This window comes from Myxococcus sp. CA023, from assembly GCF_010998615.1.
Taxonomy (GTDB): domain Bacteria; phylum Myxococcota; class Myxococcia; order Myxococcales; family Myxococcaceae; genus Myxococcus.
Map to the genome: position 1 here is coordinate 1 of NZ_JAAEAH010000017.1, position 113,741 is coordinate 113,741.

Here is a 113,741-nt window from a genome sequence, read left to right on the forward strand (position 1 = left end):
GGAGGGGCGGGCCCGCGGTTGAGGGCCCGGCGCGCCGCATGGCGCACGGCCCTTGGTGCGACGGAACGTTCCGTCCACAGGGCTGGGACCTCGGGGCAGGGCCTAGCTTGTCGGCAACGGGGGGCTCACGGCCCCTCCAGGAGGAGGACCCATGAAACGAATGCACGCTGGGAACTGGCGGGCCGCCGCCGTGGCGGCGCTGATGGTACCGGTGGCTGTCCTGGCCCGTGAACCCGTCAGCTCCCCGGATGACGGCTCCGGCGCTGGCAATGTGCCCAGACAGGAGGGCCTCGACCGGAACTTCAACAACTTCGGCGTGACCATGTCCATCGACCGCTCCAACAGCGGCAGCCAGCGCCTCCTGGAAGTGGGCCCCCAGGCCAACGGCGTGGGCATGCCCATCCGCGAGGTGACGCCCGACCAGGACGAGGTGAAGCGCCTGTCCGGCAAGGTGCTGAAGCTCAACGGGCAGATGCTCTACCTGGAGACGGAGCCCGGCGCCGTGGTGCCCCTGGACCTGAGCGCGCTGCGCATCCGCAAGCAGCCGGAGAAGGGCCAGCACGTGGTGGCCGTCTACCAGGTGGAGAACACCACGGAGAACGTGGCGCTGGCGCTCGCCGGCGAGGTGCAGCCGAAGGACTGACGCGCGTCAGTCCTCCGGATGGAGTTGGACGAGCGAGGGCAGTTCCGCTGCCCTCGCCCGGAGCCGCGGCTTGGGCCGGATGGCTACCGGCACGCGAGAGACCGCCAGCAACTCCAGGTCGAACACGTTGTCCCCGAAGGCCGCGTAGAGCGGCTGGGACGTGCGCGAGCGCAGGCAATGCACCTTCCCGGCCGCGTAGGGAATGGGCTCGATGATGCCGGCCAGCACCGTCCCATCCTCCGTGCGCGGCGTGCAGGCCAGCACATTCAAGGGGTCCAGCCCCACTTCATGAACGGCGGCCTCCACGACGGCGAGCGGCGAGGCGCTGACCACGTAGCAAGGGATGCCCTGGCCGCGGGCCCACTCGACGACGCGGCGGCTCTCCGGGTGGATGCGCTGTTTGACTGCGTGGCGGGCCACCACGTCCTTCGCGAAGGCGCGCACCGCGTCCACGCGCCAACCGGCGAAGAGCCACGCCACCATCTCGTAGATGTCCTTCTCCGGAATCCGCCCCGCCTCGAAGGCGGCGAAGAGCTGGTGTGCCAGCTCGCGCGCGGGCAGGCCCTTCTCGAAGCCATGTGCGGTGGCCAGCCGCTCCAGGGCGGCGTGCGCTTCCGGGCGGATGTCGCCGTGCTCCAGCAGGGCCAGGAACAGGTCGTCTCCGACGTCCCCGCTCCACAGCGTGCCATCGCCGTCGAAGGCCAGCACCCCGCCGGGGGCGCGCTCGGCCTCCAACCGGATGCGCTCCAGCGTCTCCTCTACACGCTCCATCTTCATGGGCGCGCATCCTCCCCCGGCCTCGAGCCCGCGTCACCCGAGCTGTGTTCCATCGTCATCACTTCGCGGCGCTCGCTCGTGCCTCGTCCAGGAGGCTCAGGTCCACCAGTCCGTCGATGTTGGCGTCGGTGATGAAGCCCAGCGTCTTCGCGTGCTCGGCCGCGGTGGCGAGCGCCTGCGGCACCGGGTCCAGGCTGGGCTCCAGCCGGGAGAAGGCCTGCTGGAGGATGCCGGCGGGCAGGGGCTTGCTCGTGAGGCGGCCGAAGGCGGCGTTGGCCGCGGTGGTGAAGCCAGCCGGGTCCTCTTGCCAGCGCTTGGTGAGTCGCAGGTGCGCGCGCAGCAGGGCGACCACGCGCGGGCGCTGCGTCTCCATCACCTGTCGTGTCGTCACCAGCACCGTGGTGGGAAAGCGCCCGCCGGGCCACAAGTCCTTCTCATTCACCAGGATGCGGCCCTTGCCCTCGGCCACCAGGCGCGCGCCCCAGGGCTCCGGTACCCAGGCGCCCTCAATGCCGCCGCGCAGGAACTGGCCCAGGATGTCCGGGTTGCTCAGCGGGAAGATTTGCACGTCCCCGGTGCCGTCCAGGCGCGTCGTCAGCCCTTGCTGCTTGAGCCAGTAGCGCAGGGCGATGTCCTGCGTGTTGCCCAGCTGCGGCGACGCCAGCTTCTTGCCCTTGAGCTCCGCGGGCGTCTTCACCGTGCGCACCACCAGCACCGCGCCGTTGTTCACCGCGCCTGCGATGACGCGCAGCTCGCGCCCGGCCTTGAGGAACGTGTTGATGGCCGGACCGCTGCCCACGTAGGACACGTCCAGCGAACCGGCCACCAGCGCCTCCATGGCGGCGGGGCCCGCGTTGAACTGCATCACCTCCAGGCGGCCCACACCCGGCTGCGAGGCGAACGTGCCCTCCGCGTTGCCCACCAGGGCCTGGGCGTGGGTGATGTTGGGGAAGAAGCCCAGGCGCAGCGGCGCGTCGGGGCCGCGCGCGGCGGACTCGCGCTTGCAGCCCGCGCCGAGCACCGCCAGTCCAGCGACCACCACGGGCAACAGGGAGCGGAAGACACGCATGGCCGCTGAAGGTGTGACGCGGCGGCGGGATTTCAACGCCCGCCGAATCCAAGCGTCAGGCGCCACACGGCCGTGGGCCTCACGTCGTCGCCGTCAGCCCCCAGCGCCGCCGCAGCCGCACCTCCACCGTCTGGAAGAGGACACGGTCCACCGCGGTGCCGATGATGACGATGGCCACCATGACGGCCATGACCTGGGGCACGTCCATCAGCTCGCGGCCCACCGTGAGCAACTGCCCCAGGCCGCCGGAGACGAAGAGCAGCTCACCGGCCAGCAGCGCACGCCAGGCGAAGCTCCATCCCAGCTTCAGGCCGGTGACGATGCCGGGCAGGGCCGCGGGCAGCAGCACGCCGAAATGGAAGCGCAGGCCTCGCACGCCCAGGGTGCTGGCCACGCGGGTGAGCTGCGGGTCCACGCCGTTGACGCTGTCCTCGGTGGCGATGGCGATGCCCAGCACACTGCCCATGACGACGACGAAGAGGATGGCGCCGTCCGTCAGCCCGAACCACAGCAGCGCCAGCGGCAGCCAGCAGATGGATGGCAGCGCCTGCAGCCCCATCACCACCGGCTTCACGGCGTTGCGGAAGAAGGGGATGCGGGAAATCAGCAGGCCCAGGGGGACGCCCAGGGTCACCGACATCAGGTAGGCGCGCAGCAGTCGCCCCAGGGAGCGTCCCGCCGCGCCCACCAGGCGCCCGTCGGCGACCATGGCCACCAGGCTCTGGGCCACCGTCAGGGGCCGGGGCAGCAGGTGGGGAGACCAGACGCCCATCCGGGCCACCAGCTCCCAGAGGCCAATCAGCAACGCGAGCACCAGCAGCTTCTGGGCATGGTGTTTCATGACGCACCTCTACGGGCCGGGAATCACCTGCGGACGGAGCACGGGCTGGGCGGGGGCCCGGGTGGGCGCTGGCTGGAGCGAGCGTGTGTGGGCGCGGCCCTCCACTTCACGCAGCAGGCGGCCGACGTGCCGCACCATTTCATTGAGCGCCGCGTCCTCCGGCTGGCGCGGCATGGGCAGGTGGACTTCCAAATCCCGCACCACGCGTCCCGGCCGGGGCGCCATCAGCACCACGCGGGTGCCCAGCATCAGCGCTTCATGGACGTCATGGGTGACGAACACCACCGTCTTGCCCGTGCGCACCCAGATGGACTGGAGGAGCTCCTGCATGTGGATGCGCGTCTGCGCGTCCAGCGAGCCGAAGGGCTCGTCCATCAGCAGCACGGCCGGGTCCACCGCCAGCGCGCGAGCGAGCGAGGCCCGCATCTTCATACCCCCGGACAGCTGATGGGGCAGCGTGTCCTCGAAGCCGCCCAGATGCACCCGCTGGATATAGGTGTCCGCCCGCTCGCGGCGCTCGGCGCGGGGCACGCCCCGGGCAGCCAGCGCGAAGGTGATGTTGCCGCGCACGGTGAGCCACGGGAACAGGGCGGCTTCCTGGAACATCAGCAGCCGGTCCGGCCCGGGCCCGTGGATGGGCTGCCGGTCGATGGACACCGAGCCCCCCGTGGGCACCACGTGGCCCGCTAGCGCGTAGAGCAGCGTGGACTTGCCGCAGCCGGACGGGCCCAGCAGGCATACGAATTCGCCCGAGCGGACGTTGAGGTCCACGTTCTGCAAGGCGACCACCTTGTTGGCGTACTCGTGGTCCAACCGGGCGACACTGATTTTCGCGCGCTCCGCACCGACATGCGCCGGCTGGAGCAGGCGCAGGGAACTTCTCCAACGGCCAAGGAGGGCGCGCAGCATCGGCCACAAACTAGGCACGTAGGTGCAAGTGGGAAGGGGGAGCAGGCAAAGGGCCCGTTGAGGGCTTCCTGGCCTGCTCGCCTGCTTTGCGCGCGGAGAGGGGCTCGGGGCCCACGGCCTTTGTCCCACCCGGTAGAACCTAGTGACGCGGCAGGCGCGTGTTTTCATCGCCTGCCCGGCTGTCTTAGACATTGGGGCATGCTGGCGGACGGGCTTATCGAGCTGATGCGGGGCGTTCTGGCGACCTACTCGGACAAGAGCCGCTTCGGCGCCGCCGGGCTGGTGCTCCTGCTGGGCCTGGGCGTGCTGCTGGGGGCGGGCAGCCTGTCCCTCTCCGCCGAGCCCCTCATCGGCGACGAGGGGCTGGCGTGGACCGTGGGATTGCTGGCCCCCCTCGTCGTGGGCGCCGTCGTGGCCGGCTTCCAGAAGGTGAAGCTGTGGGACTGGCAGTTCCGGTTCGACCTGGAGCGCTTCGGCGCGGCCTTCTGCGTCACGACGGGCTTCGTGCTGGCCCGCTTCGTCGGCGTCCTGCTGCTCGCCGGGGACTGAGGTCCCGGGGGCTCAGGCGGCGCGGCTCGCCCGTTCGGTGCGCAGGTGCGTCCGCGTTCGCAATCCCAGCCACGCGGCGAAGACGAGCAGCAGCACGCCCACGCCGCTGAAGGCGCCGCCCACGCGCAGGGAGGCGTTGCGGTCATCCCGGACGAACTCCACCGTCTTTCCGCCGGGGTTCGCGAAGGCCTGCTCCAACTGCGCCTCCACGCGCGTGGCTTCCGCTTCGTCGGTGGCCCACTGGAAGAAGAGGGGGTACTCGCCGTGCGCCGTCACCAGCGTGGGCCGGAAGATGGGCGCGCGGTTGCGGCGGGCGGCGCGGGTCCGGTCCACCTTGACGCCCTGCACATCCTTCATCGCGAAGCTGGCCACTTCGTCGCGGGTGAGCCAGCTGGAATGGAACAGCAGGCACACTCCGCCGGGCTGGCACCGCAGCTCCACGCGGGCCTTGGCGCTGAGCAGGTAGGGGCCCAGCACGAGGAAGGGCAGGGCGAGCAGCACGCACGCCGCCGCGGCAATGGCCGTGGTGCGGCTGCGGCGCGGCTCGTCATCGGAGTAGGAGGACTGGGGCTCGCTCACACCTCTTCTCATAGACCCGGGCGGGCCGGGTGGGCAGCGGTTTCGTGCATGCACAGCGTTGACCCCTGGGCAACGTGGGAGCGGGCGCTGTTCACCAGCGGGCCCGTGCCGCCACGGGTCCGTGCTTGAGCGAGCAGTCGTACCCGGCAGGCATCACCGTGTCCCGGTCCGCGCCTGGCCGCGTGCCGGGACGTGCATCGCAAGGAGGCCGTATGAAGGCCGTGGCCGTCTTCCCCCAGAAGCGCGAGGTGCGTGTCATCACCGACGCCCCCGAGCCTCGCATCCAGTCCCCCACGCAGGTGAAGGTGCGGACGCGGGAAATCGGGGTGTGTGGCACGGACAAGGAAATCATCGAGTTCGTCTACGGCTCCCCGCCGCCGGGCTCGGACCACCTCATCCTGGGCCACGAGTGTCTGGGGGAGGTGGTGGAGGTGGGCGAGGCCGTCCGGGGCTTGAGCCGCGGGGACTGGGTGGTGCCACGCGTGCGCCGGCCGTGCCCGCATGCCACCTGCCCGCCGTGCCGCGGGGGCCATCCGGACTTCTGCATCACCGGCGATTACACCGAGCGGGGAATCAAGGGCGCTCACGGCTTCGGCGCCGAGTCCTTCGTGGAGGACGTGGCCTACCTGCACCGGGTGCCCGCGGAGCTGCGCGAGGTGGCGGTGCTCACCGAGCCGCTCACCATCGCGGAGAAGTCCGTCCGCCAACTGGAGCGCTTCCAGGACCGGTTGCCCTGGAAGGCCGGCCCGGGCCGCGCGGTGGTGCTGGGCGCGGGGCCGGTGGGACTGCTGGGCGCCATGGCGCTGGCGCGCCGGGGTTATGCCACCACGGTGTATTCGCGCAGCCCCAAGCCCAACGCGAAGGCCGAGGCATCGGAAGCGCTGGGCGTGCCCTACATCTCCTCGAAGGAGGTGCGGCCAGAGGAGCTGGTCCGCAGGGTCGGCGCCGCGGACGTCATCTACGAGGCCGCGGGCGTGGCGAAGGCGGCGCTGGAGACGCTGAAAGCGCTGGGCCCCAACGGCGTCTGCATCCTCACGGGTGTGCCGTCGAAGGAGGAGCCCTTCGACGTGTCACCGGTGCTCAAGGACATGGTGCTGGGCAACCAGGTGCTGGTGGGCACGGTGAACGCGGCGGATGTCGACTTCGACATGGCGCTGGAGGACCTGCGGCACTTCCAGGCCCGCTGGCCCGGGGGGCTGGAGCGGCTCATCTGCGCCAGGCACTCGCCCGAGGACTTCTGCGACGTCGTCACTGGCAAGAAGTCCGGCGGCATCAAGGACGTCATCCGCTTCATCTGACCCCTTCGACAAGGAGTGACGCATGGCAACGGGAAGTGGCGGCGCTTCGGTGACGGGACAGCCGGTGGCCATCGAGGACCACGGCGTCATCGGCGACCTGCGGACGGTGGCGCTGGTGGGCAGCGAGGGCACCATCGACTGGTTTTGTTTTCCGCACTTCGACAGTCCCAGTGTCTTCGCCGCGCTGTTGGACCGTGAGAAGGGAGGCCACTGGAGCGTCGCGCCGGAGCCCGATGGGGTGATGAAGCGGCAGTTCTACTGGCCGGACACCAACGTGTTGGTGACGCGCTTCTACACGCCGGATGGCGTGGGTGAGCTGGTCGACTTCATGCCCATGTCGGGCAGGAAGGGGATGAAGGAGGAGCGGGAAATCCTCCGGCGCGTGCGGGTGGTGCGTGGACAGATGGTCTTCCGCATGGAGTGCTTCCCGGCCTTCAACTACGCGCGGGATACGCACGAGACGAAGCTCATCCACAGCGGGGCCACCTTCTCCTCCGACACGCTCCAGCTCACGCTGTCCTCGTCGGTTGAGCTGAAGAAGACGGAGCGGGGCGTCACCGCGTCCTTCACCCTGCATGAGAACCAGTCCGCCGTCTTCTCCCTGCACCCGGGCGCGCGCACGTCCTGCGAGGCGGTGGTGCACGACCATGAGTCCTCCGAGGAACTCTTCCGGGAGACGGTGGAGTACTGGCGCCACTGGCTGTCGGGCTGCCAGTACACGGGCCGGTGGCGGGAGACGGTGCAGCGCTCGGCGCTGGCGCTCAAGCTGATGACCTTCGCGCCCACGGGCGCCATCGTCGCGGCGCCCACTTGCAGCCTGCCGGAGTCACCGGGCGGAACGCGCAACTGGGACTATCGCTTCTGCTGGCTGCGCGACGCGGCCTTCACCGTGTACGCGTTCCTCCGCATCGGCTTCAAGCAGGAGGCGGCGGCCTTCATGCGCTGGGTGGAGGCGCGCTGCGCGGAGTACGACGACGGGCCGCTGCCCCTGATGTTCGGCATCGACGGCAAGCGCGTGCCCGAGGAGCAGGAACTCCTGCACCTGTCGGGCTATGGCGGCGCGCGCCCGGTGCGCATCGGCAACGCGGCGGCGGACCAGTTGCAGCTCGACATCTACGGCGAGCTGATGGACTCGGTGTACCTGTCCAACAAGTACGCGGCCCCCATCTCCTATGACTTCTGGAGGCACTTGCGGCGGCTGGTGGACTGGGTGTGTGACAACTGGGAGCTGCCGGACGAGGGCATCTGGGAGGTGAGGGGCGGGCAGCGGCAGTTCGTGTACTCGAAGCTGATGTGCTGGGTGGCGGTGGACCGGGCCATCCGGCTGGCGGACAAGCGCAGCTTCCCGGCGGACCGGGCCCGCTGGCACAAGGTGCGGGACGCCATCTTCGAGGACATCATGGACAAGGGCTGGAACCCGGAGCGGGGCGCCTTCGTCCAGTACTACGGTGGCCACGCGCTGGACGCGGCGAATCTGCTGATGCCGCTGGTGTTCTTCCTGTCCCCGGTGGACCCGCGCATGCTCCAGACGCTGGACGTCATGCGCAAGCCGCCGTCCCAAGGCGGCCTGGCGTCGGACGGGCTGGTGTTCCGCTACGACGTGGAGGCCACGCTGGATGGGATTGCCGGCAGCGAGGGCACCTTCAACCTCTGCAGCTTCTGGCTGGTGGAGGCGATGACGCGCGCCAGCGTGGCCCGGCCCGACTTGCTGGAGGAGGCGCGGCTCATCTTCGAGCGGATGCTGGGCTACGCCAACCACGTGGGCCTGTACGCGGAGCAGACGGGCATGTCCGGCGAGGCCCTGGGCAACTTCCCGCAGGCGCTCACCCACCTGGCGCTCATCAGCTCCGCCTACAACCTGGACCGCACGCTGGGCCGGCGCGACTGAGCCGCGTCATTCGCCCTACACGCCCACGAATTCGGGCCAGGCGCCTGGCGTCACCACGCCGGCCAGGCGGACGCCGAGGTCATCCGTCCGCTGGACGATGTCCAGCGCGTCGAGCAGCCGGGGGTCGTCCGCGAAGTGGCGCCGCTTGCGCTCCACCAGCAGCTCGAAGTCGTGGAGCATCAGCTCCCGGACGTCTCGGGGCATCCGTTTCAGCGTGGCGCGCGCCCGCTCCACCCAGCCCTTCTCCGGCTCCCAGGTGTCCTGCACCACGGCGTTCCACGCGCTCAGGGCCAGCGCCAGGCAGGTGAAGAGCTCGGCCTGCGGGTCCTCCGAGTCCTCCACGCCGTCCAGGGTGGGTTTGGCGAACTCGAGCAGCGTCTCGGAGACCTTCTTCGTGGGGATTGAGCGCGTGGGCGCGTGGGTTGCCTTGGGCCGCCGGGTGGCCAGCGACAGCAGGTCGAGCTTTCCCACGTAGCTTCCCGTCAGCAGCGGTAGGGGGATTTCCAGCCGCACCCGGACCTGGAGGTCTCCGACCTTCAGCTCCACGTTCACCTCGCGCTCCTCGGGACGTGCCAGGGCGAGCGCCCGGGCCACCGCCGCCGCCAGCACCAACTCCTCGGCGTTGCCCAGGCGCGGTGTGTTGCGCTGGACGCGCATCACGTCGGGGACGAAGGGCAGGCCGGTGACGTCCTTGACCATCTTCACCACCCAGTCCGGCTCGTCCTCCAGCGTCACGCCCAGCGAGTCCGGGATGAGCACGTCGACGTTGCCGCCCGGCAGGCCGGACATGCTCATCCGCTCCACGGAGCCGGCCCGGTCGAAGAGGGCGAAGCCGAACTCGCTGCCCCCATTCCCCATGACGGACAGCTCCCGGGTGCCCCGCACGGTGCCCTCCAGGTGCACGGTGAAGACCTCTTCGTTCGTCCAGCCTTCCCAAGGCTCCGCGCGGATGAGCGCCGCCGTGGCGTCAAGGAGCGCCTCCGTCATCTCTGGCATCACCATCGAGCCCGGCTCCTCCGAGGCCCAGTGCAACTGGAGTGCTAGCGCCGCCCGGAACCGGGTGACGGAGTCCGGCATGGGCCGCGACGCGAAGCCGTGGGCGGCTCCAGCACGCGCCAGCCGGCTTTCGCAGTAACGCTTGAATCCGGCGTTGCCCCTCGCCAGGCCTTCCAGGCCCTCCGCGTCGCGGCGCCCGAACACGGGTGGCAGCGCCTCACCTTCGGACGTCACCGCGACGTAGACGGAGGTGCGCCCGTCCACTCCGACGTCGATGGGGCCCAGCTTGAAGGCATAGAGGGCCCCTGGTTCCAGCTCGGGCGCTGGGGGCTTGCGCCGAGGCTTCCGCTGGGCGGCATCCTGGAAGGCCCGGCGGCGAGGAAGAGGTTCAAGAGAGAGGTCCTCGGGGAGCTCGGTGGTGGTGAGCTCCGCGCGGATGGGCTCGAGGCGTGGGACTTCCTTCGAGCTGTACACCTGGGTCAGCGGGATGCGCTCGTCGCGCGACAGACCCAGCTCTGCGTAGAGGTCGTCCCAGAGCAGGTCCGCGGCGTCGGAGAGGTGAGACACCTGCGACTCCCAGTCCTTCAGCCATTCGAGCACCTGGGCGCGGCCCTCGGTGGAGCGCACCAGGTCGCTGGCGCTCCTTCCACCCCAGGCGGGGATTCCCCGGGCCAACTCCTCCCGGGCCCGTTGTGCGAGCATCAACGCGAATTCGTCCGCCAACTGAGGGGGCGCGTCGTCTGGCAGGGAGCGCGCGGGCTCTCCTCGGACGGACTGCGCCGCCCCCAGCGTGTCCTCTTCGTGCTCGGCCTCCGCGCCCAGCAACTCCTCCAGCAGGGCCTTGCCCTTCTCCAGGCGCTGCGCGGAGTGGGTAGTGAGGACCAGCACCTTGCCCTCCACCGTGAGGGCGCCCCACACCGTCGCCCGAGGACCTTCCCAGCTGTATTGACCCTTGCCCTCGCGGGTGAAGCCGTCGTGCCGGCGCAGGTTCTCTTCGACCTTCGCCGGGTGGCGGATGCGGAAGCGCGCGGTGCAGAGGCGCAACGGCTCGTCCTCGAAGTTGAGGAGTGGCCGCTCGGTGGTGAGCAGCTCCAGCACGCGCGTGAAAAGAAAGGGCGCCAGCCGCCGTGCCTGCTTGCGGCGGCCGGGCACGTCGTCGGCCGGAGGCTGAAGGGTGGCGAACGCGTGACGCGCGGCGACGACGACGTGCTCACGCAGGGGGCGGGGAATCGAGACGATGCCTCCCACCAACTCCAGGTGGTCCTCGGTGGGCATCACCCAACTCGCAATCAAGTCGTAGCGGGCCACCTGCGTGGTGAGGCTGCGCTCCTTCACCTCCAGCACCTCGTCGAGCACGAGGTCCCTCAAGCGCAGTCCTTGGCCGAGCCGTACCTCCTCCACCTCGAACACCGAGCACCAGGACGCGGCCAGGGCCGACAGCAAGCCGCGCTCGGCGCGCGACAGGCGTTGCCCGTCCCTGAGGAGCTGACGGTCCGCCGCGGTGCGGCCCTCGGCGTCTTCCTGTCCATGGAGGGTCCACGCCATCAGGGTGGCGTTCATCCAGGGAAACTGCTCGTCGTCCCACGTCGTTGGAAAGTCGGCACGAGCGCTCGCGGACAGCTCCGGCTCGGCGTTGGCGAAGGCGCGCAGCGACGCGAGTCCGCGGGCGAAGGCGGTGGGGCTCCAGGTTGCCATGGATGCACCCTATCCACCGAGGTGGCAGGCCTCTACCCCATCAGGCGGGAGTGTCGCCTCGGCGGCCCTGCGGCCAGCTCCCTGCCCGGGCGAGCCATTCCGGGCGCTGCCCCCGCAGGGGAAGCGCCTGCTCGCGCTGCACCCGCGTCCACTGTCGGGACTCCGTCTGGAGCGTGCCCCCGCCGCGCAGGGCCGCCTCCCAGGCGAGCGAGGGGCGCCGTCTCATGGGCTCGGTCTCCAGGGCCCTGACCAGCACCTCCACGGTGAGGGGTGTGCCCCTCATGAAACGCGCGCCTTCCGTGAAGCCGCCGCGTCGCCGCGTCCACCAGGCCTCCACGGCCTGGGCGTCCACCTCACCGGGAAGCACCCGGGGGCTGGGGAGCCACGCCTGGAGGTCCTCTTTCTCGGGTTCGGCCTCCTCCTCCGCGTCCTCCTCTTCGTCGGCGGGTACCTCCACGAGGAAAGGAGGCACCATGGGGAGTCCGGTGATGGCGGCGAAGGAGGCCGCGGCCAGCGGGCCCTGGGCCTCATCGCGCAGCAGCGGCAGCAACGCCTCAGCCGCCAGGAGCCTGCCACTGAAGCCCACCGCCCAGATGACCTCCGCTGGTGCGGAGCCATCCTTCAGGCGCGCGAGGAGGCCCGTGAGGTCCTTCGACTCACCCGCCACGGCGAGCGCGAGGAGCGCGCCGCGCGACGCGGAACCCCGGGCGTGCTCCCAGGCCTCACGCGAGCCCAGCAGCAACCCGGTCTCCAGGGCGGCGGTGCTCACGGTGGGATGGGCATGGCTCAGGGCGCGTGACAGCCGAGCATCCCCTGTCCGCGTCCTGGGAGCGAAGGGAAGGGCACGAAGTGCCTCGGCATGCAGCGCCGGGTCGGCCTCCCAGTCGAGCTTTTCGAGCGCGGCGCTCGTGTCGAGGTGACGGACTCGCGCGACCCGGAGCGCTCCCGCCTGGAGCGTTGGCTGCAACGTCGGCAGCTTCTTCAGGAGCAGGGCGTGGAGGTCCGGCCGGTCGAGCAGCTCCAGCGCGCGGAGGAGGCCCGGATGCGTCTCTTCGGCCCCCTGCTCCAACTGTTGAAACACAGGCTCGCGCCAGTCGGCGTCCTCGGCGGAGAGCAGGGCCCAGGCCGCGCTGGCCACGCGCGCGGGGTCCTCGGAGGTCAGCGCGGGGAGCAGCAAGCGGGTGGCGGCGGCGCTGCCTCCCAGCACGAGTGCATCCAGGTGGGCCCGCAGACGCCCTTCATCGCCCTCGGCCAGCGAGGACAGGGTGAGTTCTGGGCTCCAGAGGCCGTGCTCCCACTGCGTCCACAGGAACTCGGCTTCCTCGAGGTGGCGCTCCAGCAGCTCCCAGCGAACCGTTGGACGGGGGGGCGACAAGGGCCTCACAGCTCCTTTTCACAGACGAGGCACTTGGCCTTCGTGTCGCTCTTGCCGAGCGCGATGACCGGCCCCTGGAGCAGCGGTGCGGGCGGGGTGTTCTTGTCGTTGTGGAGCATGAGGTCGAAGGTCCGCGCCACGCTCTTGCCCTCGAACTTCACGTCGAAGGAGTAGTTGACGAACTCGGCCTTGCCCTTCGTCTTGCCGGAGACGACGCCACCGCCCGCGGTGCCCGCCTCGTCGCCGGTGCTGGTGCTGAAGTTCGAGTCCTCGACGCACACCGGCTTGCCATCCACTGAGACTTTCGTCGTGCCCTTCGCCGTGTCCGAGGACATGGCGACGTTGGGGTAGGGAATGGGCACGGGACCGGCGGGGCTGGGCGTCTTGCAGACGTCCGGGAAGGCGATGGTGGTCCCTCCGGTGTCCTTGTGGACGACAGACAGCTTGTTGACGCCAACGGTCGCGCTCATGCGGATGGCTCCTCGTCCCGGGAGTGTATCGCTCCTGGCCTCGTGGGACGAGCCAGGGTGGTGGCTCGTTGTATCGTGCCGTGAAAGGCTGTCCCTCCGGTGTAGGAGGTTGTGTCGCGCATGTTGGGATGGGTCCAGGCGATGGGAATGGCGTCGTCGCTGGGTGGGCTGGTGCCTGCCTCGGCGGCGTTCCGTGCGGGGATGTCCTGGCCCTCGGCGGCGCCGGACTTCGAGGTCTTCCTGAAGGGCGACGAGGCGCCGAGCCCCGTCACCGTGCACGCGGCGGGAGAATCCACGCTGGGGTTCTCGGGCGTGGGGCGGCTGGTGGCGCTGTTGGCGGAAGCGCTGGTGGACCTGGGGACGTGGGTGGACGTCGCGGCGCTGGGGCCCGGTGTGGGGCTCTACCTGGTGCTGCCCGACCCGGAGGCACGGGGCTTCACGACGGGGAAGGACCCCTACGAGGAAGACCCGGACGACGCCCGCGAGCGCATCGCGCGGCTGGTGGACCGGCTGGTGAAGGGGACGTGGCAGGCGTTGGGCTGGCCCGCGTGGAAGGGGCAGGTGCGCGCGTTCCCCACGGGGAACGTGGCCTTCGCCCAGGCGCTGGCCGCGGCGGGAGAGGACCTGCGGACGTCCAAGGTAGAGCGTGCGCTCTTCTGCGCGGTGGACAGCTTCATCTCCCCGGAGACGTTGACGTTGCTGCACCAGCAGCAGCGCCTGAAGACACCGGGCCGGCCCACGGGGTTGATGGCGGGGGAGGCCGCGGTGGCCTTGCTGCTCACGCGCGAGGAAACCGCGGAGTCCGCCATGGCCGTGGTGCGGGTGGCGCAGGGGCGCGACGCGGCGCCGCTGGATGGGGAGCAGCCACCGGACGGGCAGGAACTGGCGCGGCAGGTCCTCGCGGCCTTGGGGCCCTTGGGACAGGACGCGTCCGCGCCGTTGATGGTGTCGGACCACGACGGGCAATACGCGCGCGCCTTCGAGTGGGGGATGCTCCAGGTCCGGCTAAGGGAGACAGACGCCCGTTTCGAGCAAGGCGCGGTGTGGATGCCGGCCAAGAGCTTCGGACACACAGGGGTGGCCTCGGGAGCGGTGGCCACGGCGTTGGTCTTCCGGGGGCTGGCGCGAGGTTACGCGCCCACGTCGTCGGTGCTGGTGCTCTCCTCCGAGGAAGCAGGGGAGCGCGCCGTGATTCACCTCACAGCTCCAGGCCGTTCCAACCCTCGGCTGCGTAGACCTTGAAGCCGGTGAGGCCTGCCTGGACGAAGGCGGCGTGCACGTCTTCTCGGATGAGGATGAGGCGGCGCTCCATGGTGCAGCGGAACAGCTTCGCCTGCGGGGAGATGGCGCCGTACTTCAGGGCCAGCTTCTTCACGCGGCCAATCTGGTCCTTCTCAAGATGGTCCATTTTATAGATCGACCGCTCCATATCGATGGCGTCTTCGGCACCCTGGAGATTGAGGAAGGCATAATCGGGACCCACAACGGCGCCTTGATGGTCCTTGAGCACGACAGGAAGCCATTCCGCGTTGGTGACCTCCAGGGATTCGATGAGCTTGCGCGCGCGGCCTGAGACAAGCAGGCCGCTCATCAGGTTCGGTTGGAAGTCATAGAGGTTCCTGTCGTCTGGATAGCTTGGGGAGAAGGAAGTCTCACCCCCGACAGGAAACTGATTGATGAGACTGATGCCTTCAGCAAACTTCCATTCGGTGGGGCTTCCACGATGATAGGCATCAATGAAACCCGCCTCTTCTGCCCTGACCTTGAACACGAAGTATTTCATGGGGTATCGGTCTCCTTGGGCCCGAAGGGCTCTCAGAGTTCCACGCCGTCCCATCCCTCGGCGTCGTAGGTTCTGAAACCTGTCAGTCCCGCGCGTTGGAATGCCGCGAGGGTGTCTTCGCGAACGAGGATGAGCCGACGATACGTCCTGCATCGGAACATCTTGGCATGAGGGCTGATTCTGTCGGGACTGAGGGCCAGTTGTTCGATAAGCCCGATTTGGTCCTTGGAGATGTGATTCATCTCATAGACCGAGCGGGCCATATCGATGGCGTCTTCGGCACCGAGGAGGTTGAGGAATGCGTAGTCGGGACCGACCACTGCACCTTCGTGGTCCTTGACCACTACCGGAAGCCATTCGGCGTTGGTGATGCCGAGCGATTCGATGAACTGACGCGCACGTCCCGAGATGAGCAGGTCACTCATCAAGTTCGGCTGGAAGTCATAGAGGTTCCGGTCGTCCGGGTAGTTATCGGAAAATGCAACCTCGCCACCCTTTGGAAAATCCTTGGCGAGACTGATGCCTTTTTCGAACTTCCAGTCTGCTGGGCTTCCATGCGGATAGGCATCAATGAATCCAGCTTCTTCCGCCATGACCTTGAAGACGAAGTACTTCACGGACGAACCCCATCCTGAATGAGATGCCGGACCCGCCGCTGGTGACGGTGCTTCATGATTCCTCGTCGACCTCGCCGTCCTCCTCAAGCCAGCGCAGGAAGCGCATGGCACCGACCAGGGCGAGCACCGGCTCTCCTTCCTCGTCCAGGAAGCGGATGGCGTCCTTTTCATCAGACAGGCTGACCTGGACGCAGTACATGGCCATGTCCTTACCGGGACGGACCAGATCCTTCATCAGGGCGCTGATGATGCGTGGATGCGCCTCCAGCACCTCTGTGTAGACCTCGTCCAGGGGGACAAGCACTCCGCGGACGCCCTCGCGTGCGGTGACGAAGCATGGAGACTGTTCCGTCAGGACTCGAGCGACGATGTCGGCGGGCTGCTCTTCTACGCAATTGGCTTCGAACATGATGGGTCAGAGCTCCAGTCCGTCCCAGCCTTCAGCTTCGTAGACCTTGAAACCGGTCAGGCCCGCTTGCTCGAAAGCAGCGTGGACGTCTTCACGGATGAGAATGAGACGGCGTTCTTTCGTGCAGCGGAACATCTTCGCGTCGGGACTGATGGCGTTGGTCTGCAGGGCCAACTCATCAATATTCCCGATCTGGTCTTTCTCAAGGGAGTCCATCTCGTACTCCGAGCGTTCCATGTCGATGGCGTCTTCGGCACCCAGGAGATTGAGGAAGGCGTAGTCCGGACCCACGACCTTGCCCTGATGATCCTTGATGGCGACCGGAAGCCACTCGGCGTTGGTGACACTGAGAGACTCGATGAGCTTGCGTGCGCGTCCCGAGACGAGCAGGTTGCTCATGATATTGGGTTGAAAGTCATAGAGATTCCGATTGTCGGGATAGTTTTTTGAAAACGAAACTTCCCCGCCTACTGGAAAATCTTTGGCAAGGCTGATGCCTTCGTGGAACTTCCAATCAGTAGGGCTGCCATTCGGAAGCTTCTCGATGTAGCCCGCCTCTTCCGCCATGACCTTGAAGACAAAGTATTTCACGAAAAATCTCGAATGATTGGTTCAATTAATAGAGAGAGCCCCACTCATAACGGCTCTTGGCCTTCTTGTCCTTCGGGGCATAGCGCACAAGGGCGTGCTTGTACTCCTTTCCTGCGGTGACCGAGGCCACAACTGCTCGGCTCAGTGCAACGAGGAGCTTCCAGTATTTGTTCTCCAGCTTGTGCAACTGGTCAAAAACATCCTCGATCAAAGCCTTGTGTTCTTTTTGAGAGTCGATCGCCTTCTGAAGCTTTTGGGCGATGGTTTTCATGTCCCGCATCACCTGCTGCGTGTAGTTGGGATGGTCGCCCGGATGTTGCAGCAGCGCGTGGACAGGCACAGCCCAGGCCTGGTCCGGCAGCATGATGATGTTGTGGCCGTGGTTCAGGTTGTAGTCGGACTGGAGGATGAGGCGGAGCTGCCGGTATGTGAAGACCGGGCCGTCCTCCAATTCGTAATAGAACGCCGAGCCCGGGAGGATGTGGTGTGCTTCCCACGCGTACGGGTACTTCTGGAGCGCGGGCTTCTTGTCCTTGTCCTTGGCCCTCGGGTTGAAGTTCTCCGGTGGCCCCCCGGGGAACTCAGCGGTCTGCTTCACCAGGTCCCGGATTTCATCCAGGTAGGAGTGGTCGAAGACGCGGTACACGCCACGCCCGTCCAGGGACGCGATGTAGTCAGAGCCGTTCTGCGCGTAGTCGCTGTCCTTGCCGAGCACCCCCTGGGGCGGGGCGCTGTCGTCCACGTGGTCGGCGTCGTCCGCGGCGCTGGCCGCGGGCTTCGGCTTCTTCTTCTTCGCCGCCTTGGCTGCCGTGTACTTCCGGTCCCTGCTCCGCTCGAAGATGGACAGGAGCCGCTGCGCCAGCTCCGTGTTCATTTCGCTCGCACTCAGGTTGCTCATGCGCGTACCCACCTCTCACGTTGTATGGTGCCTGAACGCCCCGTTCCAGGCTACGCTCACCCGCACCTCCCATCATGGCCCGTCTCATCTCCCTCCGTGCAGATGCCGCTGACTCCCTGGGAGAAAGGCTGAGCCGGTTCGACCCGGGCGCGGACCACTCCAGCATTCTCGCGCGGTTGGACGCCATCACGCTCGACCTGCACCTCATCGCCGTGGCCACGCTGCTGGTCGATGGTAATCCTCAGGGGTTCTTCCTCAACCTCTGCCGGATGGCGGAGAACGGCCGCCGGGTGCAGCGCCTCCTCGCGGACCGGGGCCTTCCGCCACCGCCCGCGCGGCGCAACACGCCTCTGCTCGGCGCGCTCGCCGCCGGCCACTTCTCCCTCGCGGAGGCCGTGGCCGCGAGCTCCGCCACCCAGTGGCAGCAGGGCGCCGAATACGAGGATGAGTTCCTCTGGGCCGCCGCCCTCCAGCACCTCACCCGCACGCCGTCCGCGCCGCTGGAGTCCATCCTCGTCCCGCTGGAGAAGGTGGGCCAGGAGCCCTACGCCAGCCGGGTGGCCATGGCCCGGGCCCTGGTGTCCAGGGACGCCGCCGCCTTCGCCGAGGCCTTCGCCGCCGCCTGCCTGGACCACGGCATCGTCACGGAGAAGCGCGCCCGCTCGCTGGCTACACCCGTGACGTCCTTCGCGCCGCACCGGTTTGTCTGGCTCGAAGGGCTGGCCCTCCTGCGCCTCGCCGAGCGCGCCAGCATCGCACCCGAGGACACCAGCTTCCGCTACTGCCCGCCCCTGGCCCGCGTCCCGATGACGACGACGTACTCGGGCGACTGGGCCGTCGACACGGCGCCGACGCGATAACCCTGTCAGTCCGTTCCGACGGGTTGCCCCGGCTCCAGCGTCTCCGCGCCCTCGCACGTCACCTGGATGGAGCGCAGCTCCGTGGGCTCGCGCTGCAACGCGAAGGTGCCGCGCCACACGAGGAACAGCTTCATCGCGTCCGTGTCCAGGACCACGGTGTCCAGCCGCAGCGCTCCTTCCAGGTCATCCAGTCCCCGGGCTCTGGGCGCGAGGACCTCCGGAGATGGCAGCGCGGGCAACCTGAACGTCAGCGGCGCACCCGGCGCCATGTGCTTCAGCAGCACGGCCTCGCCCCCTCGCAGGTAGCCCGGGACGAGCTGGTCCCGCGGCGCGCCGTTGAGGAAGCGCCGGTCGAAGTCCTTCGGCAGCAACGGGCTGCGCGACTTCTTCCACGCGTCATCGTAGGTGCCCGCGTCGCCGGCCCGGGGCTGCCAGTGCGGTTCGATGAACCCGAAGCCCGCGGGCGGAGGACGCTGGCCCCACGATTTCAGCGGCTCGGCGGGAGACTCCAGGTTCGGCAGCCGCAGGTTCTCCTCGAAGCGGCTGCTCTTCTCGCGAAAGCCAGTGCCCAGCGGGTTGCGCGGCTCGAAGGCGCTACCGTCCTTCCCGCCGAAGGCGCGCTCGTAGCGCAAGGGAATGCGCTCGAAGGGGAGGGGCTGCGTCACCCCGATGCCGCCCATGCTCTTGAACCACGTGCGGTCCCCCAGCACACGGACCTGCTTGTGCACTGGCCCGACATGCAACTCGGCGAGGAGCTCGCGAGTCCCCGCCGCGGGCGCATGGGCATGTCCCACCAGCACCACGTCCGTGGCGGCCTTGAAGAAGGCGCCCTCGGGCTCCAGACGGAGGCTGGCCGCATCCCCGCCTTCCCAGCGCTCACCCCCGGTCAGCAGCGGCGCCTGCTCCGCGGACAGCACGGGCGCGCCCCGAGGCCGCAGGTCGAACGTGGCCTTCAACACGGGCACGAACAGGGGCCGCAGCGCCTCGTCCGTGAGGAACAGCGGCTCGAAGGTGAAGGGCGTGAGGTTCTCGGTGGAGGGGTGCCCCATGAAACATGTCTACCAGTCCTCACCCGTTTGGGACACGGGCAGCCGGAGCCCGGCTGTCAGCCCGCGCTCCACCTTCCGTCCTCGCCGTGCCCTCACACAAGGACACGGCCATGGGAGACCCACGCAATCCGAAGCGAGCGCACGAGCGCTGGAACCTGGAGCGCCTGCGCGCCTGCGAGGCGGAGGTGCGCGCCCTGGCGCCCTGGGTGACGGTGTCCGGCGGCTGGGCCTGGCACTTCATGGCCCCGCCCCACGAGGAGCTGAAGCGCTTCCACGACCACAAGGATGTGGACCTCTTCGTGGAGCCCGCGCGCTTCCCGGAGCTCATCGCCGTGCTCACCGCTCGCGGCTACCACCGCATCTGGACGCGCTTCGACGCCACCTCCACGCACTTCTACCGCTACGCCCGGCACGATGAGGGTGGCAAGGTCCTGCTCGACGTCTTCGTCCGGCGCGTGCCGGCCGTGGACGCCGGGGGGATTCGCGTGGTGGACCCGGCCACGCTGCTCACCTTCTACGGAGACATCCACAGCACGGATGACTGCGTGTCGGTGCTGGCGGCGCGGCGGCTGCTGGCGAAGGGCCACAGCCCCCTGGGCCGGGGGGAGCTCGTCACTGCACGGTGAAGAGGTGGTTGTCGCCGAAGTTCGAATCCCAGGCCTGGCAGCCCCAGCGGCTGGTGTTCTCGAACCAGACGGCCAGCGTGCCCCGCGTGTTGAGCGGGATGGACGGCGCGGGCGGGTTGGGCGTGGAGGAGAAGCCCGCCACCCAGAAGCGCTGCACCGGCCCGTTGTTGAACTGGTAGTAGCCCGTCATCGTCCACCCGGGCGTGGTGCCGTTGATGTTGCCCCGGCACTGCGTCAGCCGGTCCGCGCTGTAGTGGATGGCCGCGGTGGAGCCGAAGGGCAGCGGGTTGGAGGACGCGAACACGTTCCAGCCCTGCGCCGGCGACTGGAAGGTGATGCTGGAGGGGGACTGCGAGGAAGCGGCCGTTCCGGCGATCAGCACGGCGACGGCGGCGGCGAGACACCAGCGGGGGGATTGACGCGGCAAGGCAACGCTCCAGGTTGAGAGGAAGCTGCATTGCGGATACGCACACCGTGGCAGGCACGGGCTGTGACGGTCCGCCAGTGGACCCTCACGGGTTTGTGCCGCTCAATTGCGGACTCCTCTAGAGTCAGGCTCCACACCTTTACGCTCCGCGCCATGGCCGACTTTCTTCCTCGCTTCTATCGACTCGCCGTCCGCGTGGACGCGCACTATGACGCGCTGAGCCGCAAGCTTCGCCAGAAGCTGGGGGTCGCGCCGCCGCTGCGCATCCTTCCCTACCGGGGCTATGGCACGCCCGAGCGCGCCGTCATCAAGGCCCGCGTGCTGGAGGACCGGCACGTGCGCCCGCCGCAGGAGCGCTACACGCTGGTGGGCAGCGCGGTGGCCTCCTACAAGCGCTACATGACGCGCGAGGTGCCGGGCGCGCACGTCGCGGTGCGCTGGGGCGACAAGCGCTGGGAGGGCACCACCGACGAGGAGGGCTTCCTGGAGCTGTGGGTGCCTCCGCCGGACGGGGTGCGCTCGGGCTGGCACATGGTGGAGCTGGAGCTGCTGTCGCCGGACGCGGAGGGCGTGTCCCGCGTGGCCGCGCCGGTGCGGATGGCCGGGCCCGGCGCGGAGTTCGGCGTCATCAGCGACATCGACGACACCGTCATCGTCACCGGCGTCACCGACCTGCTGAAGCGGGCCTGGGCGCTCTTCCTGACCGAGCACCGCGTGCGGCTGCCCTTTCCGGGCGTGGACGCCTTCTATGCCGCGCTCCAGCACGGCCGGGGCACGAGCGCGGACAACCCCATCTTCTACGTGTCCAGCAGCCCGTGGAACCTCTACGAGCACCTGGACGAGTTCCTCTCCCTGCACAAAATCCCCACCGGTCCGCTGCTGCTGCGCGACTGGGGCCTGTCCAGCCAGGGCTTCGCGCCCGGCGGGGGCCATGGGCACAAGCTGGAGAAGATTCGCGCGGTGCTCGGCACGCTGTCGCACCTGCCCTTCATCCTCATTGGCGACAGTGGCCAGGAGGACGCGGAGCACTACCGCACCATCGTCCGTGAGTTTCCCGGGCGCATCCTCTGCGTCTACATCCGCAACGTGCCGGGGCATCAGCGCCGGGCCGAGGAACTGGCGCTCATCGCCAGGGACATCCGCGCCGCGGGCAGCCAGATGCTCGCGGTGGATGACACCACCGAGGCCGCCCGTCACGCCGCGCGCGAGGGGTGGATTCAGTGGCGTGAGGTGCGCGAGGTGGAGGCCCACCGCCGCGAGGACGCCGCGCGCTGAGGCCCCCGTCGCCCACCGAGGTGCAGGTGCTGTCAGGGCAGCGGACGGCCGCCCTGGAACTGGGCCATGCGCTGGGCGCGCTCCATCATCTCGCCCTGGGCCCAGCGCTTCTCCTCGCCGGCGCGCGGCAGCCGGCGGCGCCAGCCGCCATCCGCGGTCAGCTCCCAGGCGGACGTGGTGTCTGCCATGCAGCGCTCCAGCGAGTCTTTCACCTGGGCGGCCAGGCTGGCGTCCTCCACCGGCGCGAGGATTTCCACGCGGTGGTCCAGGTTGCGCGGCATCAAGTCCGCCGAGCCGATGAAGCAACGCAGCTCCGGGCCGCGCTCGAAGATGTAGATGCGCGAGTGCTCCAGGAAGCGGCCCAGCACGGACACCACGCGGATGTTCTCCGACACGCCGGGGACACCCGGGCGCAGGCAGCAGATGCCGCGCACGTTCAGCTCCACCTTCACGCCCGCGCGTGACGCCTCGTAGAGGGCGTGGATGATGCCGGGGTCCACCAGCGCGTTCATCTTCATCTGGATGCGCGCGGGGCGCTCGGCTGTGTGCGCGGCGACGGTGCGCTTGATTTCCTCCAGCAGGCCCTGGCGCATGGTGAGCGGGGCCACCAGCAGCTTGCGGAAGCTCTTCGGCCGGCCAAACCCGGTGAGGTAGTTGAAGACGTCCGCCACGTCCGCGCCAATGTCCGGGTCCGTGGTGAACAGGCCCATGTCCGTGTAGAGGCGCGCCGTCTTCGGGTTGTAGTTGCCCGTGCCGATGTGCACGTAGTGCCGCACCTTGTCGCCCTCGCGCCGGACGATGAGGATGGCCTTCGCGTGCGTCTTCAGGGACGGAATCCCGTAGACGACGTGCACGCCCGCCTCTTCCAGCGCGTTGGCCCAGCGGATGTTGGTGCGCTCGTCGAAGCGGGCCTTCAGCTCCACCATGCACACCGCCTGCTTGCCGCGCTCGGTGGCGGTAATCAGCGCGGGCACCAGGGGCGAGCTGTCCGACGTGCGGTACACCGTCTGCTTGATGGCCAGCACGTCCGGGTCGGCCACGGCCTCGGTGACGAAGCGCTCCACGGAGGTGGCGAAGGACTCGTAGGGGTGGTGGACCAGCAGGTCCCCTCGGCGCATGGACGACATCACCGTGCCGCCATCCGGCGCGTCCGCGTCCGTGCGCAGGCGGGCCTGGGTGATAGGGATCCACGGCGGGTCCTTCAGCTCCGGGAAGCCCGGGGCGAAGGCGATGGACTGCAGGTCGTTGAGGCCCACCAGGCCGTGCTCCTCGTAGACCTGACGTGCCTCCAGGCCCATGGCCTCCACCAGCGGCTCGAGCAGCTTGGGGCTCATGCCGGCCTGGACTTCCATGCGGATGACGTCGCCGAAGCGGCGCTCGCGCAGCTCCGTCTCCACGGCCTTGAGCAGGTCCTCCGCGTCCTCGGACACGGTGAAGTCCGCGTCGCGGGTGACGCGGAAGGTGCCCCAGCTCAGCACCTCCATGCCGGGGAACAAGTCTCCCAGGTGCTGGGCGATGATTTCCTCCAAGGGGACGAAGACGTTGCCCTTGAGGGGCAGGAAGCGCGGCAGCAGCTCCTTGGGCACCTTCACCCGGGCCACGCTCTCCTCGTCCGCGTCCGGGTCTCTCAGCAGCACCGCCAGGCTGAGCGACAGGTTGGAGATGTAGGGAAAGTGCCGCCCCAGGCCGATGGCCAGCGGGGTGAGGACGGGGAAAATCTGCTCCTTGAAGCGCTGGTCCATCTGGGCGCGCTGCTCGGCGTCCAAATTCCGGGCGGAGAGGATGCGCAGGCCCTTTTCGGCCAGGGCGGGGCGGAGCACCTTCTCGAAGGCGTCGCCGTGCCGGCGCGTCTGCTTGAGGATGCCGTCGTGCAGCTTGTCCAGGGTGTCGCTGGGAGAGGCTCCGTCGGGAACCAGGCGCGCCACGCCGCCGCGAATCTGCTCGTGCAGACGGGCGACGCGAATCATGAAGAACTCGTCCAGGTTGCGCGCGTAGATGGCGATGAACTTCAGCCGCTCCAGCAGCGGAATCTCCGGAGACTCGGCGAGCTGGAGGACGCGGTCATTGAAGGCCATCCAGGACAGCTCTCGGTTGAAGAAGAGCTCCGTGTCCTTCGACTCCGCGCCGGCCGGGAGCACGTCCCGGTTGGAGGGCTTCTGGGTGACGCTGCGACCGCCGCCGCCGCGTTTCGGCATGGTGACTTGACTCCTCGTTGACTCCCTTGGAGGGGATGTAGCAGGCCGCCCCCCTGCTCATTGTAAACTCGCGTGTGACCTGGGAGAGGGAGCCGTCAGGGGATGTAAGCCCTCCCAGGTGGGCGGGCAGGGAGAAAGGGCGGGAGGCGTGGACTTTGTTGCATCCGCGATATGAGGACTGCATGTCAGGCGACGTGAGCGCGACGGAGACGAACCCCCAGGCGGACGCGGCCAGCGGCCTCTTCACGGCCTTCCAGAAGGACAGGAAGGTGCCTCGGGGACGGTGGGTGGGCGCCCTGCTGATGGCCCTGATACCGGTGGTGCTGGGCGTGGGCTTCTGGACCCTCGCCAAGGGCGAGGAGAAGACGTTCCGCATCGTCACGCCCCAAGGCTTCAAGTCCATGCGGGGTGGGATGACGACGGAGCAGGTGCGCGCCGTGCTCGGACGGCCCATCACCCTGGAGCGGGACACCAGCGGGGCGGAGTGCTACCGCTACGGGCAGCCCAACTTCGTCAACCCGCAGTTCCTCATCTATTCGGTCTGCTACGAGGACGGGAAGCTGCGGGACGTGAAGACGCACCAGTACTCCGCCTGGAACGTGGACCCCGCCACGGGGACGTTCGCGGCGCCGGGCGGGGAGCCCGCGGACGCGGCGCCCGTGCCCGCGCAGGAAGGCTGAGCCGGCCGTTCGTGCCGAAACGATGATGGAACCATGCGTGGCTGCCCGCGAGTCGCGGGTGCCAGGCTCCCTCCGTTCAATGAAACGGAGGGAGCACCATGCGGCGTTTCTCTCGGGGGATCGCGGTTCTCCTGGCGGTAGCGGGGCTTTCGTCCGCGGAGGCGTCTGACGACATCATCTGGAATGCGGAGCCCAGCGAGGAGGCCTTGCGTTGCTTGAGCGAGGAGCTGCCCGTGACGGTGAAGGTCTACTATCCAGAATTCGGTTGTGGGTTCAGCACGTCCAGCACCTTCTACCTGAAGGTGACACAGAGCGGCGCGGAGATATCTGGTCGAGGGGATGACGAGGGAAACCCGGTCAAACTCAGTCCGAGGAAGCTGTCCCGGGCCGAAGGTGAGCGCATCCTCCGGGATTTGACGAGCGCGATGCTTCGTCGTGAGTCCGAGTCGGCCTCAGGTGATGCGCCGACCACCTACTTCGCCCATGTCGAGTGGGCCTGTGGCGTCAGGGGGGCGGAGCGCGGCACCACGAGGTTCAAGGCACTCAACCACGGCTTGTATTCCATGGATGAGGGGGGCACCTACGCGCGCGCCGTTGGCATCCGTGACGTTGTGGTGAAGGCACTCCGACAGGCACATCGCTGACACGACGGCACCCAACACATGCGCATGGGCGTGCCCCATCGAGGCACTCCACCACATGGGGTTGCCTCGCGTTACCGGCAGTTGGAATCCGCATCGTTGTCCGCGCCATCCGCGCACCGGCCCGTCTCCGTGGCGGCGTCCTCGCTGATGTGGAGCGTGTAGCGGATGGGCGTGTCTTGGTCGGGATTCGCCATGCCGTCCACCACCAACAGCACCGTCTGGCCCTGCGCCAGTGTCACCTTCACGGCGGGCGAGCCTTGGGGACTCCCGTTCGGGTTGGAGGCGCAACCCAACTCCGTGCCCCTGCAACCCGTGAGCACGTAGAGCGCGTTGCCCCACTCGCTCGGTGCCGTGTCGAAGACGTAGGTGCCTGCCCGCGGCGCCGTCCACAGGTGCGCGCGGTCCTGCTGGAGCAGCGCGCCGCAGGTGCCCTGGAAGCCGTCACCGGAACCCGCCGTCTCGCCGTGGAACGTCACCGGCAGCGCGCTGCCCAAGTCGTGGTGTGCGCAGCCGCGTCCACCGCAGCCCGGCGCGTCGTGGCAGTCCGTGTCCGCGCAGTCCACCCAGCGGTCCCCCTCATTGTCCATGCCGTCGAAGCAGGAGCCCGCCTCGCTGGCCCGCAGCTCGTCGATGTGCAGCTCGAAGTACCCGGCGCTGAACCGGTCCGGGCTCGCCGAGTCCACCACCACCAGCACCGTCTGTCCCTGCACCAGCGGCACCGAGACACGCGCGCCGCCGCCGTAGCTGATGCCGTCCTTCGCACACGCCAGATCCGCGCCCCCGCAGCCGCCGCTGCGCACGGAGATGAGCGAGCGGATGGCTGACTTCGCCGTGTCGAAGGTGAAGAGCGCGCTCTTGGGCGCCGTCCACAGGAAGCCCCGGTCCGGCGCGCCGCTCCCGCCGCACGAGGACTGATGGTCATCCCCCGCGTGCGCGGTGGAGCCCTTCACCATCAACGGCACCATGCTGCCCAGGTTCCGGTCCACGCACACGGACGCGCTCGCCGCGCAGACGTTGGGAGCGCCCGTCGCTTCGCAGGACTCGGGCGCCGTGCAGGTGCCACACTCCAGGAACCCGCCGCACCCGTCCGGCACGGTGCCACAGTCCTTGCCCAGCAGGCCGCAGGTGTAGGGACGGCAGGAAGGCGCCGCGCACACGTTGGGCGTGCCGCCACCTCCACATGTCTCGCCATTCGTGCATGCCCCGCACTGGAGCGCGCCGCCGCACCCGTTCGGCACGGTGCCGCAGTCCTTGTCCAGCGACTCGCAGGTGGCCGGTGTGCAGAGGGGACGACCACAGACGTGGTCCACGCCGCCCCCGCCGCATGTCTCGCCCGCCGGGCAGAGGCCACAGTGAAGGAGTCCACCGCAGCCATCGGGCACGGTGCCGCAGTTCTTTTCCTGGGACTCGCAGGTGAGCGGGGTGCACACGCCGCCGCCGCAGACATTTGGCACGCCGCCGCCGCCGCACGTCTGGCCGTCCACGCAGACGCCGCAGTCGAGCATTCCGCCGCATCCATCCGCCACCGGCCCGCAGTTCTTCCCCAGCGTCTCACACGTACCCGGCGTGCACGGTGGGTTGCCGCAGACATTGGGCACGCCGCCGCCGCCACACGTCAGACCGCTCGCGCAGGCCCCACAGTCGAGCATGCCGCCGCAGCCGTCGGACACCGGCCCGCAGTCCTTCCCCAGCGCGTCGCAGGTGGCCCGCTTGCAGATGCCGCGGCCACACACGTTGGGCGCGCCGCCGCCCCCGCACGTCAGGCCGTCCGCGCAGCCGCCACAGTCCAAGAGGCCGCCACAGCCGTTCGGCACGGCGCCGCAGTCGCGCGCCAGCGACTCACAGGTATCCGGCGTGCAGGTGGGCTCGCCGCATACGTTGGGTGTGCCCCCGCCGCCGCAGGACTCCGGCGCCGTGCAGGTGCCGCAGTCGAGCGCGTCTTCACAGCCATTCGAGACCGGTCCGCAGTTGAGCCCCAGGGCCTCACAGGTGGTGGGCTCGCAGGGCGCCGGTCCGCACACGTTGTGCCGGCCACTACCTCCGCACACCTCGCCGGGGCCACAGGCGCCGCAGTCGAGCGTGCCGCCACAGCCATCAATGGCGATGCCGCAGTCCATGCCCTGGGAGGCGCACGTCATGGGCTCGCAGGCGGAGACCGGCCGGCGGGTGTCCGCGTCCTCGTACGATTGCGTCGGGCTGCACGCCACCCACAGCACCAGCCCACACGCCCAGAACCACGCTCCCCGCCGCCCCGCTCCGCGCATGCGCTCCCGTCCCGCCCAGGCCACCACCCGCGCCCAACGTGGGTCCGGGCTTCGCGCGTGCCCAGCCATGGCACGAGGCGGGGTTGGACGGTGCACACACAGCGGTGCGCGGGCACGGGCGTCGCCTGCCCGAACGCCCGGTTTCCGACGTTCGCGTCACCCGGCGAGCCCCCTGGATTCAGGGTGCGGAGCGCTTCACCCTGCCCGAGGACATGGGCGGTGGACCGTCTGGGGAGGAGGGGAGGTGGCACGTCCGTGGACGTTCGCGCAGCGCGCGGGCGCCGGCTTCATCATCTCGTTGGTGGTGGCGCTCGTGCTGGCGGGAACGTCCGTGGTGGCGCTGCTCTCCGTGCGGGCCAATCACAAGGCGCGCATCCTGGAGCTGTCCCGGGACGTGCTGGACATCAAACAACTGGAGCGGACCTTCAACGACAAGGTCGTCAGTGGCCGGGGCTTCGCTTTATCGGGAGATGCCTTCTTCGCCCACGACATGTCCGTCGCGCGCGAGCGCTTCATCGCCACCTACGAAGCCCTGAAGCGCCGGCTCACCCAGGAGCCCCTGGCCACGCAACTGGAGGCCGTCTCCCACGCGGAGATGGAGCACGAGGAGGCCATGCAAGCGCTCATCATGGAGCGCGAGGATGGCGTGCCCCGCCAGCGGCTGGAGCAGATTTTCGACGGCCACGTGGCGGACACACGCCACCGTGCAATGGACAGCCTCCGGATGCTCCACCAGCAGACGGAGGCCCGGCTGTCCGAGGGCATCCATGAGAGCCTGGCCACGGACCGCAGCGCGCTCGGGCTGTCCCTGCTCGCGGGGAGCCTGGGCCTCGCGGGCGCCACGATGCTGGCGTGGACGCTGACGCGCAAGCTGCGGCCCATCCAACAGGAGGCGGAGGCCAGCGCCGAGCGCTTCCAGCTCCTCGTGGAGGGAGTGCGCGACTACGCCTTGTTCCTGCTGGACGCGCGGGGCCGGGTGGAGAGCTGGAACCCGGGCGCGGAGCGCATCATGGGCTACCGCGAGGCGGAAATCCTGGGCCAGCCCTCCAGCGTCTTCTACCCGCCAGATGCGGTGGCGGCGGGGATTCCGGACAAGGACCTGGTGCGGGCCCGGAGGGATGGGCGGCTGCACACGGAGGGCTGGCGAGTGCGGAAGGACGGCTCGCGCTATCTGGCGGACGTCAACGTCACCGTGCTCCAGGACGCGCGCGGGCAGCCGCGCGGCTTCGCCAAGGTGACGCGCGACATCACCGAGCGGCGCCGGGCCGAGCGCACGCAGCAACTGCTGGCGGAGGCGGGGGGCCTCTTCCACCAGTTCCAGGACCCCGACCAGACGGTGGCCGAGCTGACGCGTATCATGGTGCCGGAGGTGGCGGACGCCTGCCTGCTCTACCTGCTGACGGCCAGTGGCGACCTCAAGCCCCGCGCGGTGGCGCACGCGATGCCGGAGAAGGAGGCGTGGCTGTGGGACGCGGCGCGGCGCTTTCCGCCGCCACCAGAGTCTCCGTGGGGCATCTGGCAGGTGATGCGCACGGGGCGCTCCGAGCTCAAGAGCGACGTGTCTCCGGAGACCCTGGCCCGGGGGCTGGTGGGCCCCGAGCACCTCTCGTTGATGGAGAAGGTGGGCGTGCGCTCCTACCTCGGCGTGCCGCTGCGGGTGGGGCGGCAGACTCGCGGAGTGTTCGTGCTGCTGACGTCCGCGCCGGAGCGCCGGCTGACGGTGACGGACCAGGTCTTCGTGGAGGAGGTGGCGGGACGTGCCGCGCTCGCGCTGGACAACGCCCGGCTCTGGAGCGAGGCGCAGGACGCGGTGGAGCTCATCGGCGTGGCCGCGCACGACTTGGGCAATCCGTTGAACACGCTGCAGTTGCTGCTGCGAAGGCTTCAGCGGATGGAGCTCGCGGAGGAGCAGAAGGCGCGCGACGGGCTGGCGGCGGCGCTGAAGCAGACACAGCGGCTGGGGCAGCTGCTGCACAACCTGCTGGACCTCTCGCGGCTGTCATCGGGGAAGCTGATGCTGGACGTGGCGCCGGTGGACCTGCCGGAACTGGTGCACGAGGTGGTGGAGCGCTTCGCCGAACAGGCTGCGGAGGCGGGCTGCAAGCTGGAGTTCGGCGCGGAATTGGGGCTGGTGGGCCGGTGGGACCGGCTGCGGTTGGACCGGGTGGTGACGAACCTCTTGTCCAACGCGCTGAAGTTCGGCAGGGGACGGCCGGTGGAGGTCCGGGTGGAGCATGCAGGCGTGGCGCGGGCGCGGCTGTGCGTGAGAGACCACGGCGTGGGCATTGCCCCGGAGGCGCAGCGGCGCATCTTCGAGCGCTTCGAAAGAGAGCCCTCCGGAGGCCAGCATGCGGGCTTCGGGCTGGGGCTCTACATCGTCCGGCAGCTGGTGGAGGCTCACGGCGGCACCATTCGGGTGGAGAGCGCCCCCAGCGAGGGCGCCACCTTCATCGTGGAGTTGCCGCTGATGCTGCTGGGCTCGGAGCTGCGCGAGCCACCCGATATACCCCTGCACTCGTGAGCCCGCCTGTCACGCGTGCAGCGGCGGCCGGGTGTCCACGAAGGTCCGCAGGGGCGACCGCTCCGGCGCCTTCTCCTGCTCCTCCAGCAGCTCGAACTCCAGCGAGTCATGCGCGCAGAACACCGTGACGTCCCGTCCGTGCCGCCGCACCAGCTCGCGCAGCCGGCGCATGTTGTGCCAGCGCAGGTAGCCATCCGTCTGATTCAGTTTCTGGGCGATGCGCAGGCCCAGGGTGCACTGGTACCGGTCCGGGGCCATTTCCCCATGGTAGAAGTACGCGTCTCCGGCGTGCAGCAGCCAACCGCTTCCATTCTGGATGGCGACGCCAGCGTGGCCCAGGGTGTGGCCCGGCAGCGGCACCAGCAGGATTTCCGGCGGCAGGCCCGTCAAATCCCTCACGCACTCGAAGCCGAACCAGCGCTCACCGTCCCCCAGGGAGGGATACGTCACCCACTGCGTCTCCGGGGGCCACTGCCGTGGCCGGTAGCGTCTCCGGTCCCTCGCCGTCGCCTGGGACAGGGCCTGCTGGTACTCATCCCACAAGAGATGGATCTTCGCGTGAGGGAAGTCGCTCAGGCCGCCAGCGTGGTCGCAGTCCAGGTGGGTGAGGACGATGTCGCGCACGTCCTCGGCATGGAAGCCCATGCGCTCAATCTGTCGGATGGCCGTGGAGCCCTCGTTGAGCTGGGGCCGGATTCCCTTGAGGAGCAGCGGGTGCAGCCGCGCCCGGGGGTGCTTCACGTCCTCCAGGCCGAAGCCGGTGTCCACCAGGATGAGTCCCTGCCGGCCTTCCAGCAGGAGGCAGTGACACGTCAGTGCCGCGGGCCCCGTGAAGCCCTTTCGCCCGTCCACCAGCCGGCCGCCCGGTGGGCACAGGGTGGTGCAGTTCAGGTGGTGGATGCGCATCGCTTTCGCTCCTCGGCAGGGAGCCGCTCGGGCGGCCCGGGTCTGGAGCTAAAGGTGCGCCGCGCGGCGCCACGGAGGAATCCGCTCGAGCGGGGTGGCGGAAGGCTCGCCCGCCCGGAGGGGGTGCCTGGACGTCCGCTTCAGAGCTGCTGCAGGTGCTCGGCCGTCCGCTCCTCGCGGACGTTGCCGGTGTTGAGCGTGGTGGCGGGCTCGAAGAGCAGGACGTGGACCTCCTCCTCCGCCACGGGCCGGTGCTCCACGCCGCGAGGAATGATGATGAACTCGCCTGGGCCCACGTCCACCGTGCGCTCGCGCAGCTCCATGCGCAGCTGGCCGTGGAGCACGAGGAACAGCTCGTCCTCGGCGTCGTGCTGGTGCCAGACGAAGGGGCCGTGGAGCCGGGCCAGCCGGACGTGTTGGCCGTTCAGCTCGCCCACCACCTTCGGGGACCAGTGCTCGGAGAAGAGGGCCAGCTTCTGCGCGAGGTTGACCTTGTCCACCTCGGGGGCTGGTGCGTCCAGGGTGCCAGTGCCTTCCAAGGCACGGGCAGTGTCGGCGCGGCGGCGGGAGTCCCAGCGCGGACGACGTCCGGCGAGGACCGTGGGGCTGCGATGAGGCGCGCTCATGCGGGTGTCATCTCCTTCCGCGGCGCCGCTGCATTGGCTTGCGCCATGAGTTCGTCGTCGGAGTGTCTGTCTTCTGCGGAGGATAATCCCGCCTGTCAGCGCGCGGGAGTGGCCGCGAGGTCGACTACCCGACGGATGACGTGAAACATCGCGCCCGCGTGTCACGAAGGCGTCTGTCTCGAGCTCAGTCCGGGAAGAACATCGGGTCGCGCGTGGTGACGAACGAGGAGATGGCGCTGGCCACTTCCGCCGGCAGCCCGGTGAATTGCACCCCCACGCCTGGCATCAGCTCCGGCGTGCGGGAATTGGCCTCGCGCACCCAGCGCACCACGCCCGTCACCTTCATGGGCCGGCCGCCCGGCAGCGTGAAGTCCAGCTCCACCTGCGTGCCGCGCGGCACCGCGTCCACGGTGGCGATGAAGACGCCGCCCTCGCTGAGGTCCAGTGAGAAACCCGTGAAGAAGTTGGAGTCGCTGCGCATGTCGATGGACGTGTGCATCCGCACCCGTCCGTTGCGCCGCGCGTCGTTCTCCGGCGTGGTGGTGGGCCGGGCCGCGGCTGCTGGGAGAGGTGCGTGCCCCTGGGCCCTCGCCGCGGCGGCCGCCCGCGCCAGCTCGGCCTGGCGGGCCTTGGCGGCTTCGTGTTGTGCCCGCGACGCGGCTTCCTGGCGGGCCTTGGCCGCCTCGGCCTGACGCGTGAGCACCGCTTCCGCCTCGGTCACCGCGCGGGCCACCTGCGCCGCCTGCTCCTGGTGGGCTCGCAGCAGCGACTGCATCTCCGAACCTGCTTGCCGCCGAGCCTGGAGCGCCGCTTGACGGGCCTCCAGTGCCCGGATGCGCGGCGCCTCCACGTCCAGCGCGGGCGCCACGGCCAACTGCAACCGGGAGGCCTGTTCCCCCAACATGGGGTCGGCACCGGGGGCCTGGTGGGCCCGCGTCAGCGCCTGCCGCGTCTGCTCCAACCGGGTGGCCAGCGCGGACGCCTCCGCCGTGGCCTGGGCGAGTTGTTCATGGAGCCGGCCCTCCAGCGTGGACAGCTCGCTCTCGGCGCGAGCCAGCTCCGCTTCACGGGAAGCAGCTGGGGGCATGCGGGCAGCAGGGGACGGCGAGCTCATGGGCGAAAGACTCCAGGGCCGCCCACTGTAGCGCCCCCCGGACGACCCCACGAGCCCTACGCACCGAGCCGGAAATGACCCGGGGCCGCCCGCCTCCCAGGGATTGGCGGCAGGCAGGCGACCATGCGCCGCCCGGGCCGCCTCAGTCCGCGCCCTTGATGCAGGCCACCGGCTTGAGCCGGTAGGCCACCCGGGCCAGCCCCGCCATCTCCACCGTCTCCAGGACGTCGTCCAGGTTCTTGTAGCAAGGGCCGGACTCGTCCAGCGGCGTCTGGCGGGTATTGAGGAGGATGCCCGCCTCGGCCATGCGCTTGTCGGTGGCGTCCTGCTTCAGCACGCGCCTCGCCTCGCCGCGCGACATGCGGCGGCCGGAGCCGTGGTTCACCGAATAGATGGACTTCTGTGCGCCCGGCTCGGCGAAGAGGATGGCACTGCCCGTCTCCATGGAGCCCGGGATGAGGATGGGGTGGCCCGTCTTCTCCCAGGGCGTGCCCTTCAGCGCGGGGTGTCCCCCGGGGAACGCGCGCGTGGCGCCCTTTCGGGCGACGAACTTCCCCGCCTCCTTCTGGATGAGGTTGTGGGAGATTTCGTAATACACGCTGGCCGTGCCGCCGAAGACGTCCTCCAGCGCCGCGCACACCGCCTCACCGATGATGAGCCGGTTGGCCACCGCGAAGTTGGCCGCCATGTTGTGGAGGTTCCAGTAGTCGCGGCCCAGCGGGCTCTCCGCGTCCAGCCAGACATGGTCCTCGCTGCGGCTCTTGAGTCCCAGTTGCGCGGCGCCCTCCACGAAGAAGTGCTTGGCGATGTTCCACCCGAAGCCGCGGCTGCCGGTGTGCAGCATCACCCACACGCGGCCGTCCTGGTCCACCTGCATCTCGGTGAAGTGGTTGCCGCCGCCCAGGCTGCCCAGTTGCTCACGCTTGCCGAAGGCGCGCTCGGGGATGTCCACCCGGTCGTCCTCGACGGGGATGTAGTCGCGCTCGGTGACGGACGAACCCCGGCCCAGGGCCTTGGCGCCGTGGCGCACCACGTCCGCGAAGGTGCGGTCCGTCACCCTGCGCTGCTTCTGCACGCGGCTGGCGCCCACGCCCACGGCGATGCGCTTCGTCACCTCTTCAATCCAGCGGCGGCGCTTCGTGGCGTCGGCGACGTCCTCGGCGGTGAGCGTCGTCTGCAACTGCACCATGCCGCAGCCGATGTCATAGCCGGCGGCGGTGGGCAGGAGGATGCCGTCCGTTTCCACCACCGTGCCAATGGGTACGCCGTAGCCCAGGTGACAGTCGGGTGTGACAGCCACGCGGGTGACCCCGGGGAAGGATGCCGCATTCACCACCTGGTCAAAGACAGAGTCCTCCAGTCCAGGTTGCTCGGGGCCCTCCCCCCACAGCAACTTGTCGGACAGGAACAGGTCCGCATCGACCTTCATGCTCTTGGTCTTCGCCAGGACGTAATGGCCCTCTGAGACCTTCTCCAGCCGCTGCTTCCAACTCATGACTCTTATCCCCCAGATGGGATGAACACGCGGCAGCGACGGGAGCGCCCAGGGAAGCTGACGCCAGGAGCCGAAACCCGAAAACAGGAGCAGAGGATGCTGGGGGCACAGGCGGGAAGGCGAGCGAATTCGGAGCCGCGCGCGGCCGCGGCCGGGACGTGCCCGGCCGGGCGAAAGTCAGCCCGAGAGCGGACGGCGAGGCTCCAATCGCCCCGGGACTTGTCACGTCCGGATTCCATTCCCATCCATTCCGCAGCATCCAGGTAGGGGGTGGGCGATGGGTTTCCTTGGTGGGATTTTCCTGGCGGTGGCGTTGCAGGCGGGACCCGTGGAGAAGGAGCAGGCACAGACGCCGGTGGAGGTGGCAGCCCCGGTGTTCAATCCCTCCGCGTGCGCGAAGAAGCGGGTGGACCCCTGTGGGTGTCACCATGTGTATGGCATCCGGCACTGCCACCCGAATCGGAAGGGTGACCACTGCGAGGCGCCGGTGAAGGCGGAGGTCGAGGCCCCGCGCAAGAGCCGGGACGCCTCGAAGAAGGCGGACACGCAGGCCCGGACACACGAGCCCGAGAAGAAGCAGCTCGACCCAAGCAAGTCCGTGTCCATGTAGGACCCAGGCGCGCGGGCTCTTCGCGGAGGAACGCGGAGACCTCGCGCGCCAGCAATTCAGGCGCGGTGACGTGGGTCACGTGGCTCTGTCCGGGCAGGATGTCCAGGCGGGCGTGGCTCAGCGTCCGCGCGAGCGCCGTGTCCGGTCCTTCGTGCGCGAGCACAGGGTGGAGCGGGGGGCCTTGTGGCTGGTGTGGCCGCCCGCGCGCCCCACGCCGCCCAAGGTGAAGGCCTTTGGCGACCTCCTGGCGCAGTTGCTCGCCGAGCTGTCGTGAAGGCGGGTGGAAACGGGAGGAGGGAACGGGGTAACAAGGTGGGTGAGCCGTGTCGCTCCAGGCACGCGCGGTGCCGAGGTGCGCATGCGAATGCAGCAGAGCCGCTCGCTCGTCTTCCTCCAGCAGCTCGGCCCCGGGGCACGTGAGGGCTACGAAGCCCTGCCCGGGCTGGAGGACACGCTGGCCGCGCTCTGCGCCGCGGCGCGGCAGGCCTGGCCGGGCGTGACGCTGGCGGAGGAAGACTTCCTGCTCCACCTCGCTTCGTGCCTGCCACGGGACGAGGACCCCTCACGGGTGCTGGCCACCGTGCATGCCGCGGACCTCTATCTGGCGTGCGCCTGTGTGCGGGGGCACGCCGCGGCGCATGCCGCGCTGGAGCGTCACGTTCTTCCCAAGGCGGCGGCGTCCTTGGCTCGGATGCGGGACACGGGCGTGGACCCCTCCGAGGTGGTCCAACACCTGCGCGAGCGGCTGCTCGTCCCGGAAGTTGGCCGGCCCGCGCGCATGACGGAGTACCAGGGCAGTGGTCCGCTCGCGGCCTGGCTGCGGGCGGCGGCGGTGCGCACCGCCCTCAACCTCCAGCGCTCGGAGCGCCGGAGGGCCCACGCCGAAGAGGAGGCGGAGGCGCTCCCGCTGCCAACCAAGGCGGGCATGGCGGACGTCGAGCTGGACTACCTGCGCAAGAACCACCGCGAGCATTTCCAGGCGGCGCTCTCCGAGGCACTGAATGCCCTGCCCACGCGGGAGCGCACCGTGCTGCGCTTGCACGTGGTGGAGGGGCTGAGCCTGGAGCGCATCGGCACCATGTACCAGACGCACAAGTCCACCGTGTCGCGCTGGGTGGCCCGCGCCCGGGAAGCGGCGCTGGAGGGCACACGTCAGCGGTTGGCGGAGCGGCTCCGGCTCACCTCCGGCGAACTGCACAGCCTGATGCGGGTGGTCCAGGGAGAGCTGGACCTGAGCCTGCCGTCCCTGCTGAGCACGCCTGGGGCTTCCTGAGGGGCCGCGGACTTTTTTCGCGGCCGCGTGCAACGCTCCAGCATGGCCGGTGTCATCCGGGTGAAGGTGGAACAACCCCCTCTTGGAGGATACACACCATGCATCACCGAATTGGCTTTGCCCTGGTTGCGCTGGCGTTGGTGGGAGCGCCTGCGCTGGCGGAGGAGTCGAAGCCGGCCCCGTCTTCTGGGGCCTCGGCCACCACCGAGGAGACGGTGGTCGTGAAGAAGGGCAGCCATCGCGACCTTCAAATTCCGGGAATGGCCCGCATCGCGATTGACGAACCGGAGATTGCGGACATCAAGGCGCTCGGCAAAGGGGTGCTGCGCATCATCGGTAAGCAGGCCGGTGAGACAACGCTGCTCGTGTGGGCGGGGCCCGAGAACAAGCGCAGCAGCTACCGCATCGTCGTCACCGATTGATGCAGGGCATCGGTGGCCATGGTGCCGCCATGTGACATGAATGGAATCCGCGCTCCTCCGCGCAGGGATGAGGGGCGTGGGCGCCGCTGGACCAGGGCTTCGCGCCGACGGAACCGGCCGGGGACAAGGTGCATGCGAGAGCGGTGCATCACCGACCGTCACGCTCTTGATGAGCACGAGGCTCGCGCCGGAGATGGGCTCGGGGCCATTCCCACAGGGAGGCGCGTGGTCACCTCCCGGAGGCGGATTGCCACCACCTCGAGGCTTGGAGGGCTCATCTAAAGAGAGCGCCTTCCAGAGGACCTCCGCGGCGGTCTCGACGTCTTCTTCACTCACCACTTCGCCCCGGCCCGCCCGGCGCACGAGCTCCGACAGCACGCCCCACACCATGCACTCATGGAGCCAGGTGCGGCCCTTGGGAAAGGCCTTCTCGCGCTCGCCATGTTCGAGGACCTCCAGCACCTGCGCGCGCGTCCGTCCGTCATGCTCGCCCGGTGGGTCCGTGTCCGGATGGTTGTGAAGGAAGGTGAAGCCCACGAGGTGGGGCTGCAACAGCGCCCAGGTCGCGAACTCGCGCCAGAAGGCGATGAAGACGTCGCGAAAGCCCTGCCGCAGCGGGTCGCCATCCGCCATCTGGTAGGCGACGAAACCCGTGTAGGACAGCTCGCGCTCGGTGAGGGTCCGTATCGCCCTCGCGATGCCCTGCTTGCTGCCGTAGTAACGATACAGCGAGCCCACCGAGAGCCGCGTGGCCCGGGCCAGTTCCGCGGCCCGGACGTTGTCGAACCCCCGCTGTGCCAGCAGCTCCGCCGCGTCACGCAGCCTGAAAGCGCGCATCTCCGCCAACGTGTACATCCGCCCGTCCCCCTGCCTTCGCGGCCGTCGCGTGGAAGGAACGTTCCCTCCACGACGACCTGTCTACAGGGAGGGGCTGACACGAGGTGGGAGGTCGGGTCGGCGCGCCAGCGGAGCTGCCTTCGAGGGAGGGAACACTCGGGTGGGCTGTTCGGCGCGGACCCGGGCTGCGATGATTCGAGGCGCGCCATGAACCTGTTGCTCCGTCCTCCGATGTCCGCATGTCCGGATGAGAACCTGCTCGCGGCCTTCGTCAGTGGCTCGGCTCCCGTGGGGAAGGTGGCGGTGGTGGAAGCGCACCTCGACGGTTGCGCGGACTGCCGGGCGTTGGTGGCGGCGGTGGCGGCCAGTTCCTCCCTGCCGGGCGCAGTCGCCGTTGAGCGTGAGGCGGAGGCGCCCACGCGGTGGGACACGGGCGCGGCGACGTTGCCGGACGCGCGGGAGGAGCCGGTCCTGCCGCCAGGGACGCGGCTGGGGGCCTATCTGCTGCAGGGCGTGCTGGGCATGGGCGGGATGGGCGTGGTGTACGCGGCGGATGACCTGCGGCTGGGGCGGCGGGTGGCGCTCAAGCTGTTGAGGCCGTTGCTCGCGGGCGCGCAGGACCAGGGTCGTGAGCGGCTGCTTCGCGAGGCCCAGGCCATGGCGCGGCTCTCACATCCCAACGTGCTGCCGCTCTTCGAGTTGGGGACGGCGGAGGGGCACGACTTCCTGGCCATGGAGTGGGTGGACGGCACGACGCTCGCGGACTGGCTTCGGGAACGCGAGCGTCCATGGCGGGACGTGTTGGAGGTCTTCCTGGCAGCGGGAGCGGGGCTGGCCGCCGCCCATCGCGCGGGGATGGTGCACCGCGACTTCAAGCCGTCCAACGTGCTGGTGGGGCGCGACGGCCGGGTACGCGTCACGGACTTCGGGCTCGCGAGGCGCGGCACGGGGGCGTCTCCCGAGGCGCCGGCCGGTGTGAGCGCGGGTGCATCGAAGGCCTCCATGCTCACGGAGTGGGGACAGGCCGCGGGAACGCCGGCGTACATGTCTCCCGAGCAGCGCGCGGGAAGGGCCGTGGACGCCCGCAGCGACCAGTACAGCTTTTGTGTCGCGCTCCACGAAGCGCTCCACGGTGAGCGTCCCGGCCACCTTGCTGACTCCGCCGCACCGCGAACTTCGAGCGTGCCGAGGCATCTCCGCACCGCGCTGGCGCGGGGGCTCGCAAACGCGCCCGAGGACCGCTTCCCCACCATGGAGGCGCTGATGGCGGTGCTCTCCCTGCCTTCGCCGGCATGGGGCCGCCGGGGCATCCTGGCCCTGGCGGGAGCGGGTTCCCTGGTGGTCCTGGGCGTGCTCCTGTTGAAGCCGTCTTTTCTGTTCCAGTCCGACGCCGCCACGCCGCGAGCCGAGAGGCCCGGGCGCATGGCCGCATCGCCGATTGTCCTGCGCGTAGGCGACGTGCACGAACTGGCCGTTCCTGGACTCCAGCGCATCGCGGTGGGCGAACCGAGCCTCGTCGAAGTCACCGTGTCGCGTCAGGGCGTGGTGCGTCTGAGGGGGAAGGAGGAGGGCAGCACGGACCTGATTACGTGGAGTCACGCCGGGGAGATGGAGTCCCGAGTCCTGGACGTCACCGCGCGCTGACGTCAGCGTCCGCCGGGAGCCCTGCGTGCCTGGCGGGGAGTTTCCTGTCCCAGCAGCCGGTACGCCTGCTGCCGGTGTTCGCGCAGCGTGGGCAGCGTGTCCCCGAGCAGCGCTTGCAGCCCGGCGTTGCCGGAGAACTGCTGCTGACCCGCCATCACCTTGGCGATGTCCGCGTCATGGTCGCCCACCATGGCGGCCAGGAAGGCGCGGTCGAACGCGGGGCCTTGGAGGGATTGGAGCTTCGCCATCGACGCTTCTTCCGCGCGCTCCATCGTCCTGGCGAAGTCGGTGTCCGCCTGGGGCGCGGCCAGCGTCAGGTTCTGCTTCCGGGCGTAGGCCATGAGGCGTTGGTCTGCTTGCTGGTGGTCCTTCACCAGCCGCGCGCCATAGTCCTTCACGCCTTGGGAGCTGCCTTGCCGCTGTGCGAGCTGGCCCAGCTTCACCTCCTGCTGGTTGGCGTGGTGGAGCTCGTCGAGGAACGCCTTCTCGTCGGTGGGGATGGGCAGCAGGCCTTGCCGCAGCAGCGCCACGCCGCGCGCATCAGGCGGAGTGCCCTGGGAACCGGCGCCCCCCGTGCCTTCCTCGAACGGCTCCGGGGCCTGCCCCTGGTCGATGGCCTCCGGACGGCCCATGCGGACCATGCTCTCCGTGTCGTCCGTGCCGTTCTGCTGTGCCAGGGCGCCGCCGCCCAGTGTGAGCGCGCCCGCCACCACCCCACCCAGCCATCGCTTCATCGTCTGCCTCCCATGTCCCGAGCGAGACATCAAACCGAAGGTGGAGGCGGAGGACGGCGCGGAGCAAGGGTGGCGGGCAGCGGGGCGAGGGCTCCTGTTCCAGCGCCTCCGGGGTTTCGAGGGCATCCCGCCGTCAGCGGTTCCACTCCCGGAAGGCTTACGGCTCCGACAGCAGGAACAACGCGTGCGCGCTGGCGATGGGCCGCGTGCGGTCGTCCTGCCACGCATCCACCCGGACGTTGGCCACGCGCCGGCCCTGGCGGGTGATGAGCGCCTTGGCGAAGGTGTCCTGCGGCTTGCCTGAGCGAAGGAAGTCCACCGTGAGCGAGATGACCTTCGGCACGCGCTCGGTGTTCGTCTGCAGCAGCAGTTCGAAGACGGCGGCGGATTCCAGCAGCGCGCCGAGCGTGCCGCCGTGCAGGGCGGGAATCAGGCTGTTGCCGATGTTCCTCGGGTTGAAGGCCATGCGGCAGAGCATCTCGCCGGCGAGGTTCTCCACGCCGATACCCATGAAACGCGTGTAGGGGATGGCGTCGGTGAGGCGCTTGTACTCGCGCGTCTTGCGCACCTGGCGCACCAGCTCGGCGAGGGGAGGCGTCGTGGACTCGGACATGGTCGTCATTCCTCTGTCCGCATGAAGGTGCCCTGGGCGGAAGCCACGGGGTGGCCCGGGTCGCCCTGGTGGACGAACGCGCGGACGAAGGCCACCTGGCGGGTGAGCCGGTAGCACTCGGCCACGCAGGTGAGAACGATGCCGGGCCGCGCGGGGCGCAGGTAGTCGATGCGCAGGTCCAGCGTGACGAGCGGGGCGAAGCGGCCCAGCTTGAGGAAAACGGCGGTGCCGCAGGTGGCGTCGATGAGCGTCGTCACCGCGCCGCCGGCGATGACGCCGGTTTCCGGGTTTCCGACGAGGTTCTCCGCGTAGGGCAGCTCGACGGTGGCCTCGGCGGCGCGGATGTCCACCAGTCTCAGCCCCAGCGCGTGATTGTGGGGCACGACGTCGGTGTAGAAGATCGCGCAGCGCTCCATCCGCTCGGCCTTGTCTTCAGGAAGCGTGAAGTCGTCCGACATGAGGGGCGCGATACCAGATTCAGGGCCGCATGGCGCACTGTGTTTTGACGGGGGCCCGGAACGCCACGCTAGGAGGCCACGGCCGCGGCGCTGGAGCGCTGCTTCCACGCGCCGGCAAGCGACGTGCCGATGTCCCGCATCACCGCGTCATCCGACCAGTAGAAGGGGTGGACCAGGGGTGTCCACGAGAAGAGCGGGCCCGCCACGCGCACGGCGCGGTCCTCCACCGCGGCGTGATAGGCGGCGCTGAGGGGCTGGAGCGGCCAGGCGAAGACGTCGTCCTCGTCGTGGAAGTTGAGCCACCGTCCGCCAAGCCCCGGATGGTGGCGTGCCAGCTCCGGCGCGGGGACCTGCACGGGCTGGTCGAGCTCCGCGTGGGGATAGCGCAGGCTCCACAGGGCCATGGGACTGCCCAGCGTGTAGAAGTGGCTGAGCGTTTCGCCGCGCTCCAGGGGCGAGCTGCCCTGGGCCGCGCGCACCGTCTCCTCGATGATGTCCCGCCCGGCCAGTCGCTGAGCCTGCAAGTCGTAGAAGTAGTTGCTGGCGATGACGCTGCCCAGGCTGTGCGCGATGACGCAGAGCGGAGCGGTGTCACCGGCCTGCTGGCGCAGGCGGCCCAGGGCCTCGGCGACCTTGCGGTGGATGCCCGTGTAGACGTCCGGGTCGGCGGGGTTCGTCTGGTAGGCGATGATGTCGCCCACGAAGTGCACCAGCATCCACCGCAGGCCAGGGTAGCGCAGGTCCATGCCGCGCAGGGACGGCCGCATCAAGCGGAGCATCATCGGCACGAGCGCGGACTCGTGACCCTGGTTCACCGTGCGCACGCTGTCATAGAGGGATTTCCAGTACGTGTCCGCGTCGGCCGGGGCGTAGCGGGCGAGCAGGTCCTTCTCCGCACCTTCCAGCACGGAGGCCCAGTTCACCGTTTCGACGGCGAGTGTGTCCGGCCCGGCCCCCGCGTGCTGCGCGAAGTGCTGGCGCAGCAGGCGCACGGCGGTGTCATAGAGACCCGGGTCATCCACTTCAATGCCGTGGATGACGAGCACGGCGAGCTTCTGACGCGTCTGCATGGAGACTCCCCCCGGAATCAGTGCTGCTCGGCGGGCGTGAGCTTACACAGCCCGGAAGAGGCGCGCCTGTTCGCCTGTTCTCGGCCGGCATCCAACAGCCCCTGGGGGCCGGATAGTCTCCGCCACCCGACACACGGTTTCTTCCTCAAGAGGACTTCTGGTGAAACGACTGACCTCCTCCCTCCTCGCCGTCCTGCTGATGCCCGCCGCGCCCATGGCCGCGCAGCAGGCTCCGGCGAAGCCTCCCGCGGTCCGGCAGGACCCGCCACGGCCGGCACCCGACACGAAGGACGCCGCGCGCGAAGCGGCCCGCGCCGCCGAGGTAGACGCCCCGCTTCCGCCGTCCGGTGATGCCGCGCAGAAGGCGGAGAAGGAAGGAGGAGACACCTGGAAGGTGGACGCGCCGGGCTTCCCCGCCCGTCAGGTGAACATCGACGTCACCGAGGGTACGTGGATGAACGTGGACGTCAGCCCGCGCGGAGACGAAATCGTCTTCGACCTGCTGGGGGACATCTACGTGCTGCCCATGGGCGGCGGCGAAGCGAAGGCACTGACGTCCGGCGTCGCGTGGGACATGCAGCCGCGCTTCAGCCCGGACGGCAAGCGCATCGTCTTCACCAGTGACCGGGGCGGCGGAGACAACATCTGGGTGGTGGACCGGGACGGCTCGAATGCGCGGGCGGTGACGGAGGAGAAGTTCCGCCTGCTCAACAGCCCCGCGTGGAGCCCGGACGGGCAGTTCATCGTGGCGCGCAAGCACTTCACCGCGCGGCGTTCGCTGGGCGCGGGCGAGGTGTGGATGTACCACCGCGCCGGCGGCGAGGGCGTGCAGCTCACCGAGCGCACCAACGACCAGAAGGATTTGGGCGAGCCCGCCTTCTCACCCGACGGGCGCCACGTCTACTTCAGCCAGGACGTCTCGCCGGGGAAGAGCTTCGAATACAACAAGGACCCCAACGGCCAGATCTACGCCATCCAGCGGTTGGATTTGGAGACGAAGGAAATCGAGCCCTTCATCACGGGCCCGGGCGGCGCCATCCGCCCCACGCCGTCACGTGACGGCAAGCAACTGGCCTTCGTCCGCCGGGTGCGCGCCAAGAGCGTGCTCTACGTCACCGACGTGGCGTCCGGCGCGGAGCGCCCGCTGTACGACGGGCTCGACCGGGACATGCAGGAGACGTGGGCCATCCACGGCGTGTATCCGGGCATGGCGTGGACGCCGGACAACAAGGCGATTGTCTTCTGGGCGGGCGGCAAGTTGCACCGCATCGACGTGGCCACGAAGAAGGTGACGCCCATTGCCTTCCGCGTACGGGGCACGCGCACGATTTTCGAGGCCGTGCGCAGCCCACAGGCGGTGGCCCCCGAGCGCTTCTCCACGAAGATGCTGCGCTGGGTGCAGGTGTCCCCCAAGGGGGATCGCGTGGTGTACCAGGCGCTGGGCAAGCTGTACGTGAAGGAGTTGCCCGCGGGTACGCCCCGGCGCCTGACGAAGCAGGACGACCACCTGGAGTTCTACCCGTCGTTCTCCCGGGACGGGCGCTCCATCGTCTACACGACGTGGGACGACGAGAAGCTGGGCACCATCCGCGTGGTGTCCGCCACCGGCGGCGAGGGCAAGGTGCTGACGCAGCAGCCGGGCTACTACGTGGAGCCCGCGTTCAGCCCGGATGGCAAGACGCTGGTGTACCGCGCGTCCGGGGACGGCTACCTGATGCCCGGGCTGTGGAGCCGGAACACGGGCCTGTTCGCGATGCCCGCGAGTGGCGGCACGCCGAAGCGCCTGGCGCGTGACGGTGAGCAGCCGCACTTCGGCGCGCGCTCGGACCGCGTCTACTTCCTGCACGTGGAGCACAAGGAGAAGGAAGACGTCCGCTCGCTGAAGAGCATCGGGCTGAGCGGGAGCGAGGAGCGCACGCACCTGACGAGCGCGGAGGCCACCGAACTGCGCGTCTCCCCGGACGAGCGGTGGGTGGCGTTCCGGGAGAACTTCAACGCCTTCGTCGTCCCCTTCGCGCTGGGCGCGAAGGCGGCCACGGTGGGGCCCGGCGCGAAGGCGCTGCCGCTGGCGAAGGTGAGCCGGGACGCGGGCGAGTACCTGCACTGGTCCGGCGACAGCCAGCGCCTGCACTGGGCGCTGGGGCCCGAGCTCTTCACCCGTGCACTGAAGGAGAGCTTCGCCTTCATCGACGGCGCGCCGGAGAAGCTGCCGGAGGCGCCGGAGAAGGGCGTGGACCTCTCCTTCCCGGTGAAGGCGGACGCGCCAGAGGGCACGCTGGCCCTGGTGGGGGGCCGCGTCATCACCATGAAGGGTGACGAGGTCATCGAGCAGGGCGTGGTGGTGGTGCGAAACAACCGCATCGTCGCCGTGGGGCCGGTGGGCAAGGTGCAGGTGCCGTCCGGGGCGAAGGTGGTGGACGTGAAGGGCAAGACGTTGATGCCCGGCCTCATCGACGTGCACTGGCATGGGGCCATGGGCATGGACGGGCTGATGCCCGAGCAGAGCTGGGTGCATGCGTCGTCCCTGGCCTTCGGCGTGACGACGCTGCACGACCCGTCCAACTCCTCGGAAGAGGTGTTCGCCGCCAGTGAGCTGGCCCGGGCGGGCGGCGTGGTGGCGCCGCGCATCTTCTCCACGGGCACCATCCTCTATGGCGCGTCCGGCGCGGGCTACCGCGCGCCCATTGAGACGGTGGACGACGCGCGCTCGCACCTGCGGCGGATGAAGGCCATGGGGGCCTTCAGCGTGAAGAGCTACAACCAGCCGCGCAGAGACCAGCGGCAGAAGGTGCTCCAGGCGGCGCGCGAGCTGGACATGCTGGTGGTGCCGGAGGGCGGCTCGCTGCTCCAGCACAACCTGACAATGGTGGTGGACGGGCACACGGGCGTGGAGCACGCGATTCCGGTGGCGCGCATCTACGCGGACGTGAAGCAACTGTGGGGCAAGAGTGGCACCGGCTACACGCCGACGCTGGGCGTGGCCTACGGCGGCGTCTGGGGTGAGAACTACTGGTACCAGAAGACGAACGTGTGGGAGGACGAGCGCCTGTTGTCCTTCGTCCCGCGCCGGGTGGTGGATTCGCGCAGCCGCCGGCCGTCCATGCACGTGCCGGACGACGAGTTCAACCACTTCGCCGCCGCCACCGTGGCGCGCGAGCTGAGTGACGCGGGCGTGAGCGTGCAGTTGGGCGCGCACGGCCAGCGTGAAGGCCTGGCGGCGCACTGGGAGGTCTGGATGTTCGGCCATGGCGGCATGAAGCCGCTGCAGGCGCTGCGCTCGGCGACGCTGAGCGGGGCGCGCTACCTGGGCCTGGACGGGGAGATTGGCTCGCTGGAAGAGGGCAAGCTGGCGGATCTCATCGTGCTGGATGGCAATCCCTTGCAGGACCTCAAGCACAGCCGCTCGGTGCGCTACACCATGGTGAACGGGCGCCTGTACGACGCGGCCACGCTCAACGAGGTGGGGACGCGCCAGCGCCCGCGCGCGAAGTTCTTCTTCGAGAAGGACGGGAACGAAGGCTGGAGCCCGAAGGCCACGGAGCACACGCACACGCACGCGTGCGACTGAGCACCCAGGCACCCCCACCCGAGGCGGGCTGGCGCTAGAGTCCGCGCCATGCCCGTCTCTGTCGTCGAAGGGGATTTGCTGGACCAGCCGGTGGAGGCCATCGTCAATGCCTGGAACCGGAACATCATCCCCTGGTGGCTGCTGTTGCCGCAGGGGGTGTCCGGCGCCATCAAGCGCCGGGCGGGGCTCGCACCCTTCCGTGAGGTGGCGAAGGCCGGGCCCATTCCATTGGGCTCGGCGGTGGTGACCTCCGCCGGGCGGTTGCCATTCAAAGCCATCATCCACGTGGCGGGCATCGACATGCTCTGGCGCGCCTCGGAGCGCTCCATCCAGAACTCGGTCCGCAATGCTCTGGCCAAGGCCCGCGAGCAGGGTTTGCGCTCCGTCGCCTTCCCCGTCATTGGCGCGGGCTCCGGCAGCTTTGATGAAGCGCGTGCGCTGGAGCTGATGCGCCAGGTCCTGGATGTGGAAGCTGGTGCCCTCGACGTGAGCGTCGTGCGCTTCCGGACATAGGTCCCGTCAGGTGAATGCAGGGACCAGGATTGACCTGTTCCAACGCAATAGGACTGAAGTGATGCTTCGATTTTTCAGGAAGAAGAAGCCGGATCTCATCGTGCTCGCTTTGAATGCGCGACTGCAACCCATGCACCGTGCCGAGTTGGAGGATGCCTTCGACGAGGTCGCCGAAACGCTGGGATTGGGCGCACGCGTCACCGGCGGAGGAACGCTGATGGCGCCCGATGGAGAGATCGAGCGTTGCGACATCGACATCGAGCTTGATGACTACTCGCGCGAGCTTGCGGAGAAGGTTGCCGCCGTGGTGGGGGAGATGCTGGCGCCGAAGGGCTCCGAGGTCATTCTGCCCGACGATGAGGGCTCGATTCCGTTCGGCTCAGATGAAGGGCTGGGGCTGTACCTGAACGGCACGGACTTGCCCGCGGAGGTCTATGCCTCGTGCGATAGCAATCACGTCCATGACGAATGCGAGCGCTTGCTGGGCGAAGAGGGCATGATTCATAGCTATTGGCAGGGGCCCACGGAAACGGCGTTCTACATGTATGGCCGCAGTTACGAAGAGATGCTGGCCAGAATCAGTGGATTCCTCGCCGAGTATCCTCTGTGCCAGAAGTGCCGCGTCGTTCGGCTTGCCTGAGGAACTCGCTGTTTCCATCATGTGGCGCTGAAGCCATTTTGGAGAAGGCGCACAGAGGTGCAGCGGCCGGAGGCACTCAACCTCCGGCGCTGCTGTCATGAGCGCGCTCTTATCTGCCCAGGTATCGCCTCACGTCGACGACCATCACGCCCACGGCCTTCACCGCGGCGCGCAGCCCCGCCTCCGTGCACTTGAATTCATTGCACCACCACTTCACCTCCCAGGGCTCATTGACATTGATGCGTGAGCGGTCCGCAGGGCCTCGCTTGCTGAGATCGTCAACCATGGCATCTCCTTGGATAAAGGGATGCCAAACATCCCGGAGCCAGCCGTGGCCGGCCATACCTCTTCAGAGGTAGTGGCCATAGGCTTGCCCGCGGGCGGGCTGTCGCGCAGTCGCTCGACTTGGGCCAACCCTCCACGGGGCGAAAGCCAATAGGCACCGCCGCGAAAGCAATCGTCAGGGGCTGGAGCGGCCCGTTGTTCGATGTCAGACCCTACGACTAATTCTCGCTTTGCCTTGAATCAATCGAGGCAAGCCGAATGGCCGGGATGGCAACTGGACGGGACCTCATGGCGAATCGACGTTCTGGAGTTGCATTTGCAGGTGGGTGGCGTTGGAGTGTGGCATTGCTGACCGCGGTGGTGGGCTGTGGTGCGCCGGAGAAGCCGGTGGACCCTCCGCCTCCTGCCGCTGAGCAGGAGACGCTGCGCGCCGCGGAGGAGCAGGCGGCGCTGCTGTCGCCGCCCGCCGGGTGTACCGAAATCACGATGGGCGAGCTGACGAACGGCATCGAGCGGACGCCGGTGCAGTATGGCCCGCAGCCGACCTACGTCGGCTCGTTCTCCGACCAGGGCGACCCGGCGGTGGCGGATGTCGCCCGTATCCGGCTGGATGTGAATACGGCGCCGGGCGTCTATGACCTGACGACTGGAGGTACCAACCTCTTCACGTGTGAACAGTGCGTCTGGGGTGTCCAGGACTCCGGTACCTCCACGGCGAAGACCTTCGTGGCGGAGTCGGGCACGCTGCTGCTCGCGTTCAAGGTGACGCCGCAGCAGACGATTGGCGCGCTGGCCAACGTGACGCTGCGCCAGTCCGTGGCCGCGCCGCCGCTGTATGCGCCCTACACCGGCACCGCGCCGGTGGCGGGCGGCGAATGCCGGTGGATTCGCTTCGCGACGTGGAACACCGCCCGCAACGGCGGGTGTGACCCTCGCGAGGGCTCACTCACGGCGAACATCCCTGGTCACACCTGCGTGGCCACCAACCGCGCCGCGGATGACGGCACGCTGGAGCGGTCGCTCGGCACCAAGACGCACGGCGAGGCGTGCACATACACGGCGCCCACCAGCGAGTACGAACTGGCGGCCACGGACTGCGCGGAGGGCTACGCCTGTACGACGGCCTGGGGTTCGTCGAGCACGTGCATGGCCACGTGTGACTTCATGGCCGCCGACCCGGGTTGCCCCACGGGCACCGTGTGCGGCGTCCAGGGTCTGTGTCAGGAGCAGGCCGTGCAGGTGGCCAGTGGCTTCGACTTCGACCCGGCCCTCATCGGCGAGGAGTGCACCCTGGGCTACGCGGAGTTCTGCGGCGCCGAGGGCGCGCGCGGCGTGTGTCTCGACCTGAACCGCACGGGCCGCGGCACTTGCTTCCCCTACACCCGTGCTCGCTCGGACTGCGGCCCCGGTGAAGAGTTGGGCTACGTGTCCTACCCGCTCGCAGGTGGCGGCTACGACCGCACCTACGGCTTCTGCTACCCGGACGGCCTCTGAGCGGGCAGCGCCCCGCTTCCGCGCGACGTTGGCGGAAGCGGGGTGTTGTTTCTACTCCTTCGACTCACCCCCGAGGATGCGCGGCGCCGACGCGCGGTGGAAGCCCTCGTAGGGCTTGGAGGCGGTGGTCTCCTCCAGCGGGAAAATCTTGGTGTTGCACGACGCGCCACCATCAATCTTGATGACGTCGCCGGTGATGAAGGCCGCGGCGTCGGTGAGCAGGAAGACGATGGCGGCGCTCACCTCGGACTCGGTGGCGAGCCGCTGGAGCGGCACCTCCTTCTTGAGGAGGGGAATCATCGCCCGCACGCCCTCGTCCTTGTAGCTGTCCATGCCGCTGGAGGCCACCCAGCCGGGCGCCACGGCATTCACGCGCACGCCAGACGCGGCCCACTCCACGGCGGCCGTCTGCGTCAGGTTGAGCATGCCCATGCGCGCCGCGCCGGAGTGTCCCATGCCCGGCATGCCGCCCCACGAGTCCGCGAGCATGTTGACGATGGAGCCCCCGTGGCTGCTCATGGATTGGAGATAGACTTCCCGCGCCATCAGGAAGCCGCCGGTGAGGTTGGTGGACACCACCGCGTCAAAGCCCTTCTTGGAGATGGCCGACAGCGGCGAGGGGAACTGCCCGCCTGCGTTGTTGACCAGGCCGTGGATGGGGCCGTGCGCAGCGATGATGCGCGCCACGGTGGCCTTCACGCCCTCCTCGTCGCGGATGTCGAGCACCTCGAAGGACACCTTGCCGCCGTCCTCCTGGATTTCCCGCGAGACGGCCTCCAGCTTGTCGGGCTTACGGCCCACCAGGACGACGTTGGCGCCCAGCGCGGCCAGCTCGTGCGCGGTGCAGCGGCCAATGCCACTGCCGCCGCCGGTGACGACGATGGTGCGGTTGCTGAAACAGCCCGGTGCGAAGAGAGAGCGGTAGCCCATGGTCAGCTCCTGATGTGGAGGTCGTTCATGAAACCTGCGGTCCTCAGCCTCTGCGGGTGCGCCGGGCGCTCAGGGCCTCGTCCAGGGTGAGCGCCCAGCGGTGGAGGACCTTCTTCCTGCGCGCGCTGTCGTCCCTCAGCAGATTGGCCAGCGCGAGTCCCCGGATGAGGTCGAGCGTGCCCTGAATCAGCTCGCGCACCTCCGCCACGCTGTCATCCACGCCGAGCAACTGCACCGTCAGTCGGTGGAACTCCCGCCCCACGCGGGCCTCCAGCGGGGCCAACTGCGCGCGCAGCTCCGCGTCCGCCACGGCGGCCACCCAGAGCTGCACCGCGGCGGTGAAGACAGGGCTGAGGTAGATGCCGGCCAGCATGTGGAGGATGGCCTCCGTGCGGCGAGCATCGGCCGGCAGCTGGGCGGCCTTGCGGAGCACGGCCTCCACCTGCTGGTGCCCCACGTACTCCACGGCGGCGGCCACCAGGTCGGCGCGGGTGGGGAAGTGGTGCTGACAGGCGCCCCGGGACACACCCGCGCGCTCGGCAATCACAGTCATGGTCGCGCCCGCCCACCCCAGCTCGGAGAGCGCGCCAATGGCCGCCTCCATCAGACGCTGGCGCGTGACGCGGCTGCGCTCCTGCTCCTGCCTGCCGGGTGTACCGGATGCCTCACTCACCCGGCCAGGATGCGAGTCAAGGGTTAAAAAAGCAAGCACGCTTGCTTTTTTAGAGTCGCCTGCCCAGACTCATGCGTCTTTCGTTGCTGCCGAGTGGAGAGCTCATGCCTGCGTCCCCCCTGCGTGTCGGCAATGCCTCGGGCTTCTATGGAGACCGCTTCTCGGCGGTCCGGGAGATGCTCGAAGGCGGCCAGCTCGACGTCCTGACTGGCGACTACCTGGCCGAGTTGACGATGCTGATACTGGGCCGGGACCGGATGAAGGACCCGTCCACCGGCTATGCCAAGACGTTCCTGAAGCAGATGGAGCAGTGCCTGGCGTTGGTGGTGGAGAAGAAGGTCAAGGTCGTCACCAACGCGGGTGGGTTGAACCCCGCGGGGCTGGCCGCCGCCCTGCGCGAGGTCGCCGCGAAGCTGGGCGTGAAGGTGCAAGTGGCGCACGTGGAGGGAGATGACCTCTCCGCGCAGGTGGATGCGTTGGGCCTGGGCTCGCCGCTCACCGCGAACGCATACCTGGGCGGGTGGGGCATCGCCGCGTGCCTGCGCGCGGGGGCGGACATCGTCGTCACGGGACGGGTGACGGATGCCTCGCTGGTGGTGGGCCCGGCGGCGGCGCACTTCGGCTGGAAGGTGGATGACTGGGACCGGTTGGCGGGGGCCATGGTCGCCGGCCACGTCCTGGAGTGCGGCACGCAGGCCACGGGCGGCAACTTCTCCTTCTTCACGGAGCTGGACGCGCGGCGCCCCGGCTTCCCGCTGGCGGAGCTGTACGAGGACGGCAGCAGCGTCATCACCAAGCACGCGGGCACGGGCGGCGCGGTGACGGTGGACACGGTGCTGGCGCAGCTCGTCTATGAAATCACCGGGGCGCGGTACGCGGGCCCGGACGCCACGGCGCGCTTCGACACCATCTCCCTGGCGCCACACGGCAAGGACCGCGTCCGCGTCTCCGGCGTGCGCGGCGAGCCGCCACCGCCCACGGTGAAGGTGTGCCTCAACAACCTGGGGGGGTACCGGAACGAGGCGACGTTCATCCTGGTGGGGTTGGACATCGAGGAGAAGGCGCGACTGGCGCGCGAGCAACTGGAGGCGGCGCTGACGCGCAAGCCGAAGGAGCTCCAGTGGATGCTGACGCGGACGGACCGCGAGGACGCGGCCACCGAGGAGCAGGCCGCCGCCTTCCTTCGCGTGGTGGTGAAGGACGCCGACGCGAAGGTGGTGGGCCGGGCCTTCAGCGGCGCGGCGGTGGAGCTGGCGCTGGGCAGCTATCCCGGCTTCACGATGACGGCGCCTCCCTCCGACGGCGCGCCGTATGGCGTCTACACGCCGGCCTATGTCGAAGCGGGGCGCGTGGAGCATGTCGCGGTCCTCGAGGATGGAACGCGCACCGCCATCACGCCTCCCGGCGAGACGCGCTCGCTGGAGCCCGTGGAGCCACCTCCGCTGCCGCCGAGAGTGCCGGGCGGTCCCACGCGCCGGGTCCCGCTGGGACGCATCGTCGCCGCGCGCAGTGGTGACAAGGGCGGCACGGCGAACATCGGCGTCTGGGCGCGCACAGACGCGGCCTGGTGGTGGCTGGCGCATGCGCTCACGGAAGAGAAGCTGCGCGAGCTGCTCCCGGAGGCCGCGCCGCTGCGCATCGAGCGGCACGTCTTCCCCAACCTGCGGGGGCTGAACTTCGTCGTGGAGGGTCTGCTGGGAGAGGGCGTCTCCTCGTCCACCCGCTTCGACCCGCAGGGCAAGGCGCTGGGCGAGTGGCTGCGCTCGCGGCACATGGACATCCCCGAGGCGCTGCTGCGCGAAGGACAGGAGTAGACCGATGCCACGAATCACCTCGCGAATCGACCCGGGCTCCGAATCCTTCAAGGCGAACCGCGCGGACATGCTGGCCCGCGTCTCCGAGCTGCGCGCCATCGAGGCGAAGGTCCGCAACACGGAGAACCAGGCGAAAGAGAAGTTCCACAAGCGCGGGCAGCTCCTTCCTCGGGAGCGGCTGATGCTGCTGCTCGACCGGGGCTCGCCCTTCCTGGAGCTGTCCACGCTGTGTGGCTATGGCTACCACGACGACAGTGACGGCTCGCTGGCGGGCGGCAACAGCATCATCGGCATCGGCTACGTGTCCGGGGTGCGGTGCATCGTCTTCGTGAACAACTCCGCCATCAAGGGCGGCACCGCGTCGCCGTGGGGCGTGCAGAAGGCGCTGCGCGCGCAGGCATTGGCGCTGGAGAACAAGCTGCCCATGGTGTCGCTGGTGGAGAGCGGCGGCGCCAACCTGATGTACCAGCAGGAGATCTTCATCCCGGGTGGGGAGACCTTCTACAACCAGGCGCGGCTGTCGGCGGCGGGCATCCCCCAGGTGACGGTGGTGCATGGCTCCAGCACGGCGGGCGGCGCGTACCTGCCGGGCCTGTCCGACTACGTGGTGATGGTGAAGAAGAAGGCGAAGGTGTTCCTCGCGGGCCCGCCGCTGCTCAAGGCGGCCACGGGGGAAGTCGCCACGGATGAGGAACTGGGCGGCGCCCAGATGCACGCCACGGTGGCGGGCACCGCGGACTACCTGGCGGAGGACGACGCGGACGCCATCCGCATGGCCCGCGAAATCGTGGCGAAGCTCGGGTGGAACGCGCAGCTCCCGCCCACCGAGCGCCCCGCCTATGCCGAGCCCGTGTATTCGCCCGACGAACTCTGCGGCGCCGTGCCCGTGGACTACCGCAAACCCTACGATTGCCGCGAGGTCATCGCGCGCATCGTGGATGGCTCGGAGTTCACTGGCTTCAAGGACGATTACGACGCGCACACCGTTTGTGGCTGGGCGAACCTGTACGGCCACCCGCTGGGCATCATCGGCAACAACGGGCCGATTTCGCCCCAGGGCGCGACGAAGGCGGCGCAGTTCATCCAGCTGTGCTGCCAGAAGGACACGCCCATCCTCTACCTGCAGAACACCACGGGCTACCTCGTGGGCACGCAGCCGGAGCAGGGGGGCATCGTGAAGCACGGCGCGAAGATGATTCAGGCCGTGGCCAACGCGACGGTGCCGCAGCTCACGGTGCTGATTGGCGGTGCGTTCGGCGCGGGCAACTACGGCATGTGCGGCCGTCCGTTCCATCCGCGCTTCATCTTCGGGTGGCCCAACTCGCGCACCGCCGTGATGGGCGGCGAGCAGGCGGCGAAGGTGATGTCCATCGTCTTCGGGGAGAAGCTGGCCCGGCAGGGTCAGGTGGTGGATGAGGAGCAGATCAAGGCGTTCTGCCAGCCCATCATCGACCAGTTCGACAAGGAGTCACATCCGTTCAACTGCAGCGCGCGGATGTTCGACGACGGGCTCATCGACCCACGGGACACGCGGCGGGTGCTCGGGTTCGCGCTGTCGGTGTGCCGTGAGGCGAAGCGGCGGCAGGTCCATCCCAACACGTTCGGCGTCGCGCGGCTGTGAGAGGAGCGGACACGATGGAGCGCTTCAAGAAGGTCCTCGTCGCGAACCGTGGCGAGATTGCCGCCCGGGTGATTCGCACCTGCCAGCGGCTGGGCTACCGCACCGTGGCGGTGTTCTCCGAGGCGGACCGCGACGCGCCGCACGTGCTGGCGGCGGACGAGGCGGTGGCCATTGGTCCGTCTCCGGCGAAGGAGTCCTACCTCGTTATCGAGAAGATTCTGGAAGCGGCGAAGACGTCCGGCGCGGAGGCCATCCACCCGGGCTACGGCTTCCTGTCGGAGAACGCGGACTTCGCGCGCGCCTGTCACGACGCGGGCCTGGTGTTCATCGGCCCGGCGGCCGAGGCCATCACCCTGATGGGCAACAAGCGTCAGGCGAAGCTGCGCATGATTGCGGCGGGCGTGCCCTGCATTCCTGGCTACGAGGCGTCCGACCTGGATGATGAGGGGCTGGCGGTGGAGGGCGAGCGCATCGGCTTCCCGCTGATGGTCAAGGCGGCGGCGGGTGGCGGCGGGCGCGGCATGCGGCTGGTGCACGAGGCGTCGCAGCTTCGCGCGGCCCTGCGCGCGGCGCGCTCGGAGGCGACGAATGCCTTCGGGAGCGGCGAACTCATCCTGGAGAAGGCCGTCATCGACGCGCGGCACGTGGAGGTCCAGGTCTTCGCGGACACGCACGGCAACGTGGTGCACCTGGGCGAGCGGGACTGCTCGGTGCAGCGCCGGCACCAGAAAATCGTGGAGGAGAGCCCGTCACCGGCGGTGAGCCCGGCGCTGCGCGCGCGCATGGGTGAGGTGGCGGTGGCGGCGGCTCGGGCGATTGGCTACCGGGGAGCGGGGACCATCGAGTTCCTCCTCGCGCCGAGCGGTGACTTCTACTTCATGGAGATGAACACGCGCCTCCAGGTGGAGCACCCGGTGACGGAGCTGATTACCGGGTTGGATTTGGTGGAGTGGCAGCTCCGCGTGGCGGCGGGGGAGAAGCTGCCCCGGGCGCAGGAGGCGATTTCCGCGTCGGGGCATGCCATCGAGGTCCGCCTCTGCGCGGAGGACCCGGCGAAGGGCTACGCGCCCCAGGCCGGGCGGATGCTGGCGTGGAGGCTGCCGGTGCGTGAGGACGTGCGCATCGACCACGGCGTGCGGGAGGGGCAGGCGATTCCGCCCTTCTATGACTCCATGCAGGCGAAGGTGATTGCGCACGGCCCGGACCGGGAGACGGCGCGCCGGCGGCTGGTGGAGGCGCTGCGCGAGCTGACGGTGTTCGGCGTCACCACCAACAAGAACCTGTTGGTGTACGTGCTGGAGCACGCGGCGTTCCGTTCAGGGGAGTACGACACGGCGTTCATCGCGAAGCACGCGGCGGCGTCGGAGGTGGAAGGGCTGTATCAGGCAAACGCGAAGGCGCGGGCGCTGGCGGCGGCGCTGCTCTTCCACGATGAAGGCCTGAAGCTGGCGGACACGGCGGGACTGGATGTGTCCCTGCTGAACTGGAACACGTCCCACCGCCACCCCGTGCGGATGAAGCTCGCGAGCCGTGGCGCGGAAGAGTCCGTCACCGTCCAGCCCGTGTCCGCGGAAGGGTACGAGGTGGTCGTGGGGGATTCGTCGTTCGACGTGTCCGTGTTGGGGCTGTCCGCGGGCGTGCTCGACTTCTCCAGCGCCGGGACGCGGGGCCGCGCACGCTACCTGCGGGACGGGGACACGCTGTGGCTGGACCTGGGCTCGGGCGCGCACGCCGTGACGGACGTAACGTTCCGTCCGCCGTCGAAGTCGGACGGCGTGGGCAGCGGACGGCTGGCGGCGCCGATGGACGGGCGCATCCTGCGCGTGGACACGCAGGTGGGCGCGGCGGTGAAGCCCGGGGACGTCCTGGTGGTGCTGGAGGCCATGAAGATGGAGTTCCAGGTGGTGGCGGACGTCACGGGCACCGTCGCGGAGCTCAACGTGTCCGTGGGCAGCCAGGTGAAGTCGAAGCAGCTCCTGGTGTCGCTGGCGGCGGAGAAGGCTTCCTGAGCGATTCGGCCTGGCGCGAGCGGCGGAGCGTCAGGCCTCCGCCGCTTCAGGCGCGCCGCCCTTCGGCCCTCGCTTGAGCGCCAACAGAGCCACGACACACAGCGCGGCGCCGGAGGCGCACACCCCGCTCCATCCCCGGTGCGTCCAGGCGAAGGTCCCCAACCACGAGCCCGCGGCGCCGCCCGCGAAGTACGTCACCATGTAGAGCGTGTTCAGCCGGCTGCGGGCCTCCGGACGCAGCGAGTACACGCGCGTCTGATTGGAAATCTGGTTCGCCTGGACGCCCAAATCGAGCAGCACCACGCCCAGCGCCATGCCCCACAGCCAGCGTCCCAGGGGCCACATCACGACGAACGACAGCAGCAACACGACGATGGCCGCTCCGTTGATGCGCCGGTCCCCGCGCTTGTCGGCGTAGCGGCCCACCAGCGGGGCCACGGCGGCGCCCGCCACGCCCACGACGCCGAACAGCCCCGCCACCTGCGCGTCGTACTTCTGCGGCAGGCTCTGGAGGTACAGCGCCAGCGTGGACCAGAACACGCTGAACGCGCCGAAGCTGAGTGCGCCCAGCACCGCATGCAGTCGCAGCACGGGCTCGGTGCGCGCCAGGTGGATGAGCGAGCGCAACAGTTGCGGATACGGCATGGAGGCCATGGGCGGCTGGGACGGCAGCGTGAAGCGCAGCACGCCGGCCAGCGCGAGCATCAGCCCTGCCGCAATCCAGAACATGGTGCGCCATCCCAGGTGAGTCCCGACGAAGCCCGCCGCCGTCCGGGACAGGAGGATGCCAATGAGCACACCGCTCATGACGGTGCCCACCACCCGGCCTCGCTGCGCCGCGGGCGCCAGGTGCGCCGCGAAGGGGACGAGGAGCTGGGGGATGATGGTGGTGACGCCCACGAGGAAGCTCGCGGCCACCATCCAGTGCAGCGTCGGCGCGAGGGCCACGCCAACGAGCGCCAGCGCCACCAGCGTGTTCATGGTGACGATGACCCGCCGCCGCTCCAGGCTGTCGCCCAGCGGGACGATGAAGAGCATTCCCACCGCGTAGCCCACCTGCGTCAGCATGGGCACCAGCCCCAGCGCGCTCCCAGAGGCCCCCAGGGCCGCGCCGATGTCTCCCAGCAGCGGCTGGTTGTAATAGAGGTTCGCGACGGTGGCGCCCGAGGCGGCGGCCATCAGCCACACGAGCCCGGTGGACAGCGCGGTGTGGGGAGCTTCCGGAGGGGAATGCGTCGTCATGGAGGCGGGCGGACTCTCGCGCCGCGCCCTGCCAGGGTCCAGACCTGTGTAGGCTCTCGGGAATGACTGGTCCGGATTCCGCACGGGGCGGCTTGCCCGTCATCGACATGGCGTCACTGTTCGATGCATCCCGCGTCACCGAGCGTGCGCGCGTCGCGCGTGAAATCGAGCAGGCCTGTCGCGACAGCGGCTTCTTCTACGTGACGGGCCACGGCGTGTCCGGCGAGGTGCTCGCGCGGCTGGAGCGGGAGAGCCAGCGCTTCTTCGCGCTGCCCCGGGCAGCGAAGGAGGCCATCGCCATGGCACTGGGCGGCGTCGCGTGGCGGGGCTGGTTCCCGCTCGGGGGCGAGCTGACTTCGGGGCGCCCGGACCGGAAGGAGGGGCTCTATCTGGGAACGGAGCTCGGAAGCGAGCACCCGCGCGTGAAGGCCGGTTGGCCGTTGCACGGCGCCAACCTGTGGCCCGCGGAGGTGCCGGAGCTGCGCGCGGCGGTGCTCGACTACGTGGAGGCCAGCACGCGCGCCGCGCATGCGCTGATGGAAGGCATGGCGCTGAGCCTGGGCCTGGACGCGGACTACTTCCGGCGGCACTACACGGCGGACCCGACGGTGCTCTTCCGCATCTTCCATTACCCCGCGGAGCCCCAGTGCGAGGAGGAGCGCTGGGGCGTGGGTGAGCACACGGACTACGGGCTGCTCACGCTGCTGGCCCAGGACGACCACGGCGGGTTGCAGGTGAAGACGCCGCGCGGCTGGGTGGAGGCGCCGCCGCTGCCCGGGACGCTGGTGTGCAACATCGGCGACATGCTCGACCGGATGACAGGCGGCTGGTACCGCTCCACGCCGCACCGGGTGAAGAACGTGAGCGGCAAGGACAGGCTGTCCTTCCCACTCTTCTTCGACCCGGACTTCGCCGCCGAGGTCCACCCCCTGCCACGCGGCGCGGGCGCTGACGTAGATGAGGACCGCGCCCGCCGCTGGGACGGCGCCAGCGTCCACGCCTTCCAGGGGACGTACGGCGACTACCTGCTGGGCAAGGTGTCCAAGGTGTTTCCAGAGCTGGTGCGGCGGGTGCGGGAAAGCGCGCCCACGGCACTGCCGGAGGAGACACCCCGAGGACCCTTACCGCGTTGACGGAGCCCGGGTCGCATGCTTGAGAGCACTGCGCCAGATGACGCGCTTCGGCGCGTCCGAACCGCTCACCGACCAGGAGACATCACGATGATGACCGTCAGTGCGTTCAAGTGGGTTCCGCCGTTCGCACAAGGCCTGGTGCGGGACCTCCGGGTGCGGTGGGCGCTCGAAGAGGCGGGGTTGCCGTATCAGGTGAAGTTCATCGACAACAAAGTCCAGGCCTCGCCCGACTACCGCAAGCTCCAGCCCTTCGGCCAAGTGCCGGTGCTGGAGGAGGACGGCCTCGTCCTCTTTGAATCAGGCGCCATCGTGCTCCACATCGCCAACAAGTGTGAGGCGCTGCTGCCGGTGGACGCGGTGGGCAGGGCTCGCGCGGTGACGTGGCTCTTCGCGGCGCTCAACTCCATCGAAATCGTGATTCAGCCTCTCGCCGAGGTGGACCTGTTCTTCGCCCAGGAGGAGTGGGCGAAGCTGCGCAGGCCGGGCGTGGTGGAGTCGCTGAAGGAGCGCCTGGGAGAACTCGCGGCGCATCTGGGTGAGCGCGAGTACCTGGAGGACTGCTTCACGGCGGGCGACCTGATGATGGTGACGGTGCTCCGCATCCTCCGGCACACGGACGTGCTCGACGGCTTTCCCACGCTGAAGGCGTACAAGGAACGCTGTGAGGCCCGGCCCGCGTTCCAGCGCGCCCTGGCGGCCCAGATGGCGCCGTTCCAGCAGCCTCGCGCTTGAGCGTCTGAGGGGTCGCCGGGCGTAAGCACCTGAAATGAGGGGCTTTTCAGGCCCTCAAATGAAAGTTGAAAAGAATCCATCCGGACGGCATGTTTCGCGCCGTGACGAGCGCCCACCAACGCAAGAAGCAGCCCGATGTCATTCGCGCGCAGCTGCTCCGCGCCGCGGCGGAGCTCGTCACGCAAGGGGGAACCCAGGCGGTGACGCTCGAGGCCGTCGCGGCGCACGCGGGGGTGACGAAGGGTGGCCTCCAGCATCATTTCAAGAGCAAGCAGCTGCTGCTCGACGCGCTGTTCGAGGAGATGAACCGGCAGTTCGTTGAGTCGTTCCACGCGAACATCGCGGAAGATCCGGAGGCCCATGGGCGCGAGGCGCGTGCATATCTGCGTGCCATGGTCTCCAGCCCCGCTAACTCCGAGCAGATTCGGGGCTTGAGAGCCCTGATTGGAAGCATGATGGTGGAGCCCGACCTTCGCGAACGATGGAACTGTAGCTGGCAGGATGACCTCCAGCTGAAGTCCGGCGAGGTCAGCCCCCAGGACATCAATTCCATCATCTGCAGGCTCGCGACCGACGGCCTGTGGTTCGCGGACCTGCTCGAGGACCAGGGAATCAGGCCTGAAATGAGAGCCGCGGTCATCCGAAGGCTCGAGGAGCTCACCCGGGAGTAGGCGCTCCTCGCCGTCAGTGTGTCTGTCTCCGGCTAATACCCCGGCCAAGAATTCATTTGTCAGGGCCTCCCGTGAGGGGGCCGTCCGTGACGGGCTTGTGTCTCGAGATGCCCCATTCGTCATGTCATCTGCTCGGGCGCAGGTGACGTTTCATTCCCTGGCTGCTGGCGGACCAGGGCGCGGTGCTGTGTGAAAAGTATGTTTTTACGTGTTCTTCGACGTTTTCCTCGCCAGACGACAATGCCTATCCAACGGTCGAAGCGCTTTCTTCTTGCATGGACGCTGCTCCCGCTTCTCGCCTGTAACGGCAAGCAGGAAGAAGCAGCCTTTGCACCGCCGGTCCAGGAGGTGTCCACGCTGAAGGTGCAAGGGGAGGCCGTTGTCCTTCACGACGAATTCCCCGCGCGTGTCTCCGCGTTCCGGGTCGCGGAAGTCCGCCCGCAGGTGGGTGGGCTCGTGCGCAGCCGGCGCTTCTCCGAGGGCGACACGGTCCAGAAGGGGCAGCCGCTCTACCAACTGGAAGCGGCGGTGTTCCGGGCGAACGTGGATGGCGCCGCGGCGGCCCATGCAGCCAGCGAGGCCAGCCGGCTCCAGGCTGAGTTGCATGCGGGCCGCATCCAGTCCCTCTTCGAGAAAGGCGCGAGCACCCAGCAGGCGCACGATGACGCCCGGGCCGCGCTCGCCATCGCGAACGCGGAGGTGGCGCGCGCCCGCGCGGCGCTGGACAGGGCCCGCGTCGACCTGGACTACGCCACGATTACCGCCCCCATCGCGGGGCACATCGGCATCTCCCAGGTCAATGAAGGCGCGCTCGTCGGTCCCGCGGATGCCACGCCGTTGAGCGTCATCCAGCAGATTGACCGCGTCTTCGTCGACATCAAGTCACCCGTGGAGCGCGCGGCGGGCTTGCAGTCACTCCAGGGAGGCACTGGAGAGGCGGGGGCGGAAGTCATCGTGCTCTCCTCGACGGGGGCGCCCTATCCGGAGCGAGGCCGCGTTCAGTTCTCGGACATCTCGGTCGACCCTGGGTCCGGCGAGCTCACGGTGCGCGCCCTGGTCCCCAACGCACAGCGGAAGCTCCTGCCGGGCATGTTCGTGAAGGCGCGCGTCGTGCTCGGAGAGGTGGCCGGTGCGCTCCTCGTTCCCCAGCAGGCCGTGCTTCACGACGCGCAGGGCCAAGCGCAGGTCTTCATCGTCCGAGAGGACAACACCGCGGAGGCGCGCAACGTCCGCGCCGGACGCATCGTCAGCGGACGCTACCTGGTGGAGGAGGGACTCTCCGCCGGAGAGCGTGTCGTGGTCGAGGGGCAGGACCGTCTTGCGCCAGGCCAGCAGGTCACCCCCGTCGAGTGGCAGCACGCCCCGGCCTCGCGCTGAACCTGGAGTGAGCCGTGCCAAGATTCTTCATTGAACGCCCGGTCTTCGCCTGGGTGATTGCCATCTTCATCGTGCTCGCCGGAGCCATCTCCATTCCCCGGCTCCCCATCGAGCGCTACCCGTCCATCGCGCCGCCGAGCGTGACGATTACCGCCACCTATCCCGGCGCCACGCCGGCCGCGATGAACGACAGCGTCGTGTCGTTGATTGAGCGCGGCCTGTCCGGCGTGAAGAACATCCTGTACTTCGAGTCGTCGAGCGACACGTCGGGCGTCGCGCAAATCGTGGTGACGTTCGCGCCCGGAACGGATCCGGACCTGGCGCAGGTCGACATCCAGAACCGCCTGAAGACAGTCGAATCGCGGCTGCCGCAGATGGTCCGGCAGCTCGGGCTCCAGGTGGAGACGACCACCACCAACTTCCTGCTCTTCTCCACGCTCGTATCGAGCGACGGCCGCTACGACGAGGCCGAGCTGGGTGATTTCCTGAGCCGGAACGTGGTCGAGGACCTGCGGCGCGTGCCCGGCGTGGGGCGCGTCCAGCTCTTCACGCCGGCCCGCGCGCTGCGCGTCTGGTTGGACCCGGAGCGGCTCATTTCGCACGGAATCTCCGTGGATGAGGTCGCGGCGGCGATTCGCGCACAGAACGCGGAGGCCTCTCCCGGACGGTTGGGGGACATGCCCGCGGTTCCAGGCCAGCGCGTCACCACCCCCCTGATGCTCCAGGGGCAGCTCCTGGACGTCGCGGACTTCGAGCGCGTCATCATCCGGGCCAATCCGGATGGTTCGAACGTGCTGCTCAAGGAACTCGCCAAGGTGGAGCTGGGGCCCCAGAGCTACGCCTCGTCCACCCGGCAGAATGGGAAGAACGCCGCCACGTTCGGTGTGCAGCTGGCCCCGGGGGCGAACGCGCTCGATACCTCCGAGCGCATCCGCGAGCGGATGGCGGACCTCTCCCGGGCCTTCCCCGCGGGCGTCGAGTACACGATTCCGTACGACGCGGCGCCGTTCGTGCGCGTCTCCATCCAGAAGGTCGTTCAGACCTTCTTCGAGGCGATGCTGCTCGTCTTCGCGGTGATGTATCTCTTCCTGCAGAGCGTGCGTTACACGTTGATTCCCGCCATCGTCGCGCCCATCGCGCTGCTGGGGACCTTCGCGGTGATGCTGGCGTCGGGGTTCTCCATCAACGTCCTGACGATGTTCGGCATGGTGCTGGCGATTGGCATCATCGTCGATGACGCCATCGTCGTGGTCGAGAACGTCGAGCGCCTCATGGCGGAGGAGGGGCTTTCTCCCCTCGAGGCCACGAAGAAGGCGATGAAGGAAATCACGGGCGCCGTCATCGGCATCACTCTGGTGCTCACGTCCGTGTTCATCCCCATGGCGTTCGCCACGGGCTCTGTCGGCACCATCTACCGCCAGTTCAGCCTGGCGATGGCCGTGTCGATTCTCTTCTCCGCGTTCCTCGCGCTCACGCTCACCCCGGCGCTCTGCGCGACGCTGCTGCGCCCGGTGGAGCCCGGCCACGCGGGGAAGCGCCGCGGCTTCTTCGGCGGGTTCAACCGGCTCCTGGAGAGGGTGACGGGGCGCTATGCGAACTGGACCCGGGCCATTGTCGGGCGCCTGGGCCGGGCGTTCTTCGCGTACGCCGTGGTGGTCGCCATGGTCGCCCTGGCGTTCTGGCGGCTGCCGGGCGCCTTCTTCCCGGAGGAGGACCAGGGGTACCTCAACGTTTCGGTGCAGCTCCCGTCGGACGCCACGGCCGAGCGGACGAACAGCGTGCTCGGGGAGCTGGAGTCCTTCTTGAGCGAGCGCGAGGGCATCCAGGACGTGCTGACCATCCAGGGCTTCGGCTTCTTCGGCTCGGGGGCGAACGCCGGCCTCATGTTCGTGATGATGCGCGATTGGGACGAGCGCCAGGGTGAGACGGCGGCGGGTGAGGTCGCCGCCGCCAACGCGCGCTTCGCCTCGCCGCGCGAGGGCATGGTCATCAACGTGCTTCCGCCCGCGGTGGACGGGCTCGGCAACAGCGCGGGCTTCGCCATGCGGCTGGAGGACCGTTCCGGACACGGCACGAAGGCACTCAACGACGCCATGAACCACGTCCTCCGGCGTGCCTCGGAGAGTCCGGTCATCGCCTTCCCGTATCAGGAGGGTTTGCCGGAGGGCTCGATGGTGCGAATCCAGGTCGACCGCGAGCGCGCGGCGGCGCTCGGTGTGTCGTTCGCGGAAATCAACTCGGTCATCTCCACCGCGCTGGGGTCGACGTACGTCAACGACTTCCCCAACAAGGGCTACATGCAGCAAATCATCCTGCAGGCGCGCGCGGAGTCTCGCATGCAGGTGGAGGACGTGCTCAAGCTCCCCGTGCGCAACGCGCGCGGGCAGATGGTGCCCCTGTCCTCGGTGGCCGAGCCCGTCTGGGAGCGGGGGCCCATGCAACTGGTCCGCTACAACGGCTACCCCGCCGTGCGCATCGCCGGAGCGGCGGCTCCGGGCTTCAGCAGCGGTGACGCCATGGCGGAGATGGAGCGCATCGCGGGCGAACTTCCACCCGGCTTCGCGGTGGAGTGGACGGGGCTCTCCTATCAGGAGCGGCTCTCCGGCTCGGAGGCGCCCATCCTCCTGGCGCTGTCGATGCTCGTCGTCTTCCTGGTGCTGGCGGCGCTCTACGAGAGCTGGTCGATTCCGCTGTCGGTCATGCTCGTCGTGCCGCTGGGCCTCATCGGCGCGCTGGCGGCGGTGATGTCTCGCGGGTTGATGAACGACATCTTCTTCAAGGTAGGCCTCATCACCATCATCGGCCTGTCCGCGAAGAACGCGATTCTCATCGTCGAGTTCGCCAAGCAGCTCGAGGAGCAGGGACGCTCACCGCTCCAGGCCGCGGTGGAAGCGGCGCGGCTGCGCTTCCGTCCCATCCTGATGACGTCGCTCGCCTTCGCGCTGGGCGTGGTGCCGCTGGTGGTGGCCAGCGGCGCGAGCGCGGAGACGCAGCGGGCCATCGGCACGGGCGTGTTCGGCGGCATGGTGTCAGGCACCGTCCTGGCCATCTTCCTGGTGCCCGCGTTCTACGTCGCCGTGCGGAGCCTGCTCAAACGGCGCGAGTCGGCGAGCCCGGCTCCCATCGTGAAGCACGAGCCCGCGGAGAACACCTAGCGGGCCGGGCGCTGGCGGGTGGGTGCTTCCCGCCAGCGCCGCAGCACCCCTCAGGAGCGGCGCTGCGCCGAGTCCTGGGGCAGCAGGCGGCCACCCAGCATGGTGATGCGCCTGGCCGCGAGCCGCTGGCGGGCCTCCGGCTCGATGTCCTGCGGCGTCCACTTCAGGTCGTGGTCGAACTCCACGTTCACCGCGGTGACGCCTTCCACCGTCAGCAACCGCTGCTCGATTTCCCGCATGAAGTAGGCGGCCATCATGCACATGGGCGAGGTGATGTGCAGGCGCACCGTCACCTGGCCCTCCGTGCGCTTCACCGACTCAATCAGCCCCATCTCCCCGATGCCCAGCGGCACGCCCGTGGCGCAGCTGCACGGGTCGGGGATGTCCTGGATGCACTCGCGCAGGGCCTGCTCACTCATACAGGCTCTCCCGGTAGCCGTACGGCTGGATGTCGCCGCGCGCCCTCAGCTTGGCGAACTTGTCGTTGGCGATGTTCTTCTTCACCGCCTCCACGTCCACGCCCGCGTAGCGCGCGTAGTTGCCGCCCAGAATCATCCGCTTCACGTCCGGCGTCACCTGCATGCCCGCCACCTGCACCAGGTCGTCCGGCAGCTGGAACTCATGCCAGAACTTGTGCAGCGCCGGGTGCGGGTGGCTGAACACCGTCCCGGAGCCCCACATGATTTTCTCCGGGCCCGCCCACTTCAGCAGCGCCGCCAGGGACTCGGCGAACCAGCGTTCACGCTTCACGATGAGCGCGCCCGTTACTTCCAGGTTCACATACACGTTGGGGAACAGCGACAGCTGCATGCCCGTCTCGTCCAGGAAGGCCATGCCGCCGTGGACGATTTCGAAGTTCAGGTCGGGGAAGGCATCCGCCGCCCCGCCGATGTCATCCACCTTGTAGGCCTCCAGCGGCACCGCGCCCATGGGCAGGCCCTTGTGCACGGCGATGTTCTTGATTCCCAGCTTCTGCGCCCGCTCGAAGAGCGGGAAGGCGATGCTCGGGTCATCCATGCGCCAGCCCGTGTGGCGGAACTTGTCGCCCAGCCACGCCGCTGGGTAGAGCTTCAGGCCGCTGGGCTTGAGCGTTTCGTACTGCTGCTCCAAATCATCCAGCGCCGCCGTGCCGCGCAGCGGGTCCACGCCCGCGTACACCAGGAAGCGGTGGGGATAGTTGCGGTGAATCTCCAGCGTCTTCTCATAGGAGCACAGGCCGTCGTGGTACAGCGTCTGGAGCGGCAGCACGTGGTGCACCGCCAGGTCGACGCCGCTCTCCACGAAGAGCAGGTGCGCCAGCTCCTTCACGGACCAGTTCTTCAGGAAGCCTTCCGCCGTGGGGACGCGGTGCGTGTCCCCGGACAGTCCGCTGTGCAGCCCCCAGATGAGTCCCGCGAGCGACTCGGCGTACTTGCCGGCGCGGTAGTTCGTGGGATGGAGGTTGTAGGCGTGTGTCACCGCATCGATGACGAAGTTGCCGTCAATCACCCGAGGACTCCTTTCACAGTTGGGCCGGGAGGACGCCCGGCGTCATTCGCTACCACGAGAGGCACCCAGGAGTTGTCCCAGGCCCTGATGAATCGACTCCACGTCGAAGGGCTTCTCAATCTGTAGATTGGGCACGCGCTCCAGGAACTGACGGGCCCGCGTGGTGTACGAGCCGCCGGTGATGAAGATGAATCGCTCGGCGATGCCATCCCCGCGCTCGCGGACGCGCTCGTAGACGTCCATGCCGGAGATGCCCGGCATCATCAGGTCGCAGAAGACGGCGTCGAAGGGCGCGCCCGACGTCAGCACCGCCAGCGCGTCCTCGCCGTTGTTCACCACCGTCACCCGGTGCCGCATGCCGATGATGCGCGCCAGGGAGCGGCCCACCGCGGGCTCGTCGTCAATCACCAGCACCTGTCCCCGCCGCTCGGCGTGGGGCGCGGACGCCACCGGCGCGGCCTGGGTGGGGACGGCGTCCGGCGCCGTGGGCAGGGTGACGGTGAAGGTGGTGCCCTGGCCCAGTTCGCTGCGGACGGTGATGTCACCGCCCTGCTTGCGGATGAGGCTGTGACAGATGGACAACCCCAGCCCCGTGCCCTTGCCCACGGGCTTGGTGGTGAAGAAGGGGTCGAAGATGCGAGAGAGCACCGCGGGCGTCATGCCGCAGCCAGAGTCGCTCACGTCCACCAGCACACTGCCCGGCGGCCCGGCGCGGACCCACACGGTGATGTGGTGCTCCTCGGCGTTGCCTTCGGGAATGGCCTGCGCCGAGTTCACCAGCAGGTTGAGGAACACCTGGCCCAGGCGCGAGCCGTCCGCGTACACGCGGGGGACGGACTCGTACTTCTTGATGAGCCGCGCCCGGTGGCGCAGCTGGCTGGCGGCCATGTTGATGGAGAAGTCCAACGGCTGCCGCACGTCCACCGCTTCGCGCCGCTCCTCGTCCTGACGGGAGATGAACTTCAAATCCCGCACGATGTTGCGCACGCGCATGGCGCCTTCCTGCGCCTCCTTCAGCAGGGCCTCCGTGTCATGCAGCGTCGCGGGCCACGCCACGCTGCTGGGGCCGCGCTCTCCGGCCCGCGTCAGCTCCGCGCCCAGGCGGTTCACGGACTCCAGGGCCGAGGCCAGGTTGGCCATGACGTAGGTCAGCGGGTTGTTGATTTCGTGCCCCACGCCCGCCGCCAGCGTTCCGGCCAGCACCATGCGGTCGTTCTGCAAGAGCTGCGACTGGGCCTGCTTGCGCTCGGTGATGTCGCGCGCCATCACCACGACGGCCTCGTGCCCGTTGAACTCGATGGGGATGCCCACGCTCTCCGCGTCGTACCAGGTGCCGTCGCGCCGCAGGTAGCGGACCTCCCGCAGCGGGGCCAGCGCGCCCTTCACGGCTGCGGTGTGCACGCGGTCCTTCACGAGCTCCAGGTCATCCGGATGGACGATGCTCCAGATGGGCTTGGCCATCAGCTCGGCCGGGTCGTCGTAGCCCAGGGCCCGCAGCAGCGTGGGGTTGGCGTAGATGAAGCGCCGCTGGGTGTGCACGAAGATGCCTTCGGGCGCCCGGTCGATGAGCCTGCGGAAGCTCTCCTCTGAACGGCGCAGCGCCTCCTGCGTGCGCTTGCGCTCGGTGACGTCCTCGAACGCGAACATCCGGTAGCGCATGGCGTCCCCCGCCACCGAGGAGGACGTGGACAGCCTGCGCAGGGTGCGTCCATCCGACAGGGTGGCTTCATCCTCCACCAGGCCCGGCGCGCAGCCCTGGTCCGGGGTCGCGCACAGGCGCAGGAACTCCGCCGCGTCGCCGGCCTTGAGGCAGTGGTGGATCACCTCGTCATGGGAGACCTCACCCCGCTGGATGGCGCCTTCCAATGCGGTGATGCCCCACAGTTGGCAGAAGCGGTGGTTGACGTAGTGGACCCGGCGCGTGCGGATGTCGACCAGGTAGAGGCCGAAGGGCAGGTAGTCACTCTCCGGCCAGGGGGCGGCGGATGGTTCCTCAGCCTGCTGCACCGTGCAGTAGAGCGGCTCCGACTCCAAAGCGGCGGTGATGCGCCAGGACAGAGGCAGCCAGGACCCATCCGGCCGGCGCCAGCGGCAGGTGCGCGAGGTGGGGCTTGTGGAACCCAGATGCGCGAACAGGACGGCGGCGTCTTCGATGGGGATGAAATCCTGCAAGGCCATGCCACGCAGTGACGTCAAAGACAGGCCCACCAGGTGGCCAAAAGCAGGATTGGCTTCGAGCAACACGCCATCACGGCCCAGGATGACGTAGGGCTCCGTGGACAGCTCGAAGAAGCGGTGGGCCCACTGCTCGGTCGACATGCTTCCCTTGGGTTGCCAGGGCGCAGCCAACGCCGGCTTGGGGGGAAGGCCGGGTCATGGCATGCGAGGTGTTCGTAGACGCCTTTGCGCTTTCCAGGACATAGACACTATTTGTGGAAAAATTGCATGTCCTGATTTTATGGATGGGGTCGCTCGTACGCGGAGTCAAAGCGCTGACGGGTTGCGCAACAGATGGAACACGTAGCCGTAGGTGTGTTCGTACTGGCGATAAAGGCGGGTCTCCTGCTCGGCGGCCGAGAGCGCGTCTTCCAATGACGCATCACCGTGGGCGCGCAGGTGTGCGACGCGCTGGAGCAGGGGCGTGTAGTAGGTGTCCCACCATGCGGAGGCGGGAAGGGTGAAGGTGTCGAGCACCTCGTAGCCCGCGGCTTCCGCGGCGGCGCGGTTCTCCAAAACCGTACCCATGGTGGGGTAGACCTCACCCCAGAAGCGCGCGATTTCGTCGGGGCGCTCATCGGTCAGCCAGGTGCATTCGGTGATGGCAGCCAGGCCGCCGGGCGCGAGCAGTGGGCGCCAGCGCCGCAGTCCTGGACCGAAGCCCAGGTGGTAGATGGCGCCTTCGGACCAGAGGAGGTCAAAGGAAGCCTCGGGCAGCGACAACGCACCCATGTCCTGCCGCTGTGTTTCGATGAGCGCGTCCAGGCCCCGCTCGCGCGCCCGTGCCTGGAGTTGGTCGAGGAAGGGCCCGTGCAGGTCCACCGCGATGACCCGGGTGCGCAGCGCCTCGGCGAGCACCAGCGTCTGCGCGCCCGCGCCACAGCCGAGGTCCACCACGCGCGGGTTCGGTGGCAGCGGAGGCAGCCGTCGCAGGGCCTCCCGGGTGCAGTCGTCGCTGCCAGGGCCGTGACGGGGCAGGCCGTCATAGACGGTGAAGAAGGCGTCTTCGCTCATGGCGGGCTCCGGTTCATTGCCCCTGAAGCAGGGGCACGCGCTTCCAGTGGGCTTCGATGCGGCGGCGGCTCTCCTCCGGCAGGGGCAGCTGCGCGTGAAGCGAGGACCAGGTGTCGAGCGACGCCTCCACCGCGGACTTCACCACCGGCAGCACGTCGCTGGTGGGCAGCGCCAGCTTGCGCGCAAGCCGTTCGAAGCTGCCCAGGGAGATGTCCTCGAAGCGCTTCGACTTCGCGAAGTTGAGCGCGAGCGTGTCCGCCGGCATGTACTGGAGCGTGGACACCAAATCGTACGCGGGTGACAGCGTGGCGCGGGTGCCGTCCGGGTAGAGCAGCGACCAGTTCTTGTGGTGCGCGTCCCCGTTGCCAATGACGGCGATGAACACCAGCCGCCGCAGGAACTCGTGCAGCGCGTCCAGTCCGGCGACCTTGTAGATGACGTTGGCGACCGTCTCGTAGTTGTACTTCTTGTACTTCTCATCCGCGTACAGCCCCAGCACCTGCGTCAGGTCCTCCATGTGGACCCGGCGGCCGGGCTCGGGGCGGTCGAAGCGGCGCACGGCGTAGGCCACGTCCTCGCGCAGGGTGATGCCTTCGGGCAGGCCCTGGATGTCGGCCACGTCCAGCAGCGCCACCTCGGGGACGGTGATGCCGGCGGCGCGGGCCCACGTCATCATGGAGAACTCGTTCTCCGGGACGCGGTCGTAGCGGTTGTCCGGCAGCTTCACAATCCAGTTGCCGCCGCGTCCGCCCGCCGGGAGCGTCATCGCCTTGTCCCGGCGCAGCATGGAGAACTTGAGCTGCACGCCGGCCAGCGAGAAGCGCAGCGGCTCCTGCTCCTGCGGCGCGTTGGGCGTCTGGGTCTCCTCCAGCGGCTCCAGGCCACTGAGCGACAGCACGCTGGCGGGACGCACGACGATGGCGCCGGGCAGGTCCTCACCCAGCCGCGCGATGAGGAAGAACTCGCGCTGGCGGGCCACCTGCTCGCGTTCGGCGATGAGCTCGCGCAGCGTGCCTTCCGGGAGCAGGTTGGAGAAGAACGAAGGCAGGCGCAGGCGGCTGACGTGCCGGCGCGTGAGGTCGTCCTCGAAAATCTGTCCCAGCACCGGGCGTGGGTAGCGCTGGCGGTACTCCTCCGCGATGACGAACTCGATGCGTTCGTCCTCCAGCAGCGTCAGCGTGCCAACGTGGACGTCGCCCAGGTGGACGTCGAGGATTCCGGCCGTGGTGCGGGTGGGCTCCAAGTCAGTCCTCCTCCTCGACGACCAGCGATTGGAGGGACGGACGGTCCGACTCCTCGTAGCGGGTGCGGGCCCGCAGGAACTCGATGATGTGTCTATCGATGAGCTCCATGCGCTGCATGAGGAATTCGAGCGTGCCGCCCTCGCGCAGCGTGTCGCGCATGGCGGGGGTGATGGCCTGGCTCTGGAGGACCTCGGGGGGCGGCGCGGGCTCGTCCCGCAGCACGTCCAGCAGGGGCTGGCCGGGCAGGGGCGGGTGCATCAGGTAGTTGGCGGGGGTGTAGAGGAAGGAGCGGTACAGCGCGGGGTCCAGCTTCAGCTCGGCGTCGGGCTCCTGCACGGTGAGGGACTTGAGCACGGGGCTGAGGCTGGCGGGGTCGGTGTCGCTGAAGAGCTGGGACGGCTCCAGCAGGGCGCCGGTGCGCAGGTGCCGCGGCTGGAGCGCGTACAAGGCATTGAGGGCCATGCCCCGCGAGCGCAGCGCGAGGCCGAACGTCGCGGGCTGCGCGTGCTGGGCCAGCCATTCGTCGGACAGGGGCCGCACCTGCGCCAGCAGGGACTGGACGGATTGCTCTTCGTCGGGGCCGATGGCGGCCAGCAACTCCTGCGGCGACAGGGCCCGGCTGTCGAGGAAGCTGTCCACCAGGCTACCGCGCCAGAACCCGCGCGAGAGTAAATCCCGGGTGCGCGGCGACGGCTCCGGGTGCAGGTGGAAGAAGCGCGCGAGCAGCACGAAGTAGAGCGGGTTCGTCAGCAGGCGCCCGTGTGGGATTCCCGCGTCGCGCTTGAGGAAGACGATGACGCTGCGCAGGGCCGCTTCCGTCTGGAGCAGCGTCTGCGTGAGGTCGTCCTCCTCGCGAAGCTGTTTCTGGAAGTCCTGGGTGAAGTCCAGGCCGAGTACCGCGAGCACGGCCTTGAGCAGCAGGGATTCATCGATGCGGCCGAAGCCCAGCTCCAGCAGGCTGGTGGCCAGCGCCTTCAGGTTGGGCAGCCGCGAGCCCGCGGTGCCGCCGTAGAGCGCGTTGAAGACCTCGTCGTCAGTGAGCGGCTTTCCGGAGGTGTTGAGCCGCTTGAAGATGATGCGCAGCGTCTTCTCCTCCGCGGCTTCGACGACGTACGCGGGCATCTGGTACTCGCGCGCCGCCTTGCCCAGACGGATGGCCGCGCGCACGTGCTCCGGGTTCTTCTCGCGCCCCGGGTAGCGGTCCAGCCAGCCCAGCAGTTGCTCGCTGTCGAGCACCCGGTTGAGCGGTAGCCAGTGCGGAGGCGTCGGCTCGCCGTGCGCGGGCTGGACGATTTCCTGCGTGTCCAGGTCGAAGAAGAGCGTGAAGCCGTCCCGCGCGGCGGGCTCCTGCTCCGGGTGGAGGAGCACCGCGGCCAGCGCGGTGATGCGCTGCTGCCCATCCACCACCCACAGCGCCTGGCTGTGGGAGGGCGCGTCGATGCGCACCGGGCCGAAGCTCACGCTGGCGGCGGGGGCCTCGCGCTTCCAGAAGAGCAGCGTGCCGATGGGATAGCCGCGGTACACGCTGTCGAGCAAATCCCTCACGTCGCCGGCCTCCCAGCGCAGGGGCCGCTGGAAGTGGGGGAGACGCACCTCGCCGCGCCGGACGCGGTCCAGCAGGTCCTCGATGCTGAATGCCGTCGCCTGGGGCCGCCGGGTCAGGGTGGATTGCATGCGCGTACCTCTGTCCGGCCTGTAACACGCCCCGCACGGGATGCCCGCCTTCCGGTGGCTGCCCTCGGGAATTGCCTGATTTGGACAGTGACAGTGGAATCGTCTGTGTTCACCGGGTGTGAATGTTCGATTATGGGCTCGGAGGGGGGGCGTGCTTGACGGGCGCTCGCCCACCCTTCAACATGCCGTCCACGTTTCCTCTTCGGAGTGAGACGCGGCGGCGGTGATTGCCTCCCCCAAAAGCGACACCGTCGTGGAAGTCCCAGTTGAGCCCCGCGCGCCGCGTTCCCCCTCTCGGCGCGCGGTGGCCCCTGGGATTCTCGCTCCGCCGCTTGGTTCCATGCCTGCATGACGCACGGGCGTTGTCCGCTTCCGGGCGGTGGTGACGCTCACCGTCGCTTGCGAGGCCCAGGGGCTCGACGGAGAGTGAGCGCCTCCCCTGGAGGACCTTTGCCCGTCGCCACCTTCATCCTGCCCGCTTCCCTCGCGCTCCAGTTGATGTCGGGAGCCGCACCCGCCGCGAAGTCGGCGCCCAAGGCCGCCCCCGCGAAGCCCACCGCCACCGCGAAGCGCGCCGCGCCCGTGTACGCGCAGGCGACCGCCGAGAAGCTCATTGGGCCCGCGCTTACGGATGGCCATGCCTATGCGCGGCTCGCCGAGTTGACGGACGGCATTGGCCCGCGCCTGTCGGGTTCGCCGGGCGCCGAGGCCGCCGTGCAGTGGGCGCTGCGGTCCTTCAAGGCCGACGGGGTGAAGGCGTGGTTGGAGCCGGTGAAGGTGCCGCACTGGGTGCGAGGCGAGGCGTCCGGCGAGGTGCTGGCCTCCGAGCGCACGCGGGGGCACCCCCTGGCGCTGCTGGCCCTGGGCGGCAGCCCACCCACCGCGCCCGAGGGACTCACCGCCGAGGTGGTGGAGGTGACGTCGCTGGAGCAACTGGAGTCGCTGGGCGCGGCGGTGAAGGGGAAGTTCGTCTTCTTCAACCACACCATGACGGTGGCCGCGGACTACGGGCGCTTCGCGGGGCTGCGCTCACGAGGCCCCGCCGCCGCAGCGAAACACGGGGCGGTGGGCGCGCTGGTGCGCTCGCTGGCCACGGCGTCGCTGCGCACGCCGCACACGGGTGCGACGAACTTCCCCAGTGAGGGGCCGCGGATTCCGGCGGCGTCGGTGGCCACGGAGGACGCGGACCTGCTCCACCGGCTGCTGGCGGCCGGCCCGGTGCGCGTGAAGCTGATGCTGGGCAGCTCCGAGCTGCCGGACGCGGATTCCTCCAACGTCGTGGCGGAGATTCGCGGCCGGGAGAAGCCGCAGGAAATCGTGCTGATTGGCGCGCACCTGGATTCGTGGGACGTGGGCACGGGCGCGCATGACGACGGCGCGGGCGTGGTGATGGTGATGGATGCCGCGCGCCTCATCGCGAAGCTGCCGCAGGCGCCCCGGCGCACGGTGCGGGTGGTGCTCTTCATGAATGAGGAGAACGGCCTGCGCGGCGGGCGCGCCTACGCGGAGGCGCACGCGGCGGAGCTGCCCCGGCACGTGGGCGCGCTGGAGATGGACGCGGGCGGCGGGCGGCCCGTGAGCGTCAGCGTGCGCGCGGGCGAGGGCGGGCAGGACCTGCTGCGCCCGTGGCTGCCACCGCTGACGGCGCTGGGCGTGACGCAGTTCTCCGCGCGCGAGGCGGGTGGGGCGGACATCAGCCCGCTGATGCCCGCGCGCGTGCCCTTCTTCGGCGTGGAGGTGGACAGCAGCCGCTACTTCGACGTGCACCACACGGAGGCGGACACGCTGGACAAGGTGGACCCCCAGGACCTGGCGCGCAGCACCGCCGCCGTGGCGTGGATGACGTACGCGCTGGCGGAGATGCCCGGCACGCTCACGCGTCCCGAGGCGCCGGCACCTCGCGGGCCCGCTCCGGCCCCGGCGCCCGCGCAGCAGTCGAAGACCTCAGGGAACTGAGAGGTGCTGCCGGGCGGCCCCTCGGATTTCCGAGGGGCGCCGTGACGCTTGGGCATGGCCGGCATTGCTGTTCTGATGCCCGGCCATGTCGACTGACGCGAAGGCAACCGCGACCCAGGCCCTGCTCTCCCTCTGTCAGGACCGCAAGCGCTGGAGGGCGGAGCTGACCCCAGAGCGGGTGAAGGACCTGCTGTCCCAGGGCGCGGATGTGCACGGCCGAGGGGATTACGGCTCCACGCCGCTGCACTTCGCCGTGCTCGCGCCCTACCAGCGAGAGCACCCGCTCCCCAGCGTCGACGTGGTGCGGATCCTGCTCGAAGCGGGGGCCGACTCGAACACGCTCGACGACCACGCCCAGACGCCGCTCCTGCGAGCCTTGCCCTACGACAAGGACGACGCTGGGCAGGACCAACGCGCGCTCGAAATCATCCAACTGCTCCGCTCGGCGGGGGCGAAGGTGCCGTCCGACGTCAAGGACGCCCGCGCCGCTGTGTTCCGCATGAGCAGCCCACGCCTCTACCGGGAGTTGCTCGACGCGGGCGCTCCCATCGACGCCCGCGACGCCATTGACGCCACCGCGCTCCACCGGGCCGCCGCCAACGGGGTGGTGTCCATCGCCGAGTTGCTGCTCGCCCGGGGCGCCGAGGTGAACGTCCTCGATGGGCTCGGCCGGACCCCGCTCGGTGTCGCCTTGCGTGCGCGAGCGAATCCCTGGCTCAAGGCAAGCGACCGCATCGCGGCGTTCGCCGCCCTCATCGCCCTGCTGGAGCGCGCGGGAGGTCAGCCCCGCGTCCCCTTCGCCCGGAGCGAGGATCCGTTCGCGCCGTTCCCCTTCGACCTGTCCGCGCTGCGCGCCGCGGCACCGGACAGCGTGCGCGACTTCCCGCACGAGGTTGGCTCCGCCCAGGAGTTCGCCACCGGTCTCCACGGCCACGGTGAGCCCGAGAAGTCGTTGGCCCACCTCGCCGCGCTGGGCGGCGTGCTCGACGCGCCCCCCAGGCACGTCCGACTCCAGGGCCCGCTGTCCCTGAAGCGCCCGTTCTTCCACCACGGGGACCTGGAGGTGGACGGGCACCTCGACATCGGCCAGCCCTTCGCCGTGACGGGCAACCTCATCGTTCACGGCGTCCTGCAGGATGGCGGCAATGACTCGCTCATCAACGTGCTGGGCGACGTGCGCTGCCATGCGTTGTACACGGACGGGGAACTCAATGTCCGGGGCGACGTCCACGCAAGAGACGTGGTGATCGGCTATTACAATGACCATGTGCTGTCGGCCGGAGCCATCCACGCGCGCGTCGTCATCGAGGACGACCACGGCGTCGACGCCTCGGTCCACGCCGAACATCACTTCGACATCGATACGTATCAGCAGGGCCATGGAGAAGGCGTGAACGCGCGCCTGCGCGAGCTGTTCGTCGCCGACGTCTTCGACGCAGACGAGGATGGACGGCTCGACAAAGGAGAGGTCTTCCACCGGATCCGCGAAGGACTGCCCCTCTTCCGCGAGTAACGTCGCGCGGACGACGTTGGACGCCGTGGGGTGTGCTGTCGCCACGCCTCATGGCGTATGTCTTGCTTTATCCGTGCTTGCGCCATCGCAGGTGGGAGGACATTCATGATGAAGCAGGGCAAGCGTGTTCCGGGGCTGAAGTGGGTCATCGCCGCGTTCCTCCTGGCGGGCTGTCGCGGCTCCGAGGGCGAGGTGCCCACGGGGACTGGGTCCAAACTGTCGTTGAAGGAAGGCCAGGTGCTCGGCCCGGCATGCACCGGGGAGCAGAATGCCTGTCCTGACGGGCTCACGTGCGCCTCGTTCAACCTGGGCGCGGGCCCCGAGGTCCGCTGTGTCCAGTCCCCGGAAATCTGTGACTTGTTCAAGTGCAGCAGCGGCGAGTGCGTGGTGTTGGAGAGCCACCCGATCCAGGTTCGTTGCAGCGGCTCCTGAGCCGCGCGTTACGCGTCGAAGGGCGGGTGCTCCCCAAGTCCAGTGAGCGCCCGTTGCCCGGCGGTGATGTACTCCGGCCGTCCCTGAGTCTGGCCGAAGGCGATGTCGGCCACCGCGCGGCAGGCGGCGAACCACCGCGCCCGTGTGAGGACGGCGGGGCTGACCGCGCCATACGTCTCCAGCGCGGCGGTCAGCATGGGCGCTCCGCCCCAGTGGAACAGTCCGGCGAAATCCCTCGCGGGGTCTGCGACGCACGCATCGCTCCAGTCGATGACCCCCGTGGGAACACCGTGGGCATCGACCAGGACATGCTCCGCGGCGAAGTCGCCGTGGACCAACCGGGGCGCGCCACGTCCCTCCGTGGGACGCACCCTGAGCCGTTGCTCCCAGTCCGCCGCCCGGTGCGGTTCCACATGGCTGTGTTCGACGGCGAGCCGCAAATCGTCCACGGCGGCGGCCGACCACGCTTCGAGTTCCGGGTCGTCGTCCGCTGGCACGCCGAGCGCATCGGCTTCTGCGGGGTCGAGCGCATGGAGCGTTCCCAGGAAGGCGCCGAGCCTGCGGCCGAGGTCCGACAAGTCCAGCCGCTCGGGCTCGACGAGGAGCGCGGGCGTCCCTGGGAGCTTCTCGTAGCCCGCGAAGCCCGCAGCGAGGTCGGCGGCAGGGTGCGCGAGGAAACGGTAGTTGGGGACCGGCAGGGGAAGCCGGGGCTCGAGCCACGCCAGCAGGCGCGCCTCCCACTTCAGGTGCTCGGCGGCTTCGTCGCTCTTGGGGAAGCGGAAGACGTAGCGCCCCTCCACCTCGAAGGCCTGATGGTCCGTGCCTTCCCCCAGGCGGACGACCCGCGCCGTCGCGAGCGAGGGAAAGCGCGCGTGGATGCGCTCGGCGGCCTCCGCGTCCGTGAGCGCGGGTGGCTGTTCCGCGTCGTGAGCCATGCCGCGACTCTACTGCTCCGGGGCGCTGGCACGTGACTCGAGGCGCCGGCGCTTGCGGCGCAGGTGCTGCTCCGGAAGGAACAGTGTCACCAGCAGCGCCGCGCCGGCGATGAACAGGGCCACGTGGTACACGGCGGAGACGCCGCGAGTGAACGCCATCTTCAGCGCCCGGTCCGCCGCGTCCACCGCCGCCAGCGCCTGCCGCTCGTCCGCGTCCACCTTCGCCCGGGCCTCGGGAGCGGCCGCCGTCTCCGCACGGCGCCGCTCGGCGTCGAACTCCGCGCGCACCCGCGCCTTCACCTCATCCGCGCGGAACACCTGCCCGGAGGGCCCGCCTTCGCCACTGACGCCCGGCGCGGCGCGTGTCACTTCGGCCTTCACGGAGTCCGGGAGCGCCGAGGTGGCCTGCGCCATGCGCGCCTCCAGCTCCGAGGACAGCGTGGACGCGAACACCGTCCCCAGCAGCGCCACGCCCAGCGTCATGCCCAACTGCCGGAAGAAGGTGGCCGCCGCCGTGCCCACGCCAATCTGGTCCGGCGGCACCGCGTTCTGGATGGCCATCGTGTAGAGCGGAATCGAGGGCCCCAGCCCCAGGCCCACCAGCACCATCTTCGCCGTCACCTCCGCCTGGGTGGAGTCCGGCGTCAGCGTGAAGGCCATGACGGCGAAGCCCGCCATCAGCAGCACCAGCGAGCCCAGCAGCAACGCCTTGTAGCGGCCCACCCGGGACACGAGCTGCCCGCTCAGCACGTTCCCCGCCACCACGCCCAGCGTCAGCGGCATGACCGTCAGCCCCGAGCGCGTCGCCGACAGCCCCACCACGTTCACCATGAACAGCGGCAGGAAGACGATGCCCGACAGGAACGCACCGCCGACGATGAACACCGCCGCGTTGCCCGCGCTGAAGGCCCGCAGGCGGAACAGCGTCAGGTCGAGCAGGGGCTCGGGCGCGCGCCGCTCCGCCCAGAGGAAGGCCACCAGGCCCACCGCCGACAGTGCGAACAGTCCCAGGATGCGCCACGACGCCCAGGCCCAGTCGCCGCCGTCTGTCTGCCCCAGGCTGAGCGCCAGCAGCAGCGGCACCAGCGCCACCGCGAGCGCGAACGCCCCCACCAGGTCCAGCCCGCCTCGGGAATCACGCTGGGGCTTCAGCCGCGGCATGCGCGACAGCACCAGCGCCAGCGCCACCGCGCCCACGGGCAGATTGATGAAGAACACCCAGTGCCAGCCCAGGTGGTCGGTGATGAACCCACCGGCCAGCGGCCCCACCACGCTGGACAGGCCGAACATGGCGCCGAAGAGGCCCTGGTACTTGCCGCGTTCACGGGGCTCGAAGAGGTCGGCCACCACCGCCAGCGCGGCGGTGAACAGCGCCGCGCTGCCCAGCCCCTGCACGGCGCGAAAGAGGATGAGCGCCACCGTGGAGCGCGCCACCCCGCACAGGAAGCTGCCCGTGAGGAAGATGAGGATGCCTGAGGCCAACACCGCGCGCCGGCCCAGCAGGTCCGACAACTTGCCCCACACGGGCACCATCGTCGTCGACGCGACGAAGTACGACGTGGTGAGCCACGGGTAGAGCGAGGCGGGGATTCGCAGGTCCGCCTGGATGGCCGGCCCCGCGGTGGCGACAATCGTCTGGTCCAGCGCGGCGAGCAATAGCCCCAGCACCGCGCCCAGCAGGGTGAAGACCTTCTGGGAGCGCGTGAACGCCGGGAAGGCGGGCGGCGCATCGGCGGTGGCGGGAGCGGCGGACGGGGCCATGTGTCGCGGTGGCTCCCGGGTCAGGGGGCGCCAGGGGAAAGGTGGGGACGTTCCTATCAGACGGCCACCGGCAGAGCCCCTTTGCGGCACCACATGTTCCCGTGCGGCGGCAAGATTGCGCCCGTTCCGGCGCCTCAAGGGCGCGCGCCGGGAGATGCCCCGCACCGGGCAAGCACTTCGCGCTGGGTGAAGTGAACGGTCTACGCTGCGGACGTCCAATCCCAGACGTCGCGAGGGACCGGCCCGCGACGCGTTTCCCGGACCACACTCCATGCAACGCATTCGCGCTGTCGCCCTGACCTCGCTGCTGGCCGTTTCACTCTGCGCATGTGATGACCCCGTGGAGCCGGGGGACCCCGATTCGGGCACGCCGGATGCCGGGCAGCCCGACGCAGGCGCGCCCGATGCGGGGGCACCAGACGCGGGAGCCGGGGACGGAGGCACGCTCCTCTCCGAGGTGCCGCTCTGGCAGGCGGAGCACGACCCCTCGCACGCCACTGGCTGCTTCGGCCGCTCCATCGCGCTAGGCGATGTGAACGGCGATGGCCAGAGGGACCTGGTCGTCGCCGCGCCCCCGTGTCGTCCGCTCACGAGAGACCCTGGCCGGGTGTCGCTCTTCGCGGGCGAGGCGCCGTACTTCTCCACGCAGGGCGTGACGGCGGTGATGGACTGGCGCAACGCGAACTCGAGGACCAATGGCAACCGGATGACGGTGTCCACGGGCAACGTGGACGGGGACGGCTTCGCGGACGTGCTCGTCTCCGGCCAATACGGCGCGCTCGTCTTCAAGGGCCAGGCGGACCTGGCCAGCGTCTTCACCGAGCCCGCGTTCGTGGTGCCCGGCGGCGGCGTGTACAACAACGCCGTCTTCGCGGACGTCAACGGGGACGGCCTGGATGACGTGGCCAGCGTGAGGGGAGTGGCGGTGTCCGTCTTCCTGGCCACGCCCGGCGCGCCGGGAGGGCCCTTCACCCTGGTGGAGCGCGCGGAGCCGCTCTACACCGGCTCCGTCCGTCGCGCGGGAGACGTGGACGGGGATGGTGCACAGGACCTCGTGCTGTCGAGTTCGATGGGGGATGGCTATTCACTGGTGCCTGGCTGCAAGTCCGACAGTCCCGGGCCGTGTGAGGGTGGGCTCGCGGCGCAGCCCTTCTGGACGGTGGACAGCCAGTCGCTGAGCCTCTTTCCGGACGTGAATGGGGACGGGGTGCCGGAGCGCTTCACGGGGCCGGGCGGTGGCACGGTGCGGCTCCACCTGTCGGAGGCGGGCGGCGGTTATGCCTCCGCCCCCACGTGGTCCGCCATGGGCGACCCCGTCTTCGCGAACTTCGGCTCACCCATCACCGCGGTGGGGGACGTGGACGGAGACGGCCAGCGCCAGGACTTCGTCGTGGGCTCCGACGGGCGGCTGTACTTCTACTCACCGGCGGAAGGGGTCTCCTCGGCGTTGAAGCCCGTGTGGTCCTGGCCCCGCGCGGACGTCCTGCCGCAGGGGTACGAAGGCTTCCACCGCTTCGCCGTCATCGCGCCGGGAGACCTGAACGGCGACGGCTTCGATGACCTGGTGGCGGGCATGGCGCCCCCGGCGGGGCTCGTCGACGGGCCGGCGGGCCGGGTCGTCATTCTCGGTGGTGGCCAGGTGCCCGCGGAGCCGGCGACGGCACCGTATCTGCCGCAAGTGGCGGGATGTGGCCTGACGCTGGACCCGGAGCACGGCAAGGCGGACCTCGCCGTGGACGCGGACGTGCTGGCCCGCACGTTGTACGTGGAGCGCCGCACCTTCGCCGCTGACTCCTGCGAGATACAGGAGGGCTGCGTGCCCGCGCCCGGTGAGCGGCGCCTGCTGCGCTTCAGCACCTCCATCCAGAACCTGGGCTCGGCGGCGGCCGTGGTGCCCGGCTGGGACGAGCGGCCGGACCTCTACATCTGGGACGAGTGCCACGGCCATGACCACCTCACCAACTTCGCCCAGTACGCGCTGCGGGACGCGCAGGGCAACGAAGTCGTGGAGGGCCGCAAGCAGGGCTTCTACCTCATCGACTACCAGCGCCAGTGCGATGACGCGGCGCCCTACCATCTCTCGCTCGACCGGATGAGCATCTCCGCCGGCTGGACGGACATCTACGTCGCCGACATCCCCTGTCAGTGGATTGACATCACCGACCTGACGGACGGCACGTACTCCCTGCGCGTGGGCGTGGATGAGCAGGACATCATCGAGGAAGCGGACGTGCTCCCCAACGAGGCCATCCTGAACGTCCGCATCCAGGGCGATTCCGTGACCGTGGTCCCGTAGACATTAGGCCCGGGACACCGTGCCTCCGTCCTGGCGCGGTGTCCCAGCGGCCTTCCGTTCCCGCCTCGCGTGGAGGCCAGCGCGGCCACACGGGTGCATGCCGGGTGTGGGGGCCAGCACGTCCTGGGAGTGGGACACCTACACTGGCGGGCCGAGGACGGCCTCGCGCGGGGTCCCAGACGGATTTCCAGCACACTGGATTTGCACCGAGGGAATGTCGCGTGCAATCACCCGTTCCGGGGCCCGTACCAACCAGCGCGACGTGCAACGCAGCGGAGAGAATCTGACGTGAGCATCCGGGTCGATGTGTGGGAGGGGGCGCGCATCGCGCTGTTCTCGCTCCGTTCCAACCGCCTGCGGACCGTGCTGACGACGGTGGGCATTGGCGTGGGCGTGTGCACGCTGCTGGCCATTGTCGGCATCATCCAGGGCATCAACCGTTCCTTCGAGGACCAGCTTTCGAGCATTGGCGCCAACACGCTCCAAATCTCGAAGTTCCCCTGGACGCTCAACGGCGACTGGTGGTCGTACCGCAACCGCAAGGACCTGAGCGCGGACCTGGTGCCGCCCATCCTCAACGCGTCCGAGCACGTGCTGGCCGCGGCGCCGCTCTTCTTCGAGCGCGTGGAGGGCCGCTTCCTGGACCGCAAAATCGGCTCGGTGCTGCTGGTGGGCACCACGCCGGACTACGCCACGGTGGGCTCGTTCACCCTGGAGCGGGGCCGCTTCCTCACCCACGCGGACGTGGACAACCGGGCGCAGGTGGCCGTCATCGGCGCGGAGCTCGTGCGCTCGCTCTTCCCCGGAGTGAACCCGGTGGGGCAGCGCATCCTCTTCGAGGGCAAGCCCTTCCGCGTGGTGGGAACACTGGAGGCCAAGGGCACCATCCTGGGAGAGAACCAGGACCTGGTGGTGATGGTGCCCTTCCGCACCTTCCTGGCGCACTTCGGCAAGAAGCGCTCACCCAACATCGCGGTGGCCCTCACGTCGCCGGAGCATGCGCCAGCGGTGGTGGACAAGCTCACCGCGGTGCTCCGCCGGGAGCGCAACACGCCGCCGGGGCTGCCGGATGACTTCGCCATCAACCGGCCGGACCAACTGGCCAGCATGTACGCGCAGCTCACCGGGGCGCTCTATGGCGCGGCCATGGGTGTGGGCCTCATCACGCTGCTGGTGGGCGGCATCGGCATCATGAACATCATGCTGGTCTCGGTGCGCGAGCGGACGCGGGAGATTGGCGTCCGGCGGGCGCTGGGGGCCCGCAAACGCACCATCATCCTCCAGTTCCTGATGGAGGCCTCCTGCGTGTCCGCCCTGGGCGGCACCCTGGGGACGGTGGTGGGCCTGGGACTGGCGCGCATCGTGTCCTTGATTACGCCGCTGGCGGCGGCGGTGGAGCCGCTGACGGTGGTGGCTGGCGTGGGGTTCGCGGCGATGGTGGGGCTGCTGTTCGGCATCTGGCCGGCGGCGCGGGCGGCGAACCTGGACCCGGTGGAAGCGCTTCGCCACGAGTGACGGACGGGAGACGGCGGCGATGATGGCAATCTGGGACACCCTGCGGCTGGCGTTCGGAACGTTCCGTTCCAACCTGCTGCGCTCCTTCCTGACGCTGCTGGGCATCGTCATTGGCGCCACCACGGTGGTGTCGATGATGGGGCTCATCGAGGGCCTGCGCATCCAGGTGAACGAGAGCATGTCCGAGCTGGGCTCCGACTGCTTCCAGGTGCAGCGGCTGCCCTTTGGCGGAAACCTGTCCCTGGCGGAGCTGGCGCGGCGGCCCCGGCTGAACGAGGGCGACTTGGAGGCCATCCGGCTGCAGCCGTCGGTGCTGCTGGCGGCGGCGGAGGACTCCAAGGGTGGACAGAAGGTGTCCACGCAGCAGCGCGAGTCGCGCGCCAATGTGGTCATCTGGGCCGGCACGCCGGAGTACTTCCAGACGAACTCGGTGGTGGTGGAGTTCGGGCGGCCCTTCACGGACGCGGAGTACCTGGACGGCCGCCGCGTGGCGGTGATTGGTCAGGACCTGGCGGACACGTTGTTCCCAGGCGTGCAGCCCCTGGGGCAGAACATCCGCATCCTGGGGCGCAGCTTCCTGGTGATTGGCACCCTCAAGCGCCGCGGCAGCTTCATGGGCGGAGGCAGCCAGGACAACCAGGTGATGATGCCGCTGTCCGTCTACAAGGCGCTGTTCGGGGTGCGCAACTACCGGGTGAGCGTCCAGGCCCAGTCGGCGGAGGTGCTCCAGCGCGCGCAGGACGAGGTGACGCTGCTGATGCGGCGGCGCCACAACCTGAAGCCGCTGGAGGAGGATGACTTCTTCGTGTTCTCCAACGAGAGCGCCACGGAGATGTTCAACAACATCTCGAAGGTGATTTCCGCGGCCAGCTTCGGCGTGTGCATGCTGTCGCTGCTGGTGGGCGGCATCGGCATCCTGAACATCATGCTGGTGGCGGTGACGGAGCGCACCCGGGAGATTGGCATCCGCAAGGCGCTGGGCGCGAAGAAGCGCCGCATCCTCGCGCAGTTCGCCATTGAGGCGGTGGTGCTGTCGCTGGTGGGTGGCGCGTTGGGCGTGGGCCTGGGCATGGGCCTGGCGCAGTTGGCGAAGTGGATGGTGGGGCTGCCCGCGCAGGTGCCGGCCTGGGCGGTGATGCTGTCGCTGGCCATGAGCAGCGGCGTGGGCCTGCTGTTCGGCATCTACCCGGCCGCGCGCGCCGCGAAGTTGGACCCCGTGGAGGCCATGCGGACGGACTGACGGCACGCCGGTGCCGCAGGGTGGCTGGGAATGAAACGGGGCCTCCTCCGCGCGGTGCGGAAGAGGCCCCAGGTGTTTCAGCACGTGTGTCCGGGGACTACGGACACGGGGTGCCGCAAATCCATTCACCGGTGATGGGGTGCTTGTAGCAGGGCGGCTGGCAGTCGTCGGCGACGGCCGTGGCCGGCGTCATGGTGATTCCCAGGCCCAGCACGGCGGCGGCGGCGGTGAGGACGACGGCGATTCGGAGGTGCTTGCGAGCAGTCATTGCGGTCTCTCCAACAGCGGTGTCCGTACAGCGCGGCGGAGTGTGGAACCCGGGTCTGACAATCACAATGCGCCGCGTGTCACACGCGCCGCGTCTGAGACTGCAAGGACTTGGGCGGTGCACAACGCGTGCGTGTGAAAACAGACGCAGCAGAACTATCTCGTGTGTCCGTCTGGGCGAGGTCCGCCGCCTGCCCATTGATAGCCCAACGTCGCGCCCACGCCGATGAATCCCAGGCCGACGAGTTGACGGCCGCTCTTCAAGCGGGCGCTGGGTTTGGACAACTTCACCAGGGCTTCGTGGACGATGATGCCCAGCAGCGTGCCCAGGGCCGCGCCGCCGAGCGCGCCCAGGTAGGCGCGGCCCGGATGGTGACTCTTGCCAAAGGCGAGCTCGCCCAGGCCCCATGTTCCGAGCGCCGTCAACGGCGGTGTCAGCACGAAGCCGCCGCCGAAGGCCACGGTCTCCAATTCCATCCACCGCCCCGGGCTGGGTGCCGCGGGACGGAAGAAGAGGAGCCGCGAGGGGATGGCGCCCAGGAGCATTCCCGCCGCCGTCTCCGCCGCGGTGGCAGCCACGCGCGTGTCCCCACCCACGCGACCGGCGCCCCAGACGCCGGCTACGGGAAGCAGCGCGAGGCAGCCGTGCGCCACCCATGCGCCCTTGGGGAGCGGGACGTCCTCCGGTTCGATGTACGTGGGCACGGCTGCTCTTTCCGGTGACGGGGTGGCGGGCGTGTCCAGGTACCTGGAACGTGTTTCAGAAGGTGGCGTGTCGCGCAGCGGTGCGTCCGCGGCCTCCGCGTGACTCGAGGCGGACAGCAGGCAGCCCAGCAGCAGCGTGCACGCGGTGATGGGACGTCGGTGTGAGGGCACGTTGGGCATGGCGACACGCGGTGTGTCCCGAAGGTGCGCACGCGGGGCGGGGGCTTCCACCCTCACGGTGGAGATGTACCCGCCGCGCGTCTCGGGGTGTCTTGTGTGAGACATCGGCAGGTGCGCCGCGGGCCATGGGCGCTTAGTTTCCGGCGGTGAAGCTCGCCTGGCTCGTGCCCATGGTGTTGATTGCCGCCGGGTGTCCCGCCCCCAATCACCGGCATGACCTGCGCCTGCGCGCGTTGCCGGGGAGCAGCCCGGAGGCGCGCTCGCTCGCGTTCTTCCAGTCATTGGGCGTGGCGCTGGTGCCAGGGCACCGCGTGGAGTTGGTGGAGAACGGCTTCATCTTCGACGCCATCGAGGAGGAGATTCTCGCCGCGCGTACCAGCATCCACATCACCAGCTACATCTGGCGGCCCGGTGAGCCGTCGGACCGGCTGGTGCGGGCGCTGGCGGCGCGGCGGCCCGGGGTGGCGTGCCGCGTGCTCGTGGATCCGCTGGGCAGCGCCAACTTCGAGGCGGTGACGCCCGCGCTGGCGGCCAGCGGCTGTGACGCGCGCTACTTCCGTCCCATCCAAGGGGACTTCGTGGCCTTGGATGCGGTTCGCCTCCGGGCGCGGAACCACCGGAAGCTGGTGGTGCGGGATGGCGAGGTGGGCATCACCGGCGGCTGGGGCATCTGGAAGAGCTGGATGGGGAATGCGCAGAGCGCGGATTATTGGCGCGACATGAACATCCGCGTGGAGGGCCCGGCCGTGCGGGAGATGCAGGTCGCCTTCGCCCAGAACTGGCAGGAGGCGGGTGGGGACTTCCTGCCGGCGACAGACTTCCCGGAGCCTCGCTACGCGGGGGATGCGCGCGCGGGCTTCGTGGCCAGCACGGACAACCGCTTCCTGTCGGACGCGCGGCGGATGACGTTGCTCACCATCGCGGCGGCGCAGGAGCGGCTCTGGATTGCGAACTCCTACTTCATTCCCTCCGACGCCATCAGTGACATGCTGCTGGAGAAGGTGAAGCAAGGCGTGGACGTGCGGGTGTTGGTGCCCGGGCGGCACCATGACGTCGGGCCCGTGAACGCGGCGCAGCGGGCGTCCTATGCGCGCTTGCTGGAGGGCGGCGTGCGCATCTGGGAGTACGAGCTGTCGATGATGCATTCCAAGACGATGCTCGTGGATGACTCCCTGTCCGTCGTGGGCTCCACCAACATGGACCCGCTGGCGTTGACGACGTTGGAGGAGTGCTCGGTGGTGGTGGAGGACCCGGCGCTGGCGGCACAGCTCGCCGCGTCTTTTGAGAAAGATTTACGCCACTCGCGAGAAATTCACTGGAGCGGGTGGAAGCGGCGCGGGCTCTTGCAGAAGCTGGGCGAGCGGCTGCCGTGGTTCATCGGCAACTATCTCTGACGCAGCAGTGCAGGGCCGGATGATAGAAACCAGGCATGGCTCGTGCCCGTCCAACATCGCCGCGGTGCCCTCGTTGTCATGCGCCCATCGTCCTCGAGGAAGGCCGGGTGCTCTACACGTGTGGCTACTGCAATGCCTCCATCGACACGCAGGGCGAGAAGGCGCCGCGTCCCGAGTATCAGGCGCCGGCCGTGACGGGGACGGGACCGAACATGGCGGCCCTGGTGGCGGGAGGCATTTTCGCGGTCTGCCTATTGACTGCGCTCGTGGCCTTTTACAGCTTCAGCTCCGCTACGTCGTCCACCGGCGGGCCCACCCCCACGAGCATCCCGGGGCCGTCTCCCGTTGTCGTGGCGCCGCCACCGGTGGCGGAGAAAAAGGCGAAGTTCCAATGGGACTCCCAGGGTGTTCCCCTCGCCGTGGACCTCAACGGTGACGGAACGGATGACATCATCGGCCGTATCCGTCGCCTCAGTCTCGTTCCCGGAAAGACGGAGACGCGCAACCAGGTTGCCGCGTTCGATGGGAAGTCGTTCGACCTGCTCTGGGAAGCGGACCTCGAGGGGACGATCTCGGACTTGTCCGGCGCGGTGCACGTCGTTCAGCAGGGCGGCCGCGTGGTGATGAGTGAGCCGGGCTCGGTGCATCTCCTCGAGCCGAAGACAGGTAAGCCGCTCGGGCGGGTGGCCCTCTCGGACAAGCCCAGCAGGCTCTGCATCCCGAAGGGCGACACCGAGTCCGTCTGGGTCGAGGTGGTGGATGGGCAGAACCTCCTGTTCAACACGAAGACGGCGACCGCCCGGCCCGCCATCGAGCCTCCGCCCCCCTGCGCGCCGGTCAAATGGAGCCACCATCTCTGTTTCGTTCCGGTGTTCAGGAAGAGTCCCGTTCCTTGTGAGCGCCCGCGCAAACTGCCCTCCGTTCCCGGATTCCGGGCGGAGAACGTCTACAAGCTCGAGGACCTGGACGTCGCGATGGGTGAACGGAGCCCTGGGAGCCGGGTGCCCATGGTGGCGGTGTTCCGGCGGGGCGAGAAGGCCGTGCTGTGGGCGGAGAACGTCGCCGACATGGACCCCAGGAACGTGAAGGAGTCCACGGTGGACGTCGTCGACTTCTCCGAGGACGCGCTCTTCATGGTCTACGCGTTGAAGGAGGGCGGGGAGCAGCTCGTTCGGAGGGACCTGCTGAAGGGGAGCGTGGGGTGGGACGTCCCCATTCCCAACTCCCGGAGCGGCTCGGGGGTGTCCCAGATCAGGAAGCACGGTGGGCGCGTCTACGTCCCTCATTGGGTGTGGCTGGATGTCTTCGACGCGAAGACGGGCAACCTGATTGGCACCCTGGGCACGTGGTGACGCCGACGCAGTGTCGGCCTGCACGCAGACATGAGCGGGGCTGGCCGGGGTGACATCGCGCGGACGCGCGGCCGGTCGTAGAGTTCCGGGCCATGGACACCCGGCATGTCGTAGAGCGGGCCCTCGTTCGCGAGGCGCGGCCCGAGGATGACGCGGTGGTGGGGGAGCTGTTGGTGGAGGCCTTCCTCACCCAGTATTCGAAGAAGCTCCCGGACGTCGTCTATGGCGACGAGCGCAAGCGCGAGCTGCGGGACGTCGCGTCCCGGCGCAAGGTGGCCACCGTGCTGGTGGCCGAGGTGGACGGGCAGGTGGTGGGCACCGTCGCGCTCTTCAAGCCCGGTGCGCCCGGCTCCGAGGCCTGGCTGCCCAACGCCGCCGACCTGCGCGGCCTGGCCACCGCCGTGAGCCACCATGGCACCGGGCTGGCCCAGCCCCTCCTGGACGCCGCCGAGGCCCGGGCCCGTGAGTGGGGCGTGGACGCCGTGTGCCTCCACGTCCGCAGGGGCGCGGAGGGCGTGGGGCGCATGTACCTGCGGCGCGGCTTCGTGCGCGAACCCGTGGGCGACCTGGACCTGCCCACGGTGTTCCTCGAAGGCTACGTGCTGCGCTTCAAGAAGGACTGACTTCAGCCGCGCAGCGGTAGGGTGAAGGCGAGCTGGAAGCGCGTGCCCGCGTGCTCCGGGCGGACGGTGGCGGTGACGTGCACGCCGCGGCCGTTGTCCGTGGCCACCAGTTGGCCGCGCAGCTGCCCGTTCTCCGTGGCGCCCCGGAAGAGGAACACCTCCGCGGCCTGCGAGAAGATGGCGTCTACGTCGTCGCCGCCGGTGCCCGCGGGCAACTGGTCCCGCACCCAGGTGGCGAAGCGCACGATGCGCCCGGTGAGCAGCTGCGCGGGCAGCGGCACCGCGTAGCCTCCGCCGAACACCATGGGCGCGGCGGCCAGCAGCACCGCGTCCGCGTTGCGCCCGCTGCCCAGGCCCAGGATGCCGCGCTCCTCGAGCCGCGCCTGCGCCCGGATGGGGAGGAAGTGCTCGGTGGGAATGTTCAGCCCGGTATCGCGGCCGGTGGGCAGCTCCCACATGGCGGGCGCCTTCAGGCCGCCCTGCTGACCCATGATGCGCGCGAAGGCGCTGGTGTCCCGGAAGCTGGCCGCCAGCATCGCCGCCACCGCCAGCGCGGGGCTGGTGAAGCTCACGCGCCGGGCCGCGCCGCGCCCCTCACTGGCCACCACCGCGCGGTTGATGACGGCGCACAGCCAGCGCGCGGACTCGTCCTGGCGCAGCTCCGTCCAGGCCTCGGGGACATGCTCACGCTCCTCCTCCAGCGCCACGGCCAGCTCCGCCTGCGCCACGCCCAGGAGCGGCGCGGACACGGCGGCCACCACCGGAAGCTGCGCGCGCTCGCCCATCGCCGCGAGCTTGCCCAGGAGGGCGACGTCGTCGGTGGCATCCACGATGAAGACGGCGTCAGGGCGTTCGAAGGGCTCGGCGCCTAGCGCGCCCTGCACGGCGTCCAGCAGCCCGGCGCGCGCCACGTCCAGCACCTCCACGGAGATGCCCGAGGACGCGGGCACCTGGTCCAGCAGCCACTTGAGGCCGCGCCACCCGGACTCCAACTGGGCCACGGGCTCGGCGCCGAGCAGGTCCTTCGCCGTGAGGAGCAGCGCTTCCTCCACCAAATCCCGGGCCGTCTGCCGGGTGGCGGCCTCCGGCGTGACGACGGGCGCGGGCGTGGCGGGCACGCGCGGATTGATGGCGCGCAGGAAGGCATCCACCGCCCGGGACGCGGCGGCGGGCGTGCTCGCGTCGGCGCGGCTGAGGAGCGTCTCCACCAGGTCCTCGCCGGATTCGGTGGGTGCGGCCGGAGCGGTGGGGGCGGGCGGCGTGGAGGCCGCGCGCAGGGCCTCGGCCACAGCGTCCGGCAGGCGGCCCGGTCCGGTGACGGTGGCCACGCGCGTGGCGGCCTCCTCGGGCGTCAGCGTGCGCAGCGGGTCGGACGTGGACAGCGATTCGTGCAGGTGCTGCAGGGCGCGCAGCTCCGAGACGCGGGTGATGACGTCCGCGTAGCTGAAGGCGCGCAGCCGGTCGAAGGACAGCTCGACGGTGCGCGTGTCACTTGCTCCGAGCCGGTCAGCCACGGTGACGCGGAGCCCGCTGGCGGCGCGCGTGAGCTCATCGCCGAAGGTGTTCACCGTGAGCGGGAAGCGCCGACCCGACGGAGACGGGGAGAAGGCACCCACCACCAGCCAGCGCACGCGCGCGCTCTCGGCACTGCTTCCGTTCTGGCTCATGTCCCGCATCCCCTCCACGACGAGAAGGCCGCTACGTTAGCGCGCCAGCATGTCGGCACGGCTGCCGGACGGAGCCTGGTGACTGCGACCACCGTTCCCCCTGACGGCAGTCACCAAAGGCCAGGGCCTCACGGGGCGCGGGTGCTCCATGGACTCAAGTGAAATCAGGGACTTGGCGGGTACTCGAGGGTTCCCGACGGTTGGTACACCTGCTGCTGCTTGTGCGCGGGTTGCCTACATCGGCCCTCCAACGCCTCCCCGAAGGAACTTCCCCATGCGCCTCTCTCTGCGGCCAGGGCTCGTCCCCGTCCAAGTGCTTCTCGGACAGCTCCGTCTCGCCTGCGTCGGCCTGCGGTGACCGTCCTCCCGTGGAGCTGAACCCCACTCGCGGGCGCCTGCTACATGAAGGACATGAAGGAGCAGTTCGGGAACTGGGACCTGGCCCTGCGCGCCTACAACTCCGGTCCGAACGGCGTGGACAAGAGCAACCCGCATGCGATTCCCGCGGGCCTGGGCAGCGCGGACTACGTGCGCAACGTGAATCAGTTCGCCAGCACCCTGGCTTCCGGTCAGGGCGCGCTGCCGGCGTAGTCGACGCCGGCAGATAGGACGACGGTGGGAGGCTCAGGAAGACTCGCGGCCGAAGCTGCCGCGAGCCCGGGAGCCACCGCCGTCGGTGTTGCCCAGGACGCTGGTGTGGAGGGAGCTCTTCTCCACCAGCGTGCCTTCGTCCATGGCGCTCTGCGGGTCGCCGACGACGAGCATGCCGCCACCCCGGTGCAGCTCCCACGCGGAGCCCACAGAGTCGGCGATCTGCTGACCGGACACGGAGTACTTGGAGCCCGTGTTCGTGTCCTTCACCTGGTAGTTGCCCTTGTCATCCATGCCGTCGACGACGACCCAGTGCGAGTCGCCGGCGATCTTGGAGTCCACGCCCGTGGCGAGCCGGTTGGTGTCCAGTTGGACGACGACTTGCTGACCGCGGGCCAGCGCCTCGTTCACCGAAGGCATGTCGAAGTTCGAGGTGCCCTTCTTCACCTCCAGGCCCTCGTGCGCGAGCATCTTCGCGAGCTCCTCCGGAGTCGTGCCGCCGCCGTCGGTGAAGCGCGACTCCAGCGTGTCCATCTTCTGCGCCGCCGACGCGGAGTCCTTGCCCGCGGTGCGCGACAGCAGGGTGGCCACCGCGGCGCCGCAGTTGGAGTCCTTGGTCTGCTTGATGACTTCCGATGCGCCCGCGGCCTCGAAGCGGTCGGTGAAGTACCGGGCCAGCACGTCAGGGACGGACGGCTGCTGGGGGGCGGGGCCGTCCGCGGCGGGCGAGACGCTCTGCTGCGTCCGGGTCTCCGAGGGCCTCGCGATGGACTGGAAGAGGTTCACTCGCATGGGCGGTCTTCCCTGGGGATGGGCGGAGCCCATATGGCTCCAATTCGAGCTTATCTTCAAACTCTGGAGAAAGTTGTTTCCGGAGCGCTCAAAGGCCCCCGCTCGGTTCGATACCGTGCTTTTTCAGGAGCTTGCGGAGGTAGACGCGGTCGATGTCGGCCTCGCGGGAGGCGCGGGAGATGTTCCCCTCGCAGCGCTCCAGGAGGTTGCGGAGGTAGTCGCGCTCGAAGCCTTCCACGAGCCGCTCCTTGGCCTCCTTGAAGGGCAGGTCCAGGTCGGCTGCGCTGTGGCCCCGCTCGCTGTCGGCGGACTCCAGCTCCGGGAGGGCCTCCTCGCCCAGGTTCACCACCTGCTCCACCACGTTGCGCAGCTCGCGCACGTTGCCGGGCCAGGGGTACTGGGTGAGCAGGGCGCGCGTCTGGTCCGACAGGGTGCTGGGCGGGCGGCCCGTCTGCTCGAGCATGGTGTCGATGAGCAGGGGGATGTCTTCGGGGCGCTCGCGCAGGGAGGGCATCGTCACGCGGAGCACGGCGAGCCGGTGGTAGAGGTCGCGGCGGAACTTCCCCTGCCGCACGGCGTCCTCCAGGTCCCGGTGGGTGGCCGTCACCACGCGCATGTTGACGGTGACGTAGTCGTTGGCGCCCACGCGCTTCACCTGGCGGCGCTCCAGCACACGCAGCAGGCGGGGCTGGAGCTCCAGCGGCAGCTCACCGACCTCATCCAGGAAGACGGTGCCGTTGTGGGCGCGCTCGAAGGCGCCGGCGCGGTCGCTCTGGGCGTTGGTGAAGGCGCCCTTCACGTGGCCGAACAGCTCGGACTCGATGAGCGAGGGGGCCACGCCCGCCAGGTCCACGATGACGAAGGGCCCGCTGGCGCGGCGGCTGGCCTGGTGGATGGCTTCGGCGCACAGGTCCTTGCCGGTGCCCGTCTCGCCCTGGATGAGCACGTCCGCGCCGCCCGGGGACAGGCGCTCCAGCAGGGTGAACACCTCGCGCATGCGGCGGCTGTTGCCCACCAGCGCGCCGAAGCGGTCGCGGCTGGAGAGCAGCAGCGTGCGCTTCGCCGTCTCCTCTGGCACCAGCTTCAGCTCGGTGGTGCCCAGGGTGATGACGGTGCCTGGGTGCAGCTCCAACGCGGTGAAGCGGCGGCCGTCACACGAGGAGCCGTTGCGCGAGCCCAGGTCCGTGGCCACCACGTGCTCGTCGTGGACCGTCAGCTTGAGGTGCTCGCGGGAAATCGTCTTGTCGGTGAGGACGATGTCGCACGTGGGGGCTTTGCCAAGCACGTACTCGGGCTTGGTGAGCGCATGGCTCTGGCCCGACTCGGGGCCGGACAGCACCATCAACTTCAGCCGGACCCGGCCTTGCCGCGCGCGGCTCAGCGTCAGCGTCGGGTCCAGCGCGGGATCCTCTTCGTTCGACGGGGCCACGGGAGCGGGACGCTAACACGGCCGACACGGCCCGCCACCCGTTGGGGCCGTGGCGACTTCACCGCCGGAGCTTGCGACGCGCGGGCCGGGGGGCAGGTTCGGGCGGCAGCGTCGAGAGCCAGGCGTCCACATCCGCCACCCGCGCCTCCAGGCCGGCCTCGGTGAAGCGCGCCCGGGCCTGGGCCGCCTCCCCGCGAGCCGCCGGGGGCTGCTGCGTCATCCACAGGGCGCGAGCCAGGGCGAAGCCGGACTCGGCCAGCACGTCGGGCGGGGCCGACGCGAAGGAGACGGCCTGCCGCAGCGGCGCCACCGATTCGTTCGCCTTGCCCAGCTCCAGCAAAGCCTGGCCCACGCCGTCATAGGAGTACTGGAGGCGCTCGTCGTCCGCGGGCAGCGCCGCGCGCTTGATGAAGAGCGCCTCTTCGTAGGCCTTCAGCGCCTCGTCGTAGCGCTTCATCGCGTGCAGGCACATGCCCACCTCGTCCAGGGCCTCCGCGTACAGGACGCTCGTCTCGCCCCGCGTGGCCTTGCGGACCTGGGCCGCCGCCTGCGCGTGCTCCAGGGCCTTGGCGTCCTGCTTCAGCTCGCGCAGCGTCAGCGACAGCATGCCGTGGCGCTGGGCCATGTCCGGGTGCCAGGGGCCCACCGCGGCCTCCGTCAGTTTCAGCGCTTCCTCCAGCAGATCCACCGCCTCCTCGGGCTTCCCCAGGTCCAGCATCACGCCGCCCAGCAGGAAGGTGGTCCGTGCGCGCTTGGGGTGGCCCAGAGGCAGGGCGCGGGCCTGGATCGTCTTGGCCTGCTCCAGCAGCGTGCGCGCGTCCTCGAAGCGCTCCTGCGACACCGCGAGGTTGGCCTGGTTCATCCGCACGTCGGCTTCCAGCACGGGCTCGCCGCCCAGGCGCTGGAGGGTGGCGTGTGCCAGCTCGCCCCAGTCCGAGGCCTGGGTGAAGTGCTGCTGGCCGTCCTCCACGTAGAGCAGCTTGTTGAGGATGGCGACCTTCAGCCGGTCCGCCCGTCCCGCCTCGGCGTCGCGCACGGCGTGGAAGAGCTGCTTCGAGGCCTCGGGGGACTGGCCGTTCTGCTCCTGGAGCCAGCCCAGGTGGAAGCGCAGCTCAGCCGTGAGCGGCAGGTGGCCGGTGGCCAGCACCGGTGCCTCCAGCGCACGCGCCGTCTCCAAGGCTTTCGGATAGCGGCCCGCGTCCACCAGGGCCTTCACGCCCGCGAGCTGCTCCTCCAGCTTCTCGATGTCGGCGCGCTTCGCAGTGTCCGAGGGCAGCCGCTGCTGTTCGGCCAGGGACTCCTCGTCCTCGCATTCGTGCAGCGAGGGCAGGGCGTGCACCGCGTCCACCGACTTCTCCACCAGCGCCGCGTCCGCGCTGGACAGCAGCGCCACCGTGGCGCGCACGTCCTTGTGCCGCCGCGCCAGACACACCGTCCGCCGTGTCAGCAGCTCCTCCGTCTGCACACCGTGGACGTGGGTGGCTTCGCAGGCTTCGGTGCTCTGCTGCTTCCACGCGCTCGCGTAGCCGTCCAGCACCTGGGACACCTTGTCGGCCAGTTCCTGCGCGAAGGGCTTGCCGGTGGCGAGGAAGGCCGCCTCCACCTGTTGCTGCGCCACCGGGCTCCAGACGTCATCCATGCGCGCGCCCGCGGCCGCGCAGACCTGTGACTGCTGGTAGAGGACGCCGCCCACCAGGGCCACGCCCGCCGCAACGGTGCTCGCGCCCGCCACCCAGCGCCGGCGCTTCGTGAAGCGGTGCTCTTGTGAAAGCGCGCCGAGTAGCTCATCCATGGACGCGAAGCGCGCGGCCGGGTCCAGCGACAGGCCACGCATCATCGCCTGCTTCACCCAGGCGGGGACCTTCACGTCGCGCGGCGGCTCCTGGATGAGGACGGGCGGCGGCACGGGCTTGGGGGCCTCGCGCTCCAGGGGCGCCGTCACGTGCAGCGGCTCGGTGGCCTCGACCACGGGCTGGGCCTGGGGCTTCCGCGAGGAGGCATAGGCCTCCATCTTCGCGGGCTCGAAGGGGCGCTGACGGTAGAGCGCCCAGTACAGCGCGACGCAGAAGCTGAACTGGTCCGAGCGCGGGTCCAGGTCATCCCCACGGAACTGCTCCGGGGACATGTAGCTGGGCGTGCCGATGATGAGGCCCGCCTCGGTGAGGGGCGTGTCCAGCATGCGCCGCTCGGAGGGAATGAGGGCCTCTGCGTCCTCGGAGAGGGGCACCTCCTTGGGAAGCGTGCCCACCGGCCGCGCCAGTCCGAAGTCGGTGACGAAGACGCGGCCTGCCTTGTTCACCAGCACGTTGGCGGGCTTGAAGTCGCGGTGCACCAGCCCGGCTTCGTGCGCGGCCTGGAGCCCCCGGCCCGCGGCGAGGAAGGACTCCAGAATCTCTCGCCAGGAGCGCTGCCCCTCCTTCACCCACGAGGCCAGGGTGCCGCCGTCCACCAACTCCATGGCCAGGAAGACGCGGTCACCCCACACGTCCACGTCGAAGATGGGGATGACGTTGGGATGCGAGACGCGCGCCATGGCCTGCGCCTCGCGCAGCAGCCGTGCCCGGGCTTCCTCTGAATCCGTGCGGCTGTCCGCGTGCAGCAGCTTGAGCGCCACCTTGCGGTCCAGGTCCGGGTCATAGGCCGCGTACACCACGCCCATGCCGCCCTGTCCCAGACGCTTGAGGAGGAAGTAGCGCCCCACCTGGGGAACGGGTGGCGCGTCGTCGCGCCGCGACCCAGGGCCAGTGCCGAAGGCGTCGTCCTCGCGATTGCCCGTGCCCACGCGTCCTCTACCGCTGTCTCTCATGCTCATGGCCGATGCACCTGGTCCGCGACTCTATCCGCGCTTGTCCATCAGGCCCATGTTCCAGGCTGTTCGCATGGCTGCCTGCGCACCAGGTCTGTGTCGGCCGTCACCGACGCGTGGGGCCTGTCCTCTGGCCCCCCAGGGTGCTTCAGAGGACAGGGGGCCGTTTGCGCGAACTACACCTGCGTGAACTTCACGCCGGTAGCCTTCGCACGCTCCAAGGCCTGCTTGATGTCCTCGGAGACGATGAGGGCGATGGACCAGCCCCAGGTGCGGAACACCTGGGCGCTGCCCACCTGGGCGAGGTCGACGCGCATGCCGTAGACATCCCGGTACTGTCCCACCTTCTCGGGCCGCCCATCCTCCGGGCGCCAGTGGAGCACTTCTTCTGATGCTGCGTCGTCAATGCAGCGAATGAGCCTCGTGGCCACCAGGATGAAGTACGGGGCCAGGGGGCCATGGATGTCCACGGGGAGGAGCTGCACGTCCTTGGGAGCCATCTCCAGGAAGATGTTGGCCACGCTGGCGCTGACCACGGGAGTGCTGAAGCCCGCGAGAGAAAAATCAAGGGCCTTGCCCGGCTCCTCGATAGGGACTGTGAATCGCTGGCTCACCTCCACTGGATGGCCCTCCCGGAACATCCAAGGGTCGTCTACTTCGTGACCTTGCGCATCTCCGGGGTGGCCCAACTCCCAACGGCCCGGAATGGAAACGTTGTCGGCGAGCTGGAAATACCTCTTGGCCATCATGGCGCCTCGGTATCACTCGGTTCGAGTGAGGAGCTTGTTCAAGCCGGAGCCCGGGGCGGCGGCTTCCTTGGCGAGTTGTCTGAGTTCGTTGACCAAGGCCTCCCGGCACTCGGTCATCTTCCGGCAGCCTTTCGTCGCTTCCTCCAGCCGTGCGTAGACCCGCTCATGATACCTCTGGGGATGGGGGCCCTTGTGGCCCTTCACGGGCACGATGTTCTCAGGGTCTTCCAGCTCCATCCCGGCCTTCTTGAAGATTCTCTTGAACCGGGGCGTCCAGGGCCCGCCGCGCACGGTGGAGACGCCGTTCTTGTTCGTTGCGAGGTGGTGGTTTTCGGAGCGGCCGCCGCTCATGCCTTGGGCCGCCATGGCGACCGCGTTGGGCGCCAGTGCGACAGTGAAGCCCTCGGCTGTCATCGCCACCGACTGCACGCTTCCGATAGTCAAGTACCCATAGCCCGCCTGCGTCTCCACCGCGAGCGCAGCCTGCGCCGAGCCCGGCAGTCTCGAGGACTGCGCCGCCAGGCCCGCCGTATTGCTTATCGCCGCCGTGGCCAGCATGACGAAGACGCGCGCCGCGTTCTCCCCGAGCACTTCGCCGTACGCCTCGCCCGCCTCGCTGAGTTGCTCGAAGGTGGTGGCCCGGTCCACTTCGCGCACCAGCGCCATCCACCCGTCCAGAATGCGCCACACGGTATCCACGCCCAGGTAGGCAATGGCCGAGGCCGTCAGCAGGGCAGCCAGCCCCTTGCTCACTGGCTCGGGTAGCGACCAGAGGAGCAGGTACATGCTGACCGAAGCACTCACCGTCGCGAGCAGCGCCTGTGGGTCGGCCATGTCCTCCAGCGCCTCTGCTGTCTCTTCCCACACCGAGTCCATGGCGATGGCCAGTGAGTACTTGCCGTCGCTGGCCAGCAGCGGGCCTTCTGACAACAGGCGCAGGCAGTCACCGGGCTGCGACTTGCGCTCGCACCAGCGGCCATAGGCGCGCGTCAGTTCGTCATCCGCGTAGACTTCCAGGAGACGCGGACCGCCTGGGTCCTTCTCTTCGTCCTGGGGATGAGCCGGGGGCCGCGCCCCTCGTACAGGTACACGCCGCTTCGCTCGGGAACGCCGAAGAGTCGGCGGGCCTCTCGCAGGGGATTGGCGAAGGGCCGCACACCCCGAGCGAGCGCCACCAGGGTCTCCTCGAATTCATCGTCGACCAGTTCCACGGGCCCGTCGCCGTCCTCTGTAAAGGGCGTGTGGACGATGAGAGGTCCGTCGCCGGTGTCCAGGCGCACGAGTCGCGTGGTCGAACAGCCTGTGACGGCAAGCGCCAGCACCAGCCAGATGACCGCACGCGCTCTCATCCAAATCCTCCGGTTCCGGGGCGTGCTCCTGCGAGACCAGGTCAGGAATACAAGAAGAGTCCGACCAAGAGCCACGAGATGTCCAAGCGCAGTTACGGCACGTTCGGCGAACTCCTGGCTCCTGTCAGGTGGGCCCAGCGCCGCTACCATCTCCGGTTGGGCGTAGGTAGACAGTCGTGATGCCGGGGGGAGCCGACGGAAGGCCCGGGCGTGCACGCCCCCCCACTCCGCGGTTACCTTCGGGCTGCCATGTCCCTTCGCAAGGATTACATCGAGCGGCTCATCGAGGAGTTCGCCGCCGCGCTGGCCCGCATCATCAAGGCGCGCCGGGAAAAGAAGCTCGCGGACGCCCAGCGCCTCATCCAGGAGACGGCGCTGTCCACGTTGGGCATGGAGTACGCCGCGCTGCTGATGGCGGACCCGGTGTCCACCGCGCGACTGCTGGGCTCCCCCACGCGCGTGAAGGTGCTCGCGCGCCTGGTCGCCGAGGACGGAGAGCTGAACGCCGAGCAGGGCGACACCGCCACGGCCACTTCCCGCATTCACTACGCGCTCGCGCTGTACGACGAAGTCCAGGCCCTGGGTCTCACGCCGGATGCCGATGACACGGCCACCATCGCCCGGCTGCGCGGCCTGCTGGCGGCGCCTGACGCCCGCTGAACGCAATCCCTTACACCCGTCCGAGAGATGGGTCCGCTACCTGACAGAGTGAGTGCCGGGATGTCTTCCATTGGGCGTGTCCGAAGGTACCCTCGGGGACCCCTGGGTTGCATGTCAGTCCATTCCCCTGGTTACAATGGCAGGCCATTTCTTCACGCCAGACACCTGGGGGGTGTGCGTGTCCTTCATCCAGCTTCCGCGGAGCGTCGTCTCGTGCCGTAACCTCGTTGGAGGAAGCTGGCAGGTGCCGCCCGGTGCGGCGCACCTCGATGTCCGGAGCCCTTACACGGGCACCGTCATTGGCAGGGTTCCCCTCACGCCCGCATCCGGAGTCGCCCAGGCGGTGGAGGCCGCGAAGGCGGCGGCGGCGTCCTGGAAGGACACCCCGCTGCGGGAGCGCACGCAGTACCTGTACCGCTTCCGCCAGTTCCTCGAGCGCGACCTGGACGCCCTGGCTCAACGGGCCGCCAGCGAGGCGGGGAAGACGGTGGCGGAGGCCCGCGCGGGCCTGCTCAAGGGCATGGAGGTCTGCGACTTCGCGCTGTCCCTCCAGAACCTCGACACGGGCGCGCACCTGGAGGTCAGCCGCGGCATCTCCTGTGAGTACCGCCGCGAGCCGCTGGGCGTCGTCGCCGGAATCACTCCGTTCAACTTCCCGGCCATGGTGCCGATGTGGATGTTCCCCATCGCCGTCACGCTGGGCAACGCCTTCATCCTCAAGCCGTCGGAGAAGGTGCCGCTGACCGCGTGCGCGCTGGGCGAGCTCATGTGCGAGGCCGGCTACCCCGCGGGCGTCTTCTCCGTCGTGCACGGCGGCAAGGAGGCGGTGGACGCGCTGGTGGCGCACCCGGACGTGCAGGCGGTGGGCTTCGTCGGCTCGTCCGCGGTGGCGCGCCACCTGTACGCGGAGGGCTGCAAGCGCGGCAAGCGCGTGCTGGCGCTGGGCAGCGCGAAGAACCACCTCATCGTCGTGCCGGACGCGGACCCGGAGTTGACGCCGCAGGCGGTGGTGGACTCGTTCACCGGCTGCGCGGGCCAGCGCTGCATGGCGGCCAGCGTGCTGCTCGCGGTGGGCAACGTGGAGTCCCTTCTCCAGGAAGTCGTCCGCCGCGCGGCGAAGCTGGAGATGGGGCCCGGCATGGGCGCGCTCATCGACCGGGGCTCGCTGGACCGCTTGGAGACGGCCATTGCCCGCGCGGAGGCCGAGGGCGCGCGGGTGCTGCTGGACGGCCGTGGCCACAAGCCGCAGGGCGAGCCGTGGTCCGGTGGCAACTGGCTGGGCCCCACGCTGCTGGACGGCGTGCGTCCGGAGATGGAGGCCGCGCGGCGCGAGCTGTTCGGCCCGGTGCTCTCCATCGTCCGGGTGCCCACGCTGTCCGCGGCGCTGGCGGTGGAGAACGCGTCGCCCTACGGCAACGCGGCGTCCATCTTCACCACGAGCGGTGGGGTGGCGCAGACGGTGGTGGAGGGCGTGCGCGCCGGCATGGTGGGCGTCAACGTGGGTGTTCCTGTTCCGCGTGAGCCGTTCTCCTTCGGTGGCACGGGCGATTCGCGCTTCGGGCACGGGGACATCACCGGGCCGTCCAGCCTCGACTTCTGGACGCAGGTGAAGAAGGTCACCCGCAAGTGGTCGGCCCGGACCGACGGCTCGTGGATGAGCTGAAGCGCGCCCCACGACGCGAAGCACCGCCCCCGCACTCCGACTTTGCTCTCGCGCCCGCAAGGAGGGCGCTCCCATGGCCGAGAAAAAGAATCCCAATCACATCCGTCTCACCTCCCACCCGGATGGCGACGTCCCCAGCGTCCCCATCCGCTGGGGAGACGGCGAGCCGACGCGCCGCGGCCCCGTCGTCGCCACGCTGACGGAAGCCGGGCACCGCAACGTCATCGGCACGCATGCCGGCGCGTATGCCGTGTACCGCGCGCTGGCCGTGGCCGCGGGCATGCTGCCGCAGGACCACCGCGCCGACCTGAAGAACACCGCGCCCGCCGCGCAGGTGGGGCCGCATCCGTCGTGGAGCGACCCGCAGCGCATCGTCTCGCTGGACCCGTGGGGCGCCATCGCGCCGCAGGCCTTCCGGCCCTTCGCGGAGCAGGGCATCGACTTCCGGCCGACCATCGCCGTCACGAAGGCGCACATCAACTTCCCCGAGGTGCGCGACGCCATCGATGCCGGGCGCTTGACGCCGGACGGGGACCTGCTGCGCGGCAACGGCGACATCAAGGTGACCAAGGCCGCGGTGGACCCGGTGTGGTTCCTGCCGGGCATCGCGAAGCGCTTCGGCATGACGGAGAGCGCGCTGCGCCGCGGCCTCTTCGAGCAGACGGGCGGCATGTTCCCGGAGCTGATTACGCGCCCGGACCTGCACGTCTTCCTGCCTCCCATTGGCGGGCTGACGCTGTACGTCTTCGGCGGCATCGAGACGCTGGCGGACCGGGACGTGCCGCTGACGGCGCGCGTGCATGACGAGTGCAACGGCTCCGACGTGTTCGGCAGCGACATCTGCACCTGCCGGCCCTACCTGGCGCACGGCATCGAGGAGTGCGTGCGCACGGCGCAGGCGGGCGGCGCGGGGCTCATCGTCTACCTGCGCAAGGAAGGCCGGGCGCTGGGCGAGGTGACGAAGTTCCTCGTGTACAACGCGCGCAAGCGGCAGGAGGGCGGCGACTCCGCGGCCACCTACTTCCAGCGCACCGAGTGCGTGGCCGGCGTGCAGGACATGCGCTTCCAGGAGCTGATGCCGGACGTGCTGCACTGGCTGGGCATCACCCGCATCCACCGCTTCGTATCGATGAGCGACATGAAGCACGACGCGATTACGCGCTCGGGCATCGAAATCCTGGAGCGTGTCCCCATCCCCGACGAGCTCATCCCCGCCGACGCCAAGGTGGAGATGGAGGCGAAGAAGGCCGCGGGTTACTTCACGCAAGGGCCGGTGGCGGACGCGGCGGGGCTGGCGCAGGTGAAGGGGCGGGACCTCGATGTCTGATTACTCATTGGCCAGGCCGGACCTCTCTCCCGCGGTGGCGTGGCTGCGCACGCCGTCCGCCATCCGCGAGCGGTGCCACCAGCTGTTGGACCTGGGGCTGGCGGGCAAGCTGGAGCACTTCCGTGTCGAGCCGTCGCGGCTGCCCATCGTCGTGGACACGGTGCTGCACGTGACGCGCGAGCACTACCCCACGCTGGACGTGCCGCTGCACAGCCGCTGGCGCCACTTCGACGTGGGCGGCGTGGCGCGGTTGGCGGAGCTGGAGGCGCGGCTGAAGGACGCCTCTCTTCAAGAGCGGGCGCGCGCGAAGCTGGACCTGGTGGTGGTGAGCGTGCTGCTGGACGCGGGCAGTGGCCCGCAGTGGCGCTACCAGGAGGCCGGCGGAAAGACGTGGGCGCGCTCCGAGGGTCTGGCCGTGGCCAGCTTCCGCATGTTCATGGAGGGGCGCTTCTCGTCGGACCCGGACCGGCCGCTGCGCGTGGACGCGGAGGCGCTGGGGCGGCTCACGCGCGAGGCGCTCGCGCAGGGCATGCAGGTGACGGATGCCAACCCGGTGGATGGGCTGGAGGGCCGGCTGCACCTGTTGCACGGGCTGGCGAAGGTGCTGCCTCGGCCTGGGGCGCTGCTGGACATCATCACCGCGCAGCAGCGCAGCGTGCGCGCCGCAGAGCTGCTGGGGCTGGTGTTGGAGGTGCTGGGCCCCATCTGGCCGGGCCGGGTGATGGTGGACGCGGTGAACCTGGGCGACGTGTGGCCACATCCCGCGCTGGGGTCGGTGGAGAGCCTGGAGGCGCTGGTGCCCTTCCACAAGCTGTCGCAGTGGCTGACGTATTCCCTGGTGGAGCCGCTGTCCGAGGCGGGTGTGGTGGTGACGGAGCTGGATGGCCTCACCGGCCTGCCCGAGTACCGCAACGGTGGCCTGCTGGTGGACCTGGGCGTGCTGTCTCCCCGGGAGCCGCGCCTCTTCACGCAGTCCTTCCACCCGGGTGACGAGCCCATCGTGGAGTGGCGCGCGCTGACGGTGGCGCTGCTGGACCGGGTGGCGGCGCTGGTGCGTGGCCGGCTGGGCCTGAGCGCGGAGGAGCTGCCGCTGGGGAAGGTGCTCCAGGGAGGCACGTGGACCGCGGGCCGGCGCGTGGCGGCGGAGCGGCGTCCCGGGGGTGGGCCGCCCATCCGCGTGGACAGTGACGGCACGGTGTTCTGACGGGAGGACGCAATGGAATTTCCGAACTGCACGGTGGTGGACCACCCGCTGGTGAAGCACAAACTCACGCAGATGCGCCGGGTGGAGACGAGCACCGCTTCCTTCCGGGCGCTGCTCCAGGAAATCTCACTGCTGCTCGCCTATGAGGCGCTGAGAGACCTCAAGGTGCGCGAGGAGGACATCCAGACGCCCATGGCGCGCACGATGGCGCCGGTGCTGGATGGCAAGAAGCTGGTGCTGGTGGCCATCATGCGCGCGGGGCAGGGCATCCTCGACGGGATGTTGCAGCTGGTGCCCTCCGCGCGCGTGGGGCACATCGGCCTGTACCGGGACCCGGAGACGCTGTCGCCGGTGGAGTACTACTACCGCGTGCCCGGCCAGCTCGCGGACCGGGACGTGGTGGTGTGCGACCCGATGCTCGCCACGGGGAACTCGGCGGTGGCCGCGCTCCAGCGGCTGAAGAAGAGCAAGCCCGGCTCATTGCGCTTCGTCTGTCTGCTGGCGTGCCCGGAGGGCCTGACGAACCTGCGCGAGCACCACCCGGACGTCCACGTCTACACCGCCGCCATCGACGAGCGGTTGGACGAGCACGGCTACATCCTCCCGGGCCTGGGCGACGCGGGCGACCGGCTCTTCGGGACCAAGTAGCGCGGTGGAGGCGATACCCCTCACCCGGCAACGGTGACTTGGCGCGCGGCCGTGTCCGGGACAGGATGCGCGCCGCGGACGGGGCCGGCGCAATCGGTTGGGGTGCAGTGATGCAAGGAATGCTTGTTCGCGCCCGGCGCATGATGGCATGGCTGGGCTGCGCCAGTGTGCTGGGACTGTCGGGAATCGCCCGGGCGGAGTCGGAGCCGTGCGCGTGCTCCACGTCGAACCAGAGCGTCGTCTCCGAGGTGCCGTGCCTCATTTTCCGCGCGTCCGTCAGCTGCGGACTGAGCAACGTGCGCAACGCCTGTGCGCAGACGGTGACGCTGGTCGACTGGCCGCTGTCGAGCTGTCCGGACAGTGTATGCACCCAGGCGCTCGCGCCAGGTGAAGAGGCGGGCTTCATCTTCGGCAGGGAGGAGTTCGAGAGGGAGCGCTTCGTCGAGCAGTCCTACACGGTGCACGTGGATGGCGTGGACCAGCGGCTCGCCATCAGCGCGGAGGTGACGTGCAGGGACGTCCGCGATTCCGATGGCTGTGCAGCGGCGCCGGGTGCGCTGGGCGCGGCGGGGGTGGCGCTGCTGGTGGGCGCGGTGGCTCGCCGGCGCCGTGGAGCTTGAGCGCAGGCCCTGAGCGGCGCTGTCCGCCGGGACGTACAGGCGTGCGCCGGCGGGCGGTGTCCGTGAGGCCGGGGTACTGGTCCCAGCCCTGGCCTTCGCGGCCGTGGCCGTTGCGGCAGCTACCCGCGCAAGGGTGACGCGAGCAGCGACAAGGGCAAGCCGTCGGATCCGCGGTCCGCCGGCACCCGGGGGGCTCTTCCAGGGATGCCGGGTGTCTGGATTAGGGTGGAGGCGTGTCCGCCTCCGTCCTGCTGCTGTTGCCCCTGCTTTGTGCCTCCGCCCCCACGCGCGTGGAGCTGGTGTTTGGTGGGGATGTGATTCCCCATGGCGAGGTGAAGGATGTCGCGAGGCTGCACGCCCGCACCGGGGCGCCGCCACCGGAAGGAGGCCGGGCGCCCTCGCTCAACCATGAGGGCTGGGACCACGTTTTCGGGCCCATCGCGGACGTGCTGCGCACCGCGGACGTGGGCGTCGTGAATCTGGAGACGCCCGTCACCGACAACAAGAAGGCGGTCGCGCGGGAGCTCTTGTTCAACGCGCCGTCGGCCATGGTGCACGCGCTGGCCTCGGCCGGGGTGAAGGTGGTGTCCACCGCGAACAACCACGCGAGGGACCAGCACCCCGCAGGCATGTTGGAGACGCTGCGGCACCTGGATGCGGCGGGCATCCGTCATACGGGCACGGGCGCGACGAAGGACGCCGCGTGGGAGCCGGCCTTTGTGGACGTGCGCGGCGTGAAGGTGGGGTTCCTGTCCTTCACGCGCATGCTCAATGGCTTCAGCAATCCGAAGGATGCGCAGGCGCCGCATGTCGCGCTGGTGCCCTATTCGGGGCACGAAACGCACCGGGGGATTCAGTCCGAACAGGCCGTGGAGGCCGTGCGCGCCGCGGCGGCGCGGTGTGACGCGCTCATCGTGCTGGCGCACTGGGGGACGGAGTACAAAGGGGAGCCACGGCCCGAGGACCGTGAGCTGGGACGCGCGCTGCTGGACGCGGGGGCGAGGGCGGTCATCGGGCACCATCCGCACGTGCTCCAGCCGCTGGAGTCGTACCAGACGGTGGATGGGCGCAAGGGGCTCATCGCGTACTCGCTGGGCAACCTGGTGGCGAACCAGGACCGCTTCTACCAGCACGCGGCGGGGACGAAGAGCTCGGGGGGCGACCGGAGGGACTCGATGTTGCTGCGGCTGTCGCTGGTGCGGCCCATGCCCGGTGTGTCGGTGGCACTGGAGGAAGTGGCGGTGCTGCCGGTGTGGATTGAGAACAACGCGGTGGGGCGGGCGCGAAATGAGTCGCGGAACATCCAGCCAGTGCTCATCGACCGGGAGCTGGAGGAGGTGACGGCGCGGCTGGCGTTGTTGGCGGCGCGCCCCGCGCCTCTGGACAAGGAGACACGCGCGCAGAAGGCCTTGCTGGAGCGGCGGCTGGAAGGCTCCAAGCACCGGCGTGAGCGCATTCTCCGGATGTTGCCGGAAGGGTTCGCGGTGGCGTCGCCCGAGTTGCGTCAGCGCGGGACGGAGACTGTGCCCCCAGGGCGGTTGGCCTCACAGCCGTGATGGCAAAGGCACACGTGGGTGTGCCTCAGTCCATTCTGGCTGTGAGATGTCCATGGTCTTTCATTCAGGTGGACTTCAGGGTGAGTCGGCTTCTGGGCAAGTCACGCCTGGGGTTGGGGTAGAGTGCACCCTATGCGTCAATCCGCCATTCTCCTCCTGCCTCTGTTGTTGCTGGCCTGCAAGAAGGACTCGAAAGAGCCGGACACGAAGCAGGCTGCGGTTCACGTCAAGATTGGCCACCACCCGAAATTCAGTCAGGGCTGCATCACGGTGGAGGCCCATGGTGGCACCGGTGAGACGGTGCTCGCGGAGTTCAAGGAGCCCCAGTTCGACTCCAACGACCCGGTGTTGAACGTCGCAGTCTTCCGGAAGGCGGACTGGGGGCGGGACGTCGAAATCACCGTCAGGGCTTTCGAGAAGGGGTGCGCGGCGGAGCAGTTGGTGGATGAGCGGAAGCAGACCTTCAGCTTCGCCTCCGCGGGCCGGCAGGAGTGGCTGCTCGAGGACCTGCACACCGATGACGTGGACGGAGACGGCTTCGTCTCACGGGGTGGGCCGATGAACCGGGGGTCGGACTGTGATGACCTGCGGGAGACGGCTTACCCTGGCGCGCCGGAACTCTGTAACGGCCTGGATGACAACTGCGACGGCCAGATGGAAACGGGTGTCACCAACAAGGTCTGGTACCTGGACCACGACCGCGACAGCTTCGGACGCAATGGGCCCGGCACGGAGGCCTGTGACCCACCGAGTGAACTTTATGTCGAGGTGGATGGGGATTGTGACGACGAGCGGGCCTACATCAATCCGAACGGCGTGGAGGCGTGCAACGGCGTGGATGACAACTGCGACGGTCGCGCCGACGAGCTGTTCACGGAGGGGCCGGGTGCACTGGGGACGGCTTGCACGGAGGCCTGCAACGGGACGTATGCCTGCAATTCTGCGGGGACGGGGACGGTCTGCGTCGGCACGCCGTCGACGCCGCTCTACGCGGACGCGGACAGCGACGGAGAGGGAGAAAAGGACAGCGTTCCGGTTGGAGAGCTGTGTCCCGGAGCGCCGCTACCTCCGATGATGGCGGACAACACGCGGGACTGTGATGACGCTGACCCCGGCACGAACACCCAGGCGACGGAGGTCTGCGACGGGCTGGACAACGACTGCGATGGGCAAGTGGATGAGCAGATGTCCTGCGGCTCGCTGAGGAAGGTGGCAGACCCCGTGTTGGCAGGGGGCAATTGGAGGACGGTGGCCGTGCACCCGGATGGTTACCCGGTGTGGGTGGCGGGATTGGATGGCAGGCTGGCGGTGAAGATGAGCGCGACTTCAGCGTTCGTGAGTCACAGCGGGGATACGACGACTCGGTGTGGGCCGGCCGGAAACACGCTGGACTGGCACGCCGCATGGGTCAATCCCCATAATGGTTATCTTGTCGTGGTTGGCGAAGACGGTTGGATTGGCGAGCACAACGGCGGCTCCTGTTCTCAATCCCCGAACAACCTCCCTGGCGACAGCGATTACTTCTCCAGTGTCGTTGGAGTAGGAAACCCAGCTCAAGTATTCGCAGTATCCACCTTGGGTCAATTGTATGAGTTTACAGGGGCGACCCAGCGCCACGACTCGCCCGGTCGGTACTGGGGGCTTCATGCGAACGGCCCGGATGCACTGTATGCGGTGGGTTCGACAGGGGAGTCGTCACCGCTGACGCCGATGGTGAATCTCTATACCCGCAGCACCAACTGGGGCACTGCCGCATCGCACAACCTCCAGGGGACTGCGGGCTACAACGGTGGCTTGCGCGCCGTGTGGGCTGCGGCCTCGACGCTCATCTACGCGGTGGGCGACGGCGGCCTGGTGGTGAAAGGCAGTGGGCAGTCAAGGGACTGGGAGCGAGTGCTTCCTTCTCTGGGGCCCACGGTCGATTACGTCAGTGTTGCTGCCCCCCCCGGGAGCATGAATGCCTACGTCATTGGCAACGAGGGCAATGCAGGGCGGCTACAGCGGCTGACCCCTTACGGCTGGGCCAAGGCCCCAGCCTTCGCGACGGGCGAGCCAAGCGTGCCGCTCCGCGACATCGCGATGACCTCCGCGAGCAACTTCTGGATCGTAGGCGATGATGGAAACGTCTACCACTTCCCGGAGCCAGCTCCCTCCACTCAGCCATAGGTTGATGGGTTGGAGTTGGCAGGGTTTTGCCCAGGGTGTCTGTCTGAACTAAAATCCAGGTATGCTTGTTGCTCTGACCTGGAGGCGGTGCCTGTCTCTCGCCGCATGCCTATGGATTGTCATTCCAGCGCATGCGGCCAGAGCGGATGGCGAATTTGGGCGCCATGTCTCGGAGGCCGTGCGCCTCTATGACGATCTCGAGTACGAGCGTGCCCTCGAGCAACTGGATCGTGCTCGAGGGAGCCTCCGAGGGACGCGCGAACGAGTATCGCTCGCATTGCATCGTGGCATCATCAGCGCGGACCTCGGGCGGTGGCAGGCGGCGCGTGACGAGTTCCGTACAGCCCTTCTGCTCGAGCCAGAGGCACGCCTTCCCTTGCGCGTTTCCCCCAAAGTCGCGCGGGAGTTCGAGGCCCAGCGTGCACTCGCCAAAGCGGAACTGGCGCGTAGACGAAAGGACTCGCCCACGCGTGAGGCAGCTCTCATCGAGCCGCCCGAGACGGAGTCCGTAGCCGACGCCTCTTCAGGGCTGCCCGCCGCGCTGACGCCTACCGAACAGGCCACGGCTTCGAGCCCAGTGGAGGTCCAAGCCAGGACAGCAACGTCGAGCGCTTCCTGGCGGCGCATCGGGGGGCGGCAGGTGCCGCTTGCCAGTCTGGTGCTGCTGGGGGCTGGCATTGCGGCAACCGGTACGGGAACCGTCTTCGGCGTCTCTTCCCGAGGACAGCTCTCGGACGCTAGGGAGGCGAGGTTCCACGAGCATCTCGTGGCGCATCACGGCCGTGCGCAGCGCAGCGCGAGAACGGCCAACGTTCTCTTTGGTACGGCCGGGGTTGCGGCGGCGGGCGCTCTGGTGATCTGGCTCCTGTTGGGAGAGCGGGACGAGGCTGTCACGCAGCAAGGGGGAGCACGATGATGCGCTGGAGCGTGGCATGGCTGCTGCTGTTCACCGCGTGCTCCGTCCCGAGCCTGGAGGAACTCCAAGGGGAACGTCCTCTGGCATGTGATGCGCAGCATGCCTGTGGAACGGGACAGGTATGTGTTTTGGGTGCCTGTCAGGAGAGTCCCTGTGGTTCAACCACGCCGACGGTGGCATATGCGGATGCGGATGGGGACGGCTTCGCCGCGGTGAATGCGCCTTCGCGCGTGTTCTGTGGCGCCGTTCCGGCTGGCTATTCCACGACCCAAGGGGACTGCGACGACACGCGTGCGAAGGCTTATCCTGGCGCGCCGGAACTCTGTAACGGCCTGGATGACAACTGCGACGGCCAGATGGAAACGGGTGTCACCAACAAGGTCTGGTACCTGGACCACGACCGCGATGGCTTCGGACGCAATGGGCCCGGCACGGAGGCCTGTGACCCGCCGAGCGAACTTCATGTCGAGATGACAGGGGATTGTGACGACGAGCGGGCCGACATCCATCCGAACGGCGTGGAGGCGTGCAACGGCTTGGATGACAACTGTGACAATCGCGTCGACGAGTTGTTCACGGAAGGGCCGGGTGCCCTGGGGACGGCTTGCACGGAGGCCTGCAACGGGACGTATGCATGCAACGGCGCGCAGACGGGGACGGTCTGTGTCGGCACGCCTTCGACGCCGCTCTACGCGGACGCGGACAGCGACGGAGAGGGCGAGAAGGACAGCGCGCCGGTGGGAGAGCTGTGCCCTGGAGGGACGCTGCCTCCAATGATGGCGACGAACATGCTGGACTGTGATGACGCTGACCTCGCCACGAACACCCAAGCGACGGAGGTCTGCGACGGCCTGGACAACGACTGCGATGGGCAGGTGGATGAGCAGATGTCATGCGGCTCGCTGAAGAGGGTGGTGGACCCAGTACTGGCAGGGGGCAACTGGAGGACGGTCGCCGTGCACCCGAATGGTTACCCGGTGTGGGTGGCGGGATTGGATGGCAGGCTGGCGGTGAAGATGAACGCGACTTCAGCGTTCCTCAGCCACAGCGGGGATACGGCGACTCGGTGTGGGCCGGCCGGAAACACGCTGGACTGGCACGCGGCGTGGATTAACCCCAATAATAGTTATCTTATCGTGGCCGGTGAAGACGGTTTGATTGGCGAGCACAACGGGGGTTCCTGCTCCCATATCGACGTCAATCTCCCTGGCACGAGCGACTACTTCTCCAGTGTCGTTGGAGTAGGAAACCCAGCTCAAATATTCGCAGTCTCCACCTTGGGCCATTTGTATGAATTTACAGGCGTTACCCAGCGCCACGATTCGCCCGGTCGGTACTGGGGGCTCCATGCATTCGGTCAGGATGCGCTGTATGCAGTGGGCTCGACAGGAGAGTCGTCACCGCTGACGCCGGTGGTGAATCTCCATACCCGCAGCACCACCTGGGGCACTCCAGCCGCGCACAACCTCCAGGGGACCGCAGGTTACAACGGCGGCTTGCGGGCGGTGTGGGCTGCGAGCGTGGAGCACATCTATGCGGTGGGTGATGGAGGCTTGGTGGTGAAAGGCGGTGGGCAATCGAGGGACTGGGAGCGGGTGCTCCCGCCTACGGGACCCGTGCTCAACTACGCCAGTGTGGCTGCCCCGCCCGGGACAATGAATGCCTATGTCATCGGCAACGACGGCAGCAGGGGCCGACTGCATCGGCTGACCCCACACGGTTGGGCCAAGGCTCCAGCCTTCACCCCAAGCGCACCGAACGTGCCGCTCCGCGACATCGCCATGACCTCCTCAAGCAACTTCTGGATCGTCGGCGACGACGGAAACGTCTACCACTTCCCGGAGCCGTAGCCTTCAGCCGCCGCCCCGTCCCTCAGGCCCTGAGGGCGGGGCGCGGTCCTCGCGGGTCAGCTCCCGCAGGGCCACGATTTTCTCCAGCAGCGGCCCTCCGTGTTTCATCCGCGCAATCCGCTGTGACGGATAGATGCCCCGTTGCCCCGTGAGCAGGTACGCCACCGTGGCCACAATCGCCACGTGGGGCAACACATTCGCCCCCAACAGCTCCACGGCCATGATGGACAGCGCCAGCGGCGTATTCGCCGCCGCCGCGAACAGGGCCGCCATGCCCACCGCCGCGCCCAAATCCAACGGCAGGCCCAACAGCCGCGCCAGGACGTTGCCCAGCGACGCGCCGATGAAGAACAGCGGCGTCACCTCGCCGCCCAGGAATCCCGCGGCCAGCGTCACCACCGTGAAGGCAAGCTTCCACGCGAACGCCGACACGGGCAGCGCCGGGTCCTCGAAGGCCCGCTGGATGCCCGGTACCCCCAGGCCCAGGTAGTCATCCGTACCGGCCAGCAGCCACAGCAGCAGCACGGCCAGACCGCCCAGTGCCATCCGCAGCGGCAACACCTGCACGCGCTGCTCCAGCAGCTTCTTTAGCCGGTGCATCAACTCCACGAACACCACCGCCACCACGGCCACCGCCACCGCGAACACCAGCCATTTCGCCAACACCGCCACTGTCAGGGGCAGCGCCCCCGGCGCCGGATACGGCGTGTGATGGATGCCCAAGCTCCGCGTCACCAAATCGCCCACCACCGACGCCACCAGCGCGGGCAGCAGGGCCTCGTAGCCCATGCGCCCCACCACCACGACCTCCAGCCCGAACACCGCCCCCGCCACCGGCGTGCCGAACACCGAACCGAACCCACCCGCGATGCCCGCGGCCAGCAGCTCGCGGCGCGTGTCCGGGCCCACCCGGAAGCGCCGCGCCACCAGGTCCGCCAGACTGCCGCCCATCTGCACCGCTGTGCCCTCGCGGCCCGCGCTGCCGCCGAACAGGTGCGTCAGCACCGTCCCCACCAGCACCATGGGCGCCATGCGCACCGGCACCTGCGCGTCGCTCGCGTGCACCGTGTCCAGCACCAGGTTGTTGCCCCCGCGAATGGGCCCACCCCACTTCCCGTACACCGCCCCCAGCACCAGCCCCGCCACCGGCAGCGCGTACACCAGCCACGGGTGCCCTTCCCGGAAGTGCGTCGCTTCGTCCAACAGGTACAAAAAGACCGCGGACGCCACGCCGCAGACGACGCCCACCAGCCCACCCAGGAGCAGCCACTGCATCAGCGCTCTCGTGCCACGGGAAAGATTCACGTGAAACACTCCGGACCTGGGTGAAACATGATGAAACACTGCGTCAAATGTTTGCTCCGCGTCATTCTTACGACATCGTTTCAAACACGGGTGAGGTCATATCAACGCCAGTATTTCTGACTTGGTGCGTTATCCTTGTTTGAGGGTGATTTGCGAATCGACGCCATGTAGCCTCCGCGCTCCCCCAACAACCCCCCAGTGGGATTCCAAAGGAGCGGGGCATGTCTTTCCGTCACAACGGGATGTCCATCGTCGCCATGTGCGCGGCTGTCACGGTCGGTGGTAGCGCGATGGCGAGCACCCTCAACCAGAACACGTCGTGGACCATCGACCAGCCGTCGACGTCGACGAAGTACCGCGTGGTGGCCTACGGCGACTCCATCTACGCCGGCTACAACGGTTCCGTCTTCTTCTGGAATGTGGCCCGCCGCGCGGCGCCGGTGGTGCAGGGCGAGGACCTGGCGCGGAAGTGGAACGCGGACGTGGAGGTCATCCGCCGCACCAAGTCCGGCGCGAAGGCGGACGACATCTACAACAACAAGATTGTCTCTGAGCGCTCGTACATGCAGGCGGCCAACACCCGCGTCGTCATGTTCGAGATGTGTGGCAACGACTACCTCCAGGCGCGCAGCGCCTTCTCTGGGCAGACGGGCACCTGTAACTACTCCGGCCTGGAGGCCGCCCTGGCGACCTGCACCACGTACATGGAGCGGGCGATGCAGACCATCAACCAGTACGCGCCCGCCACCGCGACCAAGATCATCTCCAACATCTACTACCCGGGCTTCAACGCGGACAACGTGAACACCCAATGCCGGGATTCCGCCACGGGCCAGGTGGTGAACAAGCGGGAGAAGTTCCTGCCGCTGCTGGCGAGGAGCAACTGGCGTGCGTGCAGCCTGGCGGCTCGCCACGGCTTCAAGTGCGCGGACTCGTTCGCGGAGTACATGGCCGCGGATTATGACTCCAACGGCGATGGCAAGGTGGACTCCGAGGCCATCCGCTACATCGAGGGCGAGTCCGAGGCGGCGTACGTCCAGCGCATCTCCGTCACGCTGCGCTCCACGCTGCGCGACTCCAACACGCACTTCGTCAACGCGAGCACCAGCTACGACTACCTCCAGTCTGACGACACCCACCCGACCTACACCGGTGGCACCATTTCCAGCTCTGGCGGCACCGGCGCGCTGCCCGCCGACACCTCGACCTGGAACAAGAACGGCCACGACCGCATGGGCTGGGAGAGCGCGAAGTTCAACCCCACGCCGTAGTCGCTGCGACGGCGCTCACGCCTCGGGTGTGGGCGCGGTGCTTGGGCCTCCGGTTGCCTTCGGGAACCGGGGGCCTTGTCGTTTCCAGCGCCTGGCGCGCGCGTCACATCATGAAGCGCGCGCCGATCAACCCAAGGGTGCCGACGTAGTAGACGAGCCAGCAGATCCACTCCGCCGCACGCCGCACGCCGCGCGCCCAGGCTGGCAGAAGCCACGCAGCCAGGAGCGACGCGCCCTCCGCGGCGACGCGCCAGAAGCAGGCGAAGAGCAGCAGGCACAACGAGATGGGCGCGTAGTACCGGCCGAACGAACGCAGGTACGCGTCCAATCCGTACATCCTGTACTCACCCAGCGCGCCTCCAAACGAGATGACCTGGTACGAGTAGAAGAGGATGGCCGTGGGCACCAGCGGGAAGAACACGAACTTCACCAGCAGGTGGTACCAGCGCCGGCGCCACAGGGCATGGCGCACCTGGGCGTAACGAACCAGCGTGTGGGATTGCGCGGCGCCCAGTGCTCCGTGCCGGCCCAGCGCGTTCAGCAGGGGCAGTGCGTCCTCCACCTCCAGCGCGTGGCTGAAAGCGCGGCCTGACCGCATCCGCAGCGCCAGGCCGGGGCCCGGGAGCGGCAACCGCCAGGGGCGCACCGCGGCCACGGCTTCGAAGGGAATCTCCATCCGGGCGCCGCCGCGCAGCGTCAGGGTCCACTGGTGGGTGTCCACGTCCACGGTGGCCCGGCGGCTGCGGCGCAGCGCGGAGACGAACGCGAGCGGTAGCACGACTCGCAGCAGCAGTCCGATGGCGATGGGCACGGGCTGCATCCGCTGGGTCCCTTCGGAAATTTCCATCCAGAGCTGCGCGGTGAAGTGGAGCAGGGCGCCCAGCGCGGCGAGCTGCGTCACCACCGCGAGCCCTCGCAGCCCGGGTGTCCAGGCGTGCACCGTGAAGCGAGCGGGCTCGGGCGTGGTGACGGGTGGCGTGCCGCCGGGAGCATCGGTGACGAGAATGGACGAAGAGCTCATGAGGGTGAGCGGAAGGCGCTGTGTTTGCCTCGGAGGGAGTGGCTCCGTAGCATACGCAGCCCGGAGGTCTTCGCGCGAACATGAGGCCGCAGTCCCCTGCAGCAAAGCGTCGTGTTGACAGCGACGGCGTCACGCACATCACGCCTGCTCGAACGGGGAAGGGTCTGGGCGTGTGGCTCGTGGGCGGCGCGTGTGTCTTCACGCTCGCGTGCATTGGCTTGAGTGTCTGGTGGGGCTCGACCGACATCGAGGTGGAAGCGCCGCCGCCGCTCGCGGAGGTGCCGCTGCCCACTCCGCCTCCCACGCCTGAGGTGCGTGCCCGCGCGCCGCGGACACGACCGCCTCCCGTCGCGGCGTCTGCTCCGCAGCCCACCCCCGAGCTTGTTGCCGAACTGGACACCGATACCGACGTCCAGGAGCCGGCCATGGAATCCGAACTGACGGGCATGCAGCTCTACCGGCCCGGGACGAAGCCCATCAAGAAAGGCCTCGTCGTCCCCGACGACTTCGAGCTGCCGCCCGGGTACGTGCGTCATTTCCAGTACAAGGACTCGGGAGAGATTGTTGCGGCCGTGCTGATGTTCCATCCCGACCATCAGCCCGTGGATGCGAACGGGCAGCCGGTTCCCAAGCCCGCCGACGGGCTGGTGCCCGAGGAGCTGGCCCCTCCGGGAATGCCCATCCGACGGTTGGAGCTGCCCGAGGGCGCGGAGAGTGGGGCGCCCTCGCCGTGACCGGCGTCCAGGTGGGGGTGGGGC

Annotated in this window: 95 protein-coding genes and 3 pseudogenes; 50 read left to right on the plus strand and 48 right to left on the minus strand. The window is 69.0% G+C overall.

What is annotated here, in order from left to right; translation table 11 throughout:
* Positions 1–151 precede the first annotated feature (151 nt).
* Positions 152–643, plus strand: a complete 492-nt coding sequence (locus F8M74_RS09675; RefSeq protein WP_140786526.1) for a hypothetical protein — start codon at positions 152–154, stop codon at positions 641–643.
* Positions 644–649: 6 nt separating this feature from the next.
* Here the strand turns inward: F8M74_RS09675 and F8M74_RS09680 are convergent, their stop codons facing one another.
* The 4 genes from F8M74_RS09680 to F8M74_RS09695 all read right to left on the minus strand — a co-directional run bounded on the left by F8M74_RS09680 (position 650) and on the right by F8M74_RS09695 (position 4,239).
* A complete protein-coding gene (locus F8M74_RS09680; RefSeq protein ID WP_141256649.1) occupies positions 650–1,420 on the minus strand; it encodes an HAD family phosphatase in 771 nt (256 codons plus the stop codon).
* Positions 1,421–1,478: 58 nt separating this feature from the next.
* A complete protein-coding gene (locus F8M74_RS09685) occupies positions 1,479–2,489 on the minus strand; it encodes an ABC transporter substrate-binding protein (protein WP_141256650.1) in 1,011 nt (336 codons plus the stop codon).
* Positions 2,490–2,568: 79 nt separating this feature from the next.
* Positions 2,569–3,330: an ABC transporter permease gene (locus F8M74_RS09690; RefSeq protein WP_141256651.1), complete on the minus strand. Its 762-nt coding sequence runs from the start codon at positions 3,328–3,330 to the stop codon at positions 2,569–2,571.
* Positions 3,331–3,339: 9 nt separating this feature from the next.
* Complete coding sequence (locus F8M74_RS09695) at positions 3,340–4,239, minus strand: ABC transporter ATP-binding protein (protein WP_141256652.1); 900 nt, start codon at positions 4,237–4,239, stop codon at positions 3,340–3,342.
* Between the two features lie 198 nt (positions 4,240–4,437).
* Here F8M74_RS09695 and F8M74_RS09700 point away from each other — a divergent pair, with 198 nt between their 5' ends.
* Positions 4,438–4,788: a hypothetical protein gene (locus tag F8M74_RS09700; protein WP_141256653.1), complete on the plus strand. Its 351-nt coding sequence runs from the start codon at positions 4,438–4,440 to the stop codon at positions 4,786–4,788.
* A gap of 12 nt (positions 4,789–4,800) precedes the next feature.
* Here the strand turns inward: F8M74_RS09700 and F8M74_RS09705 are convergent, their stop codons facing one another.
* Complete coding sequence (locus F8M74_RS09705; protein ID WP_141280030.1) at positions 4,801–5,367, minus strand: hypothetical protein; 567 nt, start codon at positions 5,365–5,367, stop codon at positions 4,801–4,803.
* Between the two features lie 212 nt (positions 5,368–5,579).
* Between F8M74_RS09705 and F8M74_RS09710 the strand changes: the two genes are divergently transcribed.
* Together F8M74_RS09710 and F8M74_RS09715 are read left to right on the plus strand one after the other, a co-directional pair.
* Positions 5,580–6,665, plus strand: coding sequence for a glucose 1-dehydrogenase (locus tag F8M74_RS09710; protein WP_141256655.1), 1,086 nt, complete (start codon positions 5,580–5,582; stop codon positions 6,663–6,665).
* A 22-nt stretch (positions 6,666–6,687) separates the two neighbouring features.
* Positions 6,688–8,553 carry a glycoside hydrolase family 15 protein gene (locus tag F8M74_RS09715; RefSeq protein ID WP_141256656.1) on the plus strand — a complete coding sequence of 622 codons (1,866 nt, stop codon included), beginning with the start codon at positions 6,688–6,690 and terminating at the stop codon, positions 8,551–8,553.
* 15 nt (positions 8,554–8,568) lie between these two features.
* Here F8M74_RS09715 and F8M74_RS09720 read toward each other — a convergent pair whose 3' ends face one another.
* Genes F8M74_RS09720 through F8M74_RS09730 form a run of 3 tightly spaced genes read right to left on the minus strand, consistent with a single transcriptional unit; the run spans position 8,569 to position 13,089 of the window.
* On the minus strand, positions 8,569–11,244 hold the full coding sequence (locus tag F8M74_RS09720) for a hypothetical protein (protein WP_141256657.1): 2,676 nt from the start codon (positions 11,242–11,244) through the stop codon (positions 8,569–8,571).
* Positions 11,245–11,284: 40 nt separating this feature from the next.
* On the minus strand, positions 11,285–12,628 hold the full coding sequence (locus tag F8M74_RS09725; RefSeq protein WP_141256658.1) for a TIGR02270 family protein: 1,344 nt from the start codon (positions 12,626–12,628) through the stop codon (positions 11,285–11,287).
* Entirely contained in the window at positions 12,625–13,089 is a 465-nt protein-coding gene (locus F8M74_RS09730; RefSeq protein WP_011550193.1) for a DUF4150 domain-containing protein, read from the minus strand. The genes F8M74_RS09725 and F8M74_RS09730 overlap by 4 nt, the downstream gene beginning before the upstream one ends.
* Positions 13,090–13,209: 120 nt before the next feature.
* Between F8M74_RS09730 and F8M74_RS09735 the strand changes: the two genes are divergently transcribed.
* On the plus strand, positions 13,210–14,331 hold the full coding sequence (locus tag F8M74_RS09735) for a hypothetical protein (RefSeq protein ID WP_171410501.1): 1,122 nt from the start codon (positions 13,210–13,212) through the stop codon (positions 14,329–14,331).
* On the opposite strand, the gene F8M74_RS09740 is transcribed toward F8M74_RS09735, so the two are convergent.
* The 5 genes from F8M74_RS09740 to F8M74_RS09760 are packed head-to-tail and all read right to left on the minus strand — an operon-like array spanning position 14,288 to position 17,387.
* Positions 14,288–14,872, minus strand: a complete 585-nt coding sequence (locus F8M74_RS09740; protein ID WP_141256660.1) for a DUF1629 domain-containing protein — start codon at positions 14,870–14,872, stop codon at positions 14,288–14,290. The two genes, F8M74_RS09735 and F8M74_RS09740, sit on opposite strands and share 44 nt — an antisense overlap.
* A gap of 32 nt (positions 14,873–14,904) precedes the next feature.
* Entirely contained in the window at positions 14,905–15,489 is a 585-nt protein-coding gene (locus F8M74_RS09745) for a DUF1629 domain-containing protein (protein ID WP_228559666.1), read from the minus strand.
* A gap of 52 nt (positions 15,490–15,541) precedes the next feature.
* A complete protein-coding gene (locus F8M74_RS09750; protein WP_141256662.1) occupies positions 15,542–15,898 on the minus strand; it encodes a hypothetical protein in 357 nt (118 codons plus the stop codon).
* 6 nt (positions 15,899–15,904) lie between these two features.
* Complete coding sequence (locus tag F8M74_RS09755; RefSeq protein ID WP_141256663.1) at positions 15,905–16,489, minus strand: DUF1629 domain-containing protein; 585 nt, start codon at positions 16,487–16,489, stop codon at positions 15,905–15,907.
* Between the two features lie 25 nt (positions 16,490–16,514).
* Entirely contained in the window at positions 16,515–17,387 is an 873-nt protein-coding gene (locus F8M74_RS09760) for an AHH domain-containing protein (protein ID WP_171410500.1), read from the minus strand.
* A gap of 74 nt (positions 17,388–17,461) precedes the next feature.
* On the opposite strand from F8M74_RS09760, the gene F8M74_RS09765 reads away from it, so the two are divergent.
* A complete protein-coding gene (locus F8M74_RS09765) occupies positions 17,462–18,247 on the plus strand; it encodes an immunity 49 family protein (RefSeq protein WP_141256665.1) in 786 nt (261 codons plus the stop codon).
* A gap of 5 nt (positions 18,248–18,252) precedes the next feature.
* Here the strand turns inward: F8M74_RS09765 and F8M74_RS09770 are convergent, their stop codons facing one another.
* Positions 18,253–19,296, minus strand: a complete 1,044-nt coding sequence (locus F8M74_RS09770) for a DUF2169 domain-containing protein (RefSeq protein ID WP_141256666.1) — start codon at positions 19,294–19,296, stop codon at positions 18,253–18,255.
* 110 nt (positions 19,297–19,406) lie between these two features.
* Between F8M74_RS09770 and F8M74_RS09775 the strand changes: the two genes are divergently transcribed.
* Positions 19,407–19,922 carry a hypothetical protein gene (locus F8M74_RS09775; RefSeq protein ID WP_228559664.1) on the plus strand — a complete coding sequence of 172 codons (516 nt, stop codon included), beginning with the start codon at positions 19,407–19,409 and terminating at the stop codon, positions 19,920–19,922.
* Here F8M74_RS09775 and F8M74_RS09780 read toward each other — a convergent pair.
* Positions 19,909–20,349, minus strand: a complete 441-nt coding sequence (locus tag F8M74_RS09780; RefSeq protein ID WP_141256668.1) for a DUF6209 family protein — start codon at positions 20,347–20,349, stop codon at positions 19,909–19,911. The genes F8M74_RS09775 and F8M74_RS09780 overlap by 14 nt on opposite strands.
* Before the next feature lie 153 nt (positions 20,350–20,502).
* Between F8M74_RS09780 and F8M74_RS09785 the strand changes: the two genes are divergently transcribed.
* Positions 20,503–21,624, plus strand: coding sequence for an App1 family protein (locus F8M74_RS09785; protein WP_163884366.1), 1,122 nt, complete (start codon positions 20,503–20,505; stop codon positions 21,622–21,624).
* A gap of 32 nt (positions 21,625–21,656) precedes the next feature.
* Here the strand turns inward: F8M74_RS09785 and ppk1 are convergent, their stop codons facing one another.
* Positions 21,657–23,819, minus strand: a complete 2,163-nt coding sequence (gene ppk1 / locus F8M74_RS09790) for a polyphosphate kinase 1 (protein WP_141256670.1) — start codon at positions 23,817–23,819, stop codon at positions 21,657–21,659.
* A 182-nt stretch (positions 23,820–24,001) separates the two neighbouring features.
* Here ppk1 and F8M74_RS09795 point away from each other — a divergent pair, with 182 nt between their 5' ends.
* Positions 24,002–24,499, plus strand: a complete 498-nt coding sequence (locus F8M74_RS09795) for a hypothetical protein (RefSeq protein WP_171410499.1) — start codon at positions 24,002–24,004, stop codon at positions 24,497–24,499.
* A gap of 215 nt (positions 24,500–24,714) precedes the next feature.
* Positions 24,715–25,143 (plus strand): hypothetical protein, encoded by a 429-nt coding sequence (locus F8M74_RS09800; protein ID WP_228559662.1) that lies wholly within the window; start codon positions 24,715–24,717, stop codon positions 25,141–25,143.
* Between the two features lie 71 nt (positions 25,144–25,214).
* Here F8M74_RS09800 and F8M74_RS09805 read toward each other — a convergent pair whose 3' ends face one another.
* The gene (locus tag F8M74_RS09805) at positions 25,215–27,407 is read right to left on the minus strand and encodes a tryptophan synthase alpha chain (RefSeq protein ID WP_141256673.1); all 2,193 of its coding nucleotides are present in this window, start codon (positions 27,405–27,407) and stop codon (positions 25,215–25,217) included.
* A 244-nt stretch (positions 27,408–27,651) separates the two neighbouring features.
* On the opposite strand from F8M74_RS09805, the gene F8M74_RS09810 reads away from it, so the two are divergent.
* Positions 27,652–29,928 (plus strand): ATP-binding protein, encoded by a 2,277-nt coding sequence (locus tag F8M74_RS09810; RefSeq protein ID WP_141258767.1) that lies wholly within the window; start codon positions 27,652–27,654, stop codon positions 29,926–29,928.
* 9 nt (positions 29,929–29,937) lie between these two features.
* Here F8M74_RS09810 and F8M74_RS09815 read toward each other — a convergent pair whose 3' ends face one another.
* From F8M74_RS09815 to F8M74_RS09830, 4 genes are all read right to left on the minus strand, one after another.
* On the minus strand, positions 29,938–30,834 hold the full coding sequence (locus F8M74_RS09815; protein WP_141258766.1) for an MBL fold metallo-hydrolase: 897 nt from the start codon (positions 30,832–30,834) through the stop codon (positions 29,938–29,940).
* A 140-nt stretch (positions 30,835–30,974) separates the two neighbouring features.
* Positions 30,975–31,460: a cupin domain-containing protein gene (locus tag F8M74_RS09820; protein ID WP_141258765.1), complete on the minus strand. Its 486-nt coding sequence runs from the start codon at positions 31,458–31,460 to the stop codon at positions 30,975–30,977.
* 184 nt (positions 31,461–31,644) lie between these two features.
* Positions 31,645–32,574, minus strand: a complete 930-nt coding sequence (locus F8M74_RS09825; protein WP_171410200.1) for a TIGR02266 family protein — start codon at positions 32,572–32,574, stop codon at positions 31,645–31,647.
* A gap of 142 nt (positions 32,575–32,716) precedes the next feature.
* The gene (locus F8M74_RS09830; RefSeq protein ID WP_141258763.1) at positions 32,717–34,069 is read right to left on the minus strand and encodes an RtcB family protein; all 1,353 of its coding nucleotides are present in this window, start codon (positions 34,067–34,069) and stop codon (positions 32,717–32,719) included.
* A gap of 277 nt (positions 34,070–34,346) precedes the next feature.
* Here F8M74_RS09830 and F8M74_RS09835 point away from each other — a divergent pair, with 277 nt between their 5' ends.
* From F8M74_RS09835 to F8M74_RS09850, 4 genes are all read left to right on the plus strand, one after another.
* Positions 34,347–34,679 (plus strand): hypothetical protein, encoded by a 333-nt coding sequence (locus F8M74_RS09835; protein WP_141258762.1) that lies wholly within the window; start codon positions 34,347–34,349, stop codon positions 34,677–34,679.
* Between the two features lie 70 nt (positions 34,680–34,749).
* Entirely contained in the window at positions 34,750–34,953 is a 204-nt protein-coding gene (locus F8M74_RS09840; protein ID WP_141607756.1) for a hypothetical protein, read from the plus strand.
* 84 nt (positions 34,954–35,037) lie between these two features.
* The gene (locus tag F8M74_RS09845; RefSeq protein WP_216619877.1) at positions 35,038–35,952 is read left to right on the plus strand and encodes a sigma-70 family RNA polymerase sigma factor; all 915 of its coding nucleotides are present in this window, start codon (positions 35,038–35,040) and stop codon (positions 35,950–35,952) included.
* A gap of 98 nt (positions 35,953–36,050) precedes the next feature.
* Complete coding sequence (locus F8M74_RS09850; RefSeq protein ID WP_141279769.1) at positions 36,051–36,374, plus strand: pilus assembly protein N-terminal domain-containing protein; 324 nt, start codon at positions 36,051–36,053, stop codon at positions 36,372–36,374.
* 744 nt (positions 36,375–37,118) lie between these two features.
* On the opposite strand, the pseudogene F8M74_RS37790 reads toward F8M74_RS09850, so the two are convergent.
* Positions 37,119–37,229, minus strand: a pseudogene (locus tag F8M74_RS37790) (hypothetical protein); the annotation flags it as partial.
* Between the two features lie 189 nt (positions 37,230–37,418).
* Between F8M74_RS37790 and F8M74_RS09860 the strand changes: the two are divergent.
* Positions 37,419–38,855: a protein kinase gene (locus tag F8M74_RS09860; RefSeq protein ID WP_141279555.1), complete on the plus strand. Its 1,437-nt coding sequence runs from the start codon at positions 37,419–37,421 to the stop codon at positions 38,853–38,855.
* Positions 38,856–38,857: 2 nt separating this feature from the next.
* Here F8M74_RS09860 and F8M74_RS09865 read toward each other — a convergent pair whose 3' ends face one another.
* From F8M74_RS09865 to F8M74_RS09880, 4 genes are all read right to left on the minus strand, one after another.
* On the minus strand, positions 38,858–39,589 hold the full coding sequence (locus tag F8M74_RS09865) for a DUF4142 domain-containing protein (protein ID WP_228559660.1): 732 nt from the start codon (positions 39,587–39,589) through the stop codon (positions 38,858–38,860).
* A 157-nt stretch (positions 39,590–39,746) separates the two neighbouring features.
* Positions 39,747–40,211: a PaaI family thioesterase gene (locus F8M74_RS09870; RefSeq protein ID WP_141255414.1), complete on the minus strand. Its 465-nt coding sequence runs from the start codon at positions 40,209–40,211 to the stop codon at positions 39,747–39,749.
* Entirely contained in the window at positions 40,208–40,660 is a 453-nt protein-coding gene (locus F8M74_RS09875) for a PaaI family thioesterase (protein ID WP_141255415.1), read from the minus strand. Before F8M74_RS09875 ends, F8M74_RS09870 begins: the two co-directional genes overlap by 4 nt.
* A gap of 68 nt (positions 40,661–40,728) precedes the next feature.
* Positions 40,729–41,730: a hypothetical protein gene (locus F8M74_RS09880; protein ID WP_141255416.1), complete on the minus strand. Its 1,002-nt coding sequence runs from the start codon at positions 41,728–41,730 to the stop codon at positions 40,729–40,731.
* 160 nt (positions 41,731–41,890) lie between these two features.
* On the opposite strand from F8M74_RS09880, the gene F8M74_RS09885 reads away from it, so the two are divergent.
* The 3 genes from F8M74_RS09885 to F8M74_RS09895 all read left to right on the plus strand — a co-directional run bounded on the left by F8M74_RS09885 (position 41,891) and on the right by F8M74_RS09895 (position 46,451).
* The gene (locus F8M74_RS09885; protein WP_141255417.1) at positions 41,891–45,298 is read left to right on the plus strand and encodes an amidohydrolase family protein; all 3,408 of its coding nucleotides are present in this window, start codon (positions 41,891–41,893) and stop codon (positions 45,296–45,298) included.
* A gap of 48 nt (positions 45,299–45,346) precedes the next feature.
* The gene (locus F8M74_RS09890) at positions 45,347–45,811 is read left to right on the plus strand and encodes a macro domain-containing protein (RefSeq protein WP_141255418.1); all 465 of its coding nucleotides are present in this window, start codon (positions 45,347–45,349) and stop codon (positions 45,809–45,811) included.
* 61 nt (positions 45,812–45,872) lie between these two features.
* The gene (locus F8M74_RS09895; protein ID WP_141255419.1) at positions 45,873–46,451 is read left to right on the plus strand and encodes a hypothetical protein; all 579 of its coding nucleotides are present in this window, start codon (positions 45,873–45,875) and stop codon (positions 46,449–46,451) included.
* Positions 46,452–46,560: 109 nt separating this feature from the next.
* On the opposite strand, the gene F8M74_RS09900 is transcribed toward F8M74_RS09895, so the two are convergent.
* On the minus strand, positions 46,561–46,737 hold the full coding sequence (locus F8M74_RS09900; RefSeq protein ID WP_141255420.1) for a DUF3606 domain-containing protein: 177 nt from the start codon (positions 46,735–46,737) through the stop codon (positions 46,561–46,563).
* A gap of 338 nt (positions 46,738–47,075) precedes the next feature.
* Between F8M74_RS09900 and F8M74_RS09905 the strand changes: the two genes are divergently transcribed.
* Positions 47,076–48,230 carry a hypothetical protein gene (locus F8M74_RS09905; protein ID WP_228559656.1) on the plus strand — a complete coding sequence of 385 codons (1,155 nt, stop codon included), beginning with the start codon at positions 47,076–47,078 and terminating at the stop codon, positions 48,228–48,230.
* Between the two features lie 51 nt (positions 48,231–48,281).
* On the opposite strand, the gene F8M74_RS09910 is transcribed toward F8M74_RS09905, so the two are convergent.
* Positions 48,282–49,160 (minus strand): SDR family oxidoreductase, encoded by an 879-nt coding sequence (locus tag F8M74_RS09910; protein WP_141255421.1) that lies wholly within the window; start codon positions 49,158–49,160, stop codon positions 48,282–48,284.
* 43 nt (positions 49,161–49,203) lie between these two features.
* Entirely contained in the window at positions 49,204–49,872 is a 669-nt protein-coding gene (locus tag F8M74_RS09915) for a TetR/AcrR family transcriptional regulator (protein ID WP_141255422.1), read from the minus strand.
* Positions 49,873–49,937: 65 nt separating this feature from the next.
* Here F8M74_RS09915 and F8M74_RS09920 point away from each other — a divergent pair, with 65 nt between their 5' ends.
* From F8M74_RS09920 to F8M74_RS09930, 3 genes are read left to right on the plus strand one after another with little or no spacing between them, the layout of a single operon-like run.
* Positions 49,938–51,647, plus strand: coding sequence for an acyclic terpene utilization AtuA family protein (locus F8M74_RS09920; protein WP_171410201.1), 1,710 nt, complete (start codon positions 49,938–49,940; stop codon positions 51,645–51,647).
* Positions 51,648–51,651: 4 nt separating this feature from the next.
* Positions 51,652–53,268 carry an acyl-CoA carboxylase subunit beta gene (locus F8M74_RS09925; protein ID WP_141255423.1) on the plus strand — a complete coding sequence of 539 codons (1,617 nt, stop codon included), beginning with the start codon at positions 51,652–51,654 and terminating at the stop codon, positions 53,266–53,268.
* Positions 53,269–53,282: 14 nt separating this feature from the next.
* Positions 53,283–55,277, plus strand: coding sequence for an acetyl-CoA carboxylase biotin carboxylase subunit (locus tag F8M74_RS09930; protein WP_141255424.1), 1,995 nt, complete (start codon positions 53,283–53,285; stop codon positions 55,275–55,277).
* Between the two features lie 30 nt (positions 55,278–55,307).
* Here F8M74_RS09930 and F8M74_RS09935 read toward each other — a convergent pair whose 3' ends face one another.
* Complete coding sequence (locus tag F8M74_RS09935) at positions 55,308–56,519, minus strand: MFS transporter (RefSeq protein WP_141255425.1); 1,212 nt, start codon at positions 56,517–56,519, stop codon at positions 55,308–55,310.
* Between the two features lie 62 nt (positions 56,520–56,581).
* Between F8M74_RS09935 and F8M74_RS09940 the strand changes: the two genes are divergently transcribed.
* From F8M74_RS09940 to F8M74_RS09960, 5 genes are all read left to right on the plus strand, one after another.
* Positions 56,582–57,652, plus strand: coding sequence for an isopenicillin N synthase family oxygenase (locus tag F8M74_RS09940; RefSeq protein ID WP_141255426.1), 1,071 nt, complete (start codon positions 56,582–56,584; stop codon positions 57,650–57,652).
* A gap of 87 nt (positions 57,653–57,739) precedes the next feature.
* Positions 57,740–58,384, plus strand: a complete 645-nt coding sequence (locus tag F8M74_RS09945; RefSeq protein WP_141255427.1) for a glutathione S-transferase family protein — start codon at positions 57,740–57,742, stop codon at positions 58,382–58,384.
* An 89-nt stretch (positions 58,385–58,473) separates the two neighbouring features.
* Positions 58,474–59,055, plus strand: coding sequence for a TetR/AcrR family transcriptional regulator (locus F8M74_RS09950; RefSeq protein WP_141255428.1), 582 nt, complete (start codon positions 58,474–58,476; stop codon positions 59,053–59,055).
* Between the two features lie 240 nt (positions 59,056–59,295).
* The gene (locus F8M74_RS09955; protein WP_216619878.1) at positions 59,296–60,432 is read left to right on the plus strand and encodes an efflux RND transporter periplasmic adaptor subunit; all 1,137 of its coding nucleotides are present in this window, start codon (positions 59,296–59,298) and stop codon (positions 60,430–60,432) included.
* 14 nt (positions 60,433–60,446) lie between these two features.
* Positions 60,447–63,587, plus strand: coding sequence for an efflux RND transporter permease subunit (locus F8M74_RS09960; RefSeq protein ID WP_141255429.1), 3,141 nt, complete (start codon positions 60,447–60,449; stop codon positions 63,585–63,587).
* Between the two features lie 50 nt (positions 63,588–63,637).
* Here F8M74_RS09960 and F8M74_RS09965 read toward each other — a convergent pair whose 3' ends face one another.
* The 6 genes from F8M74_RS09965 to F8M74_RS09990 all read right to left on the minus strand — a co-directional run bounded on the left by F8M74_RS09965 (position 63,638) and on the right by F8M74_RS09990 (position 71,224).
* The gene (locus F8M74_RS09965) at positions 63,638–64,006 is read right to left on the minus strand and encodes a metal-sulfur cluster assembly factor (protein ID WP_141255430.1); all 369 of its coding nucleotides are present in this window, start codon (positions 64,004–64,006) and stop codon (positions 63,638–63,640) included.
* Positions 63,999–65,075, minus strand: a complete 1,077-nt coding sequence (locus F8M74_RS09970; RefSeq protein WP_141255431.1) for an amidohydrolase family protein — start codon at positions 65,073–65,075, stop codon at positions 63,999–64,001. Before F8M74_RS09970 ends, F8M74_RS09965 begins: the two co-directional genes overlap by 8 nt.
* Positions 65,076–65,117: 42 nt before the next feature.
* A complete protein-coding gene (locus tag F8M74_RS09975; protein WP_171410202.1) occupies positions 65,118–67,394 on the minus strand; it encodes a PAS domain S-box protein in 2,277 nt (758 codons plus the stop codon).
* Positions 67,395–67,559: 165 nt separating this feature from the next.
* Positions 67,560–68,306, minus strand: coding sequence for a class I SAM-dependent methyltransferase (locus F8M74_RS09980; RefSeq protein ID WP_141255433.1), 747 nt, complete (start codon positions 68,304–68,306; stop codon positions 67,560–67,562).
* A 13-nt stretch (positions 68,307–68,319) separates the two neighbouring features.
* Positions 68,320–69,549 carry a type II toxin-antitoxin system HipA family toxin gene (locus F8M74_RS09985; RefSeq protein WP_141255434.1) on the minus strand — a complete coding sequence of 410 codons (1,230 nt, stop codon included), beginning with the start codon at positions 69,547–69,549 and terminating at the stop codon, positions 68,320–68,322.
* A 1-nt stretch (position 69,550) separates the two neighbouring features.
* The gene (locus F8M74_RS09990) at positions 69,551–71,224 is read right to left on the minus strand and encodes a DUF262 domain-containing protein (protein ID WP_141255435.1); all 1,674 of its coding nucleotides are present in this window, start codon (positions 71,222–71,224) and stop codon (positions 69,551–69,553) included.
* A gap of 450 nt (positions 71,225–71,674) precedes the next feature.
* Here F8M74_RS09990 and F8M74_RS09995 point away from each other — a divergent pair, with 450 nt between their 5' ends.
* From F8M74_RS09995 to F8M74_RS10005, 3 genes are all read left to right on the plus strand, one after another.
* Positions 71,675–73,180, plus strand: coding sequence for a M20/M25/M40 family metallo-hydrolase (locus F8M74_RS09995; RefSeq protein WP_141255436.1), 1,506 nt, complete (start codon positions 71,675–71,677; stop codon positions 73,178–73,180).
* 85 nt (positions 73,181–73,265) lie between these two features.
* On the plus strand, positions 73,266–74,693 hold the full coding sequence (locus F8M74_RS10000) for an ankyrin repeat domain-containing protein (RefSeq protein ID WP_141255437.1): 1,428 nt from the start codon (positions 73,266–73,268) through the stop codon (positions 74,691–74,693).
* A gap of 105 nt (positions 74,694–74,798) precedes the next feature.
* Positions 74,799–75,125: a hypothetical protein gene (locus F8M74_RS10005; protein ID WP_141255438.1), complete on the plus strand. Its 327-nt coding sequence runs from the start codon at positions 74,799–74,801 to the stop codon at positions 75,123–75,125.
* 8 nt (positions 75,126–75,133) lie between these two features.
* Here F8M74_RS10005 and F8M74_RS10010 read toward each other — a convergent pair whose 3' ends face one another.
* Together F8M74_RS10010 and F8M74_RS10015 are read right to left on the minus strand one after the other, a co-directional pair.
* A complete protein-coding gene (locus F8M74_RS10010; RefSeq protein ID WP_141255439.1) occupies positions 75,134–76,060 on the minus strand; it encodes a phosphotransferase family protein in 927 nt (308 codons plus the stop codon).
* Between the two features lie 9 nt (positions 76,061–76,069).
* Positions 76,070–77,821 carry an MDR family MFS transporter gene (locus F8M74_RS10015; RefSeq protein ID WP_141255440.1) on the minus strand — a complete coding sequence of 584 codons (1,752 nt, stop codon included), beginning with the start codon at positions 77,819–77,821 and terminating at the stop codon, positions 76,070–76,072.
* 271 nt (positions 77,822–78,092) lie between these two features.
* On the opposite strand from F8M74_RS10015, the gene F8M74_RS10020 reads away from it, so the two are divergent.
* The 3 genes from F8M74_RS10020 (at position 78,093) to F8M74_RS10030 (ending at position 82,872) form a co-directional block, all read left to right on the plus strand.
* Positions 78,093–80,117 (plus strand): lysyl oxidase family protein, encoded by a 2,025-nt coding sequence (locus F8M74_RS10020; protein WP_171410203.1) that lies wholly within the window; start codon positions 78,093–78,095, stop codon positions 80,115–80,117.
* 288 nt (positions 80,118–80,405) lie between these two features.
* Positions 80,406–81,632, plus strand: a complete 1,227-nt coding sequence (locus tag F8M74_RS10025; RefSeq protein ID WP_141255441.1) for an ABC transporter permease — start codon at positions 80,406–80,408, stop codon at positions 81,630–81,632.
* Positions 81,633–81,651: 19 nt separating this feature from the next.
* Entirely contained in the window at positions 81,652–82,872 is a 1,221-nt protein-coding gene (locus F8M74_RS10030) for an ABC transporter permease (protein WP_141255442.1), read from the plus strand.
* 97 nt (positions 82,873–82,969) lie between these two features.
* On the opposite strand, the gene F8M74_RS10035 is transcribed toward F8M74_RS10030, so the two are convergent.
* Positions 82,970–83,140, minus strand: coding sequence for a hypothetical protein (locus tag F8M74_RS10035; RefSeq protein WP_163884368.1), 171 nt, complete (start codon positions 83,138–83,140; stop codon positions 82,970–82,972).
* 155 nt (positions 83,141–83,295) lie between these two features.
* Positions 83,296–84,024: a hypothetical protein gene (locus tag F8M74_RS10040; protein WP_228559655.1), complete on the minus strand. Its 729-nt coding sequence runs from the start codon at positions 84,022–84,024 to the stop codon at positions 83,296–83,298.
* Positions 84,025–84,170: 146 nt separating this feature from the next.
* Between F8M74_RS10040 and F8M74_RS10045 the strand changes: the two genes are divergently transcribed.
* The 3 genes from F8M74_RS10045 to F8M74_RS10055 all read left to right on the plus strand — a co-directional run bounded on the left by F8M74_RS10045 (position 84,171) and on the right by F8M74_RS10055 (position 87,393).
* A complete protein-coding gene (locus F8M74_RS10045; protein ID WP_141255444.1) occupies positions 84,171–85,418 on the plus strand; it encodes a phosphatidylserine/phosphatidylglycerophosphate/cardiolipin synthase family protein in 1,248 nt (415 codons plus the stop codon).
* 107 nt (positions 85,419–85,525) lie between these two features.
* A complete protein-coding gene (locus tag F8M74_RS10050) occupies positions 85,526–86,770 on the plus strand; it encodes a PQQ-binding-like beta-propeller repeat protein (RefSeq protein ID WP_228559653.1) in 1,245 nt (414 codons plus the stop codon).
* A gap of 92 nt (positions 86,771–86,862) precedes the next feature.
* The gene (locus tag F8M74_RS10055) at positions 86,863–87,393 is read left to right on the plus strand and encodes a GNAT family N-acetyltransferase (RefSeq protein ID WP_141255446.1); all 531 of its coding nucleotides are present in this window, start codon (positions 86,863–86,865) and stop codon (positions 87,391–87,393) included.
* Positions 87,394–87,395: 2 nt separating this feature from the next.
* On the opposite strand, the gene F8M74_RS10060 is transcribed toward F8M74_RS10055, so the two are convergent.
* Positions 87,396–89,060: a type VI secretion system contractile sheath large subunit gene (locus tag F8M74_RS10060; RefSeq protein ID WP_228559651.1), complete on the minus strand. Its 1,665-nt coding sequence runs from the start codon at positions 89,058–89,060 to the stop codon at positions 87,396–87,398.
* A 384-nt stretch (positions 89,061–89,444) separates the two neighbouring features.
* Here F8M74_RS10060 and F8M74_RS10065 point away from each other — a divergent pair.
* Positions 89,445–89,651: pseudogene (locus tag F8M74_RS10065) on the plus strand (transglycosylase SLT domain-containing protein); the annotation flags it as partial.
* Positions 89,652–89,684: 33 nt separating this feature from the next.
* On the opposite strand, the gene F8M74_RS10070 reads toward F8M74_RS10065, so the two are convergent.
* The 5 genes and pseudogenes from F8M74_RS10070 to F8M74_RS10090 all read right to left on the minus strand — a co-directional run bounded on the left by F8M74_RS10070 (position 89,685) and on the right by F8M74_RS10090 (position 96,776).
* The gene (locus F8M74_RS10070; protein ID WP_141257919.1) at positions 89,685–90,443 is read right to left on the minus strand and encodes a hypothetical protein; all 759 of its coding nucleotides are present in this window, start codon (positions 90,441–90,443) and stop codon (positions 89,685–89,687) included.
* 88 nt (positions 90,444–90,531) lie between these two features.
* Positions 90,532–91,872, minus strand: coding sequence for a sigma-54-dependent Fis family transcriptional regulator (locus F8M74_RS10075; protein WP_141257920.1), 1,341 nt, complete (start codon positions 91,870–91,872; stop codon positions 90,532–90,534).
* A gap of 58 nt (positions 91,873–91,930) precedes the next feature.
* Positions 91,931–94,684 (minus strand): serine/threonine-protein kinase, encoded by a 2,754-nt coding sequence (locus F8M74_RS10080; protein WP_141257921.1) that lies wholly within the window; start codon positions 94,682–94,684, stop codon positions 91,931–91,933.
* 170 nt (positions 94,685–94,854) lie between these two features.
* A complete protein-coding gene (locus F8M74_RS10085) occupies positions 94,855–95,427 on the minus strand; it encodes a DUF1629 domain-containing protein (protein WP_141257922.1) in 573 nt (190 codons plus the stop codon).
* A 12-nt stretch (positions 95,428–95,439) separates the two neighbouring features.
* A pseudogene (locus F8M74_RS10090) lies at positions 95,440–96,776 on the minus strand (AHH domain-containing protein).
* Positions 96,777–97,025: 249 nt separating this feature from the next.
* Between F8M74_RS10090 and F8M74_RS10095 the strand changes: the two are divergent.
* The 10 genes from F8M74_RS10095 to F8M74_RS10140 all read left to right on the plus strand — a co-directional run bounded on the left by F8M74_RS10095 (position 97,026) and on the right by F8M74_RS10140 (position 109,386).
* Positions 97,026–97,436, plus strand: coding sequence for a hypothetical protein (locus tag F8M74_RS10095; RefSeq protein WP_141257923.1), 411 nt, complete (start codon positions 97,026–97,028; stop codon positions 97,434–97,436).
* Positions 97,437–97,572: 136 nt separating this feature from the next.
* Complete coding sequence (locus F8M74_RS10100) at positions 97,573–99,099, plus strand: CoA-acylating methylmalonate-semialdehyde dehydrogenase (RefSeq protein ID WP_141257924.1); 1,527 nt, start codon at positions 97,573–97,575, stop codon at positions 99,097–99,099.
* A 73-nt stretch (positions 99,100–99,172) separates the two neighbouring features.
* Positions 99,173–100,426 carry a GTP cyclohydrolase II gene (locus tag F8M74_RS10105; protein WP_140859871.1) on the plus strand — a complete coding sequence of 418 codons (1,254 nt, stop codon included), beginning with the start codon at positions 99,173–99,175 and terminating at the stop codon, positions 100,424–100,426.
* Positions 100,419–101,630, plus strand: coding sequence for a DUF1688 family protein (locus F8M74_RS10110; RefSeq protein ID WP_141257925.1), 1,212 nt, complete (start codon positions 100,419–100,421; stop codon positions 101,628–101,630). The genes F8M74_RS10105 and F8M74_RS10110 overlap by 8 nt, the downstream gene beginning before the upstream one ends.
* 12 nt (positions 101,631–101,642) lie before the next feature.
* Positions 101,643–102,278 (plus strand): uracil phosphoribosyltransferase, encoded by a 636-nt coding sequence (gene upp, locus F8M74_RS10115; RefSeq protein ID WP_140786594.1) that lies wholly within the window; start codon positions 101,643–101,645, stop codon positions 102,276–102,278.
* Positions 102,279–102,388: 110 nt separating this feature from the next.
* Positions 102,389–102,898, plus strand: coding sequence for an MXAN_0125 family MYXO-CTERM protein (locus F8M74_RS10120; protein WP_228559650.1), 510 nt, complete (start codon positions 102,389–102,391; stop codon positions 102,896–102,898).
* Positions 102,899–103,131: 233 nt separating this feature from the next.
* Positions 103,132–104,454 carry a CapA family protein gene (locus F8M74_RS10125; protein WP_141257927.1) on the plus strand — a complete coding sequence of 441 codons (1,323 nt, stop codon included), beginning with the start codon at positions 103,132–103,134 and terminating at the stop codon, positions 104,452–104,454.
* A gap of 132 nt (positions 104,455–104,586) precedes the next feature.
* Positions 104,587–106,620: a putative metal-binding motif-containing protein gene (locus F8M74_RS10130; protein WP_216619880.1), complete on the plus strand. Its 2,034-nt coding sequence runs from the start codon at positions 104,587–104,589 to the stop codon at positions 106,618–106,620.
* A gap of 178 nt (positions 106,621–106,798) precedes the next feature.
* Positions 106,799–107,536 (plus strand): hypothetical protein, encoded by a 738-nt coding sequence (locus F8M74_RS10135; RefSeq protein WP_228559649.1) that lies wholly within the window; start codon positions 106,799–106,801, stop codon positions 107,534–107,536.
* Positions 107,533–109,386, plus strand: coding sequence for a putative metal-binding motif-containing protein (locus tag F8M74_RS10140; protein WP_141257930.1), 1,854 nt, complete (start codon positions 107,533–107,535; stop codon positions 109,384–109,386). Before F8M74_RS10135 ends, F8M74_RS10140 begins: the two co-directional genes overlap by 4 nt.
* Before the next feature lie 3 nt (positions 109,387–109,389).
* Here F8M74_RS10140 and F8M74_RS10145 read toward each other — a convergent pair whose 3' ends face one another.
* Entirely contained in the window at positions 109,390–110,691 is a 1,302-nt protein-coding gene (locus F8M74_RS10145) for a chloride channel protein (protein WP_162294959.1), read from the minus strand.
* A gap of 221 nt (positions 110,692–110,912) precedes the next feature.
* Between F8M74_RS10145 and F8M74_RS10150 the strand changes: the two genes are divergently transcribed.
* Positions 110,913–111,962, plus strand: a complete 1,050-nt coding sequence (locus F8M74_RS10150; RefSeq protein ID WP_141259121.1) for an SGNH/GDSL hydrolase family protein — start codon at positions 110,913–110,915, stop codon at positions 111,960–111,962.
* A gap of 103 nt (positions 111,963–112,065) precedes the next feature.
* On the opposite strand, the gene F8M74_RS10155 is transcribed toward F8M74_RS10150, so the two are convergent.
* Positions 112,066–112,983: a hypothetical protein gene (locus F8M74_RS10155; protein WP_228560970.1), complete on the minus strand. Its 918-nt coding sequence runs from the start codon at positions 112,981–112,983 to the stop codon at positions 112,066–112,068.
* 80 nt (positions 112,984–113,063) lie between these two features.
* Between F8M74_RS10155 and F8M74_RS10160 the strand changes: the two genes are divergently transcribed.
* Positions 113,064–113,717 (plus strand): hypothetical protein, encoded by a 654-nt coding sequence (locus F8M74_RS10160; RefSeq protein WP_141259119.1) that lies wholly within the window; start codon positions 113,064–113,066, stop codon positions 113,715–113,717.
* Positions 113,718–113,741: the final 24 nt, after the last annotated feature.

Coding starts and splice junctions, on each gene's coding strand:
- F8M74_RS09795 (WP_171410499.1), top strand. CDS start 24,002: ATGTCAGGCGACGTGAGCGCGACGGAGACGAACCCCCAGGCGGACGCG.
- F8M74_RS09785 (WP_163884366.1), top strand. CDS start 20,503: ATGGCCGACTTTCTTCCTCGCTTCTATCGACTCGCCGTCCGCGTGGAC.
- F8M74_RS09770 (WP_141256666.1), bottom strand. CDS start 19,296: ATGGGGCACCCCTCCACCGAGAACCTCACGCCCTTCACCTTCGAGCCG.
- F8M74_RS09830 (WP_141258763.1), bottom strand. CDS start 34,069: ATGAGTTGGAAGCAGCGGCTGGAGAAGGTCTCAGAGGGCCATTACGTC.
- F8M74_RS09975 (WP_171410202.1), bottom strand. CDS start 67,394: ATGTCGACCGAGCAGTGGGCCCACCGCTTCTTCGAGCTGTCCACGGAG.
- F8M74_RS09675 (WP_140786526.1), top strand. CDS start 152: ATGAAACGAATGCACGCTGGGAACTGGCGGGCCGCCGCCGTGGCGGCG.
- F8M74_RS09895 (WP_141255419.1), top strand. CDS start 45,873: ATGCTTCGATTTTTCAGGAAGAAGAAGCCGGATCTCATCGTGCTCGCT.
- F8M74_RS09865 (WP_228559660.1), bottom strand. CDS start 39,589: ATGAAGCGATGGCTGGGTGGGGTGGTGGCGGGCGCGCTCACACTGGGC.
- F8M74_RS09875 (WP_141255415.1), bottom strand. CDS start 40,660: ATGTCGGACGACTTCACGCTTCCTGAAGACAAGGCCGAGCGGATGGAG.
- F8M74_RS09880 (WP_141255416.1), bottom strand. CDS start 41,730: ATGCAGACGCGTCAGAAGCTCGCCGTGCTCGTCATCCACGGCATTGAA.
- F8M74_RS09945 (WP_141255427.1), top strand. CDS start 57,740: ATGATGACCGTCAGTGCGTTCAAGTGGGTTCCGCCGTTCGCACAAGGC.
- F8M74_RS09965 (WP_141255430.1), bottom strand. CDS start 64,006: ATGAGTGAGCAGGCCCTGCGCGAGTGCATCCAGGACATCCCCGACCCG.
- F8M74_RS10040 (WP_228559655.1), bottom strand. CDS start 84,024: ATGCCCAACGTGCCCTCACACCGACGTCCCATCACCGCGTGCACGCTG.
- F8M74_RS10005 (WP_141255438.1), top strand. CDS start 74,799: ATGATGAAGCAGGGCAAGCGTGTTCCGGGGCTGAAGTGGGTCATCGCC.
- F8M74_RS10155 (WP_228560970.1), bottom strand. CDS start 112,983: ATGAGCTCTTCGTCCATTCTCGTCACCGATGCTCCCGGCGGCACGCCA.
- F8M74_RS10085 (WP_141257922.1), bottom strand. CDS start 95,427: ATGATGGCCAAGAGGTATTTCCAGCTCGCCGACAACGTTTCCATTCCG.
- F8M74_RS10070 (WP_141257919.1), bottom strand. CDS start 90,443: ATGCGAGTGAACCTCTTCCAGTCCATCGCGAGGCCCTCGGAGACCCGG.
- F8M74_RS09735 (WP_171410501.1), top strand. CDS start 13,210: ATGTTGGGATGGGTCCAGGCGATGGGAATGGCGTCGTCGCTGGGTGGG.
- F8M74_RS09990 (WP_141255435.1), bottom strand. CDS start 71,224: ATGCAATCCACCCTGACCCGGCGGCCCCAGGCGACGGCATTCAGCATC.
- F8M74_RS09900 (WP_141255420.1), bottom strand. CDS start 46,737: ATGGTTGACGATCTCAGCAAGCGAGGCCCTGCGGACCGCTCACGCATC.
- F8M74_RS10110 (WP_141257925.1), top strand. CDS start 100,419: ATGTCTGATTACTCATTGGCCAGGCCGGACCTCTCTCCCGCGGTGGCG.
- F8M74_RS09690 (WP_141256651.1), bottom strand. CDS start 3,330: ATGAAACACCATGCCCAGAAGCTGCTGGTGCTCGCGTTGCTGATTGGC.
- F8M74_RS09930 (WP_141255424.1), top strand. CDS start 53,283: ATGGAGCGCTTCAAGAAGGTCCTCGTCGCGAACCGTGGCGAGATTGCC.
- F8M74_RS09910 (WP_141255421.1), bottom strand. CDS start 49,160: ATGGGCTACCGCTCTCTCTTCGCACCGGGCTGTTTCAGCAACCGCACC.
- F8M74_RS10095 (WP_141257923.1), top strand. CDS start 97,026: ATGTCCCTTCGCAAGGATTACATCGAGCGGCTCATCGAGGAGTTCGCC.
- F8M74_RS10055 (WP_141255446.1), top strand. CDS start 86,863: ATGGACACCCGGCATGTCGTAGAGCGGGCCCTCGTTCGCGAGGCGCGG.
- F8M74_RS09870 (WP_141255414.1), bottom strand. CDS start 40,211: ATGACGACCATGTCCGAGTCCACGACGCCTCCCCTCGCCGAGCTGGTG.
- F8M74_RS09710 (WP_141256655.1), top strand. CDS start 5,580: ATGAAGGCCGTGGCCGTCTTCCCCCAGAAGCGCGAGGTGCGTGTCATC.
- F8M74_RS09955 (WP_216619878.1), top strand. CDS start 59,296: ATGCCTATCCAACGGTCGAAGCGCTTTCTTCTTGCATGGACGCTGCTC.
- F8M74_RS09700 (WP_141256653.1), top strand. CDS start 4,438: ATGCTGGCGGACGGGCTTATCGAGCTGATGCGGGGCGTTCTGGCGACC.
- F8M74_RS09850 (WP_141279769.1), top strand. CDS start 36,051: ATGCATCACCGAATTGGCTTTGCCCTGGTTGCGCTGGCGTTGGTGGGA.
- F8M74_RS09730 (WP_011550193.1), bottom strand. CDS start 13,089: ATGAGCGCGACCGTTGGCGTCAACAAGCTGTCTGTCGTCCACAAGGAC.
- F8M74_RS09760 (WP_171410500.1), bottom strand. CDS start 17,387: ATGAGCAACCTGAGTGCGAGCGAAATGAACACGGAGCTGGCGCAGCGG.
- F8M74_RS10120 (WP_228559650.1), top strand. CDS start 102,389: ATGCAAGGAATGCTTGTTCGCGCCCGGCGCATGATGGCATGGCTGGGC.
- F8M74_RS10060 (WP_228559651.1), bottom strand. CDS start 89,060: ATGAGCCAGAACGGAAGCAGTGCCGAGAGCGCGCGCGTGCGCTGGCTG.
- F8M74_RS10130 (WP_216619880.1), top strand. CDS start 104,587: ATGCGTCAATCCGCCATTCTCCTCCTGCCTCTGTTGTTGCTGGCCTGC.
- upp (WP_140786594.1), top strand. CDS start 101,643: ATGGAATTTCCGAACTGCACGGTGGTGGACCACCCGCTGGTGAAGCAC.
- F8M74_RS09720 (WP_141256657.1), bottom strand. CDS start 11,244: ATGGCAACCTGGAGCCCCACCGCCTTCGCCCGCGGACTCGCGTCGCTG.
- F8M74_RS10030 (WP_141255442.1), top strand. CDS start 81,652: ATGATGGCAATCTGGGACACCCTGCGGCTGGCGTTCGGAACGTTCCGT.
- F8M74_RS09920 (WP_171410201.1), top strand. CDS start 49,938: ATGCCTGCGTCCCCCCTGCGTGTCGGCAATGCCTCGGGCTTCTATGGA.
- F8M74_RS09835 (WP_141258762.1), top strand. CDS start 34,347: ATGGGTTTCCTTGGTGGGATTTTCCTGGCGGTGGCGTTGCAGGCGGGA.
- F8M74_RS10105 (WP_140859871.1), top strand. CDS start 99,173: ATGGCCGAGAAAAAGAATCCCAATCACATCCGTCTCACCTCCCACCCG.
- F8M74_RS09890 (WP_141255418.1), top strand. CDS start 45,347: ATGCCCGTCTCTGTCGTCGAAGGGGATTTGCTGGACCAGCCGGTGGAG.
- F8M74_RS09765 (WP_141256665.1), top strand. CDS start 17,462: ATGGCCCGTCTCATCTCCCTCCGTGCAGATGCCGCTGACTCCCTGGGA.
- F8M74_RS09685 (WP_141256650.1), bottom strand. CDS start 2,489: ATGCGTGTCTTCCGCTCCCTGTTGCCCGTGGTGGTCGCTGGACTGGCG.
- F8M74_RS09980 (WP_141255433.1), bottom strand. CDS start 68,306: ATGAGCGAAGACGCCTTCTTCACCGTCTATGACGGCCTGCCCCGTCAC.
- F8M74_RS09775 (WP_228559664.1), top strand. CDS start 19,407: ATGGGAGACCCACGCAATCCGAAGCGAGCGCACGAGCGCTGGAACCTG.
- F8M74_RS09935 (WP_141255425.1), bottom strand. CDS start 56,519: ATGACGACGCATTCCCCTCCGGAAGCTCCCCACACCGCGCTGTCCACC.
- F8M74_RS10100 (WP_141257924.1), top strand. CDS start 97,573: ATGGCAGGCCATTTCTTCACGCCAGACACCTGGGGGGTGTGCGTGTCC.
- ppk1 (WP_141256670.1), bottom strand. CDS start 23,819: ATGCCGAAACGCGGCGGCGGCGGTCGCAGCGTCACCCAGAAGCCCTCC.
- F8M74_RS09695 (WP_141256652.1), bottom strand. CDS start 4,239: ATGCTGCGCGCCCTCCTTGGCCGTTGGAGAAGTTCCCTGCGCCTGCTC.
- F8M74_RS09805 (WP_141256673.1), bottom strand. CDS start 27,407: ATGCGCGGAGCGGGGCGGCGGGGAGCGTGGTTCTGGGCGTGTGGGCTG.
- F8M74_RS09750 (WP_141256662.1), bottom strand. CDS start 15,898: ATGTTCGAAGCCAATTGCGTAGAAGAGCAGCCCGCCGACATCGTCGCT.
- F8M74_RS09715 (WP_141256656.1), top strand. CDS start 6,688: ATGGCAACGGGAAGTGGCGGCGCTTCGGTGACGGGACAGCCGGTGGCC.
- F8M74_RS10160 (WP_141259119.1), top strand. CDS start 113,064: ATGAGGCCGCAGTCCCCTGCAGCAAAGCGTCGTGTTGACAGCGACGGC.
- F8M74_RS09940 (WP_141255426.1), top strand. CDS start 56,582: ATGACTGGTCCGGATTCCGCACGGGGCGGCTTGCCCGTCATCGACATG.
- F8M74_RS10000 (WP_141255437.1), top strand. CDS start 73,266: ATGTCGACTGACGCGAAGGCAACCGCGACCCAGGCCCTGCTCTCCCTC.
- F8M74_RS10150 (WP_141259121.1), top strand. CDS start 110,913: ATGTCTTTCCGTCACAACGGGATGTCCATCGTCGCCATGTGCGCGGCT.
- F8M74_RS10010 (WP_141255439.1), bottom strand. CDS start 76,060: ATGGCTCACGACGCGGAACAGCCACCCGCGCTCACGGACGCGGAGGCC.
- F8M74_RS09860 (WP_141279555.1), top strand. CDS start 37,419: ATGAACCTGTTGCTCCGTCCTCCGATGTCCGCATGTCCGGATGAGAAC.
- F8M74_RS09820 (WP_141258765.1), bottom strand. CDS start 31,460: ATGAGCGCGCCTCATCGCAGCCCCACGGTCCTCGCCGGACGTCGTCCG.
- F8M74_RS10015 (WP_141255440.1), bottom strand. CDS start 77,821: ATGGCCCCGTCCGCCGCTCCCGCCACCGCCGATGCGCCGCCCGCCTTC.
- F8M74_RS09825 (WP_171410200.1), bottom strand. CDS start 32,574: ATGAGCTCGCCGTCCCCTGCTGCCCGCATGCCCCCAGCTGCTTCCCGT.
- F8M74_RS10080 (WP_141257921.1), bottom strand. CDS start 94,684: ATGAGCATGAGAGACAGCGGTAGAGGACGCGTGGGCACGGGCAATCGC.
- F8M74_RS10020 (WP_171410203.1), top strand. CDS start 78,093: ATGCAACGCATTCGCGCTGTCGCCCTGACCTCGCTGCTGGCCGTTTCA.
- F8M74_RS10140 (WP_141257930.1), top strand. CDS start 107,533: ATGATGCGCTGGAGCGTGGCATGGCTGCTGCTGTTCACCGCGTGCTCC.
- F8M74_RS09845 (WP_216619877.1), top strand. CDS start 35,038: ATGCGAATGCAGCAGAGCCGCTCGCTCGTCTTCCTCCAGCAGCTCGGC.
- F8M74_RS09740 (WP_141256660.1), bottom strand. CDS start 14,872: ATGAAATACTTCGTGTTCAAGGTCAGGGCAGAAGAGGCGGGTTTCATT.
- F8M74_RS10035 (WP_163884368.1), bottom strand. CDS start 83,140: ATGACTGCTCGCAAGCACCTCCGAATCGCCGTCGTCCTCACCGCCGCC.
- F8M74_RS09815 (WP_141258766.1), bottom strand. CDS start 30,834: ATGCGCATCCACCACCTGAACTGCACCACCCTGTGCCCACCGGGCGGC.
- F8M74_RS09950 (WP_141255428.1), top strand. CDS start 58,474: ATGTTTCGCGCCGTGACGAGCGCCCACCAACGCAAGAAGCAGCCCGAT.
- F8M74_RS09680 (WP_141256649.1), bottom strand. CDS start 1,420: ATGAAGATGGAGCGTGTAGAGGAGACGCTGGAGCGCATCCGGTTGGAG.
- F8M74_RS09925 (WP_141255423.1), top strand. CDS start 51,652: ATGCCACGAATCACCTCGCGAATCGACCCGGGCTCCGAATCCTTCAAG.